The following is a 109,834-nucleotide window of genomic DNA, read 5'->3' on the forward strand; positions in this document are numbered from 1 at the left end:
GAAGGACCCCCTCGCCCCCCACGTCGCGCTCCGCACGACGCGGGACCCTGCGAGGGGGCCGTGACTCGGGTTCGGCCGTAGGTTCACGACGTCGATCCGACGTCCCGGAGGTCCGCCGTGCCCAGCTATGCCCGCACCGACCGACCGGCAGCGGCCCGTGCCGCGGGGTGGGTGGCCCCGCTGTGCTGGGTCGCCGTCGTCCTCGACGGCTTCGACCTCGTCGTCGTCGGCACCGTCGTCCCCACCCTGCTGACCCCGGCGGGCTTCTCGCTGTCGGGCAGCGGGGCCACCGCGGTGGTCACCGCCGGCCTGGTCGGCATGACCATCGGCGCCCTGTCGCTCGGCGCGCTGACCGACGTGCTGGGTCGCCGCCGGGTGCTCATCGGTGCCGTGACGGCGTTCTCGCTGCTCACCCTGGCCTGCGCGGCTGCGCCGAACGCCTGGGTGTTCGGCGGGTTGCGCTTCCTCGCCGGTGTCGGGCTGGGCGGCGCGCTGCCGACGGCGATCGCGCTGGTCAACGAGTTCAGCAACCGCGCCGGCCGGGCCACCACGACCGTGATGACCGGCTACCACGTCGGCGCCGTGGCCACCGCCGCGCTGGCGATCGTGGTCGTGGAGCCGCTGGGCTGGCGGTGGATGTTCGTCATCGGCGCGCTGCCCGCCGTCGTCCTGGTGCCGCTGATGCTGCGGCACCTGCCGGAGTCGCCGGGCTACCTGGTGGCCCACGGGCGCCGCGCGGAGGCCGAGCAGGTCGCGGCTGCCTACGGGCTGCACCTCGAGCCGGCCGACGCCGCCCCGGAGCCCACCTCGGCCGGCGCCACGCTGCGCACCCTGTTCTCGCCCGGGTACCTGCGCACCACCCTGGCGATCGCGGTGACCTCGTTCATGGGCCTGCTGCTGGTGTACGGCCTCAACAGCTGGCTGCCGACGATCATGCGGGAGGCCGGCTACGACCTGGGCGCGGCGCTGGCCTTCCTGCTGGTGCTCAACCTGGGCGCCATCGCCGGCCTGCTCGTCGCCGGGCAGGTCGCCGACCGGGTCGGCGCGCGCCGCGCCGGGATGGCCTGGTTCGCCGCCGGGGCGCTCTTCCTGGCCCTGCTGTCCATCCGGCTGCCGCTGGCCGGCATCTACGTCATGGTCTTCCTGACCGGCTGCTTCGTGTTCAGCGCGCAGGTGCTCGTGTACGCCTTCACCAGCGCGAACCACCCGCCGCACGTGCGGGCGACCGCGCTGGGCTGGTCGGCCGGCGTGGGGCGGGTGGGCGCCATCAGCGGCCCGCTGCTGACCGGCGGGCTGCTGACCGCCGGGCTGGCGTTCCCGTGGGGCTTCTACCTCTTCGCCGCCGTCGGTGCAGTGGGCGCGCTGGCGTTCGCCATCACGCGCGGGCGGGGCTAGTCGGCGCGCCGGTCCTGCTCGGCGAGGAAGGCCTCGATCTGGTCGGCCATCTCGTCGCCGGAGGGCAGCTGACCGGAGTCGCCGAGCAGGCCGGTGCCCTCGCGGGCCGCGGCGAAGTCGTCGAACTGCCGCTCGAGCTGGGCGACCACGGCGGTGTTCTCCTCCGACCGGCCGATCTGCTCGTCGATGTCGGTGCGGTTGGTCCGCGCCGCCTCCTCGAGGGTCTCGGTCGGCAGGTGCAGGCCGGTGAGCGAGGACAGGTGCTCCAGCAGCGTCAGCGACGCCGCCGGGAAGGCGGCCGAGGCCAGGTAGTGCGGCACGTGCGCGGCCACGCCCAGCGCGTCGACCCCGGCCTCGCCGGCCCGCAGCTCCAGCAGCGCGCCGGCGCTGCCCGGGATGCGCATCTCGCCCCAGTAGACGGGGTAGCTGGCGATCAGCTCGCGGCGGGTGGCGTGCGCGGTGACCGTGACCGGGCGGGTGTGCGGCACCGGCATCGGGATGGCCTGCAGCATCACCACGCGGGTCACGCCGAGGGTCTCCACCAGGCCCAGGACGGCGGCGGTGAACTGCTCCCAGGCGAAGTCGGGCTCGGTGCCGTGCAGCAGCAGGAACGGGGTGCCGCCGTCGTCGTCGACGGCGTAGAGGGTGATCTCGGGGGCGGCGAAGGACTCGTAGTGGTCGCCGGAGAAGGTGATCCGGGGCCGGTGGCCGCGGTAGTCGACCAGCGCGTCGGCGTCGAAGCGGGCGACCACCTCGTGCGGCAGGCTGGCCAGCAGGTGCGCACCGGCCAGCGCGCCGGCGTGCGCGGCGTCGAACTCGCCGGCCAGGTCGTGCACGAGCACGAGCTCGTCGGCGGCGGTGCGCTCGACCAGCCGCTCGTGGGCGGGCAGCAGCTCGACGAGGTCCTCGGGGCGTCGGGGCACGGTGGGTCCTCCTGGTGGTCCATCGGTCGAGGAGTGCAGCCCCGCCGGCCGGTCGGGCATTCCCATCGTCCCCCCGTGGCGGGGTCGGTGCCCGCCGCGCACCCTGGTGGCGTGGCCGTTGCGCAGGACCTGGAGCGTCGGATCGAGGAGCTGCTGGACGCGCGGGCCCCGACGTCCTCGATCTGCCCCTCCGACGCCGCCCGCGCGCACGACCCCGACGGCTGGCGCGACCTGATGGACGACGCCCGCGCCGCGGCCGGCCGGCTGGCCGCCGCCGGCCGGGTCGAGGTGACCCAGCGCGGGGAGGTGGTCGACGTGGCCACCGCCCGCGGCCCGGTCAGGATCCGGCGGCCCCGCTGACGCCGTCGGGGGCGCTGCGGGTCAGCCGGGCGCCGTCGTGGTCGCCGACCAGGACCGGCACGCGGCCCTCGTCGTCGGCCTCGGGGCGGCGCCCGTCGAGCAGGTCGCGGGCGTAGCGGTAGAAGACCGCCAGCAGCGCGGCCACCGGCACCGACAGGAAGGCGCCGATGATGCCGGCCAGGCTGGACCCGGCGGTGACGGCGAGGATGACCACGCCGGCGTGCAGCTTGAGGCCGCGGCCCTGCAGGATCGGCTGCAGCACGTTGCCCTCGACCTGCTGCACGACCACCACGATCGCCAGCACCCACAGCGCGGTGCCGAAGCCGTTGCTGACCAGCGCGATGAGCACCGCGAAGCCCCCGGCGACGAAGGCACCGATGATCGGCACGAACGCGGCGAAGAACGTGATGACGGCCAGCGGCAGCACCAGGGGCACACCGAGGACCAGCAGCCCGAGGCCGATGCCGACCGCGTCGATGGCACCGACGAGGGCCTGCTGGCGGATGAACTCCGACAGCGTGCGCCAGCTGCGGTGCGACAGCTCGGCCACGTGGGGGGCGGCCCGCGGGCCGGTCTGCGCGGCCAGCCACGGCAGGAACCGCGGGCCGTCCTTGAGGAAGAAGAAGGTGAGCACCAGGGCCAGCACGAGGTTGACCACGCCGGTGCCGATCGCGCTGGCGCCGGTCAGCGCGAGGCCGGCGATGTCCCCGGCGCTGGACTGCAGCTGGTTGATGGCCTGGTCGACGTAGGTGCCGATCTCCTCGCTGCCCAGGTTGAACGGCGGGCCCGACAGCCAGTCCTGCACGCTCTCCAGGCCGGAGCTGACGCCGTCGGAGAGGTCGTCGACCTGCTGCACCACCGACGGGGCGATGGCGGCGAAGATGCCGACCACGGCGGCCACGAAGAGCACCACGGTGGCGATGGCGGCCAGGGCCGGGGGGAAGCGGAACCGGCGCAGCAGCCGGGCCAGCGGCCACATGACGGTGGAGAACAGCAGCCCGAGGACCACCGGCAGCAGCACCGAGGACCACAGCAGGCCCAGCACGTAGCCGATCACCACCACCGCGCCGGTCACCAGCAGCAGCCGCCAGGAGAAGGTGGCCAGCACCCGGGACGCGGCGGCGAGCTTGGGGCCGCGGTCGGCCGAGGGCGCCGGGGCCGACGTCACCGCGGCCGGCCGGCCGGACTCGTCGTGGAAGTCCGCGGGCGGGTGCTGGTCGCCCGGCTGCCCGTCGGCGGGGCGCGCGGCGTCGGTCCGCTCGTCGGCGGGGCGGCCGGCGGCGTCCTCGGGGGTGTCGGCCATGCCGTGATCAGAGCACAGACCGGGTTCCGGCACCGGGCGGACCCACCCGGGCGGGGGGATAGCGCCCGGACGGCGGACGTCGGACCCCCGTCGTAGCGTCGCGCCATGCCGAAGACCGCCACCGCCGACCGGGTCGACCGCGACGGGCTGCTGGAGTTCCTGCGCCCCCGCCACAAGGCCCTGCTCATGACCCGCCGCAGCGACGGCGAGCCGCAGATCTCCCCGGTCAGCTGCGGGGTCGACGCGCAGGGCCGCGTGGTCATCAGCACCTACCCGCAGCGGGCCAAGACGAGGAACGCGCGCCGCGACGAGCGGGTCACCGTGGTGGTGCTCTCCGACGACTTCGACGGCCCGTGGGTGCAGGTCGACGGCACCGCCGAGGTGCTCGACCTGCCCGAGTCGGTGGAGCCGCTGGTGGAGTACTTCCGGTCGATCAGCGGCGAGCACCCCGACTGGGACGAGTACCGCGAGGCCATGCGCCGGCAGGGCAAGTCGCTGATCCGGGTCACCCCGCAGCGCTGGGGCCCGGTCGCGACCGGCGGTTTCCCGCCCGAGCTGGCCGACAAGGACTGAGGCTTGCGCTCGGCGTAGGCAAGGCGTCATGCTTGCTGGGTGCCGTTCGTGCTGACCGTCGACCAGCAGGGCAGCCGCCGCGGGGCCGACCGGGTCGCGGGCGCGCTGGACCTGCTGTCCGGGGTGCCCGTGGTGCTGCGCTTCGAACGCACCGCCGGCGACGAGTTCCAGGGGGTCCTCGACCGGCCGGCGGCGGTGGTCGACGCGGTGGTGCGGCTGGTGCGGGCCGGGGGCTGGAGCGTGGGCGTCGGCGCCGGCCCGGTGCAGCTCCCGCTGCCCGACTCCACCCGGGCCGCCGCCGGGCCCGCCTTCGTGGCCGCCCGCCGCGCGGTCGACACCGCCAAGCACCGGCCGGTGCGGCTGGCGGTGCAGGGCGCCGACGAGGAGGCCGCCGCCGACGCGCAGGCCACCGCCACCGTGCTCGCCCTGCTGCTCCAGCGGCGCAGCCCCCAGGCGTGGGAGGCCATCGACCTGGTCGCCGCGGGCGCCACCCAGGCCGAGGCCGCCGCGGAGCTCGGCGTCAGCCGGCAGGCGGTGGGGCAGCGGCTGGCCGCGGCCGCCTGGGAGGCCGAGCAGGACCTGCACCCGGTGCTGGCCCGGCTGCTCGCCCGCGCCGAGGGCGGTTCCCGGCCGTGAGCGTGGTGACGCTGGCGCTGCTGGCCCTGGTCGCGGCCGGCGGGGCGCTGCTGGTGCGCGGGGCCGAGACCCGGCGGGTGCCGCGCGGCCGACAGCTCGTCGGCGGGGGCGGGGCGGCCCGGGGGCGGGGGCCGCTCGGGGCGCTGGTGCTCGTCGTCCTGCTGGCCGGCGCCGCGGCCACGGCCTGGGCCGGCGACCCGGCCACGCCGTGGCTGCGCTCGGCCGTCGCGGTCGCCGCCGTGGCCGCGGCCGCGCTGGGCGGCGGGCCGGTGGTCACCGCCGTCCTCGCCGCTGCCGACCCCACGCGGGCGGTCTCCGCGCTGGGCGCGTCGACCCCGGGCATCGCCGACCCCGACGTGCTGCGCGGAGGCGCCTGGATCGGCGTGCTGGAGCGGCTGGCCCTGGCCGCCACGCTGCTGGCCGGGTGGCCCGAGGGCGTGCCGGTGGTGCTGGCGGTCAAGGGCCTGGGCCGGTTCCAGGCGCTCAAGGAGACCCCGGCGGCCGAGCGGTTCATCGTCGGCACCCTGGCCAGCGTGCTGTGGGCCGCCGGCTGCGCCGGCGCCGCCGTCCTCGTCCGGGTCTAGTCGGTGAAGACCTCGATGCGGGCGCCCATCTCGACCAGCCGCTCGTAGAGCTGCTCGTAGCCGCGGGCGATGATGTCGACGTTGCGCAGCACCGAGGTGCCCTTGCAGGCCAGCATCGCCAGCAGGATGCAGACCGCGGGGCGCAGCGCCGGCGGGCAGACGATCTCCGCCGCCGACCAGTGCGTCGGCCCGGTCACGAGCACCCGGTGCGGGTCCAGCAGCCGGACGTCGGCACCCAGCCGGGTCAGGTCGGACAGGTGGATCGCCCGGTTGTCGTAGACCCAGTCGTGGATGAGCGTGCCGCCCGACGCGCTGGCCGCGATGACGGTGAAGAACGGCAGGTTGTCGATGTTGAGCCCCGGGAAGGGCATCGGGTGCACCTTGTCGATCGGTGCGCCGAGGTCCGAGGGGTGGATGGTGATGTCCACCAGCCGGGTGCGGCCGTTGTCGGCGGCGTACTCCGGCGACAGGTCGTAGCGCAGCCCCATCTCGCCCAGGATCGCCAGCTCGATCTCCAGGAACTCGATGGGCGCGCGGCGGACGGTGAGCTCCGAGCCGGTGACGATGCCGGCGGTGAGCAGGCTCATCGCCTCGACCGGGTCCTCGCTGGGGGTGTAGTCGACGTCGGCGTCGAGCTCGGCGACGCCGTGCACCACCAGCGTGGTGGTGCCGAAGCCGTCGATCCGCACGCCCAGCAGCTCCAGGTACAGGCACAGGTCCTGGACCATGTAGTTCGGGCTGGCGTTGCGGATGGTGGTGCGCCCGGGGTGCCGGGCGGCGGCCAGCAGCGCGTTCTCGGTCACGGTGTCGCCGCGCTCGGTCAGCACGATGGTGCGGTCGGCGGACCCGGGGCGGTCGACCCGGGCGTGGTACTCCCCGGCGTGCGCCTCGATCTCCAGGCCGAAGGGCCGCAGCGCGATCATGTGCGGCTCGACGGTGCGGGTGCCCAGGTCGCACCCACCGGCGTAGGGCAGCTCGAAGGTGGCCTCCCGGTGCAGCAGCGGCCCCAGGAACATGATGATGCTGCGGGTGCGCCGGGCGGCGTCGGCGTCGATGCCGGCCAGGTCGAGCTCGTCGGGCACCACGATGGTCAGGTCGCGGCCCGCGTCGTCCCAGGTGGCCCGCACGCCGATCGAGCGCAGCACGTCGAGGATGCGCTCGACCTCCACGATCCGGGCGACGTTGCGCAGCGTGGTCGTGCCGCGGTTGAGCAGCGAGGCGCACAGCAGCGCGACGGCGGCGTTCTTGCTGCTCTTGACGGTGACCGAGCCCGACAGCGGGGTCCCGCCGGTGACCCGCAGGTGGGTGGGGCCGGCCTTGCCGACGGTGATCAGCTCGCTGTCCAGCGCCGCGGACAGCCGGCCCAGCAGCTCCAGGGTGAGGTTCTGCGCGCCCTGCTCGATGCGGGCGATGGCGCTCTGGCTGGTGCCCAGCCGCTCGGCGAGCTGGGTCTGCGTCAGGCCGTGGTGCCGGCGGGCGTCGCGGACCAGAGTGCCGATCTGGCGCAGGGACTGACCGGTGGCTTCTTCGGTGAGGGACATCGCCGCACACGGTATCTCAGATGTGAGATGACTGCGGTCGGCGCCGGCGCACCCCAGGATGGGCGCCGTGGACCCCGACCAGCTGCGCATCTACTGCAACGACCACCTCGCCGCGTCCGCCGGGGGCCTCGGCCTGGTGCGCCGGATGCTCGCCCACCACTCCGACGACCAGTGGGCCCAGCCGCTGCGCGGGCTGCACGCGGAGCTGCGGGAGGAGCGGGCCGCCCTCGAGCGGACCATGGCCGCGCTGGGGCTGCCCGCCAGCCGGGTCAAGCAGCTGCTGGTGGCGGTGGCCGAGAAGGTGTCCCGGCTCAAGCCCGACGGCCGCCTCGGCCGGGGGCCGTTGAGCACCGTGGTGGAGTTCGAGTTCCTCAGCGGAGCCGTGCTGCTCAAGCGGGCCGGCTTCGAGACCCTGCTGGGCCTGTCCGAGGTCGACCGGCGCATCGACGCCCGGGAGATGGAGCGGCTGGTGGACCAGGCCGACCGGCAGCACCGCTGGCTGGCCGACGCCCGCCGGGAGCACGCGGCGGCCACCTTCGGCGGGCGGCCCGAGCGGCAGGACGACGCCTCGGACACCTGAGCCCGGACCCGGGGCCGAGCGCCCGCCGCGGCGCGGGGGTAGGAACGGCGCATGTGCCACGACCACGACAGCCGCCCGCCCGCCGCGCCGCGCCCCGCCGGTGACGTCGCCGAGCGCGGCACCCTCAGCATTCCCGCCGCCGACGGCACGGTCGTCGGCGCGGCCTACGCCGCCCCGGCCGCGCCCGCCCGGGCCGGCGTCGTCGTGCTGCCCGACGTGCGCGGGCTGCACCCCTACTACGTCGCCCTCGCCGAGCGGTTCGCCGAGGCCGGCGTGCCGGCCCTGGCCGTCGACTGGTTCGGCCGCACCGCGGGCGTGCCCGCCACCGGCACCCGCGAGGAGGACTTCGACTGGCAGGCGCACGTGCCGCAGCTGACCGACGCCGGCGTGGACACCGACGTTGCCGCCGCGGTGGCCTACCTGCGGGACCGCACCTCGCCGGACCTGCCCGTGGTCACCGTCGGGTTCTGCCTCGGCGGCAGCCACTCCTGGCGGCTGGCCGGCGGGACGGTCGACCTGGCCGGGTGCGCCGGGTTCTACGGGCGTCCCTCCCTGGTCGGCGACGCCGCCGACCGCGCCTCCCGGCCGGTGACGATGCTCGTCGCCGGCGCCGACGCCGCCACCCCGGTCGCCGACCAGCAGGCCCTCGCCGACCGGATGCGGGCGGCCGGCGCCGACGTCGACGTGGCGGTGTACGACGGCGCCCCGCACTCGTTCTTCGACCGCAGCTCCGCCGAGTGGGAGCAGGCCTGCACCGACGCCTGGGAGCACGTGCTGGCGCTGCTCGACCGCGTGGCCCGGTGACCGTCGCCGACCCCCTGCAGGCGGACTGCGGCCGGTGCGCCGGGCTGTGCTGCACCGTGCCGTCCTTCTCCCGCGGCGCCGACTTCGCCCTCGACAAGCCGGCGGAGACCGCCTGCCCGAACCTGGGGGACGACGACCGCTGCGGCATCCACCCCGTGCTGCGGGAGCGCGGGTTCCCCGGCTGCGTGGTCTACGACTGCTTCGGCGCGGGGCAGCACGTCACCCAGCGCACGTGGCCGGGGCTCGACCGCGGCGACCGGGTGGTGCTGCACCAGGTGGCCACGGTGTTCCCGGTCGTGCGGGCGCTGCAGGAGCTGCGCTGGCTGGTGCGTGCGGCCCGGGCGCTGGACCTGCCCGCCGACCTCGCCGCCGACCTCGCCGCGGCCGAGGCCGAGCTCGCCGCCCGGGTGGACGGCGGGGTGGAGGAGCTGCGCGAGCAGCCGGTGGACGCCGTCCGCGCGCAGGTGAACGGGCTGCTGACCCGGGCCGGCGCGCACGCCCGCCGCGGGGTGCGGCGGCCCCGGGAGCTGCGCGGCGCGGACCTGGCCGGGGCCGACCTGCGCGGGGCCGACCTGCGCGGGGCGCTGCTGCGGGGCGCGGTGCTGCTGGGCGCCGACCTGTCGCGCGCGGACCTGCGGCTGGCCGACCTGACCGGCGCCGACGTCCGCGGTGCCCGGCTGCACGGGGCGGACCTGCGCGGGGCGCTGTTCCTCACCCGCGCCCAGCTCGAGGCCGCGGCCGGGGACGCCGCCACCCGGCTCGACGACGGCGTGCACCGGCCGGCGCACTGGGGCGCACCGTGAGGCTGGAGTCGGCCGACGGCGCGCTGGTCGACCTGCGGGTGCTGCGCCGGCAGGTGCTCGAGGCGCGGGCGGTGGAGCTGGACCGACCTGACTGGGTGCAGACCCTGCTGGTGGTGCGCGGCGAGGTGCGCACGGCCGACGGGCGGCACTGGGTGTTCCGCGAGCCGTGCCTGGGCCCGTGGGACGGCATGCGGCTGGCGTCGTGGCTGCGGGCGGTCGCCGACCGGCCGGGCGGGCTGATCGGGGAGGGGCTGGTGTTCACCGAGCCCGCGCTGTCCTGGGTGCTCGACGACGCCCGCGCGGACCGCCGGCTGCTGCGGGTGCACCTGTCGGGCCCGGCCGCGTGGACCGACCCGGTGACCGGGCAGGCGCGCGGGGGTGGGGTGCCGCTGGACGTGGGCACCGCCGCCCTCACCGCCGCGGCCGACGAGTGGGCCGCGGCGGTGGGGGACAGCGGGTAGCGGTCAGCGCCGCCGGCGGAGGACGACGGCGGCCAGCACCGCCGCCAGGCCGAGGCCCAGCGCTCGCCGGGCGCCGCGGGAGGCGGTCACCCCCGCGGTGACGGTGGCCGCCACCGTCCGCGGCGACCCGGGCCGGACGGCGGCCGACCCGGTGAGCAGCCGGCCCAGCGGCGAGGAGACCCCCGCGCCGAGCTCGGCCACGCGCCCGCTCGGCCCGGTGACGTCGACGTGCAGACCACGCTCGGCCAGGGCGCTGCCCAGGTCACCGAGCACGGACGGCCCGCGGGACACCGTCGGCCCCACGGGCCAGGGCAGCGCCGCCGCGGAGCGCCACAGCGCCCACGGGTCGGCGGTGGTGACGGTCAGCCGGTCGCCGTCCCCGGTGAGCCGGGCGGTGAGGCCGTCGGCCTGCAGGGTCAGGTCGGCCTGGACGGCGAGGCGGCCGGTGCTCACCCCTGCGAGACGCCCTCGGCGGTGGTGATGCGCAGCGTGCCGTTGAGCTTCCAGGTCGCGCGGGGGGCGTCGGGGCCGATCTCGCGCGGGACCTCGACGGACATGTCGACGAACTCGTAGTTGATGGCGGCGCCCTTGCCGGTGAGGTAGGACCACATCTCCTTGCCCAGGTCGGCGAAGGTGCGGGTCTCGGTGGTGGTGTCGGGAGAGGTCATGCACCCCACCTGTCCGCCCGCGCGGGGTGTGAAACGTCGTTTACGCCGTCGATCGCCGGGCGAGCAGGACGGCGTACTCGAACACCCGTCCCTCCCGCTCGACCGGCAGCACCAGCTGCTCGGCGTCGGTGACCCCGGGCAGGGCGGCGAGCCGACCGAGCAGGGCCGGCGACGGGTCGGCCGACCAGATCGCCAGGACCCCGCCCGGGCGCAGGGCCCCCAGGGCCCGGGCCAGACCGCGCGCGCCGTACAGACCCGCGTTCGACCCGTGCACGAGGAAGTCCGGCCCGTTGTCGACGTCGAGCAGCACCACGTCGTAGCGGCCGGGCAGGAAGGCCGCGGCGACGTCGCCGGCCTGCAGGTCGAGGCGCGGGTCGGTGGTGCTCGGCAGGCCGGGCAGCAGCCCCTCGGCCGCCCACCCCAGCAGCGCGTCCTCCAGCTCGACGACGACCACCTCGGCCACGCCGGGGGAGCGCAGCACCGCCGCGGTCGTCCAGCCCAGCCCGAGGCCGCCCACGAGCACCGACAGGTCGGCGCCCTCGACCCGGGCCAGCGCCTCGGTGGCCAGCGCGCGCTCGGTGGAGGTGTCCACGTCGTCCATGGCGAACACGCCGTCGACGACCAGCTCGGTGACCACCGCGCCGTCGTCGTCCGTGCGCCGCCACAGCGCCACCTCGCCGTTCGGTCCGCTCACCCGGCCCAGCTCCGTCCGCACGGCCACGATCCTGCCCGGCACCGGCGTGCAGCGGACCCCCCGCCCGGTCCCAGCCCGGTCACAGCCCGGCCGGGGACGGTCGAGGTGTGCGCAGGGAGGGACGGCGGTGACCGGGATCCACCCGCGGAGCCTGCCGGCCCGAGTGGACCCGCGGGCCCGCCGGACCTCCCGCCTGCTGCTGGCGGTGCGGGCGGTCGCGGTGCTGACCAGCGCCGCGGTGCTGGCCGGCAGCGGCTGGGGCTGGCACCTGCTCGGGGTGGCCGAGGCCAGCGTGCACCGCGGCGACGGCGTGCCGACCAGCGGCAACACCGACGTCAGCGGCGCCGCGCACGCCGGTCGGGCGATGAACCTGCTGCTGGTGGGCATGGACTCCCGTGCCGGCCTGAGCGACGCGCAGGAGGACGCCAACTCGACCGGGGGCTCGGACGGCGAGCTCGACACCGACACGATGATCCTGGTGCACGTCCCGGCCGACGGGTCGGGCGCCTCCTTCGTCTCGCTGCCCCGCGACACCTACGTCGAGATCCCCGGCCACGGCGAGGGCAAGCTGAACAGCGCCTACGCGGACGCCCACCACGCCGCCGACGGGGACGCGCAGGCCGAGGACGCCGCCGGGATGGGCCTGCTGGTGCAGACCGTCAGCCGGTTCACCGGCCTGCAGATCGACCACTGGGCCGAGCTGGACCTGGCCGGGTTCCTGCAGCTGAGCAGCATCGTCGGCGGTGTGCAGGTCGACCTGTGCCGGGCCACCACCGACAGCTACTCGGGTGCCGCCTTCCCGGCCGGGGTGCAGACCATCGAGCCCGACCAGGCGCTGTCCTTCGTCCGGCAGCGGCACGGGCTGCCCCAGGGCGACGTCGACCGCACCATCCGCCAGCAGGTGTACATCGCCGGCGTGCTGCGCGACCTGCTCTCCGCCGACGTGCTCCTGGACCCCGCTCAGCAGCAGCGCATCGTCGCCCGGGTCGGCGACAGCGTGACCCTGGACCGCGGGCTGGACGTCGGCGACCTGGTCGGTCAGCTCCAGGGGGTGCGCCCCGCCGACCTGACGTTCCAGACCGTGCCCGGCCTGGTGAACGCCCGGGTGCACGGCGCCGACGTCCTGCAGCCGCCGTCCGCCGACGCGGTGCACGCCTTCTTCGCCGACCTGGGTGCGCCCGCCGCCGCACCGTCCTCGGCACCGTCGTCGGCCGCCCCCGCGGCCTCGGCGGCGCCCGCACCGACCTCCGGGGACTACGACACGCCGCAGCGCACCGCCGGCGACACGAGCTGCATCGACTGAGCCGGGAACAACCGCCGGCCGCCGGGTGTCATCGTGGGGCGTGAACTCGCGCCGCGCCTACGTCGTCTGGGTGGTCGGGCTGATCGCCTACGGGGTGGCCGTCTTCCACCGCGGCTCCCTCGGCGTGGCCGCCACCGACGCCCAGGAGCGCTTCTCCGCCGGGGCGTCGGCGGTCAGCCTCTTCCTCGTCCTCCAACTGGCGGTCTACGCCGGGCTGCAGGTGCCCGTGGGCATCGCGCTGGACCGGTTCGGCTCCCGCGCGATGGTCGCCACCGGGGCGCTCACCATGGCCGCCGGTCAGCTGCTGCTCGCCCTCGCCACCGACGTGCCGACGGCGATCGTGGCCCGCGTCCTGGTCGGCGCCGGGGACGCGATGACCTTCATCAGCGTGCTGCGGGTGGTCACCCTCTGGTTCACCGGGCCCACCGTGCCGGTCATCACCCAGCTCACCGGCATCCTGGGCCAGCTGGGCCAGATCGCCGCGGCCTACCCGCTGGTGCTCGCGCTGCACCACACCTCCTGGACGGCCACGTTCACCGGCGCGGCCGCCCTCGGCGTGCTGGTCGCCGTCCTGGTGGTCGTCGCGCTGCGGGACGCACCCCCCGGCACCCCCGTCGCGCCGGTGGCCGGGTGGTCGGAGATCAAGCAGAACGTGGCCGGGGCCTGGCACGAGTCGGGCACCCGCATCGGGCTGTACACCCACCTGGTCACCCAGTTCTCCGGCACCGTCTTCGCCCTGCTGTGGGGCTACCCGTTCCTCGTGCTCGGCCAGGGCCTCTCCGCCGCGACCGCCGCCGGCCTGCTGACCCTGCTGGTGGTCGTCGGCATGGGCGTGGGGCCGGTCCTGGGCAAGCTGTGCGGCCGGTGGCCGCTGCGCCGCTCGGCGCTGGTGTTCGGCATCGCCGGGGCCACCGTGGCGGCCTGGACGGCGGTGCTGCTGTGGCCGGGCCGCGCGCCCCTGTGGCTGCTGGTGGTGCTCGTGCTGGTGCTGGCCACCAACGGCCCGGGCTCGATGATCGGCTTCGACTACGCCCGCACCTGGAACCCGGTGCACCGGCTCGGCAGCGCCACCGGGGTGGTCAACATCGGCGGGTTCGTCGCCTCCCTGCTCACCGTGCTCGCCGTCGGCGCGGTGCTCGACGCGCTGACCCCGGGCGCGTCCACCGCCTACGACCTCGGCGCGTTCAAGGCCGCGTTCGCCGTGCAGTACCTGTTCTGGGCGATCGGCCTGCTGGGGGTCTGGACGCACCGGCAGCGGCTGCGCGACCGGCTGGCCGGCGACGGGGTGGTGCTGACCCCGCTGTACAGCGCGGTGGTCAGCCGGGTCCGGCGGACCCGCGTCCGGTGAGCGTCCCCGAGGGCTTCTTCGCCCGGCACACCCGGCTCGTGCGGCCCCCGCTGGTGCCCGAGGTCGCGCTGCACCTGGCCGACGACGTCTCCGCCCTGTGGCAGGCCATGGAGGACGACGGCGGGGGAGCGGGCGACGCCTCCCCGTTCTGGGCCGCGGCGTGGGTGGGCGGGCAGGGCCTGGCCCGGCACGTGCTCGACCACCCCGACCTGGTCGCCGGGAAGACCGTGCTGGACCTGGGCTGCGGCAGCGGCCTGGTCGGCATCGCCGCCGCGCTCGCCGGGGCCCGCCGGGTGCTGGCCAGCGACGTCGACCCCTACGCGCTGGCCGTCGTCCCGCTCAACGCCGCGGCGTCGGGCGCCACCGGGGTGGAGCCGGTCGGCGACGTGCTGGACGCCGACCTGCCGGAGGTGGAGGTCGTACTCGCCGGCGACGTCTTCTACGACCTGCGGATGGCCGACCGGGTCCGTCCGTGGTTGTTCACCGCCTGGGTCCGCGGGGCCGTCGTCCTCGTCGGCGACCCCGGGCGCTCGCAGCTGCCGGAGGGGTTGCGCGAGGTGGCCGGCTACGACGTCCCGGACAGCGGGGTGGACGCCGCCCGCCGCACCACGGTGTGGCGACTGCCCTGAGGCGTACAACACCTGTGGAATTCGGGTGGGGCGGTTGTCATCTCGTGTGACCTGCTCGTAACGTGACCGCGTCCGGTCGGCCGAAGCTCCCGCAACGGGGGACCGTCCGGACGCCGTCGAGTCACCGCCGTGGGCAGCGTCGCCCGGGGCACCAGGTGAACCGGGGACCCACTGCAGCACCGGGGTGAATCCCGTCGGGACCGCACTGCGCGGCGACGACGGGTAGGGCTCCTTCCCGCCCGAACCCGTCAGCTAACCCGGTAGACGGTTGCACCGAGCCCGCGCGCGCGGACGGTGCACCGGAAGACAGGATCCGCACGCCCGCATGCCCGCTCGCCACACCGCACGCCCCGACGCCCCCGCGCAGGACGCCCCCGAGACCGCCGAGCAGGTCGTCGCCGCCGCCGCGCGCGGCCGCCACCGCCGTCCCGCCGCCTACCTGGCCGCCGCGGCCGTCGGCGCCGTCCTGGTCAACGTGCTGCTCAGCGCCGGCCCCGACGCGCAGGCCGAGCCCGCCGTCACCGCCGCCTCGCAGGCGGTCAGCGTCGCCGACCAGCTCGGCATCACCGCCCCGGCCGCCGACGGCACCCAGGTCACCAGCGAGCTGACCGGCCACCTGCAGGAGCTGGCCGCCAGCCGCGCCGAGCGCGAGGACTCCGAGGCCGCCGCCGCGCAGACCCAGGCCGCCGCCGACGAGGCCGCCCGCCAGGCGCAGGAGGCCGCCGCCGCGCAGGCCGCCGCCGAGGCCGAGGCCGCCGCCCAGGCGCAGGCCGCCGCCGAGGCCGAGGCCGCCGCGGCCAACGCCACCACCCAGGACTTCCACGACTACGCGCTGGCCCAGCTCGGCGGCGACGAGTCGCAGTTCTCCTGCCTGGAGAACCTGTGGGGCCGGGAGTCCGGCTGGGACCCCGACGCGCAGAACCCGACGTCGACCGCCTACGGCATCCCGCAGTTCCTGAACTCGACCTGGGCCGGCACCGGCATCGCCAAGACCTCCAACGGCTTCCGCCAGATCGATGCCGGGCTGATCTACCTGGAGAACCGCTACGGCTCCCCGTGCGGCGGCTGGGCGCACTCGCAGGCCACCGGCTGGTACTGAGTTTCGAGCCGCGCCGCCCCGGGGCACCGGGGCGGCATGGCTGAACTCACCGGCAAGACCATCGCGATCCTCGCCGCCAAGGGCGTGGAGCAGATCGAGCTCGACGAGCCCCGCAAGGCCGTGGAGGCCGCCGGCGCGACGGTGCACCTGATCTCGGTGCCCGACGGCGTCGAGGACGGCACCGTGCAGGGCGTCAACGGCGACATCCACCCGGGCGACACCTACCCCGTCGACCACCTGGTGGCCGACGTGTCGGCCGCCGACTACGACGGGCTGCTGCTGCCCGGCGGCGCGGTCAACCCCGACACCCTGCGCCAGGACGGCGACGCGCTGGCCTTCGTGACGGCCTTCTTCTCCGCCGACAAGCCGGTCGCGGCGATCTGCCACGCGCCGTGGACGCTGCTGGAGGCCGGCGTGCTCGAGGGCCGCACGGTGACCTCCTACCCGAGCATCCGCGGGGACCTGCGGCGCGGCGGCGCGACCGTCGTCGACGAGGAGGTCTGCCGCGACGGCAAGCTGATCACCAGCCGCAACCCGGACGACGTCCCGGCGTTCTCGGCGGCGGCGGTGGAGCTGTTCGCCGCGGGCTGAGCAGGGGCTGAGCGGGGCCCCGGCGACCGCTGCCGGGGCCCCGGCTGTGCACATCCGCACCGCGCACGTCAGAATCGAGCGGTTTGCACACCCCTGGGAGGACGGTCCACCGTGGCCAAGCACCGCGCCAGCCAGTCCGGCGAGACCGACTTCGACGACGCCACCACCGCGCTCGCCGACGTCAGCGGCGACTACGCCGTCGACGCCGCGCACACCCGCATCGGCTTCCGCGCCCGGCACGCGATGGTCACCACCGTCCGCGGCACGTTCGGCGAGTTCGAGGGCACCGCGCACCTGGACGTCGCGAACCCCGCGGCCAGCCGGGTGGAGCTGCGCATCGACGCCGGCAGCCTGGACACCGGCCAGCCCGACCGCGACGCGCACCTGCGCTCGGCCGACTTCCTCGACGTGGAGCAGTTCCCCGAGATCACCTTCGTCTCCACCGCCGTCGAGCAGGTCGACGACGACGAGTACACCGTCACCGGCGACGTCACCATCAAGGGGCAGACCCGCGAGGTGTCCATCGACTTCACCCTGACCGGCAGCGCGCTGGACCCCTTCGGCAACACCCGGGTCGGCTTCGAGGGCGCGCTCGCGCTCAAGCGCAGCCAGTGGGGTCTGGTGTGGAACGCCGCGCTGGAGACCGGCGGCGTGCTGGTCAGCGACAAGGTGCAGCTGGAGTTCGACGTCTCGGTCATCAAGCAGGTCTGACACGCACGAGGAGCCCCGGTCCGCAGTCGCGGACCGGGGCTCCTGGGTGCCGGGGGTCAGGCCGGCAGGGCCTCCACGTACGGGTGCGCGTCGACGGTCCGCGCCAGCCGGTCCGCCGCCCACGCGCCGTCGCCCAGCAGGTGGTCGATGGCGGTCAGCCGCGAGGTGTAGTGCCCGACGGAGTACTCGGCGGTGACGCCGATGCCGCCGTGCAGCTGGATGGCCTCCTTGCCGATGTGCCGGCCGGCCTTCGAGGTCTGCAGCCGGGCGCGGTCGGCGGCGGCGAGCACCTGCTCCGGGGTGGAGTCGGGTGCGTCGACGACCATCGTGGCCCACAGCGCGATGCTGCGGACCAGCTCCAGCGACACGTACATGTCCGCCGCGCGGAAGGTCAGCGCCTGGAACCGCGACAGCGGGACGCCGAACTGCTTGCGGGTCTTCAGGTACTCGCTGGTGGTGGTCAGCGCGGTCTCCATCGCCCCGACCGCCTCGTGCGCGTAGGCCACGGTCGCCCGGGCCAGCGCCAGCTCGATCGCCGCCGTCCGGTCGCCGGCGTCCTCGCCCAGCAGCTCCGCGGGGGTGCCGTCGAGGGTGACGCGCGCGGCGCGGGTGCCGTCGTGGGTGCGGTAGCCGTCGCGGGTCAGCCCGGTGGCGTCCCCGCGGACGACGAACAGGCCGGTGCCGCCCTCCACGGCTGCGCTGACGACCAGCACGTCGGCGCGGGCACCCGAGGGCACCGGCTCCTTGGTGCCCGACAGCGTCCAGCCGTCGCCGGAGCGGGTGGCGGTGACACCGGTGGCGGTGGGGGTCCAGCGGCTGCCCGGCTCGGCGTGCGCGAAGACCACCAGCGAGCTGCCCTCGGACAGCGCCCCGAGCAGCTGGGCGCGCTGCTCCGCGGTGCCGACGTCGGCGACCAGGCCGCCGGCCAGCACCACCGACTCGACGAACGGCTCGGGGGCGAGCACCCGGCCGACCTCGGTGGCCACCAGGGCGACCTCGGCGTGGCCGGCGCCCATGCCGCCGTCCTCCTCGGCGAAGGGCAGGCCCAGCACGCCCATCTCGGCCAGCTGGGACCAGACCTTCTCGTCGAAGCCCGGGTCCTCCTTGGTCACGGCGCGGCGCTTCTCGGGGTCGTAGGCGCGCTGCAGCAGGCCGGCCACGGCCTCGCGGAGGGCCTGCTGCTCGGTGTCGAAGGTGAAGTCCATCAGGTCACAACCCCAGGATCGTTCCGGCGATGATGGTGCGCTGCACTTCGTTGGATCCCCCGTAGATGGAGACCTTGCGGTAGTTCAGGTACTCGGGGGTGGCCGACCGGGCCCACTCGGGCACGTCCGTGGCGTCGTCGTCGGCGAAGGAGGCCAGCGACAGGGGGCCGGCGATGTCGACCAGCAGCTCGGTCGCGGCCTGCTGCAGCTCCGAACCGCGCAGCTTGAGCACCGAGGACGCCGGGTTCGGCTTGCCGTCGCTGGAGTTGGAGACCACGCGCAGCGCGGTGAGCTCCAGGGCGAGCAGCTCGTTCTCCAGCTCGGCGATGCGGGTGCGCATCGAGGGGTCCTCGATGAGCGGTCGCCCGCCGGAGCTCAGCCGGGCGGCGTGCTCCTTGGCGTCGGCGATCATCCGCTTGGTGGCGCCGACCCGGGCGATGCCCACGCGCTCGTTGCCGAGCAGGAACTTCGCGTAGTCCCAGCCGCGGTTCTCCTCGCCGATCAGGTTCTCGGCGGGCACCCGCACGTCCTCGAAGAAGACCTCGTTGACCTCGAAGCCGCCGTCGAGCAGCTCGATGGGCCGCAGCGTGACGCCGGGGGTGTCCATCGGGAAGACCAGCATCGAGATGCCGCGCTGCTTCTTCTCCGCGGTGGGGTCGGTGCGCACCAGGCAGAAGATCCAGTCGGCGTACTGGCCCAGCGTGGTCCAGGTCTTCTGGCCGTTGACCACCCAGTCGTCGCCATCGCGGACCGCGACGGTGCGCAGGCTGGCCAGGTCGGAGCCGGCGTCGGGCTCGGAGAACCCCTGGCACCACCAGATGTCGAGGTTCGCCGTCGCCGGCAGGAACCGCTCCTTCTGCTCCTGGTTGCCGAACGCGGCGATGACCGGGCCGATCATCGAGGCGTTGAACGCCAGCGGCTCGGGGACGGCGGCCAGCTGCATCTCCTCGCGCCAGATGTGGCGCTGCAGCGGCGTCCAGTCCCGGCCGCCCCACTCGGCGGGCCAGTGCGGCACGGCGAGGCCGGCGGCGTTGAGGATCCGCTGGGCCTCGACGTAGGACTCCTTGGAGACCTCGCGGTGCGCGGCGACGTCGTCGCGGATGGCCTGCGGGATCTTCGTGGTGAAGAACGTGCGCATCTCGTCCCGGAACGCCTGGTCCTCGGGCGACAGGTGCAACTGCATGGACGACCCTTCCTCCTCCGGTGGCGGCGTCGCGCACCGTGGCCCCGACGATCCCACACGGTCCTACTCACCGGTAACCGCGACCCTCGCCCCACCCGTGCGGGGGAAGTCGCCGCGTCCTGGCTCCAGCCCGGGGACGGCGGTGCCGACCCTGCCAGCGTGCCCAGCCCCACCACGGATCCCGTCCCGGTGGTCACCCGCCGGCCGCGGGTGCCCTCCCGGGAGCTGCTCGACGCCACCCGGGTGTCGCGCGCCGTGCTGCACGCGGCCTCCGTGCGGGTGGACGCCGCGGTGTTCGTGGTCGTCGCCGAGGTGGGCGGGCCGCGGGTGCGCTGGGCCGGCGCCGGCGTCGAGCGGCTGCTCGGGCACGCCACCACCGACGTGCTGGGCATGCCGCTGGACCGGTTGCTGCCCGAGCCCCCGCCCGGCGGCCTGGGTGCGCTGCTGCGCCGCGAGCGGTCGGTGACCACCGAGCTGCGCGGCCGCTCCCGCACCGGCGCGTTGCTGGACCTCGTCGTCACCACCACGCCGTCCTCCGACCCGGGGGTCTGGACCGTGACCGCCCAGCACGCGCGCACCGCCACCGAGCGCGCGCTGGCCGACTCCGCCGCCGCCCACGAGCGGCGCTTCACCACCCTCACCGAGCGCTCGCCGGTGCCCACCCTGCTGTCGGAGCAGGGGCTGCGGCTGGCGCACGTCAACGACGCCTTCTGCCGGCTGGTCGACCGCCAGGCCGAGCAGCTGCTGGGCACCGGCTGGCTGGCCGCCGTCCACCCCGACGACGTCGAGGCCGTGGTCGACGCCGCCGCCGCGGCGCTGACCGGCGACGTCGGCGACGTGCGGGCCCGGCTGCTGCGCACCGACGGCGACGAGCGCACCACCGTGCTGCGCTTCTCCCACCTGCACACCCCCGGCCTGGGCGGCGGTTTCGTCGCCACCATCGAGGACGTCACCGAGCGGCTGGCCTTCCAGAGCCAGCTGGAGCACCAGGCCACGCACGACCCGCTCACCGGGCTGCCCAACCGCACCCGGCTGGCCTCGTTCGTCGCCGAGCGGTTCCTGCCCGGCGCCCGGGGCGGGCTGGCGTGCCTGTTCCTCGACGTCGACGACTTCAAGGTGGTCAACGACTCCCTCGGCCACGCCGCCGGGGACCAGCTGCTGGTCCAGGTCGCCCACCGGCTGCGGACCGTCGTCCGCCCCTCGGACCTGGTGGTGCGGTTCGGCGGCGACGAGTTCGTGGTGGTCTGCGAGGACGTCGACGAGGACGCCGCGGTGGCCCTCGGCGGGCGCATCTCGGCCGACCTGGCCCGCCCGGTGCAGCTGGGCGGCGTCGGCGTGGGCGTCCGGGTCAGCGTCGGGGTGACCGTGCAGACCGCCGACCACGCCACCGCCGACGAGCTGATCCGCGACTGCGACATCGCGATGTACCAGGCCAAGGCCGGCGGCAAGGGCCGGGTGTCGGTCCTGGACCAGGGCGCGCGCTCGCAGGCGCGGGACAAGCTGCGCCTGGTGGCCGACCTGCGCGCGGCCATCGACGCCGGCGGGCTGACCGTGGCCTACCAGCCGGTGGTGGAGACCGCGACCATGCGCCCGGTCGGCGTCGAGGCGCTGGCCCGCTGGCACCACCCCGGGCGCGGCTGGATCGGCCCCGACGTCTTCGTGCCGCTGGCCGAGGAGAGCGGGCTGGTCGACGCGCTCGGCGCCGCCGTGCTCGAGCAGGCCTGCGCGCAGGTCGCCGCCTGGGACGCCGAGCTCGGCCTCGGGGCGCCGCGGGTGGTGCACGTCAACGTGTCCGCGCTGCAGCTCGACGAGCACCTGCCCTCCCTGGTCGCGGACACCGTGGCCCGGTACGGGGTGGGCTTCGAGCGGATCTGCGTGGAGCTGACCGAGTCCGCGCTCATGCGCGACCCGGACCTGGCGCTGCTGGTGCTGCACCGGCTGCGGGACCTGGGCACGTCCGTCGCCGTCGACGACTTCGGCACCGGCTACTCCTCGCTGGCGCACCTGCGCCGGCTGCCGGTGGACTGCCTCAAGATCGACCGGTCCTTCGTGGCCGAGCTCTCCGAGGGCCACCCCGAGATCACCGGCGCGGTCGTCGCGCTGGCCACCGGGCTGGGCCTGTCGTCGGTGGCCGAAGGGGTGGAGACGGTGGACCAGGCACGTGCACTGGCCGAGCTGGGTGCCACGCACCTGCAGGGGTACGGGATCGCCCGGCCGATGGACGCCGCGGCGGCGACCGCCTGGTTCGCGGAGCGTGCCCGGTGACCGTGCAGCCCTGGGACGTGCTGGAGGCCCTGCCGCCCGTCGACCCGGACACGCCGGTCGAGGAGGTCGAGCCCACCGAGGCGGAGCTGGCCGCGGCGCTGCTGCCGGGGGTGACCTTCGACGTCCACGAGGTGCTCTCGCACATCGACGAGCTGGCCGCCCAGCGGCCGGTGGCAGCGCAGATCGTCGCGCTCACCCACGCCGACGACGCCGGCGCACGGGAGCTGTCCCGGCTGCTGGCCGCGGACGCCGCGCTCACCGGGCGGGTCCTCAAGCTCGCCAACTCGGCGTTCTACGGGCTGTCGGGCCGGGTGTCCTCGCTGCAGTTCGCGGTCACCGTGGTCGGCTTCGCCACCGTGCGGTCGATGGCCAGCGTCGCGCTGACCGGGCCGGACGACGGCACGCTGCCCGCCGACCACTGGGTGACCACCACGCACCTGGCGCTGGCCTGCGAGGCGCTCGCGCCGCGGATGGGGATGCGGGCGCAGGACGCGATGTGCACCGGGCTGCTCGCCCAGCTGGGCGCCGCGCTGCTGACCCACCACGACCCGGTCGGGTACGCCGAGGTCACCGCGCACCCCTCGGCGGCGGCCCGGCGGGCGGCGGAGGTCGAGCGGTACGGCGTGCACGCGGTGCAGCTGACGTCGGCGGCGATGCGGCACTGGGGCTTCCCGCCGGCGATGGTCCGCCCGGTCAGCGAGCTGGACGACCCGGAGTCGGTGGCCGGGGGGATGCTGCGCGCGGCGTTCGAGATCACCGACCGGTCCACGGTGCCCGGCTACGTGCCGCAGCCGATCGGCCGGCTGTCCTGCGACCGGCTGCGCGACGCCGACGTCCCCCCGGTGCTGCTCAAGGTGCGCACCGAGGCCGCCGAGCTGCGCCGGGCCCTGCTGGTCTGACCGCCGGGCTCAGTAGACGGCCACCCCGCGGGTGCCGCCGCCGGCGGCCACCGCGTCGCCGGTGACGGCCACGCTGCGCGGGGAGCACAGGAAGACCACGACGTCGGCGACCTCGCCGGCGGTGACCAGCCGGCCGATGCGGTTGCCGGCCGGTGCGGCGGCGACGTCGGCCGAGGTGCGCTCGGTGACGGTGGCCCCGGGGTGCACGGTGGTGACGTTCACCCCGTGCGGGCCGAGCTCCTCGGCCAGGTTGGCCGTCATCGCGGCCACCGCGACGTTGCGCACGGTGCCGACCAGGTTGCCGGTGGCCCGGGCGTTGAGCCCGCTGACGTTGACAATGCGGCCCCAGCCCTGCGCGGTCATGTGCGGGGCGACGGCGCGGGCGCAGCGCAGGTAGCCCAGCACCTTCGTCTCGACCTCGGCGCGCAGCGCGTCGTCCCCGAGGTCGGCCAGCGCCGGGACCGGGGCCGAGGACGCCGGCCGCGCGGCGGCGTTGACGAGCACGTCCACCCCGCCCCAGGCCCCGACCACGACGTCGACGGCGGTGCGCACCGCGGCGTCGTCGGTGGTGTCGGCGGGGACGACGAGGGAGGGGCCGGGCAGCTGCGCCGCGGTGGCCTCGAGCTGGTCGCGGGAGCGGGCCAGCAGCGCGACCTGCGCGCCCTCCTCCGCCAGCCGCAGCGCGACCGCCTTGCCGATGCCCCGTCCCGCGCCGGTGACCAGCGCGCGCTTCCCGGTCAGCCGCAGGTCCATCAGGCGCCCACCGTCGCGAGGAAGCCGGGGGCCCGGCGGGCCTGCGCCTGGTCCTCGAAGTCGGCGGCGACGTCCAGCAGGTCGGCGTCGGACCACCCGGTGCCGATGAAGCTGACCCCGACCGGGAGCGCCCCGCGCGGCCCGGCGAACCCGGCCGGCACGCTCACCGACGGGTAGCCGGCGACGGCCGCCGGGGTCGAGGAGCTGTAGACGAAGTCGTCGGCCACGCCGTCCAGGGCCGCGTACCGGGTGACCCACGCCGGGGTGCCGGTGAGCGCGACGATCGCGGTCAGGTCGTCCTCGTCGCCCGGGCCCTGGGCCAGGGTCTCGTCGACCGACCGCTGCGCCAGGTCGCGGATGCCCTCGCGGGTCTGCTCGGCGTCGGGGGCCGCGATCGCCTCGGTGAAGAGCTCCTGGCCGAAGTAGGCCAGCTCGACCGGGTCGTCGGCGTTCTCGGCGACCAGCCCGGCCAGGTCGTCGGGCACGTCGCCGTCGGTGGCCCCCAGGTAGGCGGTGAGGTCCCGGTCGAACTCGGCCAGCAGCGCCGGGGTCTCACCCGCGCCGATCTCGTCCTGGTAGGGCAGCTCCACCGGGACCGTCGTCGCCCCCGCCGCCTCGAGCGCGGCGACTGCGGAGGTCAGGACGGCGAGGGTGTCGGCGTCGACCCCGGAGTCCGCCGCGGGGGACCAGACCCCGACCCGGGCGCCCTGCAGGGCGTCGAGGTCGAGGTCGGCGAAGCCGGTGTCCGTGCCGTCCGGCACCTCGCCGGTTGCGTCGTCGGCCTCGTCGGGGCCGGCGACGACCGCCATGAGGAGGGCGGCGTCGACCGCGTGCCGGGCGATCGGCCCGGCGGTGTCCTGCTCGGCGGAGATGGGCACGATGCCGTCCCGGGAGACCTGCCCGATCGTGGGCTTGAGCCCGACGACGCCGTTGGCGCCGGACGGGCACACGATCGAGCCGTCGGTCTCGGTGCCGATGGCGACCTGCGCGAAGGACGCCGCCACCCCGGCCGCCGAGCCGGAGGAGGACCCGCACGGGTTGCGGTCCAGCACGTAGGGGTTGGCGGTCTGCCCGCCCGCCCCGGACCAGCCGCTGGTGGAGTCCGCGCCGCGGAAGTTGGCCCACTCCGACAGGTTGGCCTTGCCGATCACGACGGCCCCCGCGTCGAGCAGGCGGGCGGTGATGGTCGCGTCGTCCGGCTCGGAGTCCAGCAGCAGCCGGCTGCCCGCGGTGGTCGGCAGGTCGGCGGTGTCCACGTTGTCCTTCAGCAGCACCGGGATGCCCTCCAGCGGGCTGCGGGCACCGCCGTCGGCCCGGGCGTCGTCGCTGGCCTGCGCATCGGCCAGCGCGTCCGGATTCAGCGTGAGGACGGCGCCCACCTCGTCGTCGTGCTCGGCGACCCGGTCCAGGTAGGCCTGGGTCAGCTGCACGGCGGTCAGGTCGCCGTCGTCCATCATCGACTGCAGGTCGGGGATGGTGAGCGCGTCGAGGTCGCGCAGGTCGGGACCGGGACCGGCCGCGCCGGCGGCGGCCGGTGCCGGGTCGCTGCCCGAGCTGCACCCGGCCAGCAGGGCGGCGACGACGGCGAGCAGCACGGGCGTCCGGGGTGAGCGCATGCCCCACGCTAGGAGCCGGTCACGGCCCCGGCCAACCGGGGCGGGCCACCGCGTCGGACCACCGGGTCGGCCTACCGCGTCGGACCACCGGGGGGACCATGGTCGGCGTGTTCGAGATCGACGAGATGGCGCTGCTGACCCGGGAGGTGCTGAGGGAGCGCAGCGCGGCCCTGGTCGCCGAGACCTGCGCGTGGGCCGTGGGCACCGCCGACCGGCCGCACCACACCCGCCGGCGCGGGCGGCTGGTCGCCACCGGCACGACGGTCGGGGTGCGGGCGGAGAACGGCCAGCTGCTGGGCGACGAGGAGACCGGCCGGCTGGACCTGGGGGACGCCCGGCCGGGCAGTTTCCGGGACGCGCTGAACATGGTCGACGCCGAGGGCGGGCTGTACGCCGACCGCTTCGACGTCGAGGTGCTCGAGCCCTTCGTGCAGGAGACCTGCGCGCTGGCCGGGGAACGCCTGCGGGCGGCCCGACCGCAGGCGTGGGAGGAGCTGGCCGACGACGTCGGGGAGGACCCGGACGACGTGGCCGCGGTGGTGCGGGCGGGGGAGTGGGAGGCGCCGCTGCGGATCGTCGCCGAGCACCTGGTGCTGGCCGCGATCGGGGACACCCCGCTGGCCGTGGTGGAGGCCGAGGGCGTGCCGCTGTCGCTGGTGCGGGCCGCCGAGGGCATCGCCCGGCGGGCCGCCCCGGCGCCGCCCGCCCCGCCCGCCGAGATCGCCGGGGTGCTGTTCCTGGCCCGTGCCGCGGTGGCCGGCGAACCCGCGCCGATCCCGGCGTCCGCGGCCGACCGGGTGCTGGCCGCGCTGCTGGCCGAGGGCCTCGAGCGCGACGAGGTGCTCGCCGTCCTGGCCGACCTGCCGCTGGAGCCCGACGCCGAGCGCGACCTCCGCCGACTGGCCGAGCAGCTGCCCGACTGACCCCGACCGCCTGATCGACCACCGACGTCCGACCTCACCCGCCCGGGTGCCCGGACCCGGCCGGGCGGCTGCGCGGCTGCTCCCGTCGAGCACGCTGGCTCCACGGCGGCGACGGCGGTGACGGTGACGACAGGGGCGGTGGGGTGCAGGTGTCGACGGCGAGGGGGACACGACCACCGGTCGTGACGGCAGCGGTGGCCGGGGTCCTCGTCGTCGTGGTGCTGGCCGTCATCCCCTTCCTGGCGTCGGTCGTGGAGGCCGGCGCCCCCGGGTCGATCCCGCAGCTGGCCCCGCCGGCGGGGACGGCGTCGCCCGGCCGGACCGCCCTGGTCGTGGTGGCGGTCGTGCGCGGGGTGCTGCTCGTGCTCCCCGCGGTGCTCGCCACCCGGGTCTGGCGGGGCTCCGGCCGGCGTGCCCTCGTCGCGCTGCTGGTCCTGCTCGCCGTCCTCGACCTGGCCCGGGGGGCCGTGGCCGCACCGGTCACCGTCCCGGTGCAGCTGCTCGTCGTGGTCCTCCTGCTGACCCGGTCGAGCCGGGACTGGGCCCCTCGCTAGGGCTGCACCATGCCCCGCTGGACCGCCGCGACCAGCCGGCGCGGGACCAGGTGCCGGGTGCCGTCGACGACCACCGGCACCAGGTCCGGTGGGGTGGCCTTCCACCGCGCCCGGCGGTGCCGGGTGTTGGCGCGGGAGAGCCGGCGCTTCGGGACGGCCATCAGCGACGCCCCCCGTGCCGGGCCGTGGCCCGCTGCCCGTAGCGCGCGTGGAACTTCTCCACCCGGCCCGCGGTGTCCAGCACCCGGGCGCTGCCGGTCCAGAACGGGTGGGAGGCCGCGCTGGTGTCCACCGGGACCAGCGGCAGCACCTCGCCGTCGAGCTCGACGGTCTGGTCGGTGGCGATCGTCGAGCGGGTGCGGATCAGGGTGCCGGTGGCGGCGTCCCGGAAGACGACCGTGCGGTAGGTGGGGTGGATGCCGGGTCTCATCGCTGCTCCTCGATGGCGTGGGTGGTGGGGTCCGCGGGGCTGGAGGCCTCGCAGGGGTCGGTGTGCGCCGCGCCGAAGGGGTCCGCCAGCGCCGACCAGCCGTCCGGGCCCGCCGCGAGTTCGTCGTCGGTGAGCAGGGCGGCGGCCAGCGCGGCGGTGATCGCGCCGGCGGGCTGCCGGTGGGTGAGCACGACGAGCTCGGTGTCCCGGTCCCCGTGCACCGGGTCCCAGCGCAGCGCCGCGGCCACCCGGCGCTCGTCGTCCACCTGGGCCCACAGCTGCGGGTCGTCGCCCAGGGTGGCCAGCCACTGGCCGGCGTCCCCGAGCTGCAGCCCGCCGCCGGCGGACTCGAGCCAGACCGCCGCGTCGTGCTGGGTGGCCAGCCACAGCCGGCCGCGGGTGCCGACGACGCCGTCGAGCAGGACGTCGAAGGCCTCGTGCAGCCGCTCGGGGTGGAAGGGCCGGCGGGCGGAGAACCGCACCAGCTCCAGGCCGGCGTCGGCGTCCAGCGGTGGCTGGCCGGCCAGCAGGGCGTCGTGCGGGTGCCGCACCCGGCCGCGGCGGGCGGTGCGGGGGAGGGCGGTCAGCACCCGGGCCGGCCGCCAGTGCTCGAGCGAGCCGACCCGGGCCAGCGGGGCCCAGCGCTCCAGCGCGGCGTGCAGCCGGGCCGCGGTCCAGTCCTCGACCGGCGGGCCGGCGAGCACCAGGACGTCGGCGAACCCGGTCGCGCCGAGCAGCACCTGCGCGACGGTGCGCTCGTCGTCCGGGGTGGCGGCCAGGCCGAGCTCGGCGAGGGACTCCTCGCCGGTCACGTCGTCCAGCCAGGTCGCGGCCTCGAGGACGGCGACCACGGCCTCCACCCGCACCGCGTCGCCGGCCGTGCCGCCGTCCTCGAGCTCGACCGCGTCCAGGGCGACGCACAGCTGCTCGGGCTCCAGCGCCGGGTCCAGCTCCAGCACGATGCGGGCGGTGCCCGGCCGGGCGGCCAGCTCGCGGAGCAGGGGGAGGACGTCGAGCCGCAGCGTGCAGGACAGGCAGCCGTGGGCGAGCTCCAGCGCGGTCTGCTCGGTGCCGTCGTCGGCGCGGACGGTCCGGATGACGACGCCCTCGGCCAGACCGCGGACGTCGTGGTGCACCACGACGGTGCCGGGTGCGGCGCGCCGCAGGTCGGCGGCGACGCGGGCGGTGTGCGCTGGCTGGAGGCCGGCCACCAGGACCAGCGGGGTTCGGCTCATGACGGCAGACCGTACACGCGAATGGGAATCATTCTCAGTTAGGGTGTGGCGCCATGACCACCTACTGCGAGGTGACCGGCCGGAAGCCGACCTTCGGCAAGGCCGTGAGCCACTCCCACCGGCGGACCAACCGCCGCTTCGACCCCAACCTGCAGCGCAAGCGCTTCTGGCTGCCCAGCGAGGGCCGCTACGTGCGGCTGACCGTCTCCACCCGCGGCATCAAGACCATCGACGTGCAGGGCATCGAGGCCGTCTGGGCGCGGGTCCAGCGCGAGCGGGGGGCTCGCTGATGGCCCGGGCGACCGACGTGAGGCCGGTGATCAAGCTGAAGTCCACCGCTGGCACCGGCTACACCTACGTGACCCGCAAGAACCGGCGCAATGACCCCGACCGCCTGGTCCTCCGGAAGTACGACCCGGTCATCCGTCGGCACGTCGAGTTCAAGGAGGAGCGCTGACGTGGCCAAGACCTCGAAGATCGCCAGGAACGAGCAGCGCAAGCAGGTGGTCGCGCGGTACGCCGCGCGGCGGGCGGAGCTCAAGGAGCAGCTGCGCACCGGGGACGACGCCCAGCGGGCCGCCGCGGTGGCCGCGCTGCAGCGCATGCCCCGGGACGCCTCGGCCACCCGGGTGCGCAACCGCGACGTCGCCGACGGCCGCCCGCGCGGGTACCTGCGCACCTTCGGCCTCTCCCGGGTGCGGATGCGCGAGATGGCGCACCGGGGCGAGCTGCCCGGCATCACCAAGGCCAGCTGGTGAAGCCCCCGCCGCGGCCGCGCCGTCGCCGGCGGCTGGACGGGCCGGTGGACTGGAAGGACGCCGCCCTGCTGCGCACCTTCCTCAGCGACCGCGGGAAGATCCGGGCCCGCCGGGTCACCGGCCTGGACCCGCAGGAGCACCGCGCGGTCGCCCGGGCGATCAAGAACGCCCGCGAGATGGCCCTGCTGCCCTACCCGACGAGGGGTCGTTGACAGCCCGGCCCCGGTAGGCCAATGTACCGATGCATTGGTTCATTGCCTCGGAGGTCCTGATGAGCGGGCTGTTCTCCTCGGTGCCGGTGGTGCTGGTCGCGCTGGTCGGGCTCACCGTCGGCGCCGGGCTGGTGACGACGGCGGTCCGGCGCCGGCAGCTCGCCGCGGTCGTGGCCGACGCCCGGCGGCACGGGACCGGCGCCGGCGGGCTCGCGGTGCTCGCCGGGGTGGCCGCCGCCGCGGCCGTCGGGCTGACCGACACGGCCGCCGGCCTGGGCTCCGGGGTGTCGGCGGCGCTGGTCCCGCTGGTCTTCGCCGCGGTGCACACCGGTGTGCTGTGGGTGGGGGAGTCCGCCTGGCCGCGCCAGCGCGGCGCGGTGCGCACGGCCTCGCTGGTGCGGCGCCGGTTCCCCGCCGCGGCGCTCCGGGTGCGTCGCGTGCTCGTCGGCGCCGCGACGGGCGTGGTGCTCGTCGCGGCGGTCGGCTGGGCCACCGCGGCGGCGGACGGCCGGACGCTCGCGGGCCCGGTCACGGTGCTGCCCGACGGGCTGGGGCCGGCCGGGCCGGCGGTCGTCGGGCCCTACCCGGGGTCGGTGTTCGCCGTCCCGGTGCTCGCCGGCACCGCCGTCGTCCTGCTCCTGGTCGCGCTGGCGCTGCGCACCGCCCTGGTCCGGCCCGCGGTCCCCGGCGACGACGGCGCGGAGGCGGTCCTGCGGGCGGCGTCGGTGCACCGGGTGCTGCGCGGCGCCGCAGCCGGGCTCCTGGTCGAGCTGGGCGCATTGCTGGTCGTGGTCGGCGGGGCCGTGCGCTCGGTGGCCACCGCCACCGAGGTGGGGATCGGCGACGGCGTCCTGTCGGTGGGCGGGCACCCGGCGCTCGTCGTCCTGGGCACCGTGGGCGCGCTGGCCGGTGGCCTGGCGGTGCTGGCCGGCCTGCTGCTGCTCGTGCTCCCCGCACCCCGGTTGCGGCCGGCCCCGCCCGCGCCGTCCGGCCCGCCGCCGTCCCCGGTGCCGGCGGTGCCCGCGTGACCGAGACCGACGCCGGGCGGCTGACCCTTCGGGTCGACGTCACCTCGCCGGTGCCGGTCTACGAGCAGCTGCGCGAGCAGGTCACGGCACTGGTGGGCGCCCGGCAGCTGGTCCGTGGCGACCGGCTGCCCGCGGCCCGCGCCCTGGCCGCCGACCTGGGCCTGGCCGTCGGCACCGTGGCCCGGGCCTACAGGGAGCTCGAGGCCACCGGGGTGGTGCAGTCCCGCCGCCGCACCGGCACCGTCGTCGCCGGCCCGGCGGCGCCCGCCCCGGCCGCGGGCCTGGTCGCCGACGCCGCGGCCGACCTGGTGCGGATCGGCCGGGCGGCGGGCTGGACCGACGAGCAGCTGGTCACCGCGCTGCGCGCCGCCCTCCTCCGCTGAGCGCCGCCCAGGATCAGCGGCGGTAGCGGACGAGCCGGGCGGAGTTGACCGCCACCGCCACCGAGCTGGCGTTGTGCAGCACCGCGGCCAGCACCGGCGACAGCGCCCCGGCGCCGGCGACGGCCAGGCCCAGGCCGTTGACCGCGATCGACAGGCCGTAGTTCTGCCGGACGATCTGGAGGGTCCGCCCGCCGAGGTCGCGCAGGTCCAGCAGGTGTCGCAGGTCGTCGCCGACCAGGGCCACGTCGGCGGTCTCCACCGCGACGTCGGTGCCCGACACCCCCATCGCGATGCCGATGTCGGCCGCGGCGAGGGCGGGGGCGTCGTTGGTGCCGTCGCCGATCACCGCGACGGTGAAGCCCTCGGCGGCGAGCGCGCGGACGACGTCCTGCTTGTCCTCGGGCAGCACCTCGGCCCGCCACTCGTCGATGCCCAGCTGCCCGGCGACCGCGGCCGCGCTGGTGGCGTGGTCGCCGGTGAGCATGACGATGCGGCGCACCCCGCCGGCCCGCAGCGCCGCGAGCACCTCGGGCGCCTCGGCGCGGACCTCGTCGCGCAGGCTGACCAGCCCGACCAGCGCGCCGTCCACGGCCAGCAGCAGCGGGGTCTCCGTCTGGGCCCGCAGGTCGGCCAGCCAGCGCAGCGCGTCCTCGGGCACCGGGACGCCCTCGGCGGCCATCAGCGCCTCGCTGCCCAGCAGCAGCACGCGGCCGTCGGCCTGGGTCCGCATGCCCAGGCCGAGCAGCACCTCGCACTCCTCGTGCGGCGGGATGAACACGTGCCGCTCCTCGGTGGAGCGGATGACGGCCTGGGCCAGCGGGTGCCGGGAGTGGATCTCCGAGGAGGCCGCATAGCCGAGCACCTGCTCCGGTGTCCAGCCCGCGTCGAAGGAGACGACGTTGGTGACCACCGGGCGCCCGACGGTCAGCGTGCCGGTCTTGTCGAACACGACGGCGTCGACCCGGCCGGCGGCCTCCAGGTGGGCGCCGCCCTTGATGAGCACGCCGCGGGAGGCGCCGTTGCCGATGGCCGCGCTGACCGCGGTGGGCGTGGACAGGCCCACCGCGCAGGGGCAGGCCACCAGCAGCATCGTCATCGCCCGGCGCACGTCGCGGGTGACCAGCCAGGTGACCGCGGCCAGCGCGAAGGACGCCGGGACGAAGCGGCGGGAGAAGGTGTCGCCGACGGTCTGGATGGGCGCCCGGTCGTCCTGGGCCTGCTCGACCCGCGCGATGATCCGGCCGATCGCGGTGTCCGAGCCGGTGGCCGAGGCGCGCACCACGACGCGGCCGCGCAGGTTGACCGACCCGGCGTGCACCGTCGACCCGGGCCGCACGGTGACCGGCAGCGGCTCCCCGGTGATGGCGGCCTGGTCGACCACGCCCTCGCCCTCGACGACCTCGCCGTCCACGGCGATGGTGGCCTGCTCGTGCACGACCACCAGGTCCCCGACCCGCAGCCGGGCCAGGTCCACCTGCTGCTCGACGCCGTCGGCGGCGACCACCCACGCGGTGGACTCGGTGCCGGCCAGCAACGCGGAGATGGCGTTGCGGGTGCGGCGCAGGGTGAGGTCCTGCAGCCAGTCGCCGATGTTGAGCAGCCACAGCACGGTCAGCGCGACGACGTTCTCGCGCAGCAGCAGGCTGGCCACAGTGGCGGCGGTGACCAGCGCATCGGTGCCGGCCGTGCGCTGCCCGGTGAGCGCGCCGACCGCGCCCTTCATGAACGGGTAGCCGGTGAACACGGTGACCGCCGTGGCGGCCAGCCGGCTCTGGCCGGACAGCACCGGCGGGCGGCCCAGCACGTACCGGCGGACGCCGAGCAGCACCAGGGCGGCGCCGCCGACGGCGATCCGCAGCAGCTCGCCGTTGCCGACGTCGGCCGAGCGCGGCGCCCGGGCCACCGGCACGTCCGCCGGCCGCTCGACCGCGGCGGCGACGGCGGCGAGGACGGCGTCCCGGTCGGTGTCCGGGGCGGTCCAGACCACCACGTGCCCGGTGACCGGGAAGGCCTGCACGGCCAGCACGCCGGGCACCTCGTCGAGCAGGTCCTCCACGACGACCGACCGCGACGGCGACCCGGCCAGCCCCGGGACGGCCAGCCGCAGCCGACCGCCCGCGTCGGAGACGATCATCAGTGGCTGTGGTCGTGCCCGGCGGAGCGGTCGGCCGGGGGCGGGGCCTGCTCGCCGAGGTCGGCGTAGGCCTGCGCCCGGACGTCGCCGGCGGCCAGCCGGGTGCGCTCCACGGCCTTTTCCGCCCGGCGGGCGCCGAGGATCCCGGCCTTGGTGGCGGCCACGGCGACCCGGCGCGGCAGGCTGCCGGGCTCCCCGCGCTCGGCCGCGCGGACGACGACCACGCCGACCACCCCGGTGGCGACGGTGCCGACGGCCTTGCGCAGCAGGGACCCTGCGCCGGCGGTGCGGGACTTCTTCTGCTCTGCCACGGGGAGCTCCTCGGTCTCGGGGGCGGCGTGCGACGCTGTGCGGCGTCACGGTAGATGAGAACCATGTTCAGGAGGAGTGGCGGGGTGCACGACGAGGTGCAGGTCACGCGGGCGCGGGTCCGCTCGACCGACGTGCTCGTGGTGCTGCTGCTGGCCGTGGTCGCCGCCCGGTTCCTGCTGCCGGGGGCCTTCGACGGCGCAGCGGTGCGGGCCTGGTCCACCGTCTTCGTCGCGGTCTGCCTGCAGGCCCTGCCCTTCTTGGTGCTCGGGGTGCTGCTGTCCGCGGCGATCAGCACGCTGGTGCCGCCGTCCTTCTTCGCCCGCGCGCTGCCCCGCCGGCCCGCCCTCGCGGTGCCGGTTGCCGGGGCCGCCGGGCTGGTGCTGCCCGGCTGCGAGTGCGCCTCGGTGCCGGTGGCCGGCAGCCTGGTCCGCCGCGGCGTGACCCCGGCGGCGGCGCTGGCCTTCCTGCTCTCGGCGCCGGCGATCAACCCGGTGGTGCTGGTGGCCACCGCGGTGGCCTTCCCCGACGACCCCGAGATGGTCGTCGCGCGCTTCCTGGCCTCGCTGGCCGTCGCGGTGGTCATGGGCTGGCTGTGGTCGGCGTTCGGCCGCGGCGAGTGGCTGCGCCCGCCGGTGCGGCACGGGCACACCGCCGGCACCGGCCGGGCGGCGGCCTTCCTCGGCGTGGTGCAGCACGACCTGGTGCACGCCGGCGGCTTCCTCGTCGTCGGCGGGCTGACCGCCGCCACCCTGCAGGTGGTCGTGCCCCGGGCCTGGCTGGACGCGGTCGCCGACGAGCCGGTCCTGGCCGTCCTGGTGCTGGCGCTGCTCGCCGTCGTGCTCGCCATCTGCTCGGAGGCCGACGCGTTCGTCGCCGCCGGGCTGACCTCGTTCTCCCTCAGCGCCCGGCTGGCCTTCCTCGTCGTCGGCCCGGCGGTCGACGTCAAGCTGGTCGCGCTGCAGGCGGGCACCTTCGGGTCGCGGTTCGCCGTGCGCTTCGCCCCGGTGACGTTCGTCGTCGCGGTGGCCGCGGCCGCGTTCGTGGGCTGGTGGCTGCTGTGAGCCGGCTGACCCAGCACCTGCTGCTGGTCCTGCTGGGCGGGGTGACCCTGCGGGTGTCGCTGGGGGAGGGCTACCTGGCCTACGTGCAGGCCGGGTTCCGCCCGCTGCTGGTCGCCGCGGGCGTGGTCGTGCTCGTCGTCGGCCTGGTGGGGGTGCTGCGGGCCCGGCCCGGCACGGACGACGGCCACCCGGGCCCGCCCGTCGCCTGGCTGCTGCTGGCCCCGGTCGCCGTCCTGCTGGTGGTCGCCCCCGGGCCGCTGGGGGCGTGGACGGCCGAGCGGCAGGCCGCGCCGGTCGCCGCGCCGCGGTCGGACGTCCCGCTGGGCATCGGCGCCGACGACCCCGGCGAGACCTACCGCACGCTGACCCTGTCGGGCTACGCGATCCGCACCCAGCAGAGCGACACCGCGCCGCTGGAGGGCCGGGACATCCGGCTGGTCGGCTTCCTGTCCCCGCGGGAGGGCGGCGGCTGGTACCTGACCCGGATCCGGATCGCGTGCTGCGCCGCCGACGCCTCGGCCGTGCGGGTGGTGCTCGACGGCGAGGTCGCCGGGGCCGCCGACCAGTGGGTCGAGGTGGTGGGCCGGTACGCCCCCTCGCTGCCGCACCCCACCGAGGGCTACCCGGAGCCGGCCCTCACCCCGGACGTCGTGACGCCCGTGCCGGCGCCCGCGGACGGCTACGAGGACTGAGCCGCAGCGGTCCGGACCCGGCGGGGGAGCAGCCAGGCCGCGACGGCCGCGGGCAGCCCGAGCGCGGCGAGCAGCAGCAGGGTCGGCCGCGGCTGGCCCCCGGCGACCTCGACGGCCAGCACCAGGACGACGCCCCCGGCGTTGCCGGCCAGCAGCAGCAGGCTGGTCGCCCGGGCCGCCCGGTCGGCGCCGACGTGCAGCTCGGCCCACTCCAGGGCGACCGGCAGGCCGGCCAGCAGCACGAACCCGACCAGGGGCAGCACCCCGAGCAGCACCGGGCCCGCGGCCGCGGCCGGCAGCGCCCCGGCCAGCCCGAAGCCGGCGACGGCGGCGAGCGCCGCGGCCAGCAGCACGCCCCGGCGGCGGTCCCGGCCGGCCGCCCAGGCGGGCAGCACGGCGGCCCCGGCGATCCCGGCGACGGTCATCCCGGCGATCAGCGGGCCCGCGGTGCCCGGCCGCCCGAGCGCGTCGAGCACCGGGTCCAGCCAGGTCGCGACGGCGTTGAAGACCCCGACGCCGACGAACAGCACGACGCCCAGCAGCACCAGCACGCGGTCCCGGCCCCACCGGGCGGGCGCGGCGGCCGCGGCGGCGGGGACCGAGCGGGGCGCGACCCGCAGCAGCAGCACCACGACCGCGGCGCCGACGACCGCGACGGCGGCCGCCTCGGCCCGCAGGAACCCACCCAGGCCCACCGCGCCCACCACCGGTCCGGCCACCAGCGCGGCGACCAGGATGCCGACGAACTGGGCGGCGCTGGCCGCCGAGATGGCCGCGGTGCGCCCGGCCGGGGCGGTGTAGCGGACCGCGACGACGGTGGTGGCGCCCAGCACCAGCGGCTGGCCCAGCGACAGGACCAGCTGCCCGGCCAGCACGACGGCGTAGGAGTCCACCGCGGTCGCCCGGACCAGCGCCCCGGCGACGGTCAGCGCCGCCCCGGCGGCCAGCGCGGGCACCAGCGAGCGCTCGAGCCACCGGCCGGCGGGCAGGGCCAGCAGGACGAAGGCGAACGGGTTGACCGCGGCCAGGACGGCGACCGCGCCGGCGCCCACGCCCAGGGCGCGCGCGGACTCGTCGGTGACGGGGGAGAAGGTCAGCCAGAGCACCTGGGTGGCCGCGACCAGCGCGCAGAAGGCGGCCAGCAGGGCGCGGGCGCCGGCCGTCGTCCGGCTCGGGACGTCTGCGACCACCGGGGGAGCGTGACCCACCCGACCTTCTGGGTCAAGCGTCCTGGTCGCGCGTCCCGCTCAGACCTCGACGACCTCGAAGGTCCGGCTCGGTGCGACGAACTCCTCCTGCGCGGCCACCGTCAGGATCTCCCGGCTGCCCGCCTCGGCGGTCATCCGCAGCAGTCCGAACACCGAGGACGCCGCCGCCCCGAGCGCGGTGGCCGCCGACCCCGAGGACATCCAGTGCGCCAGGAACAGCGCCGCGATCGCGTCACCGGCGCCGTTGACCGACAGGCCCAGCTCCGGGGTGCGCACCCGCCACGCCCGGCCGCCCTCGGCGGCGAGCAGGTCGACGGCGTCCTCGGGGGTGTCCTCGACGTCCAGGCTGGTCACCAGCACCACCCGCGGGCCGGTGGCCTGGAGCGCGGCGACGGCGTCGCGCACCTCGGCCAGCGTCCGCGTCCCCCGGCCGGTGAGCAGGTCGAGCTCGAAGTGGTTGGGGGTGACGACGTCGGCGGCGGGCACCGCGACGTCGCGCATGAACTCCGCGATGCCCGGGCGCACGAACACGCCGCGGCCGACGTCCCCGATCACCGGGTCGCAGCAGTACACCGCCGACGGGTTGGCCTCCCGGACCCGGGCGACGGTGCCGACGACGGCGTGGCCGATGTCGGCCGAGCCCAGGTAGCCCGACAGCACCGCGTCGCAGCTGCCCAGCACGCCGCGCGCGGCGATGCCGTCCACGACCTCGTCCACGGCCTGGCCGTCGAAGACCCGGCCGGTCCAGGAGCCGTAGCCGGTGTGGTTGGAGAACTGCACCGTGTGCACCGGCCAGACCTCGTGGCCCAGGCGCTGCAGCGGGAAGACCGCCGACGCGTTGCCGACGTGCCCGTAGGCCACGTGGGACTGGATCGAGAGCACGTTCGCCACGGCGGGCGACCCTACTCAGCCGCTGCGCACCGCCGTCACGACCAGGTTGTCGGTGTAGCTGCGGGCGCCGGCGTCGAAGGCGCCCGTGCAGGTGATCAGCCGCAGCACGTCCTGCGTCGTGGCGCCGAAGACCGCCGCGGTGGGGAAGGTGTCCTTCGCGACCTGCTCGGTGCCGGTGACCGTGTAGGTGGCGGTCGAGCCGTCGGCGACGGTGAGGTCCACGACGTCGCCCGGGGCCAGCGCGCGGAGGTCGTAGAACACCGCCGGGCCGGCCGTGGAGTCGACGTGGCCCATCAGCACCGTCGGGCCGCGGGCGCCGGGCCGGCCACCGGGGGCGAACCAGCCGACGTCGTCGAAGTCGGTGGGCACCTCGGCGGTGCCGTCCCCGGCGACCCCGAGCCCGATCAGCTCCTGCCGCACGCCGAGGGCGGGGATGGACACCGCGGTCGGCTCCGGGACGGCGGCCGGGTCCAGTGCGGACGTCGGCGGTGCGGGTGGCGTCGTCCCGGCGGGGGAGGGCGCCGGGGGTGCGGCCGCGGGCTCCGCCGCTCCGCCGCAGGCCGTCAGCGCCAGCGCGGCACCGGCGGCCAGCGCGAGGCGACGGAGCCCGCGGGACCTCACTGCTGGGTCGCCCGGCGGCGCAGGGCGACCGCGCCGGTCCCGGCCAGCAGGGCTGCGCCGCCGACCACGCCCACGACGGTCCCCGTGGACCCGTCCTGGGCGGCGTTGGCCGACGCGCCGCCGGCACCGGTCTCCACCCCGCCGACCGGGATCTCGGTCAGCTGGCCGCGGACCGCCCCGGCGGCGTAGGCGGCGGTGTGGGTGTCGGTGAAGAACGCCGACGGGTCGGCCTCGATCTGGTCGAGGGTGAAGCCCTGGCCGGTGTCGGTGCCCTCGGGGGCCAGGCCGGTGGTGAAGGGCCCCTGCAGGCAGCCGGAGCTGACCAGGGTGCCGCTGCCGTCGTCCTCCGGGTTCGGGAACGCGATCCGCGGCGGCCCGGCCTGGCCGGCGTCGCCCTGGTGGATGTGCGTGGCCGTCTTGGCCGGCGACTGGTAGGGCGGGGTGACGCCGGTCAGGCGGATGTCGTAGCAGATGACCTCGGTGTCGGAGTTGATCCGGTAGGTGAACGTGCCGCTCGCGCCGGGCTCGCCGGGGGTGGCCACCCCGTCGTTGTTGACCACCATGTCGGGGGTGGCCATCGCGGTGAAGGCGCTGGTGAAGGTGGCCGGCTCGGGCACCTCGGTCTCGGCGGCGGCGGGGCCGACGGCGGTCAGCGCGAGGGCGCCGGCCGCGCCGGTGACGACGGCGGTGCGCAGGAGGGCGGTGCGGGTGCGGGACATCGTCGGGCTCCAGTGCTCGGGGTCGCTGTCCCCGGGGCATACGGCGCCCGACCCGGCCGCGTTCACCTCACAGCGAGGACGTCAGCACCACCGCGCCGGAGCTGTCGAGCACCGCGAAGGACGCCGCGTCCTCCCGGAGCACCGAGCTGTTGAGGTTGCACACCATCTCCGCCTCCCCGGTGCCCAGGAACTCCCCGGCGGGCACGACCCGGCCGTCGTCCTCGGTGACCTGGGCCCGGTAGACCTCGCCGGGGGTGAAGCCGGCACCGTGCAGCTGCACCTCCATGCCCCAGGTGTGCGGGACGACGTCGGCGCTGGCCTCCACCTGCGGCACCGCGACCTGCACGGCCACCGGCTCCAGCGGCGGCGGCTCCGGCACCGGGCGGACCAGCCAGCCGACGCCGAACCCGGCCGCGGCGATCCCGGCGGCCGCCGCGGCGGCCACCCACCGGCGCCGCCGCAGGGGGACCACGGCGGCCCGGCCGGCTGTCTGCTCGGCGGCGATGCCGGCCAGCACCCGGTCACCCAACCCGGCCGGCGGCGCGGGGACGTCGTCGAGCCGGTCGGGATCGGCCAGGGCCAGCCGGTCGCGCAGCGGGGCGAGGGCGGCCAGCTCGGCGCGGCAGTCGGCGCAGCCGTCCAGGTGTGCGCAGAGCGCGGCCCGCTCGGCCGGCGTGCCGTGGCCGAGCGCGTAGACCCCCAGCTGCTCACGGAGCTCGCGGTGCGTGCTCACGGCTCCACCCCCATCTCCTCCAGTGCCAGCCGCAGCGCCTTGAGCCCGTAGAAGACCCGGCTGCGCAGTGTGCCCACCGGGATGCCGAGCTCGGCGGCCACCTCGCCGTGCGGGCGGCCGCGCAGGTGGGTCTGCACGATGGCCGTGCGGTGGTCGGGGCCCAGCCGGGCCAGCGCCTCCTCGACGACCCAGGCGTCCACCACGCGCTCGTCCAGGCCGGCGTCGACCGGCACGTCGGCGCCGGCGTCGTCGGTCAGCGCCCGCTGCCAGGGCCGGACGGCGAAGCGGCGGGCCTCGTCGACCACCACGTTGCGGGCGATCGCGAACAGCCAGGTGCGCAGGCCGGCGAGCTGCGGGTCGTAGGAGTCCGCGGCCCGCCAGGCGCGCAGGAAGACCTCCTGGACGACGTCCTGCGCGGCGCCCTCGTCGCCGAGCTGGCGCAGCGCGAACCGGTAGAGCTCGGCCCCGTGCGCGGCGTACGCGGCGCGGGCGTCGAAGGTCTCGACCGGATCCGGTGCCCGGCGTCGCAGGGCGGTGAGCCGGCCACCCGTGCGTCCCGCGGTCATGGCCGCCTCCCTCCGTCGTGGTGCCCGGAGGGGGTACGGCGCCGGACCGGCCGGCGTTCACCGCGGCGGACAGGTCGTGCACGGCCCGGCGGTGCACCGCTGTACCCGACCGCGGTCACGGCTGGGTCACGATCCGGACGTGCACTGCCGATATCCGGGGCATGAGCGCTCCAGCAGCCTCCGTCGGGCACCCGGGCCGGTGCCCGCTGTGGTCCGACCCCGCGCACCAGGCCGCGATCACGGCGGCGTACGACTCCCTGTGCCAGGCCCTGACCGGGCCGATCGCCCCGCTCCGCCTCGTCGGCGGCCGCGGCTCGACGGCACCCCTCGCCCACCGCGTCCGCGAGCTGGGCCGGCTGGCCCGGGCCAGCGCCCAACCCGAGCGCGCCGCCCTGCTGCGCTGGGGCGCGCTGCCCGTCGCCGTCCGGCACGACCTGCTCGCAGGCTGGTACGGCCGCGCCGCCTAGCGACACGCTGGGACGCCCCCTCGCAGGGCACCGCGGCGGGCGCAGCACGTCGTGGGGGCGAGGGGGTCCTTCCTCAGGCGTCGATGACCACCGGGATGATCATCGGGCTGCGCCGGCCGTTGCGGTGCGCCCACTGGGCCACCGCCCGGGTGATCAGCTGCTCGAGCTGCAGTGCGCCGCCCACGCCCTCCTCGGCCGCCTTGGCCAGCGCCTTCTCGATCAGCGGGACGACGCCGTCGAAGGTGCCCTCGTCGTGCACGAACCCGCGGGCCAGGAAGTCCGGCGGCTCGGCCAGCAGGCCGGTGTCGGCGTCGACGATGGCCACCACCGTGATGACACCCTCCTCGGCGAGGTTGCGCCGGTCCTTCAGCGAGGCCTCGGTCGCCCCGCCCACGGTCGCGCCGTCGACGTAGACGTTGCCCGCGCTCACCTTGCCGGTGACCCGCACCTTGCCGCCGACGAGGTCGACGACCTGGCCGTCCTCGGCCAGCACGACCCCGCGCGGGTGCACGCCGGTCTTCACCGCCAGCTCGCCGTTGGCCTTCAGGTGGCGCCACTCGCCGTGCACCGGCATGACGTTGCGCGGCTTGACGACGTTGTAGCAGTAGACGAGCTCGCCGGCGCTGGCGTGGCCGGACACGTGCACCTTGGCGTTGCCCTTGTGCACGACGTTCGCGCCCCACCGGGTGAGCTCGTTGATGATCCGGTAGATGGCGTTCTCGTTGCCCGGGATCAGCGAGCTGGCCATCAGGACCGTGTCGCCCTCGGAGATGCGGATGACGTGGTCGCGGTTGGCCATCCGGGACAGCGCGGCCATCGGCTCGCCCTGCGACCCGGTGCAGATGACGCAGACCTGGTCGGGCGGGAGCTTGTCCATCTGCTTGAGGTCGACGACCAGGCCCTGCGGCACGTCGAGGTAGCCCAGCTCGCGGGCGATGCCCATGTTCCGGACCATCGAGCGGCCCACGAAGGCGACCTTGCGGCCGTGCGCGTGCGCGGCGTTGAGCACCTGCTGGATGCGGTGCACGTGGCTGGCGAAGCTGGACACGATGACCCGCTTGGGGGCGGTGCGGAACACCGTCTCGATGGCCGGCACCAGGTCGCCCTCGCTCAGGGTGAAGCCGGGCACCTCGGCGTTGGTGGAGTCGGTGAGGAAGAGGTCCACGCCCTCCTCGCCGAGGCGGGCGAAGCCGCGCAGGTCGGTGATCCGCCGGTCGAGGGGGAACTGGTCCATCTTGAAGTCGCCGGTGTGCAGCACCAGCCCGGCCTTCGTGCGGATGGCCACGGCGAGGGCGTCGGGGATGGAGTGGTTGACGGCGAGGAACTCGGTCTCGAAGGGGCCGAAGGGCACCCGCTCGCCCTCGGTGACCTCGCGCAGCACCGGCTTGATCTTGTGCTCCTCCAGCTTGGCCGAGATGAAGGCCAGGGTGAGCCGGGAGCCGACCAGCGGGATGTCGCGGCGCTCGCGCAGCAGGTAGGGCACGCCGCCGATGTGGTCCTCGTGGCCGTGGGTGAGCACGATGGCCACGACGTCGTCCAGGCGGTCCCGGATCGAGGTGAAGTCGGGGAGGATCACGTCGACCCCGGGCTGGTGCTCCTCGGGGAACAGCACGCCGCAGTCGACGACCAGCAGCTTGCCCTCGTGCTCGAAGACGGTCATGTTGCGGCCGATCTCGCCGAGCCCGCCGAGCGCGACGATCCGCAGGCCCCCCTCCGGGAGGGGCGGCGGGGTCTTCAGCTCGGGGTGCGTGCGGCTCATGGGCACCACGCTACGGCCACCCACCGACGACCCCGGTCAGCGGCGGCGCCGCCACTGGGCCCGGCCGGCGGCCACGGCCTCGTCGACCGCGCCGAGCAGGGCGATCGCCACGTCCGGGCTGCGGTCGGCCAGCGGGCCCAGCACCGGGGTCAGCAGCGCCCAGCGGACGTCCTCCCACGCGACGGGGTCGTGGGGCCCCTGACGCGCGGGACGGGGCGCGACGGGGGACAGTGGCCTGGTCACGGGGGGCGCGGTGCCCGCCCGGGTGTGCGTCGGGTCGGAGCCGGGTGTGCAGAGGGTGAAGACCCGAGGTCGGACAGGTGCCGCCTCACCCGTGCGGGGCAGACCGGACTCCCCGGTGCCGCCTGTCGGGGGTCCCGGGGCGCACGGGTCGCTACGGTCATCCCCGATGAGCACCGGTCCGGACCCGGAGCACCCGGGCGGCCAGGACACCGCGGACACCCGCGGTGCGGTCGCGCGGTGGTGGCGCCCGGCCCTCGGCGGGGTGCTGGCGGTCGGCACGGTGGTGCTGCTGGCGGTCTTCTGGCAGTCGGTGGTCGGCTGGTTCCGCACCCTGTCGGGCACCGACCTGCGCTGGGCGGTCGCCGCGGTCGCGGTGCAGCTGCTGTCCATGCAGTGCCTGGTCTGGCAGCAGCAGCTGCTGCTGCGCGCCGGCGGCGGCACGGCCCCGACCGGCAGCCTGACCGCCACCGTCTACGGCGGCAACGCCATCTCCGTCGGCCTGCCGCTGGCCGGGTCGGCGGCCAGCGTCGCCTACGCCTTCCGCCGGATGCGCGACCTGGGCAACAGCGCGGCGCTGGTCAGCTGGGTGCTGGCGGTGTCCGGCGTGTGCTCGACCGTGGCGCTGGCCGCGGTGGTCGCGGTGAGCGCGTCGGCCACCAGCAGCCCCTTCGGCGCCGCGGTCGCCTCGATCGCGTCGGTCGCCGCCGTCGTCCCGGTGCTCACGCTGCTGGCCGTCACCCGCAGCCCCGAGGCCAAGGACCTCGTGGTCAAGCTGCTGGCCGCCGTCCTCTCGCCGCTGTCCCGCTGGTTCCGGGTGCTGCGGCCGGCGGTCGTCGGCCCGGCCGTCGACGACGCGCTGACCTCGCTCGGCTCGATCCGCCCGGGCTTCCGCAACGCCGCGCTGGCCGGGCTGCTGGCGGTGGCCAACTGGCTGCTGGACGCGCTGTGCCTGCTGCTGGCGGTGTACGCGGTCGGCGCGCAGCTGTCGCTGCGGGGCGCGGTGCTGGCCTTCGCCGCGGGCGCGCTGGTCTCCTCCACCCGGTTGACCCCCGGCGGCATCGGCGTCGTCGAGGCCGCGGTGGCCTCCGCGCTGGTCGCGGCCGGTCTGCCCGCCGCGCAGGCGGTGCCCGCGGTGGTCGTCTACCGGCTCGCCAGCCTCTACCTCCTCGCCGCGATCGGCGCGCTGTGCCTGGTGCTCGCGCCCCGGCCGGTGCACCCTCCGGAGGACTGAGCACGGCAGGTGGGACGCTGGAGCACGGCACACCGGTGCCACGGAGCAGCAGGAAGCAGGAGCAGGGCATGCCGCAGGGGTTCGTGAAGTGGTTCAACGCGGAGAAGGGGTTCGGGTTCATCGGCCCCGACGACGGCGGTGAGGACGTCTTCGTGCACTTCTCGGCCATCGAGGACCGCGGCGGGTTCCGCAGCCTCGACGAGGGTGCCCGGGTCGAGTACGAGGCCAGCCCGGGCCAGCGCGGCCTGCAGGCCGACCGGGTGGTCCCGCTGGGCGGCCCGCCGGTCCAGGTCGACCGCTCCGCCTCGCGCGAGCCCCGCCGGGACGACCGCCGCGACGACCGCGGCCCGCGCCGGGAGGCCCCGCGCCGCGAGCCCGCCCGCGCGCAGCGCAGCTCCGGCGGCGGTGCCGAGGGCACCGTGCGGTTCTTCAACGGCGAGAAGGGCTTCGGCTTCATCTCGCCCGACGACGGCGGCGACGACGTCTTCGTGCACTTCTCCGCGATCGTCGACGACGGCGGCTACCGCTCCCTCGAGGAGGGCCAGCGGGTGCTGTTCGAGGCCGCGCAGGGCGACCGGGGCATGCAGGCCACCCACGTCGAGCCCCTGGCCGGCGGGTACGCCGGTGGCGGGTACGACGACGGCGGCTGGTCCGGGGCCGGCTCCGGGCTGCCCCAGGGCACCGTGCGGTTCTTCAACGGCGAGAAGGGCTTCGGCTTCATCTCGCCCGACGACGGCGGCGACGACGTCTTCGTGCACTTCTCCGCGATCGTCGACGACGGCGGCTACCGCTCCCTCGACGAGGGCCAGCGAGTCGAGTTCGAGGCCGCGCAGGGCGACCGGGGCATGCAGGCCACCCACGTGCAGCCGTTGTCCGGCGGCGGCGGCGGTGGCGGCGGGTACGGCGGCCAGGGCGGCGGCTCGGGCCTGCAGCAGGGCACCGTGCGCTTCTTCAACGGTGACAAGGGCTTCGGGTTCGTCGAGCCCGACGACGGCTCCCGCGACGTGTTCGTGCACTTCTCGGTGATCGAGGACGACGGCGGCTACGGCGACCTCGCCGAGGGCCAGCGGGTGGAGTTCGCCGCCAGCCAGGGCGAGCGCGGCCCGCAGGCCGACGTCGTCCGGCCGCTGGGCCAGGCCGGCCCGCCCCCGCGCCGCGACCCCGCCCGCCGCGAGGCCCGGCGCGACCCCTCCCGGGGGGCCGGCCGGCCGCAGCGCCAGCAGTCCGGGCCGCGGGACGTGCCGCCGCCGCTGCAGGGCGGGCAGGAGGGCACCGTGAAGTGGTTCAACGCCGGCAAGGGCTTCGGCTTCATCGCCCCCGACGACGGCAGCCCCGACGTGTTCGTGCACTTCTCGGCCATCCCCGACCGGGGCGGCTACCGCGAGCTCGACGAGGGCCAGCGCGTGCAGTTCACCGCCAGCCCCGGCGACCGCGGCCCGCAGGCCGACCAGGTCGAGCCGATCTGACCCCGCTGCGCCGCCGCGGCCGGTCAGCCGCGGCGGTGCAGCCGCACGTGCAGCTCCCGGACCCGGGCGGACAGCTCCTCGTCGGGGCCGTCGACCGGGGTCCCCGGAGCCACCGCCCGCACCGGCAGGGTGGCCACCGGGCCGGGGGCCACGCCGAGCTCCTCGAGCCACTGCGCGAGCTGCGCCGAGGAGCTGGCGTAGACGATCCGGCCCAGGCCGACCCAGGCGTGCGCGGCCGAGCACATAGGGCAGTGCTCGCCGGAGGTGTAGACGGTCGCGCCCGGCCGCTGGTCGGCCGGCACGTGCTCGGCGGCCCAGCGGGCCAGCTCGAACTCCGGGTGCCGGGTGGAGTCCCCGCCGGCGATCCGGTTGCGGTCCTCGGCGAGCACGGTGCCGTCGGCGGCGACCAGGAGCGAGCCGAACGGCTCGTCCCCGGCGTCCAGGGCCTCCTCGGCGAGCTCCACGCAGCGGGCCAGGTGGGTGCGGTCGGTGGCGGAGAGGGTCACGGGGCCACCATCCCGCCCTCGACCGCGCTGCGCCGGGCGGCGTCGAGCACCCGGGCGGTGGCGACGGCGTCGCGGGGGTCGACCGGCACCGGGCCCCGGCCGCGGACGGCGTCGGCGAAGGCCGGGTAGAAGGTGTTCCACGCGCCGCGCTCGCTCGGCACCGGCACCGACGCCGCACCGGTGTGCAGCCGGCCCCACGCCTCCGGCGGCTCGGTGCCCCACCCGGCGGGCGCCACCCCGGCCAGGGAGGCTGCCTCCTGGCCGTCCATGGCGCCCAGCCCGCGGTCGTCGGTGCCGGTGCCGACGACGTAGCTGCCGGCCGAGCCGGTCACCCGCAGCCGCGGCCCGGGGGCGCCCTGCCGCCAGCTGCCCTGCAGCACCGACCGGGCGCCGCCGGCGTGGTCCAGCACGACGAGCACGTCGTCGTCCAGGCCGGACTCCCGCACCGACCAGCGGGCGAGGACGCCGGTGACCGGGCCCAGCAGCACCAGCGCCTGGTCGACCAGGTGGCTGCCGAAGTCCAGCAGCGTGCCGCCCCCGGCGACCCCGGGCCCGGGGCCGGGCGCCCACCGCTCGAACCGGGACTCCAGGGACCGCACCTCGCCCAGCGCGCCGTCCGCGACCAGCCGGCGCAGGGTGAGGAAGTCGGAGTCCCAGCGCCGGTTCTGGTACGGCGAGAGCGCCAGCCCGGCGGCGGCCGCGCGGTCCACCGATGCCTGCGCGGCGGCGGCGTCCAGCGCGAACGGCTTGTCGCAGACGACCGCCAGGCCCAGGTCCAGCGCCCGGTCGGTCAGCTCGCTGTGCGTGCCGGCCGGGGTCGAGATGGCCACCGCCTCGGCGCCGGCGTCGGCCAGGGCCTCCAGCGAGTCGAGGCAGGCGGTGCCGGGGTGGTCGGCGGCGACCAGCGCCCGGCGCTCCTCCGACGTCGTCACCACCCCGACGAACTCGACGCCCTCCGCCGCGGCCAGCAGCGGGGCGTGGAAGTACCGCCCGCCGAAGCCGTAGCCGAGCAACCCGAACCGCACCGCACCGGAGTCCATGGGCGCGAGTCTGCCGGGCGCGGGCTCAGCAGGGCAGGTCGTGGTCGAGCAGCCGGCCCTCGAGCTCGGTGACGTACTGGGCCAGGACGACGTCGCCGCCACCGGTCAGCGAGGCCGAGGCGCACAGCTGGGCCGCGCCGAGCGGGTCGGACGCGCCGGCCAGCCAGCTGTCCAGGTCGTGCAGCGAGGACCCCGGCGGCACCCAGCCGACGATCTGCGCCCACTGCTGGCCGCTGGAGTACAGCCCGACCGGTGCGCCGGTGGCGGCCAGGTAGTCGGCCATGCCCTCCAGCGTCGCCCGGTTGGCCGCCCGCGCGGCGGCCGAGCCGGTCTGCCAGGTGTTGGTGGTCTCGACGTCCAGCCACCAGGTGAGCTCGGCGGGCACGAGGGGGACGCCGGCGCGGGCGGCGGCGGGCAGCAGGAAGGCGTGGATGTCGACCGCGGCGCGGGTGCGGCCGTAGACGTAGGAGCAGGCCGGGCCCGCGTCGCCGTCGCAGACGCCGTAGGGGCTGTCGCCGCTGCGGGGCCAGGTGCTGACCGCGTCGCGGACCTGACCGGGGTTGGCGGTGTTGACGTACACCTGCACCGGGCCCAGCCCGGCCGACCAGGCCAGCTGCTCCTCCAGGCACGGGTTGGCCGTCGTCGCCAGGCCGCCGTTGACCCCGACGACGCCGAAGGACGCCACCGCCGGCAGCGGCTGGTCGCACTGCGGGTAGGACACGTCGTAGCCGATGCCGGTGTCCCCGGGGTCGGCGGCCGCGGTCCCGGGCGCGCCCAGCGCACCGACCACCAGCCCCGCCAGCACGGCGAGGGCACCCCGGCGAACCCCCATGTGCCGGCACGGTACCGGCCGGGAACAACCCGCGCCCATGACGGTTGAACGTTGAACTACAGTGAGGGCGTCACCGTCCCGAGGGGGAGACCATGCACATCGGCATCGACAGCTTCGTCGCCGCAGTCACCGACCCGTCCACCGGCGAGGCCGTGGGGCCGCAGCAGCGGATGGCGCACCTGCTGGAGGAGATCGCCCTGGCCGACCAGGTCGGGCTCTACTCCTTCGGCATCGGCGAGCACCACCGCCCGGAGTACTACGACTCCGCCCCGGCGATCATCCTGGCCGCCGCGGCTGCCCGCACCGAGCGGATCCGGCTGGGCAGCGCGGTCACCGTGCTGTCGGCGGCGGACCCGGTCCGGGTCTTCCAGCAGTTCGCCACCCTCGACCTGATCTCCGGCGGGCGCACCGACCTGGTCGTGGGCCGCGGCTCCTTCACCGAGGCCTTCCCGCTGTTCGGGTTGCCGCTGTCGGACTACGACTCGCTGTTCACCGAGAAGCTCGAGCTGCTGCTGCAGATCCGCGAGTCCGAGCGGGTCACCTGGTCCGGGCAGCACCGGCCCGCGCTGACCGGCCAGGGCGTGTACCCCCGCCCCGCGCAGGAGCGGCTGCCCATCTGGGTCGGCGTCGGCGGCAGCCCGGAGTCCTTCGCCCGCGCCGGCCTGCTCGGCCTGCCGCTCATGGTCGCCATCATCGGCGGCGAGCCGCGCCAGTTCGCCCCGCTGATCGACCTCTACCGCCGGGCCGGTGCCCAGGCCGGGCACGCCCCCGAGCAGCTGCAGGTGGGCCTGCACGTGTTCGGCTACGTCGCCGAGAGCACCGAGGCGGCCGCCGACACCATCTACCCCGGCTGGCACGAGATGTTCGCCAAGATCAGCCGCGAGCGGGGTTTCCGGCAGCCCACCCGCGCCCAGTTCGACGCGACCTCCGGCCCGGACGGCGCGTTCTTCATGGGCTCGCCGCAGACGGTGGCCGAGAAGATCCGCCGCATCTCCGACCAGCTGGGCGGTGTCGACCGGCTGTCGGTGCAGATGACCAACCCGCGGCTGGCCCACGCCGACCTGCTGCGCGGCATCGAGCTGCTGGGCACCGAGGTCGCCCCGCTGGTCGCCGACGCCTGACCCCGGGGGGTGAGGCCCGGGGGCACCGCTCAAGCGGTGCCCCCGGCCCGCCGAAATACGGTCTGTGTGGACCCGGAATGATCGGTCTGCCCGGGGACGCCGGGGGACCCCGCTGTGGGCACTGCTGCTCGTGCTCGTGGTGCTGCCGCTGAGCAGCCTCACCGCCTTCGCCGTCGTGCTCGCCGTGCGTGCCGCCGACTCCGCCGACGCGTCGACGACGGCCGCCGAGCAGGTGCGCGCGTACGGCCAGCTGGCCCGCGCCTCCGCCGCGGTGGACCAGGAGCTGCTCGTCCTGGTCGTCGCCGCGGCCCTGGACGACCCCGCCGCACGCACCGCCCTGGGCATCACGCCGCAGTTCACCGACGCGGTCGCCGACGAGCTCGCCGAGGCCACCGGCCGCGTGCGCGCCGAGACGAACACCCAGCTCGCGCTGGCCGTCGGGCTGCCCGCCTCCGCCGGGGCCGCCCGCACCGCGCAGTCCCAGGTCGTCGCGCTGCGGGCGGAGGTCGACGCCGGCACCGCGCCGGGCGCGACCGCCCTGCGGCTGGGCTGGACGTCGGTCTCCGACCGCCTGCACGAGCGGCAGAACGCGGTCGTGGTGTCCGCGGCCAGCGCCGCGGCGAGCACGCAGACCGTGGCCGCCATCCGCGACGTCCGGCTGGTGGCCGAGCTGACCGCCGGCCTGAACCCCGACGTGGTCGACTACCTGGGCTGGCTGGTGCTGGCCGGCACCGACGACGGCCCCGCCCGGCAGTGGCAGTGGCTGCAGTCGCACAGCGCCGTCGAGCTGGCCCGCGCGGCGCTGACCAGCCTGACCGACCCCCGCCTGCGGGCCGCCGCGGTGGCGCTCGGCGCGACGCCGGAGGCGGCCACCGTGGAGGACGTGCTGTCGACCGCGGCCCAGGAGCGCGTCGTCGCCCCGGGCCTGCTGCAGCTGCAGCGCACGGTGCTCGCCGCCGCGGCGGTCACCGAGCAGACCAACACCGTGCTCGCCGACGCCGTGGACGTCGCGGCCACGTCGGCCGCGGCCGACGGTCGGCGGGCGGCCGCCGAGCGGGACGCCACCGTGCTCGCCGCGGTGCTCGCGGTCCTCGGCACCGGCCTGGTGCTGGCCCTGGTCGGCCGGCAGGTCACCCGGGCGCTGCGCCGGCTCTCCGACCAGGCCGACGAGGTCTCCCAGGGCCGCCTGGTGGACGTCGACGTGGCCGGACCGCGCGAGGTCCGCTCGGTGGGCCGGGCGCTGGGCGGCGCCGTCGGCAGCCTGCGCCGGGTGCAGGACCAGGCCCGGGCGGTCGCCCGCGGCGACCTGGCCGACCCGGTGCTCGACGAGCCGCTGCCCGGCCCGCTGGGGGAGGTGCTGCACGCCTCGGTGGAGCAGCTGGTCACCTCGCTGCGCCAGCGCGACCGGCTGCAGACCGCGCTGAGCCACCAGGCCGCGCACGACCCGCTCACCGACCTGCCCAACCGGGCCCGGGCGCTGGAGCTCACCACGTCCGCGCTGCACCGCGCCCGCCGGGCCGGCGCGGCCACCGGCCTGCTGTTCGTCGACCTCGACGGGTTCAAGGGCGTCAACGACCGCGCGGGCCACGCCGCGGGCGACGCCGTCCTGCAGGCCGTCGGTGCCCGGATGCGGGAGCAGGCCCGGGCCGGGGACACCGTGTGCCGGCTGGGCGGGGACGAGTTCGTCGTGCTGGTCGAGGCCGTCGCCGACGTGGCCGAGCTGGTCGCCCTGGGCGAGCGCCTGGTCGCCGCGGTGTCCGAGCCGCTGGTCGTGGCCACCGCGAGCGGCCCGCGGCCGGTCGCCGTCGGCGCGAGCGTCGGCGTCGCGGTGGCCCAGGACGGCGAGGTCGACGGCGACGAGCTGCTCGCGCAGGCCGACGCCGCCGTCTACCGGGCGAAGCACACCGGCCGCGGCCGGGTCGAGGTCTTCGACGACCGGCTGCGCGCGGACGTCGACGAGCGCCGCGACGTCGAGGAGGCGCTGCGCCGCGGGCTGGCCGGCGGCGAGCTGCACGTGCTGTACCAGCCGGTGCTCGACGTGGCCTCGGGCGACCTGGTCGGCTTCGAGGCGCTGGCCCGCTGGGAGCGGCCCGGTGCCGGGCTGCTCACCCCCGAGGCCTTCGTCCCGGTGGCCGAGCAGTCGGACCTGATCTGCGAGCTGGACCGCTGGGTGCTGCGCTCCGCGGTCGACCAGCTCGGCGCGTGGCGGGCGGCCGCGGGCCTGCCGGTCGACACCGACGGGGTGCGGGTGGCGGTCAACCTGTCGGCCCGCACGCTCAGCGACCCGCGGATCACCGACACCGTGGTCTCGACCCTGGCCTACGCCGGTGTGCCGGCTGCCTGCCTGGTGCTGGAGGTGGCCGAGTCCGCCGTCGTGGAGTCACCGGTGCTGCTGACCCAGCTGGCCGCGCTGCGCGCGGTGGGGGTGGCGGTGGCGCTGGACGACTTCGGCACCGGGACGACGTCGATCGGCGCGCTGCGGCACCTGCCGGTGGACACGCTGAAGGTCGACGGCAGCTTCCTGTCCGCCGACCCGGTCGACCAGCAGCTGGTCGCGCTCATGGTGGCCACCGCGCACGCCAGCGGGCTGACCGTGGTCGCCGAGGGCGTGGAGCACGCCGACGTGCTGACCCGCCTGGCCGCCGACGCCTGCGACGCCGCGCAGGGCTTCCACCTCTCGGCCCCGCTGCCCGCAGCCGAGGCCGGGCTGCTGTTCGCGCCCGGCCTCGACGCGGCGGTCAGGGGATGAGGATGGCGCGGCCGCGCACGCGGCCGTTGTCCAGGTCGTCGACGGCGCCCTGGAAGTCCTCCAGCGCGTACTTCTGGGTGTGCAGCGTGACCCGGCCCGCGGCGGCCAGCGCCATGAGCTCGACCAGGTCGTTGTAGGAGCCGACCAGGTTGCCGATCACGTTGACCTCGGTGGAGACCAGGTCGATGGTCGGGACGTCGACGTTCTCGCCGTAGCCGACCACCGAGTAGTCACCGGCCCGGCGGGTCATCGCCAGGCCCTCCTTGGTGGAGCCGTTCTCGCCGACGAAGTCCACGACCACCTCGGCGCCGTGGCCGCCGGTGAGCTCGAGCACCTGCTCGACGTGGCTGCCGTCGGCCAGCACGCCCCGGTCGGCGCCGATGGACTCGGCGAGCTTGAGCGCGTCGGGGTTGCGGTCGATGACGATGAGCTCGGCCGGGGTGAGGGCCTTGGCCACCTGGATGCCGATGTGGCCCAGGCCGCCGGACCCGATCATCACCAGCCGGTCGCCGGGGTGCAGGCGGCGGGCCGCCTTGGCCACCGCGTGGTAGGCGGTGAGGCCGGCGTCGGCCAGCGCCGCGACGTCGGCGGGCTCCAGCGCGTCGTCGATCTTCACGCAGCTGCGCGCCGAGGTCTTGAGGTACTCGGCGTACCCGCCGTTGGTGTCGATGCCGGGGAAGGCGGAGTTCTCGCAGTGCACGTCGTCGCCGAAGCGGCAGGCGCGGCACAGCCCGCAGGTGATCAGCGGGTGCAGGATCACCTTGTCGCCGACCGCCACGTTGGTGACCGCCGAGCCGACCGCGTCGACCCAGCCGGCGTTCTCGTGGCCGATCGTGTACGGCAGCTGCACTTGGCTCTTCTCGGCCCACTGGCCCTCGAGGATGTGCAGGTCGGTGCGGCAGACGCCGGCACCGCCGATCTTCACGACGACGTCGTGCGGACCGGTCACCTCGGGCTTGTCCAGCTCGGTCAGCTCGAGCTTCTGGTGGTAGCCGGTCACGCGGACGGCCTTCATCGGAGCACCTCCAAGGGCAGGGTCGAGTCAATGGACGGCCGGAAGACCTGGTCGGCCTCCGAGCCGGGGTAGCGGGTGGTGAGCAGGCCGCGGCAGAAGTGCGCGTTGCCGTCGACGGAGACCCGCACCGACCGGGCCTTGCGGAAGGTCAGCGCGACCTGCTCGGGCGCCGGCGGGGTGCCGTCGGGGCCGAGCAGCACCGGCGAGGCGGGGGACAGGGACAGCCCGAGGGCGGCCCGGCGGGACAGCAGGGACTCCTTCTCGCGGCCCGTCGGCAGGTCGGCCAGCCGGACGGCGGCGACGTCGTCCTCGGTGCGGGTCGGGTCGGCCCGCACCCAGCTGGTGAGCGCGCGCTCCATCGCGGCGGCGTGCGCCTTGCGGTGGAAGGTGGCCCGCAGCTCGTCGAGGGACTCCTCGGCCTCATGGCCGAAGGTGCCGCGGTAGTCGGCGTCGGCGGCCAGGCCTGCGTTGATCAGGTCGGAGTCGTGGTGGTCGTCGAGCTCGATGACCACCCGTCCGGTGCCGGGGACGGCGCGGACGGCGTCCCGGGCGTCGCTGACCATCAGCCACGCGAAGTTGGGCGCGCAGAACGACGTGGGCAGCCGCAGGTGGACCTCGACGTCGGCACCCCGGACCGTCACCGACCGCACGAAGCCGAGGTCGGTGATCGGCTCGTCCAGCTCGGGGTCGACGACGGAGCCCAGGGCCTCCCGGACGGCGGTCTCGTCGATGCGCGGCAGGACCGCAGTCATGCCATCGCCAGGTTCTTGTCGGCGGCGTCCGGGTCGCGGGGGCCGGTCGCGGTCGCGTCGGCCTCGGCCACCTGCAGGTCCGCCGGCACCGGGATGTCGTAGAGCTTGGCGGCGTTGAGGCCCAGCACCTTGCGCTTCTGGTCGGTGCTGATGGGCGCGTACTCGGTCATGTCCTCGGGGATCTGGAAGTCGACGAACTTCTCGACCAGCCACTTCGGCGTCCAGAGGGCGTAGTCGCTGGAGAACAGGATCCGGTCCTCGCCGATCCAGTAGAGGAGCTCACCCATGATCTGGGCGAAGTAGCGGGGCCGGGTGTGGATGAAGGGGATGGCCACGGCCAGGCCGCCGTAGACGTTGGGCTCCTGGGTGGCGATCCAGCAGAAGTCCTCGAGGCGCGGCAGGCCGACGTGCTCGACGATGAAGTCCAGGTCGGTGAAGTCGGTGGCCACGTGGTCCACGTCGGCGACGTCGAAGGCGTCGCGGTCCAGCGGGCGGATGGTCGGGCCCTTGTGGATGTGGATGTTCTTGATGCCGAGCTCGCGGCAGACCTCGAAGTACCGGTAGGCCATCGGGTCGTTGAGCTTCCAGCCGCGGCTGTCGCCGTGCCAGTCGGCGGTGTAGAGCTTCACGCCCTTGAGCTGGAACCGCTCGGCGTTCTCCCGGAGCTTGTCCAGCCCGTTCTCGCCGTCCCGCGGGTCCCAGTAGTGGTTGTAGGTCAGCTTGTCCGGGTGGGCCTGGGCGAGGGCGAAGGCCTCCTCGGTCTGGCCGAACCCGTTCTTGTAGAACTCGCCGAGCCGGGCCGGCTGGAACACCGCGTGGTCGACGATGCCGTCGGCGAAGACGTCGGCCATCAGCTTCTCGCCGCCCTGGTACAGGTACTGCTCGTAGTCCCAGACCTCGGACTCCGGCGACAGGTTGCGGTGGTAGTCGTAGAAGCAGTCGATGAACTGCTTGCCGTGGATGTTGAGCTGGTTCTCCGGGCGGGCGTCCCAGAGCGCGATGTGCGCGTCCACGACGAAGTAGTCGTTGCCGTCCTTGCTGTACACGGGTCCTCCTGCGGTCGGAGCGTCGGTGCTCGGGCCCGACGCTAGGGCGGCGTGCAGGGGTGCTGATGGGTCGATGTGTCTCACTTTGAGACGCCCGTCACTGCCGGGTATTCTGGGCGCGACCGACCGGGGGTGAGCTCGTGGACGACGGTCTGGAGGTCGTGCGCCCGCGGGTGCGCGCCTCGTGGGTGCGCAGCGAGCGCTACGGCGTCTCGCCGGAGGAGGTCGAGCCGGTCTTCACCGGGGACGTCGACACCGGGTCGCTGTTCTACCGTTGCGGCGCCGAGGTGCTGAGCGCGCTGCACGACACCCTGGGCACCGAGCCGGTCGGGCTGATGATGACCGACCACGAGGGCCTGGTGCTGGCCCGCTGGTCGGTGGACGGCGACATGGTCCGATCGCTGGACCGGGTGCACCTGGCGCCGGGCTTCCACTTCGGCGAGCGGACGGCGGGGACCAACGGGCTGGCCCTCGCGCTGGCCGACCGCACGCCGTCGCTGGTGCGCTCCGGCGAGCACTTCGTGGCCCCGCTGCGGCGCTACACCTGCGCGGCGGTGCCGGTGCTGGACCCGGCGTCGGGGAACCTGCTGGGCAGCATCAACATGACCACCTGGTCGACCGGGTCCTCGGACCTGCTGCTGGCTCTCGCGCAGTCCGCCGCGGGCAACACCGCGGCCCTCATGCAGTCCCGTGCCGGCGGCGCGGTGGCCCGCCCGCAGCCCCGCGGCGAGGTCTTCCACGTGGTCACCGACCGCCTGGCCGCCGGCGACGCGGCGTCCTCCCGCGCCTGGACGCAGGCGGTCGGCGCCGCGCGGGAGGCCGTGCAGGCCGGCCGGCTGCTGGCGGTGGTGGGGGAGCCCGGGACCGGCAAGACCGCGGTCGCCGCGCTGGCCCGGCAGGCGGTCGCCCGCCGCGAGCGGGTGCTGGTGGCCCGCCCGCCGGGAGCCGAGGACGTCGACGCCTGGCTGGCGCTGTGGGTGCCGGCGCTGGCCGCACCCGACACCTGCGTGGTGGTGGCCGGCGCCGACGTGCTGCCCGCGTGGGCCGCCGACCGGCTCGCCGCCGCGGTGACGCCGTCCGCCGTCCCGCCGCTGGTGCTCACCGCCGCGACGTTCGAGGCGCTGCCCGAGCGGCTGGCGGCCCTCGTCGACGCGGTCGTGGAGGTGCCCCCGCTCCGGCACCGGCCCGAGGACATCGCCCCGCTGGCCCGCTCCTTCGCCCGGGAGCACCGGCACCGCGACGTGCAGTTCACCCCGCGGGCGGTGCGGGCGCTGGAGGGGCACCGCTGGCCGGAGAACGTGCGCGAGCTGCGCGCCGTCGTCCGGGAGGCGTCCGGGCGCACCGACGTGGTGGACCTGGCGCACCTGCCGCCGTCGGTGCTGACCTCGGGCGGGCGGGCGCTGAGCCGGCTGGAGCAGCTGGAGCGCGACGAGATCCTGCGCTGCCTCACCGCGCCGGGGGCCACCGCGGTGCACGCGGCGGAGGAGCTGGGCATCTCGCGGGCGACGCTCTACCGCAAGATCCGCCAGTACGACCTGCAGATCCCGGGTCGCTAGCGCCGGGGGAGGAGCAGCGCTGCCACGAGGCCGGCGGCGAGGACGGCGGCGGTGACGCCGAAGGCGAGCTGGTAGTCCACGGCGTCGGTCAGCGCCCCGGCGGCCAGCGGGCCCAGGATGCCCCCGAGGTCCGACGCCATCTGGAACACCGCGACCACCCGGCCGCCGCGGGCCGGGCTGACGTCGGCGACGAGGGCTGCGGGGGCGCTGGCCAGCAGGGAGGCCCCGAGGCCGAAGACCGCCATGGAGACGAGGAAGACGGGGGTGCTCGGCGGACCGACCAGCAGGGCGACCGAGCCGGTGGCCAGCGCCGAGCCCACGACGAGGGACGGTCGCCGTCCCCACCCGTCGACCAGCCGGCCCGAGCGGAGCAGGCCGACGGCCTGGGCGACCGAGCCGACCAGCAGCCCGGCGCCGGCCCACGCGACGGTGCGACCGAGGTCCTCGGTGACGTACAGCGGGACGAGGGAGTTGCGGACGCCGAAGAGCATCCAGCCGACGCCGAAGTTGACCACGAGGGCGGCGACGTAGGCGCGGTTGCGGAGGGCGGCGGCCAGCGGCAGCGGGGGAGCCGACTGCGGGGTGTCCGGGGTGGCGGTCTGCGTGGCGGGGGTGCGCAGCAGGACGAGGCCGACGGCGCCGGCCAGCAGCAGGAAGGCGGCGTAGAGCAGGAACGGCAGGCGGGGGGAGAGGGCAGCGAGCAGTCCGCCCGCGGCGGGGCCGGCGATGCCGCCGAGGATGAAGCCGCCCTGGAAGGTTGCCGCCGACCGCCCGCGGTGCTCGGCGGGTGCGACCCGCAGCAGCAGGGAGAGCGCGGCGACGGTGAACATGGCGCTGCCGACGCCGCCGGCGGAGCGCAGCGCGAGGAACGCGGGGAAGTGGTCGACCAGCCCGGCGGCGCCGGTGGTGACGGCGACGACGACCAGTCCGGCGGTGAGCACGACCCGCTCGCCGAACCGCTCGACCAGCGCGCCGCCGCCGAACGCGGAGACGAACCGGAAGAACGCGAACGAGCTGACCGCCAGGCCCACCGCGGTGCCGCCGACCCCGAAGGAGCGGACGTAGATGGGGATGGCGGGGGCGACGATGCCGAACCCGAGGGCCACCACGAAGGCGACGACGGCGAGGACCCGGACCTCGCGGGGCAGCTGCGGCCGTGCCCCGTCCCCCACGTCCGGATCGTCGCACGCGCTCAGGTGGCGCTCAGCAACCATCCCGCGGCGGCAGGTCGAGATCGACCGTGTCGCCGTCGCCGACCCTGATCCGCAGCGCGCGTGCCTCGGGCGGCGGAGTGGGCCGTAGGTGCAGGACGTACCGCCAGGGGTCGTCCTCGTGGCCGGCCATCCCGGTGACCCAGGCGTAGGTGGTGCCGGCGTCGTCGGTCAGCTCGACCGGCAGGTCGGCCACGTCGTCGGCGGGGTGCCGCGGCGGTCTCTCCGGATCGGCGGACCGCCCGGCGTCGAGGGCGGCCCGGACCCGGCGGGCCCAGGCATCGACGTCGGAGCGGTACCGCGCCGAGCCGGCTGCGGCGGCGGGCCCGGTCGCGGACAGGGTGAGGGTGACGTGGTTGGCCACCTCGACGGCCCGCAGCTCGACGACGACACCGTCCGCCCGGGTCAGCACGGGGCGTGGCTCCGCGACGAGCTGGCGGCGGGTGACCTGCTGGACGGTGACCAGGAAGACGTGGTCCGGGTCCCCGAAGTCGGCGTGGATCCGCCCGGGACCGATCTGCTCGATGTGCGTCCCTTCGGGCAGCTCGACGCCGGACCAGTCGCCGAGTCCGACCATCTCCGTCACCCGGTCCAGGTCCACCATGCGGCGCACCGCAACGGGGCGGGGGCCGGGTCCGGGCGGCGACGGCAGGGGAGACGGCGAGCTCGGAGCCCTGGGCCCTGCGTCGGTTCGGTGGGTGGGAGAAGGGAGCCAGGCTGGCACGCCGGTGAGCGGGCCGCCTCGGGATCAGAACGGCGGCGGGTCGTCGACGGGGTCGTGCGGTGGGGGCGGTGGCCGTTCGGGGTCGAGGACCTCGTCGACGCCGGGCGGCCGGGTGGTGACGGTGCTGCCGCCGGGTGTGGTGACGTGCAGGGTGCCGTCGGGGTCGAGGCGGAAGGACCAGCCGGGCGCGTGGGTCTTGAGCCGGTGGTGGTGGCGGCAGAGCAGGGCCAGGTTCGGGGTGCAGGTCCTGCCGCCGGCGCCGTGGGGTACGACGTGGTCGGCGTCGCAGCTGCGGGCGTCCCGGCGGCAGCCGGGGAAGCGGCAGTGCCGGTCGCGGGCGCGCAGGTAGCAGTACTGGGCGGCGGTCGGGGTGTAGCCGGCTGTTGATGGCGGTGGGCCGAGGCCGGTGCCCTGGCGGGCCGCAGCGAGCAGCTCGGCCGGTGAGGCGACGGCCAGCGCCCGCCCCCGGTCGGTGATGGTGAGGACGAGGTCGCCGGTGGCCGGGTCGACGAGGCCGAGGACATCGATGCGGCGCAACAGCTCGCGCACTGCGGCCGGGGTGACCGGCTGGCCGGCGACGTCGCCGACACCACCGGTCGGGCCACCGGCTTCCCGGGCGTCCTCACGGTGCTCGGACTCGTCCTGTGCGGACCTGGTGGGGCTGGTCGTGTCCTGGGCAGTGGTGTCCCGGCTGGCCCAGGTCTCGGCAGGCGTGTGCCGGGCGGCGGACGGGCTCCGGCGCGGGACGGCGCGGGGCGCTGACCCCGTGCCGGTCGGGTGCTGCGCCCGGTCGGTCGAGGCATCGTGAGCGGGTGCGGCGTCGTCCTCGGCGGGCGATTCGTCGTGGGGGTCATCGGTGGCGAGGTCGCGGAGGGTGCGCAGCTGCTCGGGATCGAACAGGTCGCGCAGGTCGGCGGTGATCGTCACGTGCGCCACGGCGGGGTCGGGGGTGTCCCAGGGGCGGGTGATCAGCGCATCCATGACCGCGTTGCGCAGCGCGCCGAGGGGTCGGGGGTCGCCGTCGGCCTTCAGCTTGCGGGCGTAGGCGGTCAGCTGGGCACGGATCAAGGCGGCCCGCTCGGTGGCGACGCCGGTGGCCCGCAGCTCCGAGGTGCCGTCGCCGGTGGGGGTGGTGGTGACGTCGCCGCCGTCGACCCGGGCCCTGCGGCGCCGGTCGGCGGCCTCGGGGTCCAGCGCGACGAGGCCGGCCTGCAGCCGCTCCCGCAGCGTGGTGGGCGGGCAGCCCCGCTCGGCCCAGCCCACCGCCCTGGCGGCCAGCTCGTCGATGGCGTCGTCGGCGAACGGGCCGCCGACGGAGGTGGCCTGCCAGCGCAGCACCTCGCAGATCACCCGGGCCCGGGACTCGTCGATGCGGCCGTCGGCCAGCGCGTGCCACACCACCGGGAGCTGGCGGACCAGCACCAGGGCGTGCTCGACCAGGTGCCGGGCGGAGGTGACGCTGCAGCGCAGCAGCACCGCCACCTCGTCGGGCAGGAAGTCATCCGCGGCCTGCAGCTCCGCCTCGCCCTCCCCGCCACCGACGTCGGTGCGGGCGCCGGGCAGCAACGGCAGCGCGTGCTGGGCGCCCTGGGTGGCCTTGCGCTCGATCAGCCCGGCCTCGTAGGCGGCAAGCTCCGACCGCTTGGCCCGCACCGACGCGATCTCGGCATCCAGGGCGGCGCCGGTGAGCCCGAACGCCGCCGCCGTCTCGGTCAGCCGCGGCGCCACGACCGGGGGCAGGTCGGGGGCGACCCAGCCGGCAGGGGTGAACCGGGTGGTCACCTCGACCGCGAACCGCCCCTCCAGTGCCATGGCTGCACTTCACCACGGGGGTCTGACAGTTCTGGGCCGTCGACGAGACCCCGACCAGGCAACCTCCCGTCACGCGCCGGTCCCGACCCGTGACGGAACCCCGGGAGGGTCAGCGCCAGAAGAGGTGGTGGACGGCGCGGCCGGTGGGGCTGGCGACCTGCTCGTGGTGGTACCGGTCCTCCAGCTCGGACGGCGAGGTCCACAGCCGCGACCCGGCGCCGATCGTCACCGGCGCCACCGCCACGTGCAGGGTGTCGACCAGCCCGGCGTCCAGGAACGCCCGCACCGACGCCGCGCCCCCGCCCAGCCGCACGTCCAGCCCACCCGCCGCCTCGGTGGCCTGCGCCAGGACGTCGGCGGGCGAGCCGGAGACGAAGTGGAACGTGGTCTCCCCGAGGGTGAACGAGGGCCGCAGGTGGTGGGTCCAGACGAACACCGGCGTCCGGAACGGCGGCTCGTCGCCCCACCACCCCTGCCAGGACAGGTCCGTCCAGGGACCCCGGTGCGGGGAGAACTTGTTGGCCCCCATGATCTCGGCGCCGATGCCGTGGGCCCAGTCCCGTGCGAACAGGTCGTCCAGGCCCCGCGTGCCGCTGCCGTCGGAGCGCCCGGGCAAGGAGGCGGTCGGGAAGAACCACGACATCAGCTCACCCGGGTTCGCCGTCCCGAAGGGCTGGTCAAGGCTCTGGCCCTCGCCGGAGCCGTAGCCGTCGGCGGACACGGTGAAGTTCTGCACCCGGAGCACGGCACCATCCAACTCGTGAGCGAGCCCTTCCGCACCGTCCTGCTCCCCGGGCGCCACCACGTCCTCACCCGGTTCCAGGCCGACTACCTGCACGCCCTGCTCGCCGGCCAGGTCAGCGACACCGAGGGCGAGCCGGTCGCGGTGGCGCAGGACGCCGTCGTCGTCTGGGCCGTCACCTCGGCCAACCACCGCGGCACCCGCCGCAACCCCGTCCCCGCCGCCCGCCGCGAGGCCGCGATCGAGCGGTTCGCCCTGGCCGAGGGCATCGAGAGCCTGGTGGTCGGCGTCGTCGACGTCGCCCCCACCGACCGGTTCGCCGAGCTCACCGTCAAGACCGTCGCCCACGAGACCGGCGGTCGGCGGACCCCGACCCCCGCCGACACCGTGGTCGCCTGCTCCACGGCGGCCGTCACCGCGATGTACCGCGCGCTGGGCTACCGCGTCGTCCCGGTCGAGGCCGGCGACGAGTCCGACCCGGCCCGGCCGTGGGACGTGCTGGAGCTGCTCGTCGCCGGCGACGAGACCTGGCGCGACCTCGCCCACCCGGCCACCGTCTCCGTGCTGGACCGCTACGGCCTGGTCGACGCGGTCCGCACCATCTGCACCGACCCCGTGGTCGGCTCCGACGGCGGGCTGACCGCCACCCGCGAGTACCGGTCCTACATCGCCGCCTTCGAGGCCGCCGCCGACCGCAAGTGGGCCCAGGCCCGGCCCTGGGTCCGCCCCGGCCGGATCGTCGACGTCGGCTGCGCCACCGGCGCGATGCTCGAGCTGGCCGCCGCCGAGCCGTCGCTGCACGAGTCCGACCTGTTCGGCGTCGAGGTCGCCCGGCACCTCTACGACGAGTGCGAGCACCGCAAGGCCCAGGGCGCCTTCGCGGCCAACCCGAACACGTTCTTCGTGCACGCGAACGTGCTCGCCGGCCCGGTCTTCCCGCCCGGCACCGTGGACACCACGACCACCTTCGCCCTGACCCACGAGATCCTCAGCTACGGCGACGGCGTCCCCGCGCTGGAGCGGCTCGCCGCCGAGGTCGCCCGGCACACCGCCCCCGGCGGGGTCTGGGTGAACTCCGACGTGTGCGGACCGGCCGGCGGCGACCGGCGGGTCCGGCTGCGGCTGCGGACGGACGACGGCGACCGCGGCGCCGGGCCGGTCGACCTGGCCACCCACCCCGATCCGCAGGCGCACCTCGACGGCCTGTCCACCCGCGCCCGGTTCGACCAGTTCGCGGTCGACTTCCGCGCGAACGCCGGCGTCCCGTTCGCCCACGACGAGGACGGCGACGACGTCCTGCTGTCCCTGGCCGACGCGATGGAGTTCCTCACCAAGCGCAGCTACACCGACAACTGGCTCAGCGAGACCCACGAGCGGTTCTGCGCGCTGGACGGCGACGCCTGGGCCCGGCTGGTCACCGCGGCCGGCTTCGAGGTCGACCCCCGGTCGGGCCCGTGGCGCAACGAGTGGCTCGTGCAGAACGTGCTGGCCCCGGTCGCGCAGCTGCTGGACCCCGGCACCGGTGAGCAGCTGGACTGGCCCGACACGCACATCCTGCTGGTCGCCCGGCTGCCCGAGAGCCCCTAGGCCAGCGCGAGGGTGAGCTCCAGGACCGTCCGCGGGTCCTCGAGCCGGTCGCCGTACAGCTCGCGCAGCTGGCCCATCCGGTAGCGCACGGTCTGCGGGTGCACGAACAGCTCGGCGGCGACGGCGTCGCGGCGGCCGTGGTGCAGCAGCCAGGCCCGCAGCGTCTCGGTCAGCTTCTCCCGCGCGCCCTCGGACAGCTCGCCCAGCGGGGCCAGCGCGGCCGCGCGCAGGTCGGCGAGGGCGTCCTCGTCGGCCCGCAGCACCAGCTCGCACAGCCGCTGCTGGGTGTCCACCGGGGTCGCCCCGGGTGCGGCCGGGTCCAGCTCGAGGACCCGGACGGCGCGCCGGTGCGAGGCCGCGGCGTCCCACCAGGGCCGGGGTGGCCCGACGACGGCCTCCTTGCCCTCCAGCGCCCGCAGCAGCGCCGGCCGCGCGGGGCCTTCGGCGTCGGGCACCAGCAGCACCGAGACGTCGTCGTCGCCGGGCTGCAGGGTGCGGGCGTCGAGCAGGGCCAGCGCCCCGCGCACCCGGGCGGCCGGCAGCAGGACGGCGGTCAGGGTGCGCGGCGGGACCCAGTCGGCCCGCTCGGCCGCGGCCGCCAGCTCGTCCTGCGGCGCGGCGGCGAGCAGGCGCAGCCCCAGCTTCTCCAGCATGCGGCTGCGCACCCGGCCGCTGGCCTGCCGCTCGTCGCTGTGCCCGGCGACGCTGGCCGCCGTCAGCGCGTCGATGTAGGCGAAGACGAGCTCGGCGAACCGGGCCAGCTGCCCCGCCGACAGCCCGGCCGCGACGGCCCGGTCGGCCAGGCCCCGGAAGGCCACGCGGGCGCCCACCCGGAACGCGGCCAGCAGGGCGTCCATCGACCGGCCGCCCCGGGCCTCGCCGCGCCCCAACCGGTAGGAGGCGTCCAGCGCGGGCTGGATGGGGGTGTCGGCGGCGGCCGCGCCGCGGGTGGTGGCCAGCTCCAGGAACCCGCCCAGCGCCAGCTGCACCGCGTTCTCGATGGTGGCGCTCAGGCCGTCGGCGTAGGCGTCGGCGTAGGCGGGCACCTCGGCGACGATGGTGGCCACCGTGGCCTCGGCGACCTGCGGCAGCTCGCGGCGGATCGCGCGGGCCACGGTGGGGGACAGCGTGCGGGTCTCGGCCACCGGCACCTCCTCGCTGACCGGGGAGTTCCCGGTTTCGTTGTTCGCAGGGTGTGAAAACTACTCCTCGATTCACGTCGAGGGCACAGGTATTCACCCCTCGCGGCGGGACATCATCGATCCATGACGTCGACCGGACTCGGGCTGCGCGACCGCGTGACGCGCCTCGTGGAGGCCGCCACCACCCCGCTGCTGCCCCGCGACTACCTGGACCTGTTCGCGCCGCTGCGCAGCGGTGCCGACCTGCGCGGCAAGGTCGTGGCCAAGCGGCACGAGACCGCCGACGCCGTCACCGTCGTCATCAAGCCCGGCCGCGGCTGGCGCGAGCACGTCCCCGGCCAGTACATCCGGATCGGCGTCGACGTCGACGGCGTCCGCCAGTGGCGGGCCTACTCGGTCACCTCCGACCGGGCCGCCACCGACGGCACGATCAGCATCTGCGTCAAGGCCATCCCCGACGGGAAGGTCAGCAACCACGTGGTCCGCGACCTGCGCCCGGGCACCGTCGTCCAGCTCGACCAGGCCACCGGTGAGTTCACCCTCCCGGCGCAGCGGCCGGCCAAGGCGCTGTTCGTCACCGCCGGCTCGGGCATCACCCCGGTGATGGGCATGCTGCGCAACCACCTCGACGAGCTGCCCGACGCCGTCCTGGTGCACTCGGCCCCGACCGCCCAGGACGTCGTGTTCGGCGAGGAGCTGCGCGCGATGGCCGCCACCGGCCGGCTGCGGCTGGTCGAGCGGCACACCGAGCGCGACGGCTTCCTCAAGCCCGTCGAGCTGGCCGAGCTGGTTCCCGACCTGCACGAGCGCACCACCTGGGCCTGCGGCCCGGCCGGCCTGCTCGAGGCGCTCGAGGAGCACTGGGCCGCCGAGGGCATCGCCGACCGGCTGCTCATCGAGCAGTTCCGCCCGCGGGTGCTCGTCACCGGCGAGGGCGGCGCGGTGACCTACAACAAGACCGGCACCACGGTGGAGTCCGACGGCGCGACGCCGATCCTCGACGCCGCCGAGGAGGCCGGGCTGATCATGCCCAGCGGCTGCCGGATGGGCATCTGCTACGGCTGCGTCCTCCCGCTGCGCGAGGGCGCCGTCCGCGACATCCGCAACGGCGAGCTCACCGTGGCCGCCCCCGGTGACGGCGTGCTCGTGCAGACCTGCATCAGCGCCGCCGCCGGCGCCTGCGACATCGACCACTGACCCCGACGACGAGGAGAACAGCGTGACCGTCCTGCAGAAGAAGTCCGACAACCCCGTCGCCCACCTGTCCGCGGAGGACGTGGAGGAGATCGGCCGCCGGCTCGACGCCATCCGCCAGGAGGTCGTCGACAGCCGCGGCGCCGACGACGCGGCCTACATCCGCAAGGTCATCGACGTCCAGCGCAAGATCGAGCTGGCCAGCCGCGCGGTGCTGCTGCTGAGCAAGTTCCCCCCGGCCTGGTTCATCGGGACGGCGGGCCTGAGCGTGGCCAAGATCCTCGAGAACATGGAGATCGGCCACAACATCCTGCACGGCCAGTGGGACTGGATGCGCGACCCCAAGATCCACTCCACGACGTGGGAGTGGGACATGGCCAGCCCGGCCGAGCAGTGGAAGCACTCGCACAACGAGCTGCACCACACGTACACCAACGTCGTGGGCAAGGACAACGACCTGGGCTACGGGATCATGCGGGTCGACGAGGACCAGAAGTGGATCCCGCTGTACCTGGCGCAGCCGCTGTGGAACTTCGTCAACGCGTGCTTCTTCGAGTACGGCATCGCCGCCTACGACCTGGAGCTGGGCAAGAACCTGGCCACCGAGGAGCGGCGCAACGACCCGAAGTTCAAGGCCGCCGCCAAGCAGGTGCTGAAGAAGATCCGCAAGCAGGCCACCAAGGACTACCTGGTGCACCCGGCGCTGTCGGGCCCGAGCTTCGTGCCGACGCTGGCCGCGAACTTCGTGGCCAACCTGGTGCGCAACCTGTGGTCGCACTCGGTGATCATGTGCGGTCACTTCCCCGAGGGCGTCGAGACCTACGAGAAGACCTCCATCGAGGGCGAGACCCGCGGTGAGTGGTACCTGCGCCAGATGCTGGGCTCGGCCAACATCTCCGGCTCCAAGGCCATGCACGTCATGACCGGCAACCTGTCCCACCAGGTGGAGCACCACCTGTTCCCGGACCTGCCGAGCAACCGGTACGCCGAGATCGCGCCGAAGGTGAAGGCGATCTTCGACGAGTACGGCCTGCGCTACCACACCGCGTCGCTGCCCAAGCAGGTCGCGAGCGCCTGGCACAAGGTCTTCCGGCTGTCGCTGCCCAACGGGTGGATGGCCGCGACCACCCCGAAGAACGCCCCGCAGCAGGTGGCCCAGCTGTACAAGCTGACCACCGGTGGCCCGAAGGTCCGCCGTGCCTACGACCGCGCCCAGCGCGCCCAGGCCGAGCAGGCCCTCGCCGCCTGAGCGACGAGCACAGGAGCCCCCCACCCGTCCGCGGGTGGGGGGCTCCGTCGTGTCACGGGGCGGTGGAGGCCCCGCCGGCGATGCTGGCGAGCAGGCCGAGGGCCAGGAGCGCGCCGACCACGATCGCGGCGATCCCGGCGCCGGTGCGGCCGCGGCGGCGCAGCCGGGTGCCCCACACGACGAGCAGCACGGCGAGGGCGACGGTCAGCAGCCGGCCGACGAGGAAGCCGGCCTGCTCGGCCGCGGCGGCGGCGAGGACGGTGGTCACGGGCGCCCACTCTGCCAGCCCCGGACGCACGCGAGCCCCCCACCCCGGATCGGGTGGGGGGCTCTCGGAGGGGGGCTCAGAGGTGCAGCAGGGAGCCCTGCTCGTCGTGCGCGTGCGCGGTCGGGTCGTCCAGCCACACGCCGCCGTCGGCGAGGTAGCGGAAGCGGACGGGCTCGCCGGCGGGCAGCTTCACCACGACGCTGCGGGTGCCGTTGCTGCGCTTCTTCAGCGTGTGGGTGCCCGGCGTCCAGCCGTTGAAGTCGCCGACGACGGAGACCGGGCCGGCCACGGCCTGCTCCTCGAGGGCGAAGGTGACGGCGACGTCGGAGGGGGACTTCTTGAGACGGATCACGGTGATCTCCGGGGTGTGCGGTGGGCTCGGGGCGGTCGGTCCGGGCTTCGGCGGCCGGTCCTGCGGGGGCGTGCCTGCGAACCTAGGGACGACGGCGGGACCGGTCCGCTCGCCACACCGGCGGCCGCGCCGATTCGGGACCCGTGTGACGGGTGGGGACAGCGGGCTACCGTCGCGCCCCGTGACCCTCGTCGTGGAGCCCGCCCAGGAGACCGACTTCCCGGCCATCGCCGAGCTCACCGTGACCATCTACACCTCGCAGGGCTGGGCCGGCCCGGAGTACCAGGTGCAGCTCGCCGACGTCGCCGGCCGCGCGGCCAAGTCGCAGCTGCTGGTGGCCCGGTCGGACGGCGCGCTCGTGGGCAGCGTCGCGCTGGTGCTGGACGGGGAGTTCGGCGAGGTCACCGAGGGCCCGGACGAGGCCGCGTTCCGGATGCTGGTCGTCGACCCCGCCGTCCGGGGGCGGGGCATCGGCGAGGCGCTGGTGCGGGCCTGCCTGCAGCGGGCCGCCGACGCCGGGAAGACCGCCGTCGTGCTCTCCACCGACCCGCGGATGCACGCCGCGCACCGGCTCTACGAGCGGCTGGGCTTCACCCGGCTGCCCGAGCGGGACTGGTCCCCGCTGCCCGGCATCGACCTCATGGTCTACCGGCTGGAGCTCGCTCAGAACGCGTAGCGGACCGTCAACCAGGGGGCGTGCTGCGCGATGAGCCCGCGCAGCCTGGCGACCGCGGCGCGCTTGACGTCGGGTCGGTACCGCACGTTGAGCTGGCCGTTCTGCGACGTCTTGGCCTCCTGGAGGTCCGGCCGCCACAGCGCCGCCTCGGCCTGCGGGTGCCAGCCCAGGTTGACCTCGTGCAGCGCCTCGTTGTGGGTCAGCATGATCACCTCGGCCGCGGCCTGGTCGCGCGTCGCCGGCGCCAGCACGTCGGACAGCTGCTGGAGCAGCGCCGTCCAGTCGGCCTCCCAGCCCCCGCGCAGGACGACGGGGGACAGGTTCAGGTGCACCTCGTAGCCGGCCGCGACGAAGTCGTCGGCGGCGGCGATGCGGTCGGCGACCCGGCTGGTCCGGATGTCCAGCAGCTTGGCGTCCACGTCGGGCATGACCGAGAACCGGACCCGGGTGCGCCCGCGCGGGTCCAGCTCCAGCAACTGCCGGTTCACCCACTTGGTGGCGAAGGACGCCTTGGCCGTGGGCAGCTCCGCGAAGGTCGCGACCAGGTCGGCCACGTTGTCGCTGACCACGGCGTCCACCGAGCAGTCGCCGTTCTCGCCGATGTCGTAGACCCAGGCGGCCGGGTCGCACTGGTCGGGCTCGAGCTTGGGGCCGAGCTTGGCGACGTGCCGGCGCAGGTGCGCGGTGATCTGGTCGATGTTGGTGAACACCGTGATCGGGTTGGCGTAGCCCTTGCGGCGCGGCACGTAGCAGTAGGCGCAGGCCATCGCGCAGCCGTTGGCGGTCGAGGGCGCGATCCAGTTCGCCGACCGGCCGTTCTCCCGGGTGGCGATCGACTTCTTCACCCCCAGCACCAGGTTCTCGGTCTTCACCCGCACCCAGCGGTCCACGTTCCCGGCGTTGCCGTGCAGCTCGGGGACGGCCCAGTGGCTGGCCACCTCGACCACCTCGGCGGCGGGGAACCGGGCCAGCACCTGGCGACCGCGCGGGGACCCCGCCGCGGCGGGCTCGGCCCAGATGCGCCGGACGTCGAGCAGCGGGTGCTCGACGGGCGTCTCGGCGGCGGCCTCGAGGTCGTCGAACAGGCTGGGCTGGCTCACCGCACCCATCGTGCCCCGGATCAGGTCAGCACGTCGGCCACGAGCCAGGCGTTGAGCGCAGTGACCGCCACGGCGACGAGGACGGCGGCGCCGGTCGTCGTCCAGCGGTTGACCCAGGCGCCCATGACCGAGCGGCGGGCGGTCAGCCACACCAGCGGCACCAGCGCGAACGGGATGCCGAAGCTGAGCACCACCTGCGACCAGACCAGCGCGGTGGTGGGGTCCGCGCCCCAGACGAGCAGCCCCACGGCGGGGGCGACGGTGACGGTGCGGCGCAGCAGCACCGGGATGCGCCGCTGGAGGAACCCGGCCATCACCACCTGCCCGGCGTGCGTGCCGACCGAGGACGCCGCGAACCCCGAGGCCAGCAGTGCCAGCGCGAACGCGATCGCCGCGCCCTGGCCCGACCGGTCGGCGAGCCCGGCGTGCACGCTCTCCAGGCTCTGCTCGCCCTCCCCGGCGAACAGGCCCGCCGCGACCACCAGCAGGACGGCGTTCACCAGACCGGCCAGCAGCATGGCCAGCAGCACGTCGGTCCGCTGCGCCCGCAGCAGCCGGCCGCGGCCGGACCGGGTGCGGGCGGCCTCGCGGACGTCGCCGTACCGGCCCGGGGTCAGCGCGGAGTGCACGTAGACCACGTGCGGCATGACCGTGGCGCCCAGGATGCCGACGGCCAGGACGGCGGCGTCGCCGGTCAGCGGGGTGGGCGCCAGGCCCGCGACGACGCCGGCGGGGTCCACCCCGGCGTCGACCATCGTGTAGCCGAACCCGGCGGCGATGACCAGCAGGCAGCCGGTGACGGCCCGCTCGAAGGGCCGGTGGCCGAACCGCTGCAGGCCCAGCAGCGCGAACGCGACCACCGCGGTGATCACACCGCCGACCGGCAGCGGGACGCCGAAGAGCAGGTTCAGCGCGACCGCGCCGCCGACGATCTCGGCCAGGTCGGTGGCGATCGCGACCACCTCGGCCTGCGCCCACAGCACCTTGGTCACCGGACGGGGCAGGGTCAGCCGGCACAGCGTGGCCAGGTCGCGGCCGGTGGCCAGGCCGAGCTTGGCGGTCAGCGTCTGCACCAGCACCGCCAGCACGTTCGCCGCCACCACCACCCACAGCAGGGAGTAGCCGAACGAGGCCCCGGCGGTGGCGTTGGTGGCCACGTTGCCCGGGTCGACGTAGGCGATGGCGGCGACGAAGGCGGGCCCGAGCATCGGCCACAGCCGCCCGCGTCTCCCGGACCGCCGGGGCGGGGCGGGGGGCGGCAGGACGGCGGCCTCGACGCGGCTCAGGTACACCCCCCTGCGCTGCCCCCGGCCCGGGCCCGCCGGGGCCGCCCGTGGCCCCCGCGGGCCAAACCTCCCGGGCCCGGACCTGGCCCCGACGGGCCAAGGTCGCGCGTCCGGTGGCGGTCGGCCCCGGCGTGCCCTGGACTCGGGGGCGACCACGGAGGGTCCAGCAAGCGGCCGTCGTCCCCGTTCCGCCCCGGGAGACCCGATGCCCGCAGCCCCGCCGTCAGCCGTTCGTCGTCAGCCCGACCCGCCCGGCCAGGGCCGCCGCCTCGGTGCGGCTGGACACCCGCAACTGGCGCAGCAGCCCGGCCACCAGCCGCTTCGCCGTCCGCTCCGAGACGTGCAGGGCGACGGCCATGTCCACCGTGGAGGTGCCCGCGGCGACCAGCCGCCACAGCCGCCGGTCGTCGGCGGACAGCCGGCCGAGCACGCCGCGGTCCTCCCGCGGCGCGGCGTCGGCGAGCAGCCGGTGCAGCAGCGACGCCGGCATGACCGACCAGCCCTGCAGCAGGGCCAGCAGCGGCGGGACGAGCGTCTCGGGCTCGCCGGACTTGGGCAGGAAGGCCTCCGCACCGGCGCGCAGGGACTCCAGCTGCTCCTCCTCGTCGGCGGTGCCGGACAGGGCCACCACCCGGACGGCGGGTGCGGCGCGGCGGATGGCCGCGATCGCCCGCAGCCCGCCGGGCGGGGGCATGGCCAGGTCGACCAGGGCCAGGTCCGCCTGCTCGCGGCGGACCAGCGCCGCGGCGGCCGACGCGTCGTCGGTGCACCCGACGACGCGGACCCGGCCGCGGCTCACCGACGGCAGCAGGGCGGCCAGGCCGCGGCTGAACAGGGGGTGGTCGTCGACCAGGACGACGTCGACCGGGCGCTCGACGGACCGGTCGACCGGGGCGGTGTGCTGTTCGGTCATGCCTCACCTGCGGGTTCGGGCGGCCCCCGGCTGTGCTCGCCGGAACCGCCGCAGGAGGTGTATCCGTGACGATCGGCCTCGACACCCCGGCTCCGCGCTGGTTCCGCCGGCGCCGGGCCCGGGTCACCGACGAGGAGGCGGTGCTGCGTGCGCTCTGCCACGACCTGGGCACCCCGCTGGCCTCGCTGCGCTCACTGCTGGGCCACCTCGACGTCGACCGCGAGGACGCCGACGCCCTCGCCGGGCTGGCGCTGGAGCAGGCCGACAGCCTGGTCTCGATGCTGCGGACGGCGGTGGCCACCAGCGGCGCGCTCCCGTCGGGTGGGTGGCCGCGGCCGCTGGTCGACGTCGTCCTGGCGAGCCTGCGGACCTCCGGGCTGCCGCCGGCGCAGGTCCGGCTGTCCGTGGCGCCCGACGCCGGCGACGTCCGGGTGGGGGACGCCCGGGTGCAGCGGATCCTGACCAACCTGCTGGAGAACGCGCACCGGCACGGCGCCGGGCGGCCGGTCACCCTCGCCGTCGGCGCGCGGCCCCGGTGGGCCCGGCTGGTGGTCACCCAGGCCGGCGTCCCCGACCGGGTGGTGGCCCACCTGCACGCCGAGGAACCCCCGGCCGACCTCACCGGGCTGGGCCTGTGGTCGGTCCAGCGACAGGCCCGTGAGCTGGGCGGACAGGTCACCTGCCACCGGGACGACGCCGGGCTCAGCGTCGTGGTCGACCTGCCCGACCGCTGAACCGGGCCCGCCGGGGCCACCGTCCGGCCCCGGTGGGCCACCGGGGGTGGGGAGTGAGGGGTCGAGGCCGCGACGCGGTGCTCGACAACCCGAGCCCCACCCCAGCGCACCGAGGAGAACCCGTGTTCACCCACACCCACGCCCTGCAGTTCGAGGCCAAGCCCGACGGTCCCGACCCGGACTTCGCCCGCAAGATGCAGGAGGTCCTGGGCGGTCAGTGGGGCGAGATGACCGTCGCCACCCAGTACCTGCTGCAGGGCTGGAACTGCCGGCTGCCCGGCAAGTACAAGGACATGCTCCTGGCGATCGGCACCGAGGAGCTCGCCCACGTCGAGATGATCGTGACGATGATCGACCGGCTGCTGGACCACGCGCCGCTCAAGCCCGACGCCGCCGACCGCAGCAAGGAGGCCGCCGCGGGCTACGGCCAGCACAACCCGCAGCACCTGATCGCCAACGGCTCCGGCGCCTCCTACATGGACAGCATGGGCAACCCCTGGACCGGTGCCTACGTCACCGCCAGCGGCAACCTGTTCGCCGACTTCTCCTACAACGCCACCGCCGAGATGCAGGGCCGGCTGCAGGTCGCCCGGCTGTGGAACATGACCGACGACCACGGCGTCAAGGACCTGCTCCGCTTCCTGCTCACCCGCGACCACATGCACCAGCAGCAGTGGCTGGCCGCGATGGAGGAGCTCAAGGCCGACGGCCTGGACGGCATCCCGGTGCCCGAGGCGTTCCCCCTGGACGAGGAGCTCCCGGAGTTCGCCTACACCTTCATCGACGCCTCCGACGGCCCCGACGCCGCCAACGGCCGCTGGGCGAACGGCCCCGCGCTGGACGGGACGGACAACCAGCTCACCGCCGCGCCGATCGCCGCGCACGCCGACGCCCCGATCCTGCCGCCGGGCGACCCGCGGCTGTTCGGCACCCCGCCGGTGCCGGGGGAGTCGCTGCTGCAGAAGGCCAAGGACGCCCTGAAGTAGTCGACCCGCCCGAGAGAGAGGTGCCCGCCGTGCCTGCTCCACGCACCCTGCCCCTGGCGATGACGCTGCTGCTGGCCGTGCTGGCCGCCGTCCTCGCGCCCGGGCTGACCACCGTCGCCGCCGCCCTCGTGGCCGCCGGCGTGCTCTACCGGCTCGCGGCGATCCACCGCCTGCGCGCCGCCTCCCGCACCCCCGTCCCCGCCGTCACCGGCTGACCAGAGGAGATCCCGTGTCGCACTCCATCGACCCCACCGGGTCGGACCCGTCCACCAGCAGCACCACCGACGTCGCCAAGGGTGAGGCCGCCCAGGTCGGCCACACCGCCGCCGGCGCCGCCCAGCAGGTCGCCGGCACCGCCGCCGACCAGGCCAAGGAGGTCGCCGGCGAGGCCCGCCGGCAGGCCAGCGACCTGCTCCAGCAGGGGCGCGGCCAGGCCACCGAGCAGGCCCGGGCAGGCCAGCAGAAGGCCGCCGAGAGCCTGGGCGCCCTGGCCGACGAGCTGCGCTCGCTGACCAACGGCGAGGGCGGCTCCGGCCCGGCCACCGACCTGCTGCGGCAGGCCACCGAGCGGGTGGACGGCTTCGCCGCGCACCTGCGCGACCGGGAGCCGGGCGACCTGCTCGAGGACGTCCGCAGCTTCGCCCGCCGCCGTCCCGGCGCCTTCCTCGTCGGGGCCGCGGTCGCCGGTGTGCTCGCCGGCCGGCTCACCACCGGCGTCGTCGCCGCGCACAAGGAGGGCATCGCCCCGGGGAGCTCGGGCGGCCAGGCGCCGCACGACGTGAGCACCGGCACCGGACCGCTGCCCGGCGAGGGCGTCGCCGTGGCCCCGGCCTACGAGCCCGTCGTCGAGCCCGCCGTGCCGCCGGCCACCGGGCCCGGCTACGACCCCGTCACCGGCTACAGCCCGGTCCCGCCGCCGCCCTACGGCTCGGGTCAGCCGCTGGGGGGTGGCCAGGCGTGAGCACCCCCTACCCCGGCGGCGCACACGGTGGCGGCGTCCCCGGAGGCCCGCCCGGGGTCAGCCCGACCGACGTCAGCGCGGCCGCCGCGCCGCACGCCGGCATGGGCCGGCAGACCGAGGACGGCCACCCCGACGTCGAGGGTGTCTCGGTCGGCGAGCTGATCGGCGAGGTCAGCCGCGACCTGTCCACCCTCATGCGCCAGGAGTTGGCGCTGGCCAAGGCCGAGCTGACCGTCGAGGCCAAGAAGGCCGGCGCCGGCGCCGGGATGCTCGGCGGGGCCGGCTACGCCGGGCACCTCACCGTGCTGTTCCTGAGCCTCGCGCTGTGGGCCGGTCTGGCGAGCGCGATGCCCGCGGGCTGGGCGGCGCTGATCGTGGCCGCGGTGTGGGCCGTCGTGGCCGCCGTGCTGTTCGTCGTCGGCCGCGGCCGGCTGAAGTCCGTGAACCCCAAGCCCGAGCGGACGGTGGAGACCCTGCAGCGGGTCCCGGACGCCGTCACCCCCCGTTCCTGACACCAGAGGAGACCCCGTCATGACCAGCAGCAACGACCCCGACGTCATCCGGCAGCAGATCGAGGACACCCGCGCCGACCTCGGCTACGACGTCGACGCGCTCAACGAGAAGGTCAACCCGGCCCGGGTGGTCGACCGCCGGGTCACCCGCACCAAGCAGGCCGTGGACGACCTCCGCGGCCGGGTCTTCGGCTCGGACTCCTCCGCCGGCGGGGTGACCGCCCGGGCCCACGACGCCGCGCAGGGCATCGCGCAGGCGCCCGACGCCGCCGTGCAGGGCACCCGCGGCAACCCGATGGCGGCCGGGCTCATCGCGTTCGGCGTCGGCTGGCTGGTCTCCTCCCTGCTGCCCACCAGCCAGAAGGAGAAGGAGCTCGCCGCCCAGGCGGAGCAGGCCGCGCAGCCCCTGCTGGAGGGCGCCAAGCAGGTCGCCCAGGACGCCGCCCAGCAGCTGCAGCCCGCCGCGCAGGAGGCCGTGCAGTCGGTGCAGTCGACCGCCCAGGACGCCGTGCAGACGGTCAAGGACGAGGGGCAGTCGGCCGCGGGCGACGTGCAGGGCCAGGCGCAGCAGGCCAAGGAGAACGTGCAGGACTCGCGATGATGGACCGGCTCCTGCGCCAGGCCGCCGGCCTGGGCGGGGCGGCGCTGGGGAAGCTGCAGCACACCCGCATCCCCGGCGTCGGCCAGGCCTCGACCACCGAGCCGGCCGACGTCGCCGCCCGGCGGTGGCGGGCGGTCACCGTGTTCCGCGACGACCTCGCCGGCCCGTTCCCCGAGCTCGAGGCCCTCGGCCCCGACCTCGAGGTGCGGCTGCAGCCGGCACCCGGCGGCCGCGGCACCGAGCTGTACGGCCGGTTCCACGGCACCCCGGGCGCCGACCGCATCGGCGAGCTGCGGGCGGCGCTGCGGCGCACCAAGCAGCTCGCCGAGGTCGGTGAGGTGCTGCGGGTCGACCCGCAGCCGCACGGCACGCGGAAGCCGACGGTGCAGGGGGCCGCGCTCGAGGGCGCGGCCGCCCGGGCCCCGAAGGAGGGCGTGCTGTGAAGGCCGCGATCTGGGCCGGGGTCAACGAGGTCACCGTCGAGGACGTGCCCGAGCCGCAGCTGCTCAACGACCACGACGTGCTGCTGCGGATCCACAAGACGGTCACCTGCGGCTCCGACCTGCACCTGATCGGCGGTTACATCCCCGCGATGCGGGCCGGCGACGTGCTGGGCCACGAGTTCCTCGGCACGGTCGTGGAGAAGGGGAAGGCGGTGCAGCGGGTGCAGGTCGGCGACCGGGTCGTCGTCCCGTCCTTCGTGGCCTGCGGCAGCTGCTGGTACTGCTCGCAGGAGCTGTACTCCCTGTGCGACAACGGCAACCCCGACCCGGGGATCACCGAGGGCCTCTGGGGCCAGAGCCCCGGCGGCTGCTTCGGCTACTCCCACGCCATGGGCGGCTACGCCGGCAGCCACGCGGAGTACATGCGGGTGCCCTACGCCGACGTCGGCTGCTTCGTCGTCCCCGACGGGGTGTCCGACACCCGGGCGCTGTTCGCCTCGGACTCGGTGACCACCGGCTGGACCGGCGCGCACCTGGGCGGCACGAAGCCGGGGGACGTCGTCGCGGTGTGGGGCGCCGGCGCCGTGGGCCAGATGGCCGCGCGGGCGGCGATGCTGCTGGGGGCCGAGCAGGTGGTGGTCATCGACCGGCTGCCCGAGCGGCTGGCCCAGGTGCGCCAGCACGTCGGCGCCGAGGCGGTGGACTACTCGACCACCGACGTCGTCGCCGAGCTGCGCGAGCGGACCGGCGGCCGCGGGCCCGACGTGTGCATCGAGGCGGTCGGCATGGAGGCGCACAGCACCGGTGTGCAGGGCGCCTTCGACCAGGTCAAGCAGCAGCTGCGGCTGCAGACCGACCGGCCCTCGGCGGTGCGGGAGGCGATCCGGGCCTGCCGCAAGGGAGGCAGCGTGTTCGTGCTCGGCGTGTTCGCCGGACCGGTCGACAAGTTCCCGCTCGGCGCGATGATGAACAAGGGGCTGACCGTGCGCGGTGCGCAGCAGCACGGCCAGCGCTACGTCCCGGAGATCCTGGCGCACATGGAGAGCGGGGCGCTCACCACCGAGCACCTGGCCACCCACACCATGCCGCTGTCGCAGGCGGCCGAGGGCTACCGGATCTTCAAGGACAAGGAGGACGGCTGCGTCCGGACCGTCTTCGAGCCGGGCTCGTGAGCGACGACCAGCGGCCGGGGGAGCAGGGCCGGTTCTCCCGCCGCACCGGACGGGCCTACGTCCTGGGCGTCATCGCGCTGGTCATCGTGGTCATCTTCGGAGTCCTGCTGGGCGTCGGCCGGTGCGCGCCCGGCATCCCGGACGACGACACCTCGAGCACCGCCGTGGTGGAGCAGGTCCGACCCGAACCGGTGTGAGACCGCTAACATCCCGCCCCGGGTGCACCGTGCAACCAGTGGGGGTGGGATGTCGGCGCTCGTGGTCTGCGAGTCGCTGGTCCGCATCCACCGGTCCGGGTCGGTCGAGGTGCAGGCGCTGCAGGGGCTGGACCTGGTGGTCGACGACGGCGAGGTGCTCGCCGTCGTCGGCGCCTCCGGGTCGGGCAAGTCCACCCTGCTGTCGGTCCTCGCCGGGTCCGACGCCCCCACCGCCGGCCGGGTCACCGTCGGCGGCTGGGACCTCACCGCGCTCTCCCGCGCCGACCGGGTCGCCTACCGCCGCTCGGTCGTCGGCGTCGTGCGGCAGCAGACCGCGCAGAACCTGGTGCCCTGGCTGACCGCCGCGGAGAACGTGGCGCTCCCGCTGGCCCTGGCCGGTGCCCCCCGCCGCGGCCGGGCCGGCCGGGTGGCCGAGCTGCTGGACCTGGTCGGCGTGCCGCACGTCGCCGACCGCCGGCCCGCCGCCTGCTCCGGCGGCGAGCAGCAGCGGGTGGCCATCGCCGTCGCGCTGGCCAACGCCCCCGCCGTCCTGCTGGCCGACGAGCCCACCGGCGAGCTGGACACCACCAGCTCCCAGCAGGTCTACGAGGCCTTCCGGGCCGTCAACCGCGACCTGGGGACGACGGTCGTGGTGGTCACCCACGACGCCACCGTCTCCGACCAGGTCGAGCGCACCGTGGCCATCCGCGACGGCCGCACCGCCAGCGAGGTGCTCCGCCGGCCCACCGGCGACGGCGCCCCCGTGGTGGCCGAGGAGTTCGCGGTGCTCGACCGGGCCGGTCGCCTGCAGCTGCCGGCCGAGTACCGGGCCGCGCTCGACCTCACCCGCCGCGTGCGGCTCACCCTGGAGGCCGACCACGTCGCCGTGCACCGGGACGCGGGCGCCCGGTGACCGCCCTCGTCGAGATGGCCGGCGTGCACCGCACGTTCGGTCGCGGGGCCGCGGCCGTGCACGCGCTGCGCGGGGTCTCCCTCGCCGTCGCCCCCGGGGAGCTGGTCGCCCTGGTCGGCCGGTCCGGGTCGGGCAAGACCACCCTGCTCAACCTGGTCGGCGGGCTGGACCGGCCCGACGCCGGCACCGTGCACGTGGCCGGCACCGACGTCGGTGCGCTGGACGACGACGGCCTGGTCGCGCTGCGCCGGGACGTCGTCTCGTCGGTCTTCCAGACCTTCGGCCTGGTCCCCGTGCTCACCGCGGCCGAGAACGTCGGCGTCCCGCTGCGGCTGCGCCGCGTCCCGGCCGCCGAGCGGGAGCAGCGGGTGGCCCGGCTGCTGGACCTGGTCGGGCTCACCCCGCACGCCGCGCAGCGGCCCGACGAGCTCTCCGGCGGCCAGCAGCAGCGGGTGGCGCTGGCCCGGGCGCTGGCCGGCTCGCCCCGGCTGCTGGTGGCCGACGAGCCCACCGGCCAGCTCGACCGGGAGACCGGCCTGGCGGTCATGGCGCTGGTCCGCGGGGTGGTGGAGGCCGAGGGCGTCGCGGCGCTGGTCTCCACGCACGACCCGGTGATGGTGGCGCTGGCCGACCGGGTGGTGCACGTCGTCGACGGGCAGCTGGTCGACGGGTGACGCTGCTCGCCCGGAGCCGCGCCCAGGCCGGGCTGCTCGGCGTCGTCCTCGTGGTGCTCGTCGCCGGGCTGACCGTGCTGGCCTGCTGCGCGCTGCTGCTCACCACCGGCGCCGACCGGGCGTGGCAGGCCGCGCTGGCCGCCACCCCGGCCGGGGAGCTGCGGGTCGACGTCGAGCTCACCGACCTGCCCGCCGACCCGGCCGCCGACGCCGCCGCGGCCGGTGCCGAGCTCACCGCGGCCCTGGCGCCGCTGGACCCCCGGGTCTCGACCTGGACCACCTCGACGCTGCGCGACCTGCCCGCCGGGCCGGGGGGACGGCGGCTGGGCTGGCTGGCCGGCGTCGACGACCTGACCGGCCGGGCCGACCTGGTCGCCGGTAGCTGGCCGGGCGCACCCGCGGGGAGGACGTGGCCCGCGGCGCTGCCGGTGGCCGCGGCCGAGGCGCTGGGTCTGCAGGTGGGCGACGTGGTGGAGCTCGCGCCCAGCACCGGGCTGGAGGGCGCCGCCGACACCGCGCCGGTCACCGTGCAGGTGGTCGGCCTCGTGCAGCCCCGCGCCGGCGCCTGGGACCGCGACCGGCTCGACGGCGCCGGCACCGTGCCCGACCTGGAGTTCGGCGTCTTCGGCTCGGTGCGGCTGCCGGCCGCGGGGCCCTTCCTGGTCGACCCGGCCACCCTGCTCGCGGCCGGCCCCGGGGTGGAGCGGATCGCGCTGCGCGCCGCCCCGGACGCGGTCGCCGCCCCCGCCGGCCTGGGCGACCGGCTGTCGGGGCTGCCCGGCGCGGTGCGGTCGGCCACCGAGGGCACCAGCCGGGTGGTCGACCCGCTGGCCGGCACCCTCGCCGGTGTGGCCGACCAGCAGGCGGCCACCCGGGGCGCGGTGCTGGCGGTGGCCGTGCTGGCCGGCGCGGTCACCCTGGTCGCGCTGGGCACCGCCGCGCGGGTGCTCGGCGACCGGCGGCTCGGGGAGAGCGCCCTGCTGCGCGCCCGCGGGGCCACCCGCCGCCAGCTCGCCACCCGGGCGCTGCCGGAGGCCGCCGTCCTCGCTCTCGTCGCCGCCGCCCTGGCCCTCCCGCTGGCCGCGCTCGCCGTCCGGGGCGTGCTACCCGGCTCGGCGACCGGGGCGCTGCTGCCCGCCGCGGTGGTGCTGCCGGTGCTCGCCGCCGCCCTCGTCCTGGCCGTGGGTCTGGCGGTGCTCGCCACCCGGCTGCCCGCACCCGGCCGGCCCTCCCCGCGCGGCGCGCTGGCCCGGTCCGGCGCCGACCTGCTGCTGGCCGGGCTCGCCGCGGTCGCCGTGGCGAGCACGACCGACCGGGCCGGGACCGACCCGGTGCTGGTGGTCGCGCCGGTGCTGGTGCTCGCCGCCGGCACCGCGCTGTCGCTGCGTCTGCCGCCGCTGCTGGCCCGGCTCGCCGACCGGCGGGCGGTCCGCGGCGACCGCCTGGTGCCGGTGCTCGTGGCCGGCGACCTGGCCCGCCGGCCACTCGCGTCGGGTGCGGCCGCGCTGCTGGTGCTGGCCACCGCGGCGGTGGTGGCCGCGTCCGGGGTGCTCGCCACCTGGGCGGTGTCCCGCACCGACCAGGCCGACCTGCGGGTGGGCACCGACCTCGCCGTCCCCGCCGACGGCCTCTCCGCCGCCGCGGTGCGCGCGGCCACCGGCGGCACGGTCAGCCCGGTGCTGGAGCGGGCGGTGTCGTTCGGGTCCGTGCTGCGCAGCGGCGGCGCCGCGCCCCGGCTGGTCGCCGTGGACGCCGCGGTCGCCGCCGGCGTGCTGCGCGGCCGGCTGCCCGCGGGCCAGGACTGGGGGTCCGCCACCGCGGCGCTGGTGCCCGACCCGGCGCCCGCCGGCCCGGAGGGTCCCGGACCGGTCACCGTCACCGGCGTCGCCCGCGGCCAGGCCGTGCAGGTGACCACCACGGTGGTGCTGTCCGGTGACGGCCCCGCAACGGTGACCGGCGAGGCCGTACCGCTGGACGGCAGCCCGCGGGACGCCGGCGTCGTCGTGCCCGCCGGCCGCGCCGTCACCGCGGTGGTCCTCGACGTCGCGGTCGACGAGGTCACGGTCGACCCCGAGCAGACGGTGCCGTTCGCCGTCGAGGTCACCCTGCCCGGCGCGGACGCCGGCTGGTCGGTCACCGTCCCCGGCACGGACGGCGGGGTGATGGACCCGCGGCTGGCCGACGGCGCGCTGCAGCTGACCGGCCGGCTCTTCCCGACCGGGCTGGCCGTCGCCCCCGACCGCGTGGTGCTCACCCCGCAGCCGCCGCCGGCCGCGCTCCCGGTCGTGCTGTCCGGGGGGCTGGCCGGCGACCTCGGGCTGGGCGACGGCGACGCGGTCTCCCTGGCCGTCGGCGACGCCGCGGTCCGCGCCCAGCTGGTCGGCACGGTGCCCGACGTGCCCTCGGTCCCCGGCGCCCCCGGTGTGCTGGCCGACGCCGGCACGCTGACCGGCGTGCTGCTCGCCGCCGGGGAGCTGCCCGGCCCGCCGCAGGCCTGGTGGGTCGGCGGGCCGCGCCCCGGCACCGCGCTGCCCGGCGCGGTGACCCGCACCGGTCTGGCCGACGAGCTGCGCACCGGCCCCCTGCAGGTCGGCCTGCCCACCGCGCTGGCCCTGGTGGCCGGCGGCGGGCTGCTGCTGGGGCTGACCGGCGCGGTCCTGCAGGCCGCGGCCGTGCGCAGCGGCGGGCGCGCGGAGGCCGCCCGGCTGCTCGGGCTCGGCGTGCCCCGGCGCACGGTGCGGGGTGTCGTGGCCGCCCGGCACGTCGCCGGCACGGTGCTCGCCGTGCTCCTCGGCGCCGTGGTCGGGGCGGTCGGGACCGTGCTGGTGGCGCCGGCGGTGAGCGGTGCGGCGGTGCCGGCCGCCACGGTGCAGACCCCGTGGGTGACCTGGGCCGCCGCGGCGGCGGGGCTGGCGCTGGTGGGGTCCGCGGTCGTGCTGCCGGTGGCGCGGGCGCTGGTGCGGGTCGACGTCCCCGCGGTGCTCCGGGAGGGCAGCTCGTGAGGTGGGGCGTGCCGCTGCGCGGCGGGCGCGCCCAGGTGCTCGCCGCCCCCGCCGCGTGGGTGGTGGCGCTGCTGGTGGTCGCGCTGGCCACCGCGCTGGCCGTGGTGGTTCCCGCGGCCGTCGCGGCCACCGCGGACGACGCCGTCCGGGCGCAGGCGGCGGCTGCCGGGACCGGGGCGGACACCGTCGTCACCGCCCCGTTCCCCGAGGACCCGAGCGGCACCGTGCGGCGCGAGGCCGGGGCGGCCGACGACACCCGGGCCCTCGCCGCCGACCTCGCGGGCCGGCTGCCCGGGCCCCTGGCCGGCGCGGTGGGCACGCCGGTGGCCGCGGCCGGCACCCGCGACCTGCCGCTGACGTTGCCCGCCCCGGTCGCCGTCGCGCTGGGCCCGACCGAGCTGCGGCTGACCTGGGTGGCCCGCGCGGGCGGCGCCGCGGTCACCTGGACGGCGGGGGCGGCCCCCGGCGTGGCGGCCGCGGACGGCGAGGTGCAGGCCGGGCTCGCCGCCCCGGTGGCCGCCGCGCTCGGGGTGGGACCCGGGGACCGGCTGGCCGCGCGCACGCCGGACGGTGTCGACGTCGACGTCGTGGTCAGCGGGGTCTTCACCGCCGACGATCCCACCGACCCGGTCTGGGTGCGCACGCCCCGCCTGCTCGGGCCCGCGACCCGGGGGAGCGGTGCGGCCCTGCGCACGGCGGTCGCGGCGCTGCTGTCCGACGACGCGCTGCCCGATGCCCGGGTGGCCGCGGGCCCGCTGACCCGCACGGTGACCTTCCCGGCCGCGCCGGGCGGCCTCACCGCGCCCGGTGCCGACGCCGTCGCCCGCGCGGTCACCGAGGTGCGCGCGGCGCCGGTGGTGCTGGGGGTGTCCCCGCTGCCGCGGGTGGACAGCCGGCTCGGCGACCTGCTCGACGCCGCCACCGCCACCCTGGACGCCGCCCGCGCCCAGGCCGCGGTCCTCGTCGCCGCGGTCGGCCTGGCCACCGCGCTGGTGCTGCTGCTGGCCGCGGCCGCGCTGGTCGGCCGGCGCGGCCGCGTGCTCGGGCTGTCCCGGGCCCGCGGCGGGTCGCTGCCGGGGCTGGCCACGGCGCTGCTGGTGGAGGGCGGGGTGCTGACCGTGGCCGGCGCCGGCGCCGGGCTCCTGCTGGGGATCGTGCTGGCGCCCGGGCCCGTCCCGTGGGGTGCCGCAGCGGCCGGGGTGCTGCCGGTGGCGCTGGCCGGGGTTCTCGCCCTGCCGGTGTTGGGCGTGCGCGCCGCCGACGCCGCGACCGGTGGTCGGCGGGTGCCGCTGGACGCCCGGGCCCGCACCCGGGCCCGGCGGGAGACCCGGCTGCGGCGCGGCGCGGTCGACCTGGCCGTGGTGCTGCTCGCCGTCGGCGCGGTGCTGGCGCTGCGGTCCCGCGGCGTCCCGGGCGGGCTGCTCGCCGTCGCGGCCCCCGCGCTCGCCGTCCTCGCCGGGGCGGTGCTGGTGGCCCGGGTGCAGCCGGCGCTGACCGGGGCCCTGCTCGGGCCGGCCCGCCGGTCGCGCGGCGCGGTGCCGCTGCTGGCCGCCGCCGGTGCCCGCTCGACCGCGGTGCTCGCCCCGGTCGCGCTGACCGCCGTCGTCGCCCTCGCGGTGACCGTGGTGTGCCTGGGGACGACGGCGCGGGCCGGCCAGGTCGAGGCGTCCTGGACCGCGGTCGGTGCCGACGCCGCCGTCACCGCCGACCCGCTGCCCGACCTCGACCTGCCCGACCTCGACCTGGCCGGCGCGCCCGGCGTCGACCTCGCCGTGCCCGCGCGGGTGGCCGAGGGCGTGCAGCTGTCCACCGCCGCCGGCGGCGCCCGGACCCGGGTCGTGGTCGTCGACCCCGGCGCCTACGCGGAGCTGGTGGGCAGCACGCCGCTGCCCGACGTCGCGGGCCTCGAGGGCCTCGAGGGCCTCGGCGACCGGGCGCTGGTCACCCCCGACGTGGGCGGCGACGGCACCGTGCTGCTGGACGGGCAGGCCGTGCGGTTCACCGTCGCCGGCACGCTCCCGCCGGGTCCCACCACGGTGCTCCTGCCGCCCGCCGCCGTCCCCGCCGACCTGGCCGCGCCCGACGTGCTCTGGCTGACCGGCCCGGGCGCCGCGGCCGCCGCCGCCACCGTCCCCGGCGGGACCGTCGAGCTGCGCGCCGACCGGCTCGCCGCGGTGGCCGACGCGCCGCTGCCGCGGGGGCTCGCCGTCCTCGGGGCGGTCGCCGCCGGCGTCCTGCTCGACCTGGGAGTGCTCGCCGTCGTCCTCGGCGGGGTCGCGGGCGCGCGTCGGCGGCGGGCGACGTCCGGGGTGCTGCGGACCCTGGGGCTCGGCGAGCGGCAGGCCCGTGCGGTGACCCTGCTGGAGCTGCTGCCCGGGGTGCTGGCCACCGCCGTCCCCGGGGCGCTGCTGGGGGTGGCCGTCGCCGCGCTGGTGTCCGGGCCGCTGGGCCTGCGGCTGCTCACCGGGCAGGCGACGGACCCGGCGCTGGCCGTCCCGTGGTGGCTGCCGGTCCTGCTGGTGCCGCCGCTGCTCGCGGTCGGCGTGACCGTGCTGGCCGAGGCCCGGGCCCGCCGGCGGGTGCCGCTGGGCACCGTGCTGCGCGAGCCCTGACCCCTACACGGCCCGGGCCGACAACCCGCCGTCCACCGGCAGCAGCACACCGGTGACGTAGCGGGACTCGTCCGAGGCGAGGAACAGCGCGGCGTCGGCGACGTCCTGCGCGGTGCCCATCCGGCCGGTCGGGCTCAGCGCGTCCCGCTCGGCGCGCACCTGCTCGACCGCGGCGTTCCCGGCCAGCTGCGCGTAGACCAGCGGGGTGTCCACCAGCCCCACCAGCAGCGCGTTCACCCGCACGCCCCGGTCGGCGTACTGCAGCGCGAGGCTGCGGGTCAGCTGGTTCACCCCCGCCTTGGCCGCCGCGTACCCGGGGTAGGGGTAGCCGGTCCACCGGATCGAGGCGGTCGAGGAGACGTTCACCATCGACCCGCCCCGGACCAGCAGGTGCGGCAACGTGGCCTGCGCGGTCAGGAAGACGCTGTCCAGGTTGAGCGACAGCGCGCGGTGCCAGTCGGCCAGCGTCAGGTCGTCGACGGAGCCCAGCACGGTGGCGCCGACGGTGTTCTGCACGACGTCCAGCCGGCCGGTGCGGTCCACCACCGCCGCGACGGCGGCCCGCACCTGGCCGGGGTCGGTGACGTCGGCGACCAGCGCGACGGCGTCGCCGCCGGCGGCCCGCACCGCCGCGACCGTGCGCTCGGCGGCCGCGGCGTCCCGGTCGACGACGGCGACGTGCGCGCCGTGCCGGGCGAAGGTGCGGGCCGACGCGGCCCCGATGGAGGTGACGCCGTCGGGGCCGCCGGTCGTCGTCCCGCCGCCGAAGACGACGGCGGTGCGACCGGCCAGGCGCAGGTCAGGCACGGGTCCCCGGGGTGCCGTCCAGGAACTGCAGCAGGCAGGCCGCGAAGGTCTCCGGGCCCTCGAAGAACGGGAAGTGCGACCCGCCCTCGGCGCGGGTGAACACCTTCAGGTGCGCGCCGGGGACGTGCTCGGCGGTCCAGCGCTGGGAGTCGGGGGAGACGTGGCTGACCTCGCCGCCCACGACCAGCACGGGGACGTCGATGCGCGGCAGCACGTCGCGCCAGTCCTGCATGGCGTGGTCGAGCAGGAGCCGGGCACCCCAGGGGCCGGGCATCCGCAGGTTCTCCTCGAACAGGTGTGCCAGGTCGTCGGCGGGGATGTCCGTGCTGAGCATCGAGGCGAGGAAGCCGTGCCGGGTGTCCCGCGCGTCGGGGGCCCCGACCGCGCCGACGAAGCCCTCGGTGCCGGGGAAGTCGAGGATCGCGCCGGCCGCGGCGCCGTCCTCGGGCGTCATCCAGGGCAGCACCACGCAGGCGCTGGGCTGGTCGAGCACGGTGAAGGAGTCCAGCGGGCCGGTGCCGAAGTTGTCGACCAGGCTCCAGCCGACCGAGGCCCCCATCGAGTGGCCGACCAGGTCGAAGGAGCGCAGGCCCAGGTGCCCGGTGATCTCGCGGAGGTCGGCGGCCAGCCGGGCCACCCGGGCGCCGTGGTCGGGCTTGCCGGACAGGCCGTGGCCGCGCTGGTCGTAGCTGACCACCCGGTGCCGGGCGGCCAGCAGCGGGACGACCCGGTCCCAGGTGGCGCGGGACTGCGACCAGCCGTGCACCAGCACCAGGGTGCGACCGCTGCCGGTGGCGCCGGTGTCGCGGTAGTCCAGGTCGACGCCGTCGGTGGTCGTGTAGGTGGCCATGAGCTGATCATCGACGGGCTGTGACCTGGGGCACCACCTCCCGGGCGAGCACGGTGCGGGCCGCGGTTGCTCGCGGGGGAGGAGTCAGCGCAGGTGCCGGGCGACCGCCAGGCCGAGGTGGAGGCGCAGCCGGGTGGCGCCGTCGTCGAGGTCGGCGCCGGTGAGCTCGCGGACCCGGTCCAGCCGGTAGTGCAGCGTGGTGCGGTGCACGTGCAGGGCGTCCGCGGCGGCCGGCGCGTTCCCGCCGGCGTCCAGCCAGGCAGCCAGCGTCGCGGTGAGCCGGCCCTGCGGGTCCGCGGCCCGCAGCGCGTGCAGCTCCGCGGGGAGGGCGGTCTCGTCCCAGGCGTCGGCGGGCACCCGCAGCAGGACCTGGTGCACCCCGAGCGCGGTGCCGTCGACGACCGGGCCGGGCTGCAGCCGCGGCACCGCGCGGGTGGCCAGGTCCGCGGTGCGGGCCGACGTCCACGCCCGGTCCAGGCCCTCGACGCCAGGGCCGGTGCCGGCGACCGAGCCGAACCGCCCGGCGGCGACGGCCCGGGCCTCCTCGACCATGCGCCGGGCGGCCTCGGCCGTGGCGGCGTCGTCCAGCGGCCCGGCGGTGACCAGCAGCGCGGTGCCGGTGTCCGGTCCGGCGGTGGCGAGCGTGCCCGGCCGCGCGGCCAGCGCCCGGCGGACGGCGGCTCGGGCCTGCTCGGCGTCCTCCGGGGCGACGTCGGTGAGCCGCAGCGCCACGGCCCGGACGTGCCGGCCGGCGGGCAGCGTGCCGGCCAGCTCGGCGAGGGCCCGCTCCCGGTCGGCGGCCAGCGGGGACAGCAGCGCGGCGACCGTGGCGTCCCGCTCGGCGGTGGCGGCGTCGGCGGCGTGCCGGTCGGCCACCAGGACGGCGGCCAGCTGCTCCCCGGCCGCGGCGATCAGCCCGGTCTCGGCGGCCGACAGCCCGGCGTGCGCGTCGATGACCATGAGCAGGCCGAGCAGCTCGCCCTGCCACCGCACCGGCAGGCACCACCGCGGGTGCATGCCGATGCCCGGCTCGGCGGGGATCCAGCCGGCCCGCTGCCAGCCGGCGACCCCGGCGCCGAGCACGTGGGCCACCGCCGCGCTGCCGGCGTCGCGCTGCAGGACCGCACGCACCCGCACGTCGTCCTCGTCGCCGAAGTGCCGGCTGGTGGCCAGCAGCCGCACCTGCGGGTCGTCCACGACGACGGAGCGCTGCAGCTGCTCGGCGAGGGAGTCCACCAGCTGCTGGACCCGGTCGGAGGGCACCCGCGGATGGTAGGGCCGGTCAGTGCAGGGCGGGGTCCGGGTCGGTGCGCCGCCAGCCGGTGACGGCCACCACCAGACCGGCGCGGGTGGGGGCGCAGCAGTACGGCCCTGCGAGCAGTTGCGTGCCGGGGTCGACCGGGGCCACCCGGACCAGGCGCCACGGCTCGTCGTCCACCCGGGCGCGCACGGTCACCGCGTCGCCGTCCCGGCTGGCCCGCACGGTGACCTCCCGGCCGGACCAGTCGGGCACCGGGGCGACCGACCAGTCCGAGCGGCCGTGGGTGACGACGGCGCCGACCTGCGGGACGCCGTCGGAGACCTCGGCGCCGGCCTTGAGCCAGGTCTCCGGCGAGGCGCGCAGGAGCAGCCCGGCCTGGTCGAACTGCTGGTCGTAGTCTAGGCGGAAGGAGACCTCGAGGGCGTCCCGGGCGCCGAACGGGGCAAGCAGCCCGTGGGCGTCGTCGTGCACGAAGCCGTAGGAGGTGTGCCGCCAGGCGTCGCTGCCCCGGACGGCGGTGACCTCGAGGCCGTCGTCGGTGCGACGCCACGCGGCGGGCTCGGTGGTCCAGGACGCGGCGGCGAGCAGGTCGGGGTCGATCACCGCCCCATCCTCGGCCAGCCCTCAGGCGTCGGCCCAGGAGTGGACCACCGCGACGTCGAGGGGGAAGTCGACCGGGAAGCTGCCGAACAGCAGCCGGCCGGCCTCGGCGGCGGCGGCCCGGACGGCTTCGCCGACCTGGTCGGCGAGCGGGGCCGGGGTGTGCACGACCACCTCGTCGTGCAGGAAGAACACCAGGTGCGGCCGGTCGGTCAGCGAGCCCTCCCCGAGGCGCCACAGCCGGTTGCGCAGGTCGGCCAGCCAGCACGACGCCCACTCCGCGCCGGTCCCCTGCACGACGAAGTTGCGGGTGAACCGGCCCCACGACCGGCGCCGCGCGTCGGCGGCCCGCCCGGCCACCGGGTCGTCGCCCGAGCCGCCGAACGGGCCCGGTCGCGGGGAACCCCGGCCGAGCAGGGTGGTGACCACCTCGCCGCGCTCGCCGGCCCGGGCCGCCTGCTCGACCAGGCCCAGCGCGGCGGGGTAGCGGCGGGCCAGCCGGGGCAGCACCAGCCCGCTCTCGCCGCGGGTGCCGCCGTAGAGCGCGCCGATGAGGCCGACCTTGGCCTGCGCGCGGGTGGCGACCACGCCGGCGTCGACCACGCCCTGGTAGAGGTCGCGGGCGCGGGCGGCCTGCGCCATCGCGGTGTCGCGGCTCATGCCGGCCAGCACCCGGGGTTCGAGCTGGGCGACGTCGGCGACCACGAACCGCCAGCCCTCGTCGGCGACGGCGGCGCCGCGCAGCTGCACCGGGGCGCTGAGTGCGCCGCCGCCCTGCGCCGCCCACCGGCCGGTGACCACGCCGCCGGGCAGCAGCACCGGGCGGAACCGGCCGTCGCGCACCCAGGTGTCCAGCCAGGCCCAGCCGTTGGCCTGCACCAGCCGCAGCAGCTTCTTGTAGCGCAGCAGCGGCTCGATGCCCGGGTGGTCGAGCTCGCGCAGGGTCCACGAGCGGGTGTCGGCGACGTCCAGCCCCGCGGCGCGCAGCCCGGCCAGCAGCTCGACGGGGGAGTCGGGGTTGAGCCCCGGCTGGCCGAAGGCGGCGCGGATGCCCGGCAGCATCGCCTCCAGCCCGGCCGGCCGCTGCCCGGCGGGTGGGCGCGGACCGACCAGCGCGGTGAGCAGCCGGTCGTGGACGTCGGCCCGCCACGGCATGCCGGCGTGCTGCATCTCGGCGGCGACCAGGCCGGCGGCGGACTCCGCGGCCAGCAGCAGCCCGAGCCGGCCGCGCTCGGACGAGGCGGCCAGCGCCCGCTGCTGGCGGGCGTGCTCGGCGACCGGGTCCAGGGCGTCGGCGGGGTCGTCGAGGGCGAAGAGGGTGGCCTCCTCGGGGACCACCGGGGCCAGGGCGTCCCAGCCGCCGTCGTCGAGGAGCTGCTGGTCGACGTGGGGGGAGCGGCGCAGCACCGCGTGGGTCAGCCGCAGGTCGGTGCAGCGCTCGACCCGGACGCCGGCCGCGAGCAGCTGCGGGTACCAGCGGGTGGTGTCGTCCCACACCCAGCGGGGGCGGTCGGCCTCCCGGGCGGCGACCCAGGCGGACAGGTCGGTGCGGGCGAGGTCGTGCGCGGTGCCGTCGTCGAGGTGCGCGCGGACGCCGTCGCCCACCCGCTGCAGCACGACCGTCGACACCACGGGAGCAAGTCTCGCGCGGTGTCCGACACCTCCGGCGTCCCCCCGATCCCGGGGTTCCCGCCCTGTCGGGGGCTCGGGAGCGGGCGGGAACCCCGGGATCGGCCGCCGAGTGCGGGGTTCGCGGGGTCCTGCGCCCCTGCGCTGCCCCGGGAACCCCGGTCTCGGCTGTCTGCGCTGCGGGACGTGGGGCTTCCCGGGCGCACACCGGACGCACAGCGGGGGCTGGTGCGGCACCTGGGGACGGGCCCGACGGTGGTGCCCATGACGACGAGCTACGAAGGACGCCCGCTGCCCCGCCCCGACGAGGAGGTGGTCGACCAGGGGCTCCGGTTCGACCTGGACACCCTGCTCAGCCGCCGCCGGGTGCTCGGGTTCCTCGGCATCGGTGCCGCCGGCCTCGGCCTGGCCGCCTGCGGGGGCAGCAGCACGACGACCAGGTCGGCGACCGGCACGGCGACCGCGGCCACCACGTCGACCGGGGAGATCCCGGAGGAGACCGCCGGGCCCTACCCGGGCGACGGGTCCAACGGCACGAACGTGCTGACCGAGAGCGGCATCGTGCGCTCGGACATCCGCTCCAGCTTCGGCTCCGCGTCCGGCACGGCCGAGGGCATCCCGATGACGCTGACGCTGACCGTGCAGGACCTCGCGAACGGGGTGCCCTTCGAGGGTGCCGCGGTCTACGTCTGGCACTGCGACCGGGACGGGGCCTACTCGCTGTACTCCGAGGGCATCACCGGCGAGAACTACCTGCGCGGCGTCCAGGTGGCCGACGCCGACGGGACGGTGACCTTCACCAGCGTCTTCCCGGCCTGCTACTCCGGCCGGTGGCCGCACATCCACTTCGAGGTCTACCCCGACGTCGACTCCATCACCGACTCGACCAACGCGATCGCCACCTCGCAGGTCGCCCTGCTGCAGGACGTCTGCGAGACCGTCTACGCCACCAGCGGCTACGAGCAGTCGGTGCGCAACCTGGCGCAGGTCAGCCTGGCCACCGACAACGTGTTCTCCGACGGCGCGGAGCTCGAGACCCCGACCATCACCGGCGACGTGTCCTCGGGCTACACGGTGTCGATGGGCGTCGGCGTCGACACGACCACCGCGGCCGGTGGCGGATCGATGGGCGGTGGCACGGGTGGTGGCCCCGGCGGCGGGGGTCAGCCGCCGGGGCGCTGAGGGGTCAGGCCGGCTGCAGCACGAAGTCGTAGGTGGCCTCGAACCACGGGCCCTCGACCGGGGTGCCGTCGGGGAACGTCCCGCCCTCGTGCGGCTCGTAGTGCACGACCAGCTGCTCCTTGACGCCGAAGACGACGTCGCTGTCCAGGTAGTCGGCGCCCTCCTGGAACAGGTGCGTGATGAGCGGCCGGTAGCCCGGGACGTCGAACCGCACGTGGAAGTGCGCCGGGCGGTACTCCGAGATGTCGGTGCGCGAGATGAGGTCGCCGACCGGCCCGTCCATCGGGATGGTGTAGCCCAGGGGCGCCACCGTGCGGATGGCGAACGCGCCGTCCTCCCGGGAGGTGTACTTCGCGCGCAGCCGGGCCTCGTCGACCTCGGCGTGCTGGGTCTCGTACAGCCCGTCGTCGTCGGCCTGCCACACGTCGAGCACCGCGCCGCCGACCGGGTTGCCCTCGAGGTCGACCACCCGGCCGTGCAGGAACAGCGGGGTGCCGCGCACGCCCTCGGACATGTCCTCGCCGTAGCCGAGCTCGGGGGAGCCGTCGATGTGGAAGGGGCCGAGCACCGTGGCCGGGGTGGCGCGGGGGTCCAGCCGCTGGTTCATCTGCACGACCAGCATCGACAGGCCCAGCACGTCGGAGGTGAGGATGAACTCCTCGCGCTTCTCGTCGCTGATCTGCCCGGTGCGGTTGAGCCACTGGACGGCGGCCATCCACTCGGCCTCGGTCAGCCGCACCTCGCGGGCGAAGGCGTGCAGGTGCCGCACCAGCGCGCTCATCAGCTCGGCGGTGCGGGGGTCGTGCGCGGTGGCCCACCGGGCGGCCGCCAGGTCGGTGATGTTGTCCTCGGTGACGAGCTGCACTGCTGCCTCCAACGGTCGGGTCAGGATCAGGGATCAGCTCGGGTCGGGGGCGACCGAGCGGTTGTTCAGGTCCACGGACAGGAAGATGTCGTTGGCCACCGGGTGCCGCAGCTCCTCGGCGAGCTGGCCGATGAGGCCGGCGGTGCGGGCGAGCAGGGCGAACCCGCGCAGCAGCGGCAGCGGGAGACCGAGGTCGGCCAGCGCGGCGCCGCAGACGCCGGCGCCGTTGAGCGGCAGCGTCTTGCCCAGCACCTGCGGGTGCACCCGGCCGATGGCGGCGAACAGCGCCAGGTGCGGGCCGGTCTGGTCCTCCTCGGCGGCGATCTGCATCAGCCGGGGGGTACGGGGGTCGCCGTCCTTGTGCACGTGGTGGCCCAGGCCGGGGACGAACCGGCCGGCCTCCCGCTCGCGCTGCACGACGGCCAGGGCGAGGGCGTCCCAGCCGGCGTCGTCGGTGGGCAGGGTGTCCTGGGCCTGCAGCACGTCGTCGAGGAAACGGCCGCAGTCCTCGGTGACGCCGAGGAAGCGGGAGCCGCCGCCGAGCAGCCCGGCGGCCAGCGCGCCCTGCACGCTGTCCGGCGCGGACAGGTAGGTGAGCCGGGTGACGATCGCGGTGGGGGTGAAGCCGTGGTCGGCGAGCGCGGCCAGCACCGCCTCGAACACCCGCACCTGCCCGGGCGTGGGCCGGCGCTGGGTGGCCAGCCAGAAGGCCAGCTCGCCGAACCCGACGGTGCCCATGACGTCACGGGCCAGGTCGGTGCCCAGCAGCGTGATGGTCTCCCGGGACGACGCCCCGAGCGCGGTCTCGTAGGTGCGCGGTTCAGTCACCGGGGGCCTCCAGCCAGGCGCGGATCTCGGCGCCGTGCTCGTCCAGCGCCGGCGGGGGGAGCCGGTAGGACGGCGGGGTCGCCGAGAAGGTGATCGGGTTGCGGATCGAGGGGATGCCACCCGGCCGGACGACGGGGTCCAGGCCCACCTGCTCGGCGAAGGCGACCCCGGCGTCCACGGTGTTGATCGGCCCGCACGGCACCCCGGCGGCGAAGATCAGCTCGAACCACTCCTGCTTGCCGCGGGTGCGCAGCCGCTCCACCAGCAGCGGGCGCAGCTCGTCGCGGTTGGCCGTGCGGTCCTCGTTGCGGGCGAACCGCGGGTCGTCGGCCAGCTCGGGGACGCCGAGCACCTCGACCAGCTTGCGGAACTGGCCGTTGTTCCCGGCGGTGATGATGAGCTCGCCGTCGGCGCACTCCATCGGCTCGTAGGGGAACAGCGACGGGTGGCTGTTGCCCATCCGGAACGGCACGACCTCCCCGGCGACGGCGGCCGAGCTCTGGTTGACCATGCCCGACAGCGCCGAGGCCATCAGGCTGACCTGCACGTGCTGGCCCGTGCCGGTCTCGTGGCGGGCGTTGAGCGCGGACAGCACGCCGATGGTGGCGTGCAGGCCGGCGACGACGTCGAACACCGAGATGCCCGCGCGGTAGGGCTCGCCGTCGGGGGAGCCGGTGAGGCTCATCAGCCCGGAGATGGCCTGCACGATGAGGTCGTAGCCGGGCAGGTGCGACCCGCCCTCCTGGCTGCCGAACCCGCTGATCGAGGCGTACACGACGCCGGGGTTGGTCGCCGAGACCGACTCGTAGTCCAGGCCGAAGCGGGCCAGCCCGCCCGGCTTGAAGTTCTCCACCAGGACGTCGGCGCGGCGGGCCAGCTCCTGCGCGGCGGCCCGGTCGCCCTCGTCCTTGAGGTCGAGCGCCACCGAGCGCTTGTTGCGGTTGACGCCCAGGTAGTACGTGCTGACCCCGTCGCGCACCGGCGGGGACCAGTGCCGGGTGTCGTCGCCGGCGGGGCCCTCCACCTTGACCACCTCGGCGCCCAGGTCGGCGAGCAGCATCGTCGAGTACGGGCCGGCCAGCACGCGGGAGAAGTCCGCGACGAGCAGGCCGGCCAGCGGGCCGGTGGGGGAGGTCATCGGGACGGCGCGCTCCTCGGCTCTCGGACAGCTGTCCGGTGGGGTCGGTGCCGCAGTCTCACCACCCCGCGGCTGGCCTGTCAACCGCGGGCGGGGACCGCTTGACACGGTGTCGTGGGTCACGACAGGGTGTGCGCGACCGCCCAGCGGACAGGTGTCCGCCAGCCCCGCGAGGAGACGACGATGTCCAGCCCCGACACCCGCCCGCTGGTCCTGCGCGGCGGCACCGTGCTGACGATGGACGACGCGCACACCGTGCTGCCACAGGCCGACGTCCTGGTCGTCGACGGCGAGGTGGCCGCCGTCGGCACCGGGCTCGACGTCCCCGAGGGCACCGAGGAGGTCGACGCCGCCGGCGGCGTCGTCATGCCGGGCATGATCGACACGCACCGGCACATGTGGCAGACCGCGATGCGCGGCTACGGGGCCGACTGGACCCTCACCCAGTACTTCGTCTGGTACTACCTCGAGCACGGGAAGACCTTCCGGCCCGAGGACGTCCACGCGGGCAACCTGCTGAGCGCGTGGGAGGGCCTGGAGGCCGGGGTCACCACCACCGTCGACTGGAGCCACGGGCTGCGGAGCGTCGAGCACGCCGAGGCCGCCGCCGACGCCCTGCTCGCCGTCCCCGGCCGGTTCGTGCTGGCCTACGGCAACATCCAGGCCGGGCCCTGGGAGTGGACCGCCGACCCGGCCGTGCAGGCGTTCCTGCGGCGGCGCGCCGACGAGGGCAGGCTCGGGCTGCAGCTGGCCTTCGACGTCACCGGCGACCCGTCCTTCCCGGAGAGGGCCGCCTTCGAGGTGGCCCGCGAGCTCGGCCTCCCGGTCACCACGCACGCCGGCGTCTGGGGCGCGACGTCCGACGCCTCGATCCAGCTCATGCACGACGCCGGGTTCATGACGCCGGAGACGGTCTACGTGCACGCCGCCTCGCTCTCCACCGACAGCTACCACCGCATCGCCGCCACCGGCGGGTCGGTGTCGGTCTCCACCGAGAGCGAGCAGAGCGCCGGGCAGGGCTACCCGCCCACCTGGCAGGTCCGCAAGCACGGCATCCCGGTCTCGCTGTCGATGGACACCAGCGTCTGGTGGTCGGCCGACCTGTTCTCGGCCATGCGCACCACGCTGGGCGCCGACCGCTCGCGCGAGCACCTCGAGGCGCACGTCGAGGGGAACACGGTCACCCAGGTGCACCTGCGCGCCGAGCACGTCGTCGACTGGGCCACCCGCGGCGGCGCGAAGGCGATCGGCCGCGACGACCTGGGCTCGCTGGAGCCGGGGAAGACCGCCGACGTCGTGCTGATCAAGAACGACAGGTCGCCGGTGTCCTTCCCGCTGCTGAACCCCTACGGCCACGTGGCCTTCCAGGCCCAGCGCGGCGACGTGCACACCGTGCTCGTCGGTGGCCGGGTCGTGAAGCGCGCCGGCGAGCTGGTGGGCTACGACGGGGCCGCCGTCCGGTCGGCCGTGGAGTCGACGGTGGAGCACCTGCGCGGGGCGATGGGGGAGGAGACCTGGCAGGCCGGCATGAACCCGGCGATGCCCGAGGACGGCGACGTGCTCGACAACCCCTACACCTACACCGACTACAAGAGCGACGAGACCCGCGAGGCCCGGGGCTCGCTGTTCGGGTCCTGATGGCCGGGCGCGGGCACGGCCCGGACTTCGTCGAGGCGCTGGCCCGGGGGCTCGACGTGCTGTCGTGCTTCTCGGACCGGCGCCCGGTGATGACGCTGTCGGAGGTGGCGGCCGCGGCGGACCTCGCCCGGCCCACCGCCCGCCGGCTGCTGCTCACCCTCGAGGAGCTGGGCTACGCCGCGGCGTGCGAGGGCGGGTTCCGGCTGACCCCGAAGGTGCTGGGCCTGGGCATGGCCTACGTCGGGTCGCTGGGCCTGTGGGACATCGCCCGGCCGCACCTGGAGTCGCTGGTCGCGCGCACCGGGGAGTCCTCGTCGATGGCCCAGCTCGACGGCTCGGACATCGTCTACGTCGCGCGGGTCGCCGTCCCGAAGCTGATCACGCTGCGGGTGGAGATCGGCACGCGGTTCCCGGCGGTGCAGACCAGCCAGGGCAAGGTCCTGCTCGCCGCGCTCGGGCCCGACGAGCTGGCCGGGACCCTGACGCAGCCCTCCCGGTCGGGGCTGCCCCGCTACATCGGGCGGACGGCGGCCCAGCTGCACGAGGAGCTGGCCGAGGTCCGGGCGCGCGGGTGGGCGCTGGCCGACGAGGAGCTGGCGCCGGGCGTCCGCTCGGTCGCGGTCCCGGTGCGGGACGGCGCCGGGGTGGTGCAGGCCGCGGCCAACGTCACCGTGCACGCCGCCGAGACCACCCGGGAGACGCTGCTGGAGGACCACCTGCCGCTGCTGCTGCGCACCGCCGGCGAGATCAGCGGCGAGTGGGCGGCCTGGCAGCGCCGCCCGCACGCGACGGTTCAGCCCGGGACGTCGGTGGCCGCGGCGACCTGATCGAGGAAGCGGCGGACCTTCGCCGGGTCCTGGCCGCGCTCCCAGCCCAGCGTCGAGGGCCGCTGCGCCCGGTCGTGCCAGAAGTGCGGTGAGCGGGACGCCGGCCGGGTGGCCAGCAGCCACACCGTGGTGTCCGCGCCGTCCTCGGGGGTGCGCAGCAGCGGGGCCATCACCTTGCCGAAGCCGGGGATGGACGCCGTCACCCCGTCGGTGGCCACCCAGCCGGGGTGCGTGGAGTAGACGTGCTTCCCGGGCAGCCGGCCGGCCCACTCGGCGGCGAGCACCACCTGCATCCGCTTGGTCCGGGCGTAGGCGCGCACGCCGCTGTACTCGCCGTCGGTGAACTCCAGGTCGTCGTCGCGCAGCCCGGCGCCGTACATGCCGCCCGAGGACATCCAGACCACTGCGGCACCCGGGGCCAGGGTGTCGGCGAGCAGCGCGGTCATCAGGTGCGGCCCGAGCACGTGCACCGCCAGCGTCAGCTCGTGCCCCTGGGCGGTCTCCGACCGCTCGGCCGGCAGCGCCCCGGCGTTGTGCACCAGGCCGTGCAGCTCGTCCACCCGGCCGGTGAAGTCGGCGGCCCACGCCCGGACGGCGTCCAGGTCGCCGACGTCGCACACCTCGGCGACCAGCGTCGCCCCCGGTCGCTCCCGCTCCAGCCGGGCGACCAGGTCCTCGGTCTTGGCCCGGTTGCGGCCCAGCACGTGCACCGTGGCGCCCAGGGTCAGCGCACCCTCGGCGATCGCGGTCCCGATGCCGGAGGTGGCCCCGGTGACCAGCACCCGCTTGCCGATCAGCGCGCCCGGCACCGGCCCGGACGGCCACCAGCGGCGCCGCAGGGCGGGGCCGAGCTTGCTGTAGCCGGGGACGACGGCGCGGTCGAGGAGGGCGTCGGCGAGGCGGGTCAGCGCGGGCACCGGGACATCCTGGCTCAGCCCCGGTGGGCCCGCTCCCGGAGCGCCAGCCACTGCAGCAGCATGATCGTCTTGCCGTCGCGGATGCGGCCGTCGTCCACCATCCCCAGCGCCTGGGCCAGCGGCAGCTCGACCACCTCGATGTCCTCGCCCTCCGCCGCGACCCCGCCGCCGTCGTGCACGCGGTCGGCGGGGGAGTAGCGGCCCACGAAGCAGTGCAGGCGCTCGGTGACCGACCCCGGGCTCATGAACGCGTCGAAGGCCTGCACCAGCGGCCCGCGGATCCGTACGCCGAGCTCCTCCTCGGTCTCCCGGCGGGCCGCGGTCTCGGGGTCGTCGGCGTCCAGGAGACCCGCGGCCGCTTCGAGCAGCAGGCCGTCGGGGTGGCCGTTGACGTAGGCGGGGAAGCGGAACTGCCGGGTGAGCAGCACGGTGCCGCGGTCGGGGTCGTGCAGCAGCACGGTCGCGCCGTTGCCCCGGTCGTAGGTCTCCCGCGACTCCGTCGTCCAGGTGCCGTCGGACCGGCGGCGGTCGTAGGTGGTGCGGCGCAGCACGTGCCAGCCGTCGCTGGTCACCTCGACGTCGCGGACCACCACGTCCGGGTTGCCGGTCAGGTCCCGGCCCACCCGGTCCAGCCCGGTGCGGCCGCGGCCGTCGGGGACGTCGGCTCCTCTGCCCATGCCGCGGACCGTAGCCGGGTCAGGGCATCGGGCGCAGGGTGCACAGCTGGGCCACCCGGCCGACCGGCCCGGCCTCGTCGTGCAGCACCGTCGCGGTCATCCCGTGCCCGCCCGGACCCCAGCTGACCGAGGTGTCCATGCCCACCCACGGGCCCGCCGGCGCCCGGAACAGGTGCGCGGTCAGCTCGACGTTCGGGTAGAACCAGCCCCGCCGCTCCGGGCCCTGCACCAGGCCGTTGGCCGTGTCGGCGAGCAGCAGGAACCGGGTCAGGTCGGCGACGTCCTCGCCGTCCAGCAGGTCCTGCCGGGACCGCAGCCACGCCTGGGCCCGGCCGGGGCCGACGTCGCGGTGCCGCACCTCGAGCGAGGCGATGTAGCCCCCGGGCCAGCCCGCGCTCATGTCCCAGGCGGCCAGTTCCCCGCGCGGCGGCAGCGGCGGCTCGGCGGCGAGCGCGGCCGCCGAGGTGTCCGAGCCCGCCAGCCGCCAGGCGCGGGCCCGCACCACCGCGCGCCCGGCCCAGGTCACGGTGGCCTCGACCAGCTCGATGGTCCGGCCCGGCCGCACGGTCGCCACGGCCACCTCGACCTCGTCGATGCCGATGGTGCCCAGGATCTCCACCGCCAGCCGCTGCACGGGGCCGCCGCCGGCCAGGCAGTGCGCCACCAGCCCGACCGTCGGGGCGATGTGCTGCTCGGTGGGGTTCCAGCCGCCGCCGGTGTGCTCGGTCGCCCGGAACCGGCCCCCGCCGTCCGGGGTGCCGGAGAGCCGCTCGAAGTACGCCACGGGCCCGATCCTGCCGGGCCACACTGGAGCGCGTGACCACCGTCCCCGCCCTGGGCATCGCCGAGGCCGCCGAGCGCACCGGCCTGACCGCGCACACGCTGCGCTACTACGAGCGCGACGGCCTGCTCCTCGACGGGGTCGACCGGGACGCCGGCGGCCGGCGCCGCTACACCGACCGCGACCTGGAGTGGATCGAGACGGTCACCCGGCTGCGGGCTACCGGGATGCCCATCCGCGACGTCAAGCGCTACGCCGCCCTGGTGCGGGCCGGCGCGGGTACCGAGGCCGAGCGGCTCCAGCTGCTGCGGGCGCACCGGGCCCGGGTGCAGCGGGAGCTCGACGAGACCGTGGGCCACCTGGCCGCGATCGACCACAAAATCGGGTTCTACGAGCGCTCGGTTTGACTTCGAGCGCGCTCGAAGGGGTTCGGTGGTCGGCATGACAGCACCGCTGACCACCCGCACGCTCGGCTCCGGCGCCGCCGCCCTCACCGTCTCCACGATGGGCCTGGGCTGCATGGGCATGAGCGAGTTCTACGGCGCCCCCGACGAGCAGGCCGGCCTCTCCACCATCGCCCGCGCCCTCGACCTCGGCGTCACCTTCCTCGACACCGCCGACATGTACGGCCCCTTCACCAACGAGGCGCTGGTGGGCCGGGCGATCGCCGGCCGCCGCGACGAGGTGCAGCTGGCCACCAAGTTCGGCAACAAGCGGGGCGAGGACGGCGAGCGCCTGGGCATCGACGGGTCCCCGGAGTACGTGCGGGCCGCCTGCGACGCCTCCCTCCAGCGCCTGGGCGTGGACACCGTCGACCTCTACTACCAGCACCGGGTCGACCCGACCGTGCCCATCGAGGACACCGTCGGCGCCATGGCCGCGCTGGTGACCGCCGGCAAGGTCCGCTTCCTCGGCCTGTCCGAGGCCGGCCCGGAGACCATCCGCCGGGCGCACGCGGTGCACCCGATCACCGCGGTGCAGACGGAGTACTCCCTGTTCACCCGCGACCTCGAGGACGCCGTCCTGCCCGTGCTGCGCGAGCTCGGCATCGGGCTGGTGCCCTACTCGCCGCTGGGCCGCGGCCTGCTCACCGGTGCGGTGACGCAGACCCCGCAGGACGGCGACAGCCGTGGCAGCGGGTACTTCCCGCGGTTCCAGGGCGAGGCGCTGGAGGCCAACCTGGTGCTCGTCCGCCGGGTCGAGGAGCTCGCCGCCGAGCACGGCTGCACCCCCGGGCAGCTGGCCCTGGCCTGGGTGCTGGCGCAGGGCGAGGACGTCGTCCCGATCCCCGGCACCAAGCGGGTGCGCTACCTGGAGGAGAACGTCGCCGCGGCCGGTGTCCAGCTGTCCGCCGACGACGTCGCGCGCCTGTCCGCGGCCGTCCCGCGCGGGGCCGTGCAGGGCGACCGGTACGGCGACATGTCCTCCATCGACGACTGATCGCGCACGACCGATCCGTGGTCGGAGGTGTAGTCCTGACCCACAGGGGTACCCGGCGTCACCCCCTTGCGCGGGAAACGGATTAAAATGGCACAGGCCGCGCTCCGGCGCAGGCCGCAGACCCCCCGTCCCTCACCGTGGGCGGCCTGTGCCGTCCCTCCGGGGGCGGCCTCTCCGCCAGGACCTCACCGGTCCTCGCGACGCCGCACGACACCCCCAGGAGAGGCTGGATGAGCACGACAGTGGCCAGCAGCACCACGACGAAGAGCCCGCGCAAGAAGGCCGCCACCGGAGCCCGCAAGGCCCAGTCGGCCGGCGCGGAGTCGGTGCAGATCGCCCCCGCGCCGGACGCCGACGCCGAGGAGGTGGAGCTCGAGGAGGACGAGGCCGACCTCGCCGACGAGCCCGCCGTCCCGGCCGCCGCCGCGACCTCCTTCGAGTGGGACGAGGAGGAGTCGCTCGCCCTGCAGAAGGCCCGCAAGGACGCCGAGCTGGCCACCTCGACCGACGCCGTCCGCGCCTACCTCAAGCTGATCGGCCGCGTCGCGCTGCTGACCGCCGAGCAGGAGGTCGACCTCGCCCGCCGCGTCGAGGCCGGGCTGTACGCCGCGCACAAGCTCGCCGAGACCGACGCGAAGTTCACGCCGACCATGCGCCGCGACCTCAACTGGGTCGTCCGCGACGGCGAGCGCGCCAAGACCCACCTGCTGGAGGCCAACCTCCGCCTGGTCGTGTCGCTGGCCAAGCGCTACACCGGCCGCGGCATGGCGTTCCTGGACCTGATCCAGGAGGGCAACCTGGGCCTGATCCGCGCGGTCGAGAAGTTCGACTACACCAAGGGCTTCAAGTTCTCGACCTACGCGACGTGGTGGATCCGCCAGGCGATCACCCGCGCGATGGCCGACCAGGCCCGCACCATCCGCATCCCGGTGCACATGGTGGAGGTCATCAACAAGCTCGGCCGCATCCAGCGCGAGCTGCTCCAGGAGCTGGGCCGCGAGGCCACCCCGGAGGAGCTGGCCAAGGAGATGGACATCACCCCGGACAAGGTGCTGGAGATCCAGCAGTACGCCCGGGAGCCCATCTCGCTCGACCAGACCATCGGCGACGAGGGCGACAGCCAGCTCGGTGACTTCATCGAGGACTCCGAGGCCGTCGTGGCCGTCGAGGCCGTGTCCTACGGCTTCATGCAGGAGCAGCTCACCTCGGTGCTGCAGACGCTGAGCGAGCGCGAGGCCGGCGTCGTCCGGCTGCGCTTCGGCCTGTCCGACGGCACCCCGCGGACGCTGGACGAGATCGGCCAGGTCTACGGCGTGACCCGCGAGCGGATCCGCCAGATCGAGTCCAAGACGATGTCGAAGCTGCGCCACCCCTCGCGGTCGCAGGTGCTGCGCGACTACCTCGACTGATCGGTCGAACCCAGGAGGCCCGGAACCGGTTCGGTTCCGGGCCTCCTGCGTTCGGCGGTGACCAGCAGGACGACGGCGGCCAGCGCGGCGGTGGCCGAGCAGACCGCCCACACGGTGAGGTAGCCCGACAGCGGCGCGGCGCCGGCGGTGGGGTCCTCGATGCCGCCGGTGGAGGCCAGCGCGACGGCGAACACCGCCGACGCGATCGCCCCGCCCACGGTCTTGGAGCAGTTGGTCATCCCCGCGGCGAACCCGGTGCGCGCCGGCGGGGCCGCGGCCACCGCGGCGGCGGGCAGCGCGGCGACCAGCAGGCCCGAGCCCACGCCGGCGACGGCCATGTTGGTCAGCGCCTGCCCGGTGGTGTCGTGGAGGGGCAGCCACAGCGCGTACCCGACCGCCACGGTGGCGCTGCCCGCGGCCATCGCCCGCCGGGTGCCCAGCCAGCGGGCCAACGGGGTGAGCAGCAGCGCGCCGGTGAGCAGGGTGAGCACGTACAGCCCGATCAGCACCGACACGAACGACGCCTCGGCGCCCAGGCCGTAGCCGGTGACGGCGGGGTCGGCGCGGGCGTAGGTGGACAGCGGGATCTGCGCGCCCAGCACCGACATGCCCGACAGGAACGCGGTCGCCTGCACCGGCCACTGCGCCCGTGCGGCGAGCACGCCGACGTCGACCAGCGGCTCGGCGGCGCGCCGCTCCACCCGGACCAGCTGCGCACCGGTGGCCAGCCCGGCGGCGACGAGCACCCACGGCAGCGCGGCGCCGGGCCCCAGCAGCCGGACGGCGACCAGCCCGGCCATCACCAGCAGCAGCGCCGCGGTCAGCAGCCCCAGGCCCGGCAGGTCCAGCCGGCCGGGTGCGCGCGGCGGGTCCGGCTCCACGCCGACGGCGACGACGACCAGGCAGGCGGTGACCACCAGCGCCGGGATGGCCAGCAGCACCGGCACGGGCACCGACTCCACCAGCGCACCGCTGGTCAGCGCCCCGGCCAGCACGCCCAGCTGGAGGAACGCGACCAGGACGCCGGCTGCCCGGCGGGTGCGGCGGTCGTCGGCGGCGGCGCGGCGGTGCACGATGGCCACCTCCAGCGGCAGCCACACCACGTAGGCGCCCTGCAGCGCCGACCCGACGACGAAGACGCCGAACCCGGCCGCCCCGGTCGCCGGCGCCACGGCCATCACCCAGCTGCCCAGGGCGGTGACCGCGGTGGAGACCAGCAGCACCCGGCGGTGGCCGTGCAGGTCGGCCAGCCGGGCCAGCACCGGCACCAGCAGCGCCGAGGCCACCAGCTGAGCGGCCTCGAACCAGTTGACGTCGCCGTCGGAGATGCCCAACGCGCGGGCGACGTCGGTGAAGACGGGGGTGTAGAAGCCCTGCAGCACGCCGCTGGCCACCTCGACGACCGAGAGCGCGCCGACGACGGCGAACAGCGTCTGCGCCCTGCGGTTCATGCCGGCAGCTCCTCGAGCAGCCGGCGGTACCAGCGGACGCCGTCCAGCAGGTCCTGCACGCCGATCCGCTCGTCGGCGGCGTGGATGGTGGCCCGCTGCTCCCTGGTCATCCGGAACGGGGTGAACCGGTAGACCCGCTCGCTGATCGCGGTGAAGAAGCGGGCGTCGGTGGCGGCCATCATCACGTAGGGCGTGGGCACGGCGTCGGGGAACTCCTCGGTGGTGATCCGCTCCAGCAGCCGGAACGCGTCGTCGTCCCAGGGGGAGACCGGGCTGGGCTCGTTGCGCTCGACGACCTCCACCCGGACGCCGTCGCCGACGACCTCCCGCACGTGGGCGAGCACGCCGTCGACGGTGTCGCCCACCATCACCCGCAGGTTCACCCCGGCGCGGGCGGAGGAGGCGATGACGTTGAGCGCGGGGGAGCCCGAGAGGGTGGTGACCGCGGCCGTCGTCCGCACCATCGCGGCGGCCTCGGCGCCGGCGGCCCGCAGCACCCGGGTGAGCACCGGGGCCAGCCGGTCGGCGCGGGCCAGCAGCGGGCGCAGCGGCGCGGGCAGCTGCGGGCCGAGCCGGCGCAGCAGCTCCAGGGTGGGGGCGGGTGCCCGGGCCGGCAGCGGGCTGCGCTCCAGCGCCGTGATCGCGCGGGCCAGCCGGGCGGTCGGGCCGTTCGCCGCGGGGGTGGACGCGTGCCCGCCGGCCCCCTCGGCGACCAGCTCGACCGAGGTCACGCCCTTCTCGGTCACCCCGACGACGGCCAGGGGAGCGGTGACCATCGGGAAGGCGCCGGAGGCGACCGCGCCGCCCTCGTCGAGCACGAACCACGGCGTCACCCCGCGGGAGCGCAGCTGCGCCACCGCGTCGACCGCGGTCGTCCCCGAGACCTCCTCGGTGGACCCGAAGGACAGCCACACGTCGCGGCTGGGCACGAAGCCCTCGGCGAGCAGCTCCTCGACGGCGGCGCAGATGCCGACCACGGAGCCCTTGTCGTCCAGCGTGCCGCGGCCCCACACCGCGCCGTCGTGGATCTCCGCGGCGAAGGGCGGGTGGGTCCAGCCGTCCTCGACCGGGACGACGTCCAGGTGCGCCATGAGGACGACGGGGTCGCCCGGCGTCCGGCCCGGCCAGCGGACCAGCAGCGCGTGCGGCTCGACGTCGGTCAGCTCCAGGTCGTGCAGCCGCGGGAAGTGCTCGGCCAGCGTCGCGCGCAGCGCGGTGAAGGGGGCGGGGTCGGTGCGCGCGGGGTCGCGGTCGGCCACCGTGGGGTGCCGGACGAGCGCCTGCAGGGCCAGCACCGCGGGGTGGTCCTCGGTCACCCGGCGGATGCTGTCACAGGGTGTGGGACACGCGACATCACGTGACGCAATGTCGTCGACTGCTTGGCGCGTCCTGTGCGGAGTGGCTACCGTGGCCGGGTCCGCCCATCCGGGGGGACGCCGTCGAGTCGCCACTGGTCTGGAGAGGCACAGGGCGAACCGGGGACCCAACCGCAGTTCTGGGGTGCATCCCCCGACCGGCCGCGCGCGGCCGCGAGGGGGTAGGGCGACTTCCCGCCCGAACCCGTCAGCTAACCCGGTAGGCGGCATCGGAAGACGTCTGGAGTGCCGCCGCATGGCGACCCCCTCATCCTCTGCGCGTGCCAGTCACCGGCGCGTGCCCACCGGGCGGCGACGCCCGGTCGTGCTCCTCGGCGTGACCGCGACCGGTGCCGTGCTCGCGCACGTGCTGGTCGGGTCCGCACCCGCCGCGCCGGTCGCCGCCACCGAGCCGGTCAGCGTCGCCGCCGAGCTGGGTCTGAGTGCGCAGACCGCGCCCGACATGACCCAGCTGGCCGACCTCGCCGCCAGCCGCAGCAGCCGCGAGGACCAGCAGGCCGCCGCGGCCGCCGCGCAGGCCGCCGCCGACCAGGCGGTGCTGGACCAGCAGGCCGCCGAGGCCGCCGCGGCGGAGGCCGCCGCCGCCGAGGCCGCTGCTGCTGCGGAGGCCGCTGCTGCTGCGGAGGCCGCCGCCGCCGCGTCGTCCTCGTCGTCCTCGGCCGGTTCGGCGTCCGCGTCGACCGCCGCGGTCGCCGGGGTCGCGCAGATCCGCAACTCCGCCGGCCCGGTGTCCTCGCGGGTGCAGGCCGCCGCCGACGCGGTGGTCAGCAACGTGCCCGGCGCGGACTCGATCACCCTCGGCGGGACCCGGCCCAGCGCGACCGACCCCGACGGTCACCCCTCGGGCAACGCGCTGGACTACATGGTCATGACCGACGAGGCCCTCGGCGACGCGATCGTGGCCTACCACCGCGCGCACTGGGACGAACTCGGCGTGGAGTACCTGATCTGGAACCAGCGGATGCTGTCCTCGGCGGGCGGCTCCTGGGTCATGATGGAGGACCGCGGCGGCACGACCGCGAACCACTACGACCACGTGCACGTGAACTACCGCTGACGGGCTACGTCCCGCAGTAGGTGACGTAGGTGCCGGCCGGGCCGGGGGTGCTGAAGCGCTCCAGGCCCGGCCGTTCGTCGTAGGGGGCCCGGAGCACCTCGACCAGCTCGTGCACCGGGCCCAGGTCGCCGTCGGTCGCGGCGGCCAGCGCGGCCTCGACGACGTGGTTGCGCGGCACGTACACCGGGTTGACCCGGTCCATGGCGTCGGCGTCGGGGTGGGCGGCCAGCCAGCGGGCGGCCCAGGCGTCGAACCCGGCCAGGTCCAGCACCAGCTGCCGGGCCGGCTCGGCGTCCCCCCGCGCGGCGGTGCCCAAGGCCCGGAAGAAGCCGGTGTGGTCGGGGTGGTTCGCGTCCAGCAGCGCCTGCAGGTCGGTGACCAGCGCCGGGTCGGCGTCCTCGCCCAGCCCGAGCTTGGCCCGCATCCCCGCGGTCCAGGCCGCCTCGTACCGGGGCAGGAACGTCTCCAGGACGGCGACGGCCTGGCCGATCGCGGTGTCCACGTCGGGGTGCACGAGCGGCAGCAGCGCCTCGGCGAGCCGGGCCAGGTTCCACTGCGCGGCCAGCGGCTGGTTGCCGTACCGGTACCGGCCGCCGGAGTCGATGGAGCTGAACACGGTGTCGGCGTCGTGCGCGTCGAGGAAGGCGCACGGCCCGTAGTCGATGGTCTCGCCGGAGATCGTCATGTTGTCGGTGTTCATCACGCCGTGCACGAACCCGACCAGCATCCACTGCGCCACCAGCTGCGCCTGCGCGGCGACCACGTGCTCGTACAGCGCCAGCGCCGGCACCTCGGCGTCTGCGGCGGCGGGGGCGTGCCGGGCGACGGCGTGGTCCAGCAGCCGGCGCAGCAGGTCGGTGTCGTCGGTGGCCCGGACCAGCTGGAAGGACCCCACCCGCAGGTGGCTGGCCGCCGTCCGGGCGAGGACGGCGCCGGGCTGGCCGGTCTCGCGCTGCACGGTGCGCCCGGTCCCGACCACGGCCAGCGACCGGGTGGTCGGGATGCCCAGCGCGTGCATGGCGGTGCTGACCACGAACTCGCGCAGCATCGGCCCGACCACGGCCAGCCCGTCGCCGCCGCGGGACCAGGGGGTGCGCCCCGAGCCCTTCAGGTGCAGGTCCGTGGTGGCGGGCCAGTCGCCGAGCTCGCCGAGCAGCAGGGCCCGGCCGTCGCCGAGGCGCGGGGAGTAGTTGCCGAACTGGTGGCCGGCGTACCCCTGCGCGACCGGCCGGGCGCCGTCCGGCACCTGGGTCCCGGTGAGGAACCCCAGGCCGGACGGCGTCCGCAGCCAGGCCGGGTCGAGCCCGAGCTGGGCGGCCAGGGCCTCGTCCAGCGCGAGCAGGCGCGGCTCGGGTGCCTCGTCGGCCTGCCACGGCACGGACAGCTCGGGCAGGGCGTCGGCGAAGCGGTGCCCGAGCTGGACGGCGGTCTGCGTGCTGCTCATCCTGGCGACGGTACGACGATCAGACGCCGGCGGGCTTGAGCAGCACCTTTTGCCAGCCCTCCTCCTTGGCCCGGAAGTTCTTGTAGGCCTCGGGTGCGTCCTCGATCGGCAGCCGGTGCGAGGCGAAGGTGTCCACGCCGAGCGGGTCGTCGTCGGTGAGCAGCGGCATGATCTCCGGCACCCACTTCTTGACGTTGCACTGGCCCATCGTCAGCTGCAGCTGCTTGTCGAACAGGGTGAGCATCGGGATGGGGTCGGCGGCGCCGCCGTAGACGCCGGACAGCGAGATGGTGCCGCCGCGCCGGCAGATGTCGATGGCGGAGTACAGCGCGGCCAGCCGGTCGACCCCGGCGGTCTTCTGCAGCGGGGCGGCGAGGACGTCGGGGAGCAGCCCGGCGGCCTTCTGCACGAAGGTGGTGGCGGGGGAGCCGTGCGCCTCCAGGCCGACCGCGTCGACGACGGAGTCCGGCCCGCGGCCGTCGGTCATGTCGCGGATGGCGTCGCCGAGGTCGTCCTCGTGCTCCCGCAGGTCGACCACCTCCACGCCGCGCAGCCGGGCCCGCTCCAGCCGGTCGGGGACCAGGTCGACGCCGATGACGCGGTAGCCCTTGTGCAGGCCGATGCGGGCGGCGAAGTCGCCCACCGGGCCGAGGCCGAGCACGACGAGCGTGCCGCCCTCGGGGACGTGCGCGTAGGCCACGGCCTGCCAGGCGGTGGGCAGGATGTCGGAGAGGTAGGCGAACCGGTCGTCGGCCGGCCCCTCCGGCAGCTTGACGTGGGTGAACTGGGCCTGCGGCACCCGCAGGAACTCGGCCTGGCCGCCGGGGACGGAGCCGTACATCTTCGAGTAGCCGAACAGCGCCGCACCCGACCCCTGGTCGCGCACCTGGGTGGTCTCGCACTGGGTGTACAGGCCGCGGTCGCACATCCAGCAGTGCCCGCAGGAGATCTGGAAGGGGATGGAGACCCGGTCGCCGACCCGCAGGTCGCCGGTCTCGCCGCCGACCTCGACCACCTCGCCCATGGTCTCGTGGCCCATCACGTCGCCGACGCTCATGAACGGGGCCAGCGGCTCGACCAGGTGCAGGTCCGAGCCGCAGATGTTGGTGGTGGTGACGCGGACGATCGCGTCGGTGGGCTGCTGGATGACGGGGTCGGGGACCTCGTCCACCCGGACGTCGCCCTTGCCGTGCCAGGTCACTGCCTTCATGGGGTTCCCCCTCGGTCGCGCGGAACGGTCGCGCCCGTGTTCTCCAGGCCTCGGTCGACCCTCCCCACCCCCGAGGGGGGCTGAAACCGGGCGTGCAGCCGACCCGCAGGCAGCGCACAGGTCGCGCACGAGCGGCGCCGTGACCATCGACGGCAGGAACCACCCGAGGAGATGCCGTGATCGCGTTGCTGGCCACCGTGCTGCTGCTGTTCCAGCTGGTCCTGGTCGCCCGCGTGGTGGTCGACTGGGTCGGCGTGCTGTCCCCGGCCGGGGGCGCCCGCACCGGTGGCGTCCGCCGGGTCACCCACGGCCTGACCGAGCCGGTCATCGCCCCGGTGCGCCGCCTGCTGCCCCCGCTGCGGCTGGGCGGCCTGGGCGTCGACCTGGCGTTCACGGTCGTCTTCCTGGCCGTCGTCGTCCTGCGGTCGGTGCTGCTGGCCTACTGATCGAACAGGACGACGTCCCCGGGCTCGGCGGTGAACGGGTTCGCCCACTCCGACGCGGCACCGGTGATCGGGGCGGCGTCGGTGACCACCGTGCAGGGCCGCCCCGGGTAGACCGCCAGCACCCGCGTGGTCGACGTCAGCTCGACGGTGTGCTCGAGCAGCTCGCCCCGCCGCATCTGCCGCGTGGTGCGGGTGCCGCGCAGCTCCTCCCCGACCGCCGCGGTCCAGCGGGCGCCGTCGGCGTCGAAGGTGAGGGACGCGATCCGCTCCCCGCGCGGGGCGGGCTCGCACGCGGCGAACTCCGCCAGGGCCTCGTAGAGCCGCTCGGCCTGGTCGGGGTCCTCGGCGCGGGGCAGGAAGAAGGCGGGCACGACCGGTCAGGATGCCCGGGCGGTGGCGAACGTGCACACGCCCTCCCCGGGCCCGGGCGGCTGGCGCAGGCCCAGGGCGGACAGCAGCAGCGTCTCGGCCCGGTGCGCGAGCTGCCGCGGGCCCGCGTAGTCGGTGCTGCCCGCGTAGCCGAGCTCGACCTGGTCGAAGCCGGCCTGGCGCAGGTGCTCGGCGAGCATCCAGTCCGGGACGACCGAGATGTGCCCGGGTGCGTAGTAGTGCCGGGGCCCGAACAGGTAGGGCGCGCCGCGCAGCAGGAACTTCAGCCGGGAGTGCGGGTGACCCACGTGCGGCGTGCTGACCAGCACGTGGTCGCCGGGGCGCAGCACGCCGCGGACCTGGCGCAGCACCCGCCGCGGGTTCTCGGTGTGCTCCAGGGTCTCCACGCAGACGACCAGGTCGAACGGGCCCGCGGTGGCGGGGGTCCACTCCGGGTCGTCGAGGTCGAGCCGGTGGATCCAGTCGTGCGGCGGGTCCAGGTCGGTGGGGACGACGTCGAAGCCGGCGGCGCGCAGCCGCAGCGCCAGCGCGCCGCAGCCGGCGCCCACCTCCAGCACCCGCCCGCCGTCCGGGAGCAGCCGGCGGGCGAGCTCGACGGCGTGCTCGTGCACCCCCGGGGCGGCGTGGACCGCGTGGCCCTCGTAGGTGCGCACGGCGGTGGTGCGCTGCACGGTGACGGGTGCGGTGTCGGCCATGCTGCACCCTGTCACGCGCGGACCGCGGGGAGCCGGAACCGCGTCGTACTAGCCTCCCCGACGTGCACCGGCTCGGCGTCGACGAGGCCCGGCGGATCGCCGTCCGGGCCCAGCTGCTGGACGCCGACCGGCCTGCCGGCCTGCTCGGCGTCGTCGACCGGCTGGCCTTCCTCCAGCTGGACCCCACCGCCGCGGTCGCGCCCAGCGCGGACCTCGTGCTGTGGACCCGGCTCGGCGCGGCGTACCGGCCCGAGGAGCTGCGGCGGGCGCTGGACGTCGACCGCACCCTGTTCGAGCTGCACGCCTGTGTCCGGCCGATGGCCGACCTGCGGCTGTTCCGGGCGCGGATGCAGCGCGCCCCGGAGTACCTGCGGCCGCGGGAGTGGCTGGCCGCCAACCGGGCCTTCGCCGCCGACGTGGTCGCCCGGCTGCGCGCCGACGGGCCGCTGCTGTCCAAGGAGATCCCCGACACCGCCGCCGTGCCGTGGGCCTCGACCGGCTGGACCGGCAACCGCAACGTGACCCAGATGCTGGAGGTGCTGGCCGGGCGCGGCGAGGTCGCGATCGGCGGCCGGCGCGGCAAGCAGCGGCTGTGGGACCTCGCCGAGCGGGTCTACCCCTCCGACGTCGAGGTGCTGCCGTTCGCCGAGGCCGAGCAGGAGCGGGACCGGCGCCGGTTGCGCGCGCTGGGCATCGCCCGGTCGCGGACCGACCAGTCGTCGGTGGAGGCCAACGACGTCGGCGAGGCCGGGGAGCCCGCCGTGGTGGACGGCGTGCCGGGGGAGTGGCGGGTCGACCCCGACCAGCTGGGCCGCACGTCCACCGGCCGCACCGCGCTGCTCTCGCCCTTCGACCGGCTGGTGCACGACCGCCGCCGGGCGCTGGAGCTGTTCGGCTTCGAGTACACGCTGGAGATGTACAAGCCGGCCGCCGCGCGCCGGTGGGGCTACTTCGCGCTGCCGGTGCTGCACGCCGACCGGCTGGTCGGCAAGGTCGACGCCGCCGCCGACCGCCGGGCCGGCACGTTCACCGTCGCCGCCGTCCACCAGGACGTGCCCTTCACCCCGGCCGTGACCGAGGACGTCGACGCCGAGCTCGCCGCCCTCGCCGACTGGCTCGGCCTCGCCCTGCGCCGCTGAGCCGGGTCAGCCCGCCAGGTCGGCCAGGAGGCCGAGCTGGGTCCGCCAGACCGGGGACGACGGGTCGATGAGCACGAAGTGGTCGCCGTCGACCTCGGTGAGGGTGGCGTCGGCGCCGGCCGCGGTGGCCGCCTGCACGTAGGTCACCGACTGCGACAGCGGCACGTTGGTGTCGGCCCGGCCGTGCACGCACCGCACGGGGACCGGCAGCGGCACCTGCTGCAGCGGGTCGACCGCGGCGTCCACCGGGCCGCCGACGAAGGCCTGCACCGCCCCCGCGCCCAGGTCCTCGGCCTCCGCGCCGCGCAGGTCCAGCACGCCGGCCTGCGACACCGCGCCGGTCAGCGGGACCCGCGCACCCCGGCGCCCGGCGGCCCACACCGCCAGGTGCCCGCCGGCGGAGTGGCCCAGCGCCAGCACCGTGGACAGGTCGAGGTCGGTGGTGGCCAGCGCGTCGATGCCGGCGGCGACGTCGTCCAGCGTGGCCGGCACGCCACCGCCGTCGCCCACCCGGCGGTACTCCAGGTTCCACGCCGCCCACCCCTCGGCGGCCAGCGCCCCGGCCAGCGGCGCGCCGAGCGAGGCGTCGTACTGCGCCCGCCAGAAGCCGCCGTGGATGACCACCACGACCCCGCGCGGGGTGCCCTCGGGCCGGTACAGCTCGGCCCACTGGCTGGGGTCGTCGCCGTAGGCGGTGCGGGAGCCAGGGGCGGGGGGGCGCGAGCAGCCGGCGGTCACCGCGCCGAGTGTGCCCCAGGCGGCCAGCTGCAGCAGGGTCCGTCGACGCAGGGGCACGCCCGGGGTTCGCAGCGCGGCGCCGTCCCGGACTGGGTGCGTCCGGCTACGGTCGCGAGCCGTGCGCGTGCTCCGGTCGCTGGTCACCGTCGCGCTGCTCGCCGTCGCCGGGTGCGGGTCCGGCGAGCTCGGCGGCGGGCGGCCGGTGCTGGAGGTGTTCCCCGACGCCGTCCTCGCCGACTGCGTGGTCGCCGCCGCCGGGGTGCCCTCGAGCTCCTCGCCGGTGACCCCGCAGGGCCTGGCCGCGATCACCGAGCTGCAGTGCGACGGGCAGCGGTCCACCGCGGGCCCGGTCCGGTCGCTGGAGGGCGTGCAGGAGCTCACCGGGCTCACCACCCTGGGCGTCGCGCACAACGCGATCAGCGACCTCGGCCCGCTGGCCGGTTCGTCGATCGGCACGCTGACGCTCACCGACAACGACGTCACCGACCTCTCCCCGCTGACCGGTCTCCCGCTGGTCGACCTGGGCCTGTCGCAGAACCCGGTCGCGGACCTCGCGCCGCTGGCGGGGACGACGACGCTGCGCACGCTGGGCGTCGCGGCGGCGCAGCTGACCGACATTCCCCCGCTGGCCGGGCACGACGGGCTCGCGGAGCTGGACCTGTCCTCGAACGGGGTCGTGGACGTCGCGCCGCTGGCGGGGCTGGCGAACCTGGACACCGTGCGGCTGGCGCGCAACGCCGTCGTCGACCCCGCGCCGCTGGGCACCGTGCCGACGCTGCTGGTCCTCGACCTGTTCGGCAACCAGG

Annotated in this window: 117 protein-coding genes and 2 riboswitches (1 of these 119 only partly in view); of the genes, 60 read left to right on the top strand and 57 right to left on the bottom strand. The window is 76.0% G+C overall.

Going from position 1 to position 109,834, the window contains the following annotated elements:
- Positions 1 to 117 precede the first annotated feature (117 nt).
- Positions 118 to 1,395: an MFS transporter gene (locus BM158_RS13975; protein WP_091559996.1), complete on the top strand. Its 1,278-nt coding sequence runs from the start codon at positions 118 to 120 to the stop codon at positions 1,393 to 1,395.
- On the opposite strand, the gene BM158_RS13980 is transcribed toward BM158_RS13975, so the two are convergent.
- The gene (locus BM158_RS13980; protein WP_207506575.1) at positions 1,392 to 2,318 is read right to left on the bottom strand and encodes a proteasome assembly chaperone family protein; all 927 of its coding nucleotides are present in this window, start codon (positions 2,316 to 2,318) and stop codon (positions 1,392 to 1,394) included. The genes BM158_RS13975 and BM158_RS13980 overlap by 4 nt on opposite strands.
- 111 nt (positions 2,319 to 2,429) lie before the next feature.
- Between BM158_RS13980 and BM158_RS13985 the strand changes: the two genes are divergently transcribed.
- Entirely contained in the window at positions 2,430 to 2,678 is a 249-nt protein-coding gene (locus tag BM158_RS13985) for a DUF3253 domain-containing protein (RefSeq protein WP_091560002.1), read from the top strand.
- On the opposite strand, the gene BM158_RS13990 is transcribed toward BM158_RS13985, so the two are convergent.
- A complete protein-coding gene (locus BM158_RS13990; RefSeq protein WP_091560006.1) occupies positions 2,656 to 3,981 on the bottom strand; it encodes an AI-2E family transporter in 1,326 nt (441 codons plus the stop codon). The genes BM158_RS13985 and BM158_RS13990 overlap by 23 nt on opposite strands.
- Positions 3,982 to 4,086: 105 nt before the next feature.
- Between BM158_RS13990 and BM158_RS13995 the strand changes: the two genes are divergently transcribed.
- The 3 genes from BM158_RS13995 to BM158_RS14005 are packed head-to-tail and all read left to right on the top strand — an operon-like array spanning position 4,087 to position 5,774.
- Positions 4,087 to 4,554, top strand: coding sequence for a PPOX class F420-dependent oxidoreductase (locus BM158_RS13995; RefSeq protein WP_091560010.1), 468 nt, complete (start codon positions 4,087 to 4,089; stop codon positions 4,552 to 4,554).
- Positions 4,555 to 4,593: 39 nt separating this feature from the next.
- Positions 4,594 to 5,190: a hypothetical protein gene (locus tag BM158_RS14000; protein WP_091560013.1), complete on the top strand. Its 597-nt coding sequence runs from the start codon at positions 4,594 to 4,596 to the stop codon at positions 5,188 to 5,190.
- Positions 5,187 to 5,774, top strand: a complete 588-nt coding sequence (locus tag BM158_RS14005; protein ID WP_165628935.1) for a hypothetical protein — start codon at positions 5,187 to 5,189, stop codon at positions 5,772 to 5,774. Before BM158_RS14000 ends, BM158_RS14005 begins: the two co-directional genes overlap by 4 nt.
- Here BM158_RS14005 and BM158_RS14010 read toward each other — a convergent pair.
- Positions 5,771 to 7,315: a helix-turn-helix domain-containing protein gene (locus tag BM158_RS14010; protein ID WP_091560021.1), complete on the bottom strand. Its 1,545-nt coding sequence runs from the start codon at positions 7,313 to 7,315 to the stop codon at positions 5,771 to 5,773. The genes BM158_RS14005 and BM158_RS14010 overlap by 4 nt on opposite strands.
- A 58-nt stretch (positions 7,316 to 7,373) precedes the next feature.
- On the opposite strand from BM158_RS14010, the gene BM158_RS14015 reads away from it, so the two are divergent.
- Genes BM158_RS14015 through BM158_RS14025 form a run of 4 tightly spaced genes read left to right on the top strand, consistent with a single transcriptional unit; the run spans position 7,374 to position 9,963 of the window.
- Positions 7,374 to 7,895 carry a hypothetical protein gene (locus BM158_RS14015; protein ID WP_091560025.1) on the top strand — a complete coding sequence of 174 codons (522 nt, stop codon included), beginning with the start codon at positions 7,374 to 7,376 and terminating at the stop codon, positions 7,893 to 7,895.
- Between the two features lie 51 nt (positions 7,896 to 7,946).
- Complete coding sequence (locus BM158_RS22080; protein ID WP_207506576.1) at positions 7,947 to 8,699, top strand: dienelactone hydrolase family protein; 753 nt, start codon at positions 7,947 to 7,949, stop codon at positions 8,697 to 8,699.
- Entirely contained in the window at positions 8,696 to 9,502 is an 807-nt protein-coding gene (locus tag BM158_RS14020; RefSeq protein WP_207506577.1) for a pentapeptide repeat-containing protein, read from the top strand. Before BM158_RS22080 ends, BM158_RS14020 begins: the two co-directional genes overlap by 4 nt.
- Entirely contained in the window at positions 9,499 to 9,963 is a 465-nt protein-coding gene (locus BM158_RS14025; protein ID WP_091560037.1) for a WapI family immunity protein, read from the top strand. Before BM158_RS14020 ends, BM158_RS14025 begins: the two co-directional genes overlap by 4 nt.
- A gap of 3 nt (positions 9,964 to 9,966) precedes the next feature.
- On the opposite strand, the gene BM158_RS14030 is transcribed toward BM158_RS14025, so the two are convergent.
- From BM158_RS14030 to BM158_RS14040, 3 genes are read right to left on the bottom strand one after another with little or no spacing between them, the layout of a single operon-like run.
- Positions 9,967 to 10,416 (bottom strand): hypothetical protein, encoded by a 450-nt coding sequence (locus tag BM158_RS14030; protein WP_091560043.1) that lies wholly within the window; start codon positions 10,414 to 10,416, stop codon positions 9,967 to 9,969.
- Complete coding sequence (locus BM158_RS14035) at positions 10,413 to 10,631, bottom strand: hypothetical protein (protein WP_091560047.1); 219 nt, start codon at positions 10,629 to 10,631, stop codon at positions 10,413 to 10,415. Before BM158_RS14035 ends, BM158_RS14030 begins: the two co-directional genes overlap by 4 nt.
- Before the next feature lie 40 nt (positions 10,632 to 10,671).
- On the bottom strand, positions 10,672 to 11,325 hold the full coding sequence (locus BM158_RS14040) for a polyamine aminopropyltransferase (RefSeq protein WP_207506578.1): 654 nt from the start codon (positions 11,323 to 11,325) through the stop codon (positions 10,672 to 10,674).
- A 127-nt stretch (positions 11,326 to 11,452) separates the two neighbouring features.
- Here BM158_RS14040 and BM158_RS14045 point away from each other — a divergent pair, with 127 nt between their 5' ends.
- The 6 genes from BM158_RS14045 to BM158_RS14070 all read left to right on the top strand — a co-directional run bounded on the left by BM158_RS14045 (position 11,453) and on the right by BM158_RS14070 (position 17,006).
- Complete coding sequence (locus tag BM158_RS14045) at positions 11,453 to 12,628, top strand: LCP family protein (protein WP_131802047.1); 1,176 nt, start codon at positions 11,453 to 11,455, stop codon at positions 12,626 to 12,628.
- 40 nt (positions 12,629 to 12,668) lie between these two features.
- Complete coding sequence (locus BM158_RS14050) at positions 12,669 to 13,976, top strand: MFS transporter (protein ID WP_091560055.1); 1,308 nt, start codon at positions 12,669 to 12,671, stop codon at positions 13,974 to 13,976.
- A complete protein-coding gene (locus BM158_RS14055) occupies positions 13,973 to 14,605 on the top strand; it encodes a class I SAM-dependent methyltransferase (protein ID WP_229827406.1) in 633 nt (210 codons plus the stop codon). Before BM158_RS14050 ends, BM158_RS14055 begins: the two co-directional genes overlap by 4 nt.
- 159 nt (positions 14,606 to 14,764) lie before the next feature.
- Positions 14,765 to 14,867, top strand: a riboswitch (cyclic di-AMP (ydaO/yuaA leader).
- 63 nt (positions 14,868 to 14,930) lie between these two features.
- Positions 14,931 to 15,704, top strand: coding sequence for an aggregation-promoting factor C-terminal-like domain-containing protein (locus BM158_RS21815; protein ID WP_165628936.1), 774 nt, complete (start codon positions 14,931 to 14,933; stop codon positions 15,702 to 15,704).
- Between the two features lie 36 nt (positions 15,705 to 15,740).
- Positions 15,741 to 16,295: a type 1 glutamine amidotransferase domain-containing protein gene (locus BM158_RS14065; protein WP_091560058.1), complete on the top strand. Its 555-nt coding sequence runs from the start codon at positions 15,741 to 15,743 to the stop codon at positions 16,293 to 16,295.
- Positions 16,296 to 16,406: 111 nt separating this feature from the next.
- The gene (locus BM158_RS14070) at positions 16,407 to 17,006 is read left to right on the top strand and encodes a YceI family protein (RefSeq protein WP_091560061.1); all 600 of its coding nucleotides are present in this window, start codon (positions 16,407 to 16,409) and stop codon (positions 17,004 to 17,006) included.
- Between the two features lie 56 nt (positions 17,007 to 17,062).
- Here the strand turns inward: BM158_RS14070 and BM158_RS14075 are convergent, their stop codons facing one another.
- Together BM158_RS14075 and BM158_RS14080 are read right to left on the bottom strand one after the other, a co-directional pair.
- Positions 17,063 to 18,211 carry an acyl-CoA dehydrogenase family protein gene (locus BM158_RS14075; RefSeq protein ID WP_091560065.1) on the bottom strand — a complete coding sequence of 383 codons (1,149 nt, stop codon included), beginning with the start codon at positions 18,209 to 18,211 and terminating at the stop codon, positions 17,063 to 17,065.
- A 4-nt stretch (positions 18,212 to 18,215) separates the two neighbouring features.
- Positions 18,216 to 19,394 carry an acyl-CoA dehydrogenase family protein gene (locus BM158_RS14080; protein WP_091560068.1) on the bottom strand — a complete coding sequence of 393 codons (1,179 nt, stop codon included), beginning with the start codon at positions 19,392 to 19,394 and terminating at the stop codon, positions 18,216 to 18,218.
- A 159-nt stretch (positions 19,395 to 19,553) separates the two neighbouring features.
- On the opposite strand from BM158_RS14080, the gene BM158_RS14085 reads away from it, so the two are divergent.
- Positions 19,554 to 21,659 carry a putative bifunctional diguanylate cyclase/phosphodiesterase gene (locus tag BM158_RS14085; RefSeq protein ID WP_229827405.1) on the top strand — a complete coding sequence of 702 codons (2,106 nt, stop codon included), beginning with the start codon at positions 19,554 to 19,556 and terminating at the stop codon, positions 21,657 to 21,659.
- On the top strand, positions 21,656 to 22,558 hold the full coding sequence (locus BM158_RS14090) for an HDOD domain-containing protein (protein ID WP_229827404.1): 903 nt from the start codon (positions 21,656 to 21,658) through the stop codon (positions 22,556 to 22,558). The genes BM158_RS14085 and BM158_RS14090 overlap by 4 nt, the downstream gene beginning before the upstream one ends.
- Before the next feature lie 9 nt (positions 22,559 to 22,567).
- On the opposite strand, the gene BM158_RS14095 is transcribed toward BM158_RS14090, so the two are convergent.
- Both BM158_RS14095 and BM158_RS14100 read right to left on the bottom strand, forming a co-directional pair.
- On the bottom strand, positions 22,568 to 23,311 hold the full coding sequence (locus BM158_RS14095; RefSeq protein ID WP_091560071.1) for an SDR family NAD(P)-dependent oxidoreductase: 744 nt from the start codon (positions 23,309 to 23,311) through the stop codon (positions 22,568 to 22,570).
- Positions 23,311 to 24,927, bottom strand: coding sequence for an amidase family protein (locus tag BM158_RS14100; RefSeq protein WP_091560075.1), 1,617 nt, complete (start codon positions 24,925 to 24,927; stop codon positions 23,311 to 23,313). The genes BM158_RS14095 and BM158_RS14100 overlap by 1 nt, the downstream gene beginning before the upstream one ends.
- Positions 24,928 to 25,034: 107 nt before the next feature.
- Between BM158_RS14100 and BM158_RS14105 the strand changes: the two genes are divergently transcribed.
- Both BM158_RS14105 and BM158_RS14110 read left to right on the top strand, forming a co-directional pair.
- Positions 25,035 to 25,850, top strand: coding sequence for a hypothetical protein (locus tag BM158_RS14105; RefSeq protein WP_409359869.1), 816 nt, complete (start codon positions 25,035 to 25,037; stop codon positions 25,848 to 25,850).
- Positions 25,851 to 26,032: 182 nt separating this feature from the next.
- Positions 26,033 to 26,404, top strand: coding sequence for a hypothetical protein (locus tag BM158_RS14110; protein WP_131802048.1), 372 nt, complete (start codon positions 26,033 to 26,035; stop codon positions 26,402 to 26,404).
- Here the strand turns inward: BM158_RS14110 and rpmF are convergent.
- Genes rpmF through mrf form a run of 3 tightly spaced genes read right to left on the bottom strand, consistent with a single transcriptional unit; the run spans position 26,401 to position 28,069 of the window.
- Positions 26,401 to 26,565: a 50S ribosomal protein L32 gene (gene rpmF / locus BM158_RS14115; RefSeq protein WP_091560085.1), complete on the bottom strand. Its 165-nt coding sequence runs from the start codon at positions 26,563 to 26,565 to the stop codon at positions 26,401 to 26,403. The two genes, BM158_RS14110 and rpmF, sit on opposite strands and share 4 nt — an antisense overlap.
- Positions 26,565 to 26,834, bottom strand: coding sequence for a type B 50S ribosomal protein L31 (locus BM158_RS14120; RefSeq protein WP_091560089.1), 270 nt, complete (start codon positions 26,832 to 26,834; stop codon positions 26,565 to 26,567). The genes rpmF and BM158_RS14120 overlap by 1 nt, the downstream gene beginning before the upstream one ends.
- Positions 26,831 to 28,069 carry a ribosome hibernation factor-recruiting GTPase MRF gene (mrf, locus tag BM158_RS14125; protein WP_091560092.1) on the bottom strand — a complete coding sequence of 413 codons (1,239 nt, stop codon included), beginning with the start codon at positions 28,067 to 28,069 and terminating at the stop codon, positions 26,831 to 26,833. Before mrf ends, BM158_RS14120 begins: the two co-directional genes overlap by 4 nt.
- A gap of 53 nt (positions 28,070 to 28,122) precedes the next feature.
- Here mrf and rpmB point away from each other — a divergent pair, with 53 nt between their 5' ends.
- Genes rpmB through BM158_RS14155 form a run of 6 tightly spaced genes read left to right on the top strand, consistent with a single transcriptional unit; the run spans position 28,123 to position 30,450 of the window.
- The gene (rpmB, locus tag BM158_RS14130) at positions 28,123 to 28,359 is read left to right on the top strand and encodes a 50S ribosomal protein L28 (protein ID WP_091560094.1); all 237 of its coding nucleotides are present in this window, start codon (positions 28,123 to 28,125) and stop codon (positions 28,357 to 28,359) included.
- Positions 28,359 to 28,526, top strand: a complete 168-nt coding sequence (gene rpmG / locus BM158_RS14135) for a 50S ribosomal protein L33 (protein WP_091560096.1) — start codon at positions 28,359 to 28,361, stop codon at positions 28,524 to 28,526. Before rpmB ends, rpmG begins: the two co-directional genes overlap by 1 nt.
- A 1-nt stretch (position 28,527) precedes the next feature.
- The gene (rpsN, locus tag BM158_RS14140; RefSeq protein WP_091560099.1) at positions 28,528 to 28,827 is read left to right on the top strand and encodes a 30S ribosomal protein S14; all 300 of its coding nucleotides are present in this window, start codon (positions 28,528 to 28,530) and stop codon (positions 28,825 to 28,827) included.
- Positions 28,824 to 29,039: a 30S ribosomal protein S18 gene (gene rpsR, locus BM158_RS14145; protein ID WP_229827403.1), complete on the top strand. Its 216-nt coding sequence runs from the start codon at positions 28,824 to 28,826 to the stop codon at positions 29,037 to 29,039. Before rpsN ends, rpsR begins: the two co-directional genes overlap by 4 nt.
- Positions 29,040 to 29,098: 59 nt before the next feature.
- Positions 29,099 to 30,067, top strand: a complete 969-nt coding sequence (locus tag BM158_RS14150) for a hypothetical protein (RefSeq protein WP_091560106.1) — start codon at positions 29,099 to 29,101, stop codon at positions 30,065 to 30,067.
- Positions 30,064 to 30,450: a GntR family transcriptional regulator gene (locus BM158_RS14155; protein ID WP_207506579.1), complete on the top strand. Its 387-nt coding sequence runs from the start codon at positions 30,064 to 30,066 to the stop codon at positions 30,448 to 30,450. Before BM158_RS14150 ends, BM158_RS14155 begins: the two co-directional genes overlap by 4 nt.
- A gap of 13 nt (positions 30,451 to 30,463) precedes the next feature.
- Here the strand turns inward: BM158_RS14155 and BM158_RS14160 are convergent, their stop codons facing one another.
- Positions 30,464 to 32,584 (bottom strand): heavy metal translocating P-type ATPase, encoded by a 2,121-nt coding sequence (locus tag BM158_RS14160; RefSeq protein ID WP_091560109.1) that lies wholly within the window; start codon positions 32,582 to 32,584, stop codon positions 30,464 to 30,466.
- The gene (locus tag BM158_RS14165; protein WP_091560112.1) at positions 32,584 to 32,895 is read right to left on the bottom strand and encodes a DUF1490 family protein; all 312 of its coding nucleotides are present in this window, start codon (positions 32,893 to 32,895) and stop codon (positions 32,584 to 32,586) included. Before BM158_RS14165 ends, BM158_RS14160 begins: the two co-directional genes overlap by 1 nt.
- Positions 32,896 to 32,979: 84 nt before the next feature.
- On the opposite strand from BM158_RS14165, the gene BM158_RS14170 reads away from it, so the two are divergent.
- Entirely contained in the window at positions 32,980 to 33,957 is a 978-nt protein-coding gene (locus BM158_RS14170; RefSeq protein ID WP_207506581.1) for a permease, read from the top strand.
- The gene (locus BM158_RS21820; protein ID WP_165628939.1) at positions 33,954 to 34,649 is read left to right on the top strand and encodes a TIGR03943 family putative permease subunit; all 696 of its coding nucleotides are present in this window, start codon (positions 33,954 to 33,956) and stop codon (positions 34,647 to 34,649) included. Before BM158_RS14170 ends, BM158_RS21820 begins: the two co-directional genes overlap by 4 nt.
- On the opposite strand, the gene BM158_RS14180 is transcribed toward BM158_RS21820, so the two are convergent.
- The 6 genes from BM158_RS14180 to BM158_RS14205 form a co-directional block, all read right to left on the bottom strand.
- Positions 34,637 to 35,839, bottom strand: coding sequence for an MFS transporter (locus tag BM158_RS14180; protein WP_165628940.1), 1,203 nt, complete (start codon positions 35,837 to 35,839; stop codon positions 34,637 to 34,639). The genes BM158_RS21820 and BM158_RS14180 overlap by 13 nt on opposite strands.
- A 57-nt stretch (positions 35,840 to 35,896) precedes the next feature.
- Entirely contained in the window at positions 35,897 to 36,748 is an 852-nt protein-coding gene (gene pdxY, locus BM158_RS14185; protein ID WP_091560120.1) for a pyridoxal kinase PdxY, read from the bottom strand.
- 15 nt (positions 36,749 to 36,763) lie between these two features.
- Positions 36,764 to 37,369, bottom strand: coding sequence for a class F sortase (locus tag BM158_RS14190; RefSeq protein WP_207506583.1), 606 nt, complete (start codon positions 37,367 to 37,369; stop codon positions 36,764 to 36,766).
- Complete coding sequence (locus BM158_RS14195) at positions 37,366 to 38,088, bottom strand: CHRD domain-containing protein (protein ID WP_091560123.1); 723 nt, start codon at positions 38,086 to 38,088, stop codon at positions 37,366 to 37,368. The genes BM158_RS14190 and BM158_RS14195 overlap by 4 nt, the downstream gene beginning before the upstream one ends.
- Before the next feature lie 67 nt (positions 38,089 to 38,155).
- Positions 38,156 to 38,821 (bottom strand): anti-sigma factor family protein, encoded by a 666-nt coding sequence (locus BM158_RS14200; RefSeq protein WP_091560126.1) that lies wholly within the window; start codon positions 38,819 to 38,821, stop codon positions 38,156 to 38,158.
- The gene (locus BM158_RS14205) at positions 38,818 to 39,387 is read right to left on the bottom strand and encodes a sigma-70 family RNA polymerase sigma factor (RefSeq protein ID WP_091560129.1); all 570 of its coding nucleotides are present in this window, start codon (positions 39,385 to 39,387) and stop codon (positions 38,818 to 38,820) included. The genes BM158_RS14200 and BM158_RS14205 overlap by 4 nt, the downstream gene beginning before the upstream one ends.
- Before the next feature lie 161 nt (positions 39,388 to 39,548).
- Here BM158_RS14205 and BM158_RS14210 point away from each other — a divergent pair, with 161 nt between their 5' ends.
- Positions 39,549 to 39,854 (top strand): hypothetical protein, encoded by a 306-nt coding sequence (locus tag BM158_RS14210; RefSeq protein WP_091560131.1) that lies wholly within the window; start codon positions 39,549 to 39,551, stop codon positions 39,852 to 39,854.
- 73 nt (positions 39,855 to 39,927) lie between these two features.
- Here the strand turns inward: BM158_RS14210 and BM158_RS14215 are convergent, their stop codons facing one another.
- A complete protein-coding gene (locus tag BM158_RS14215) occupies positions 39,928 to 41,613 on the bottom strand; it encodes a ribonuclease J (protein WP_091560134.1) in 1,686 nt (561 codons plus the stop codon).
- Between the two features lie 36 nt (positions 41,614 to 41,649).
- A complete protein-coding gene (locus BM158_RS21545; RefSeq protein WP_131802050.1) occupies positions 41,650 to 41,856 on the bottom strand; it encodes a hypothetical protein in 207 nt (68 codons plus the stop codon).
- Between the two features lie 166 nt (positions 41,857 to 42,022).
- Here BM158_RS21545 and BM158_RS14220 point away from each other — a divergent pair, with 166 nt between their 5' ends.
- Both BM158_RS14220 and BM158_RS22975 read left to right on the top strand, forming a co-directional pair.
- Positions 42,023 to 43,087: a flippase-like domain-containing protein gene (locus tag BM158_RS14220; RefSeq protein ID WP_091560137.1), complete on the top strand. Its 1,065-nt coding sequence runs from the start codon at positions 42,023 to 42,025 to the stop codon at positions 43,085 to 43,087.
- 68 nt (positions 43,088 to 43,155) lie between these two features.
- Positions 43,156 to 44,553: a cold-shock protein gene (locus BM158_RS22975; RefSeq protein WP_091560141.1), complete on the top strand. Its 1,398-nt coding sequence runs from the start codon at positions 43,156 to 43,158 to the stop codon at positions 44,551 to 44,553.
- Positions 44,554 to 44,576: 23 nt separating this feature from the next.
- Here BM158_RS22975 and BM158_RS14230 read toward each other — a convergent pair whose 3' ends face one another.
- From BM158_RS14230 to BM158_RS14240, 3 genes are read right to left on the bottom strand one after another with little or no spacing between them, the layout of a single operon-like run.
- Positions 44,577 to 45,059: a nucleoside deaminase gene (locus BM158_RS14230; RefSeq protein WP_091560144.1), complete on the bottom strand. Its 483-nt coding sequence runs from the start codon at positions 45,057 to 45,059 to the stop codon at positions 44,577 to 44,579.
- Positions 45,056 to 46,099: a Gfo/Idh/MocA family protein gene (locus BM158_RS14235; protein WP_091560148.1), complete on the bottom strand. Its 1,044-nt coding sequence runs from the start codon at positions 46,097 to 46,099 to the stop codon at positions 45,056 to 45,058. The genes BM158_RS14230 and BM158_RS14235 overlap by 4 nt, the downstream gene beginning before the upstream one ends.
- Before the next feature lie 25 nt (positions 46,100 to 46,124).
- Positions 46,125 to 46,931: a glycoside hydrolase family 25 domain-containing protein gene (locus BM158_RS14240; RefSeq protein ID WP_091560152.1), complete on the bottom strand. Its 807-nt coding sequence runs from the start codon at positions 46,929 to 46,931 to the stop codon at positions 46,125 to 46,127.
- Between the two features lie 92 nt (positions 46,932 to 47,023).
- On the opposite strand from BM158_RS14240, the gene BM158_RS14245 reads away from it, so the two are divergent.
- A complete protein-coding gene (locus BM158_RS14245) occupies positions 47,024 to 48,052 on the top strand; it encodes an Atu2307/SP_0267 family LLM class monooxygenase (protein ID WP_091560154.1) in 1,029 nt (342 codons plus the stop codon).
- Positions 48,053 to 48,182: 130 nt separating this feature from the next.
- Positions 48,183 to 50,801 (top strand): putative bifunctional diguanylate cyclase/phosphodiesterase, encoded by a 2,619-nt coding sequence (locus tag BM158_RS14250; protein ID WP_131802051.1) that lies wholly within the window; start codon positions 48,183 to 48,185, stop codon positions 50,799 to 50,801.
- On the opposite strand, the gene BM158_RS14255 is transcribed toward BM158_RS14250, so the two are convergent.
- From BM158_RS14255 to BM158_RS14265, 3 genes are read right to left on the bottom strand one after another with little or no spacing between them, the layout of a single operon-like run.
- Positions 50,791 to 51,816, bottom strand: coding sequence for an NAD(P)-dependent alcohol dehydrogenase (locus BM158_RS14255; protein ID WP_091560161.1), 1,026 nt, complete (start codon positions 51,814 to 51,816; stop codon positions 50,791 to 50,793). The genes BM158_RS14250 and BM158_RS14255 overlap by 11 nt on opposite strands.
- Positions 51,813 to 52,568 (bottom strand): iron-sulfur cluster assembly protein, encoded by a 756-nt coding sequence (locus BM158_RS14260; RefSeq protein WP_091560163.1) that lies wholly within the window; start codon positions 52,566 to 52,568, stop codon positions 51,813 to 51,815. The genes BM158_RS14255 and BM158_RS14260 overlap by 4 nt, the downstream gene beginning before the upstream one ends.
- Positions 52,565 to 53,614: an amidohydrolase family protein gene (locus tag BM158_RS14265; protein WP_091560170.1), complete on the bottom strand. Its 1,050-nt coding sequence runs from the start codon at positions 53,612 to 53,614 to the stop codon at positions 52,565 to 52,567. The genes BM158_RS14260 and BM158_RS14265 overlap by 4 nt, the downstream gene beginning before the upstream one ends.
- A 140-nt stretch (positions 53,615 to 53,754) precedes the next feature.
- Between BM158_RS14265 and BM158_RS14270 the strand changes: the two genes are divergently transcribed.
- Entirely contained in the window at positions 53,755 to 55,170 is a 1,416-nt protein-coding gene (locus BM158_RS14270; protein WP_091560173.1) for an AAA-type ATPase lid domain-containing protein, read from the top strand.
- Here the strand turns inward: BM158_RS14270 and BM158_RS14275 are convergent.
- The 4 genes from BM158_RS14275 to BM158_RS14290 form a co-directional block, all read right to left on the bottom strand.
- Positions 55,167 to 56,342 carry an MFS transporter gene (locus tag BM158_RS14275; protein WP_229827402.1) on the bottom strand — a complete coding sequence of 392 codons (1,176 nt, stop codon included), beginning with the start codon at positions 56,340 to 56,342 and terminating at the stop codon, positions 55,167 to 55,169. The two genes, BM158_RS14270 and BM158_RS14275, sit on opposite strands and share 4 nt — an antisense overlap.
- Positions 56,343 to 56,373: 31 nt before the next feature.
- The gene (locus BM158_RS14280) at positions 56,374 to 56,985 is read right to left on the bottom strand and encodes a hypothetical protein (protein ID WP_091560177.1); all 612 of its coding nucleotides are present in this window, start codon (positions 56,983 to 56,985) and stop codon (positions 56,374 to 56,376) included.
- A 144-nt stretch (positions 56,986 to 57,129) separates the two neighbouring features.
- Positions 57,130 to 58,917, bottom strand: a complete 1,788-nt coding sequence (locus tag BM158_RS14285) for an HNH endonuclease signature motif containing protein (RefSeq protein WP_091560181.1) — start codon at positions 58,915 to 58,917, stop codon at positions 57,130 to 57,132.
- Between the two features lie 109 nt (positions 58,918 to 59,026).
- Positions 59,027 to 59,662, bottom strand: coding sequence for a dihydrofolate reductase family protein (locus tag BM158_RS14290; RefSeq protein WP_229827401.1), 636 nt, complete (start codon positions 59,660 to 59,662; stop codon positions 59,027 to 59,029).
- Positions 59,663 to 59,677: 15 nt separating this feature from the next.
- Here BM158_RS14290 and BM158_RS14295 point away from each other — a divergent pair, with 15 nt between their 5' ends.
- On the top strand, positions 59,678 to 61,246 hold the full coding sequence (locus tag BM158_RS14295; RefSeq protein WP_207506585.1) for a class I SAM-dependent methyltransferase: 1,569 nt from the start codon (positions 59,678 to 59,680) through the stop codon (positions 61,244 to 61,246).
- Here BM158_RS14295 and BM158_RS14300 read toward each other — a convergent pair.
- The gene (locus tag BM158_RS14300; RefSeq protein WP_191328513.1) at positions 61,243 to 62,391 is read right to left on the bottom strand and encodes a PucR-like N-terminal domain-containing protein; all 1,149 of its coding nucleotides are present in this window, start codon (positions 62,389 to 62,391) and stop codon (positions 61,243 to 61,245) included. The two genes, BM158_RS14295 and BM158_RS14300, sit on opposite strands and share 4 nt — an antisense overlap.
- Before the next feature lie 120 nt (positions 62,392 to 62,511).
- Here BM158_RS14300 and BM158_RS14305 point away from each other — a divergent pair, with 120 nt between their 5' ends.
- Both BM158_RS14305 and BM158_RS14310 read left to right on the top strand, forming a co-directional pair.
- Entirely contained in the window at positions 62,512 to 63,585 is a 1,074-nt protein-coding gene (locus BM158_RS14305) for a ferredoxin reductase (RefSeq protein ID WP_091560186.1), read from the top strand.
- A 22-nt stretch (positions 63,586 to 63,607) separates the two neighbouring features.
- Positions 63,608 to 64,831, top strand: a complete 1,224-nt coding sequence (locus BM158_RS14310; RefSeq protein ID WP_091560190.1) for a fatty acid desaturase family protein — start codon at positions 63,608 to 63,610, stop codon at positions 64,829 to 64,831.
- 52 nt (positions 64,832 to 64,883) lie between these two features.
- Here BM158_RS14310 and BM158_RS14315 read toward each other — a convergent pair whose 3' ends face one another.
- Together BM158_RS14315 and BM158_RS14320 are read right to left on the bottom strand one after the other, a co-directional pair.
- Positions 64,884 to 65,099 carry a hypothetical protein gene (locus BM158_RS14315; RefSeq protein WP_091560195.1) on the bottom strand — a complete coding sequence of 72 codons (216 nt, stop codon included), beginning with the start codon at positions 65,097 to 65,099 and terminating at the stop codon, positions 64,884 to 64,886.
- A gap of 76 nt (positions 65,100 to 65,175) precedes the next feature.
- Entirely contained in the window at positions 65,176 to 65,451 is a 276-nt protein-coding gene (locus tag BM158_RS14320) for an isoamylase early set domain-containing protein (protein ID WP_091560198.1), read from the bottom strand.
- A gap of 181 nt (positions 65,452 to 65,632) precedes the next feature.
- Between BM158_RS14320 and BM158_RS14325 the strand changes: the two genes are divergently transcribed.
- Complete coding sequence (locus BM158_RS14325) at positions 65,633 to 66,127, top strand: GNAT family N-acetyltransferase (RefSeq protein ID WP_091560200.1); 495 nt, start codon at positions 65,633 to 65,635, stop codon at positions 66,125 to 66,127.
- Here the strand turns inward: BM158_RS14325 and BM158_RS14330 are convergent.
- The 3 genes from BM158_RS14330 to BM158_RS14340 form a co-directional block, all read right to left on the bottom strand.
- The gene (locus tag BM158_RS14330; RefSeq protein ID WP_229827400.1) at positions 66,115 to 67,227 is read right to left on the bottom strand and encodes a spore photoproduct lyase family protein; all 1,113 of its coding nucleotides are present in this window, start codon (positions 67,225 to 67,227) and stop codon (positions 66,115 to 66,117) included. The two genes, BM158_RS14325 and BM158_RS14330, sit on opposite strands and share 13 nt — an antisense overlap.
- Before the next feature lie 20 nt (positions 67,228 to 67,247).
- Positions 67,248 to 68,519 (bottom strand): Nramp family divalent metal transporter, encoded by a 1,272-nt coding sequence (locus tag BM158_RS14335; protein WP_091560203.1) that lies wholly within the window; start codon positions 68,517 to 68,519, stop codon positions 67,248 to 67,250.
- A 217-nt stretch (positions 68,520 to 68,736) separates the two neighbouring features.
- Positions 68,737 to 69,426: a response regulator gene (locus BM158_RS14340; RefSeq protein WP_091560206.1), complete on the bottom strand. Its 690-nt coding sequence runs from the start codon at positions 69,424 to 69,426 to the stop codon at positions 68,737 to 68,739.
- Between the two features lie 65 nt (positions 69,427 to 69,491).
- On the opposite strand from BM158_RS14340, the gene BM158_RS14345 reads away from it, so the two are divergent.
- From BM158_RS14345 to BM158_RS14400, 13 genes are all read left to right on the top strand, one after another.
- Complete coding sequence (locus BM158_RS14345; RefSeq protein WP_229827398.1) at positions 69,492 to 70,160, top strand: sensor histidine kinase; 669 nt, start codon at positions 69,492 to 69,494, stop codon at positions 70,158 to 70,160.
- Between the two features lie 122 nt (positions 70,161 to 70,282).
- Positions 70,283 to 71,146: a manganese catalase gene (locus BM158_RS14350; protein WP_091560216.1), complete on the top strand. Its 864-nt coding sequence runs from the start codon at positions 70,283 to 70,285 to the stop codon at positions 71,144 to 71,146.
- 29 nt (positions 71,147 to 71,175) lie between these two features.
- Complete coding sequence (locus BM158_RS21570; protein ID WP_131802052.1) at positions 71,176 to 71,361, top strand: hypothetical protein; 186 nt, start codon at positions 71,176 to 71,178, stop codon at positions 71,359 to 71,361.
- Between the two features lie 14 nt (positions 71,362 to 71,375).
- On the top strand, positions 71,376 to 72,107 hold the full coding sequence (locus BM158_RS14355) for a hypothetical protein (RefSeq protein WP_091560219.1): 732 nt from the start codon (positions 71,376 to 71,378) through the stop codon (positions 72,105 to 72,107).
- Positions 72,104 to 72,619, top strand: coding sequence for a phage holin family protein (locus BM158_RS14360; RefSeq protein ID WP_229827397.1), 516 nt, complete (start codon positions 72,104 to 72,106; stop codon positions 72,617 to 72,619). The genes BM158_RS14355 and BM158_RS14360 overlap by 4 nt, the downstream gene beginning before the upstream one ends.
- Before the next feature lie 19 nt (positions 72,620 to 72,638).
- Positions 72,639 to 73,220: a DUF3618 domain-containing protein gene (locus BM158_RS14365; RefSeq protein WP_091560221.1), complete on the top strand. Its 582-nt coding sequence runs from the start codon at positions 72,639 to 72,641 to the stop codon at positions 73,218 to 73,220.
- Positions 73,217 to 73,663: a hypothetical protein gene (locus tag BM158_RS14370; protein WP_091560226.1), complete on the top strand. Its 447-nt coding sequence runs from the start codon at positions 73,217 to 73,219 to the stop codon at positions 73,661 to 73,663. The genes BM158_RS14365 and BM158_RS14370 overlap by 4 nt, the downstream gene beginning before the upstream one ends.
- A complete protein-coding gene (locus BM158_RS14375; protein ID WP_091560229.1) occupies positions 73,660 to 74,835 on the top strand; it encodes a zinc-dependent alcohol dehydrogenase in 1,176 nt (391 codons plus the stop codon). Before BM158_RS14370 ends, BM158_RS14375 begins: the two co-directional genes overlap by 4 nt.
- The gene (locus tag BM158_RS14380; protein WP_091560233.1) at positions 74,832 to 75,032 is read left to right on the top strand and encodes a hypothetical protein; all 201 of its coding nucleotides are present in this window, start codon (positions 74,832 to 74,834) and stop codon (positions 75,030 to 75,032) included. The genes BM158_RS14375 and BM158_RS14380 overlap by 4 nt, the downstream gene beginning before the upstream one ends.
- A 49-nt stretch (positions 75,033 to 75,081) precedes the next feature.
- A complete protein-coding gene (locus tag BM158_RS14385) occupies positions 75,082 to 75,945 on the top strand; it encodes an ABC transporter ATP-binding protein (protein WP_091560237.1) in 864 nt (287 codons plus the stop codon).
- Positions 75,942 to 76,619 (top strand): ABC transporter ATP-binding protein, encoded by a 678-nt coding sequence (locus BM158_RS14390; RefSeq protein WP_207506586.1) that lies wholly within the window; start codon positions 75,942 to 75,944, stop codon positions 76,617 to 76,619. Before BM158_RS14385 ends, BM158_RS14390 begins: the two co-directional genes overlap by 4 nt.
- A complete protein-coding gene (locus BM158_RS14395) occupies positions 76,616 to 79,621 on the top strand; it encodes an FtsX-like permease family protein (RefSeq protein WP_091560241.1) in 3,006 nt (1,001 codons plus the stop codon). The genes BM158_RS14390 and BM158_RS14395 overlap by 4 nt, the downstream gene beginning before the upstream one ends.
- Positions 79,622 to 79,629: 8 nt before the next feature.
- Entirely contained in the window at positions 79,630 to 82,233 is a 2,604-nt protein-coding gene (locus BM158_RS14400; protein WP_091560244.1) for an FtsX-like permease family protein, read from the top strand.
- A gap of 3 nt (positions 82,234 to 82,236) precedes the next feature.
- Here the strand turns inward: BM158_RS14400 and BM158_RS14405 are convergent, their stop codons facing one another.
- The 5 genes from BM158_RS14405 to BM158_RS14425 all read right to left on the bottom strand — a co-directional run bounded on the left by BM158_RS14405 (position 82,237) and on the right by BM158_RS14425 (position 87,383).
- Positions 82,237 to 83,040, bottom strand: a complete 804-nt coding sequence (locus BM158_RS14405; protein WP_207506588.1) for an SDR family NAD(P)-dependent oxidoreductase — start codon at positions 83,038 to 83,040, stop codon at positions 82,237 to 82,239.
- Positions 83,033 to 83,890, bottom strand: coding sequence for an alpha/beta fold hydrolase (locus tag BM158_RS14410; RefSeq protein ID WP_091560247.1), 858 nt, complete (start codon positions 83,888 to 83,890; stop codon positions 83,033 to 83,035). Before BM158_RS14410 ends, BM158_RS14405 begins: the two co-directional genes overlap by 8 nt.
- Positions 83,891 to 83,974: 84 nt before the next feature.
- Positions 83,975 to 85,153 (bottom strand): PucR family transcriptional regulator, encoded by a 1,179-nt coding sequence (locus tag BM158_RS22465; protein WP_091560250.1) that lies wholly within the window; start codon positions 85,151 to 85,153, stop codon positions 83,975 to 83,977.
- Positions 85,154 to 85,172: 19 nt separating this feature from the next.
- Positions 85,173 to 85,754, bottom strand: coding sequence for a DUF1349 domain-containing protein (locus BM158_RS14420; protein WP_091560254.1), 582 nt, complete (start codon positions 85,752 to 85,754; stop codon positions 85,173 to 85,175).
- A 21-nt stretch (positions 85,755 to 85,775) separates the two neighbouring features.
- On the bottom strand, positions 85,776 to 87,383 hold the full coding sequence (locus BM158_RS14425; RefSeq protein ID WP_229827396.1) for a bifunctional 3'-5' exonuclease/DNA polymerase: 1,608 nt from the start codon (positions 87,381 to 87,383) through the stop codon (positions 85,776 to 85,778).
- Positions 87,384 to 87,644: 261 nt separating this feature from the next.
- On the opposite strand from BM158_RS14425, the gene BM158_RS14430 reads away from it, so the two are divergent.
- Complete coding sequence (locus BM158_RS14430) at positions 87,645 to 88,562, top strand: intradiol ring-cleavage dioxygenase (protein ID WP_091560258.1); 918 nt, start codon at positions 87,645 to 87,647, stop codon at positions 88,560 to 88,562.
- 4 nt (positions 88,563 to 88,566) lie between these two features.
- Here BM158_RS14430 and BM158_RS14435 read toward each other — a convergent pair whose 3' ends face one another.
- Genes BM158_RS14435 through BM158_RS14445 form a run of 3 tightly spaced genes read right to left on the bottom strand, consistent with a single transcriptional unit; the run spans position 88,567 to position 91,393 of the window.
- Positions 88,567 to 89,427 carry a dioxygenase family protein gene (locus BM158_RS14435; RefSeq protein WP_091560263.1) on the bottom strand — a complete coding sequence of 287 codons (861 nt, stop codon included), beginning with the start codon at positions 89,425 to 89,427 and terminating at the stop codon, positions 88,567 to 88,569.
- Between the two features lie 33 nt (positions 89,428 to 89,460).
- A complete protein-coding gene (locus BM158_RS14440) occupies positions 89,461 to 90,255 on the bottom strand; it encodes a citryl-CoA lyase (RefSeq protein ID WP_091560265.1) in 795 nt (264 codons plus the stop codon).
- Entirely contained in the window at positions 90,248 to 91,393 is a 1,146-nt protein-coding gene (locus BM158_RS14445; RefSeq protein ID WP_091560267.1) for a CaiB/BaiF CoA transferase family protein, read from the bottom strand. Before BM158_RS14445 ends, BM158_RS14440 begins: the two co-directional genes overlap by 8 nt.
- A gap of 183 nt (positions 91,394 to 91,576) precedes the next feature.
- Here BM158_RS14445 and BM158_RS14450 point away from each other — a divergent pair, with 183 nt between their 5' ends.
- Together BM158_RS14450 and BM158_RS14455 are read left to right on the top strand one after the other, a co-directional pair.
- Entirely contained in the window at positions 91,577 to 93,031 is a 1,455-nt protein-coding gene (locus tag BM158_RS14450) for an amidohydrolase family protein (RefSeq protein ID WP_091560270.1), read from the top strand.
- Positions 93,031 to 93,858 (top strand): IclR family transcriptional regulator domain-containing protein, encoded by an 828-nt coding sequence (locus tag BM158_RS14455; protein ID WP_091560272.1) that lies wholly within the window; start codon positions 93,031 to 93,033, stop codon positions 93,856 to 93,858. Before BM158_RS14450 ends, BM158_RS14455 begins: the two co-directional genes overlap by 1 nt.
- Here BM158_RS14455 and BM158_RS14460 read toward each other — a convergent pair.
- From BM158_RS14460 to BM158_RS14470, 3 genes are read right to left on the bottom strand one after another with little or no spacing between them, the layout of a single operon-like run.
- Positions 93,825 to 94,775 carry an SDR family NAD(P)-dependent oxidoreductase gene (locus BM158_RS14460; RefSeq protein ID WP_091560276.1) on the bottom strand — a complete coding sequence of 317 codons (951 nt, stop codon included), beginning with the start codon at positions 94,773 to 94,775 and terminating at the stop codon, positions 93,825 to 93,827. The two genes, BM158_RS14455 and BM158_RS14460, sit on opposite strands and share 34 nt — an antisense overlap.
- A gap of 14 nt (positions 94,776 to 94,789) precedes the next feature.
- On the bottom strand, positions 94,790 to 95,452 hold the full coding sequence (locus BM158_RS14465; RefSeq protein WP_091560280.1) for an NUDIX domain-containing protein: 663 nt from the start codon (positions 95,450 to 95,452) through the stop codon (positions 94,790 to 94,792).
- 19 nt (positions 95,453 to 95,471) lie between these two features.
- Positions 95,472 to 96,236 (bottom strand): thioesterase family protein, encoded by a 765-nt coding sequence (locus BM158_RS14470; RefSeq protein ID WP_229827395.1) that lies wholly within the window; start codon positions 96,234 to 96,236, stop codon positions 95,472 to 95,474.
- Positions 96,237 to 96,268: 32 nt separating this feature from the next.
- On the opposite strand from BM158_RS14470, the gene BM158_RS14475 reads away from it, so the two are divergent.
- The 3 genes from BM158_RS14475 (at position 96,269) to BM158_RS14485 (ending at position 99,082) form a co-directional block, all read left to right on the top strand.
- Positions 96,269 to 96,640, top strand: coding sequence for a MerR family transcriptional regulator (locus tag BM158_RS14475; protein ID WP_207506592.1), 372 nt, complete (start codon positions 96,269 to 96,271; stop codon positions 96,638 to 96,640).
- Between the two features lie 34 nt (positions 96,641 to 96,674).
- Positions 96,675 to 97,673: an aldo/keto reductase gene (locus tag BM158_RS14480; protein WP_091560287.1), complete on the top strand. Its 999-nt coding sequence runs from the start codon at positions 96,675 to 96,677 to the stop codon at positions 97,671 to 97,673.
- Positions 97,674 to 97,903: 230 nt separating this feature from the next.
- Complete coding sequence (locus BM158_RS14485) at positions 97,904 to 99,082, top strand: RNA polymerase sigma factor (protein WP_091560290.1); 1,179 nt, start codon at positions 97,904 to 97,906, stop codon at positions 99,080 to 99,082.
- On the opposite strand, the gene BM158_RS14490 is transcribed toward BM158_RS14485, so the two are convergent.
- Together BM158_RS14490 and BM158_RS14495 are read right to left on the bottom strand one after the other, a co-directional pair.
- On the bottom strand, positions 99,070 to 100,533 hold the full coding sequence (locus BM158_RS14490; protein WP_091560293.1) for an MFS transporter: 1,464 nt from the start codon (positions 100,531 to 100,533) through the stop codon (positions 99,070 to 99,072). The genes BM158_RS14485 and BM158_RS14490 overlap by 13 nt on opposite strands.
- Positions 100,530 to 101,849, bottom strand: a complete 1,320-nt coding sequence (locus tag BM158_RS14495) for a M20/M25/M40 family metallo-hydrolase (protein ID WP_207506600.1) — start codon at positions 101,847 to 101,849, stop codon at positions 100,530 to 100,532. Before BM158_RS14495 ends, BM158_RS14490 begins: the two co-directional genes overlap by 4 nt.
- Before the next feature lie 119 nt (positions 101,850 to 101,968).
- Positions 101,969 to 102,130: riboswitch (cyclic di-AMP (ydaO/yuaA leader) on the top strand.
- A 95-nt stretch (positions 102,131 to 102,225) separates the two neighbouring features.
- On the opposite strand from BM158_RS14495, the gene BM158_RS14500 reads away from it, so the two are divergent.
- A complete protein-coding gene (locus BM158_RS14500) occupies positions 102,226 to 102,966 on the top strand; it encodes a VldE C-terminal domain-containing protein (protein ID WP_109504856.1) in 741 nt (246 codons plus the stop codon).
- A gap of 4 nt (positions 102,967 to 102,970) precedes the next feature.
- On the opposite strand, the gene BM158_RS14505 is transcribed toward BM158_RS14500, so the two are convergent.
- Positions 102,971 to 104,410, bottom strand: coding sequence for a protein adenylyltransferase SelO (locus BM158_RS14505; protein ID WP_091560301.1), 1,440 nt, complete (start codon positions 104,408 to 104,410; stop codon positions 102,971 to 102,973).
- A 19-nt stretch (positions 104,411 to 104,429) separates the two neighbouring features.
- Positions 104,430 to 105,620 (bottom strand): zinc-dependent alcohol dehydrogenase, encoded by a 1,191-nt coding sequence (locus tag BM158_RS14510; protein ID WP_091560304.1) that lies wholly within the window; start codon positions 105,618 to 105,620, stop codon positions 104,430 to 104,432.
- 176 nt (positions 105,621 to 105,796) lie between these two features.
- Between BM158_RS14510 and BM158_RS14515 the strand changes: the two genes are divergently transcribed.
- Complete coding sequence (locus BM158_RS14515) at positions 105,797 to 106,066, top strand: YggT family protein (RefSeq protein ID WP_229827394.1); 270 nt, start codon at positions 105,797 to 105,799, stop codon at positions 106,064 to 106,066.
- Here BM158_RS14515 and BM158_RS14520 read toward each other — a convergent pair.
- Positions 106,060 to 106,437: a hypothetical protein gene (locus BM158_RS14520; RefSeq protein ID WP_091560309.1), complete on the bottom strand. Its 378-nt coding sequence runs from the start codon at positions 106,435 to 106,437 to the stop codon at positions 106,060 to 106,062. The genes BM158_RS14515 and BM158_RS14520 overlap by 7 nt on opposite strands.
- A gap of 6 nt (positions 106,438 to 106,443) precedes the next feature.
- On the bottom strand, positions 106,444 to 107,151 hold the full coding sequence (locus BM158_RS14525; RefSeq protein ID WP_091560313.1) for a class I SAM-dependent methyltransferase: 708 nt from the start codon (positions 107,149 to 107,151) through the stop codon (positions 106,444 to 106,446).
- Positions 107,152 to 107,213: 62 nt separating this feature from the next.
- Here BM158_RS14525 and BM158_RS14530 point away from each other — a divergent pair, with 62 nt between their 5' ends.
- Complete coding sequence (locus BM158_RS14530; protein WP_091560316.1) at positions 107,214 to 108,290, top strand: DNA glycosylase AlkZ-like family protein; 1,077 nt, start codon at positions 107,214 to 107,216, stop codon at positions 108,288 to 108,290.
- A 6-nt stretch (positions 108,291 to 108,296) separates the two neighbouring features.
- Here the strand turns inward: BM158_RS14530 and BM158_RS21375 are convergent, their stop codons facing one another.
- The gene (locus BM158_RS21375) at positions 108,297 to 109,085 is read right to left on the bottom strand and encodes an alpha/beta hydrolase family protein (RefSeq protein WP_229827393.1); all 789 of its coding nucleotides are present in this window, start codon (positions 109,083 to 109,085) and stop codon (positions 108,297 to 108,299) included.
- Between the two features lie 61 nt (positions 109,086 to 109,146).
- Between BM158_RS21375 and BM158_RS21380 the strand changes: the two genes are divergently transcribed.
- Positions 109,147 to 109,834 carry the 5' portion of a leucine-rich repeat domain-containing protein gene (locus BM158_RS21380; RefSeq protein WP_109504849.1) on the top strand. The gene runs 197 nt beyond the window's last position, so the window shows 688 of its 885 coding nt (coding positions 1–688); the start codon lies at positions 109,147 to 109,149; its stop codon lies off the right edge, out of view.

Source organism: Klenkia taihuensis (assembly GCF_900112525.1).
In the GTDB taxonomy this organism is placed as follows: domain Bacteria; phylum Actinomycetota; class Actinomycetes; order Mycobacteriales; family Geodermatophilaceae; genus Klenkia; species Klenkia taihuensis.

What these genes read in the sequence shown, in the direction of transcription:
- BM158_RS14340 (WP_091560206.1), bottom strand. Translation starts at nt 69,426, where the DNA reads ATGACCGAACAGCACACCGCCCCGGTCGACCGGTCCGTCGAGCGCCCG.
- BM158_RS14160 (WP_091560109.1), bottom strand. Translation starts at nt 32,584, where the DNA reads ATGATCGTCTCCGACGCGGGCGGTCGGCTGCGGCTGGCCGTCCCGGGG.
- BM158_RS14035 (WP_091560047.1), bottom strand. Translation starts at nt 10,631, where the DNA reads ATGACCTCTCCCGACACCACCACCGAGACCCGCACCTTCGCCGACCTG.
- BM158_RS14385 (WP_091560237.1), top strand. Translation starts at nt 75,082, where the DNA reads ATGTCGGCGCTCGTGGTCTGCGAGTCGCTGGTCCGCATCCACCGGTCC.
- BM158_RS14445 (WP_091560267.1), bottom strand. Translation starts at nt 91,393, where the DNA reads ATGACCTCCCCCACCGGCCCGCTGGCCGGCCTGCTCGTCGCGGACTTC.
- BM158_RS14015 (WP_091560025.1), top strand. Translation starts at nt 7,374, where the DNA reads ATGGGCGCCGTGGACCCCGACCAGCTGCGCATCTACTGCAACGACCAC.
- BM158_RS14510 (WP_091560304.1), bottom strand. Translation starts at nt 105,620, where the DNA reads ATGAAGGCAGTGACCTGGCACGGCAAGGGCGACGTCCGGGTGGACGAG.
- BM158_RS21815 (WP_165628936.1), top strand. Translation starts at nt 14,931, where the DNA reads ATGCCCGCTCGCCACACCGCACGCCCCGACGCCCCCGCGCAGGACGCC.
- BM158_RS14490 (WP_091560293.1), bottom strand. Translation starts at nt 100,533, where the DNA reads ATGAACCGCAGGGCGCAGACGCTGTTCGCCGTCGTCGGCGCGCTCTCG.
- BM158_RS14150 (WP_091560106.1), top strand. Translation starts at nt 29,099, where the DNA reads ATGAGCGGGCTGTTCTCCTCGGTGCCGGTGGTGCTGGTCGCGCTGGTC.
- BM158_RS14120 (WP_091560089.1), bottom strand. Translation starts at nt 26,834, where the DNA reads ATGAGACCCGGCATCCACCCCACCTACCGCACGGTCGTCTTCCGGGAC.
- BM158_RS14455 (WP_091560272.1), top strand. Translation starts at nt 93,031, where the DNA reads ATGGCCGGGCGCGGGCACGGCCCGGACTTCGTCGAGGCGCTGGCCCGG.
- BM158_RS14080 (WP_091560068.1), bottom strand. Translation starts at nt 19,394, where the DNA reads ATGCAGTTGCACCTGTCGCCCGAGGACCAGGCGTTCCGGGACGAGATG.
- BM158_RS22080 (WP_207506576.1), top strand. Translation starts at nt 7,947, where the DNA reads ATGTGCCACGACCACGACAGCCGCCCGCCCGCCGCGCCGCGCCCCGCC.
- BM158_RS14480 (WP_091560287.1), top strand. Translation starts at nt 96,675, where the DNA reads ATGACAGCACCGCTGACCACCCGCACGCTCGGCTCCGGCGCCGCCGCC.
- BM158_RS14485 (WP_091560290.1), top strand. Translation starts at nt 97,904, where the DNA reads ATGAGCACGACAGTGGCCAGCAGCACCACGACGAAGAGCCCGCGCAAG.
- BM158_RS14410 (WP_091560247.1), bottom strand. Translation starts at nt 83,890, where the DNA reads ATGGCCACCTACACGACCACCGACGGCGTCGACCTGGACTACCGCGAC.
- BM158_RS14280 (WP_091560177.1), bottom strand. Translation starts at nt 56,985, where the DNA reads ATGGTGGACCTGGACCGGGTGACGGAGATGGTCGGACTCGGCGACTGG.
- BM158_RS14365 (WP_091560221.1), top strand. Translation starts at nt 72,639, where the DNA reads ATGACCAGCAGCAACGACCCCGACGTCATCCGGCAGCAGATCGAGGAC.
- BM158_RS14305 (WP_091560186.1), top strand. Translation starts at nt 62,512, where the DNA reads ATGACGTCGACCGGACTCGGGCTGCGCGACCGCGTGACGCGCCTCGTG.
- BM158_RS14240 (WP_091560152.1), bottom strand. Translation starts at nt 46,931, where the DNA reads ATGGGGGTTCGCCGGGGTGCCCTCGCCGTGCTGGCGGGGCTGGTGGTC.
- BM158_RS14195 (WP_091560123.1), bottom strand. Translation starts at nt 38,088, where the DNA reads ATGTCCCGCACCCGCACCGCCCTCCTGCGCACCGCCGTCGTCACCGGC.
- BM158_RS14285 (WP_091560181.1), bottom strand. Translation starts at nt 58,917, where the DNA reads ATGGCACTGGAGGGGCGGTTCGCGGTCGAGGTGACCACCCGGTTCACC.
- BM158_RS14010 (WP_091560021.1), bottom strand. Translation starts at nt 7,315, where the DNA reads ATGTCCCTCACCGAAGAAGCCACCGGTCAGTCCCTGCGCCAGATCGGC.
- BM158_RS14430 (WP_091560258.1), top strand. Translation starts at nt 87,645, where the DNA reads ATGACGACGAGCTACGAAGGACGCCCGCTGCCCCGCCCCGACGAGGAG.
- BM158_RS14235 (WP_091560148.1), bottom strand. Translation starts at nt 46,099, where the DNA reads ATGGACTCCGGTGCGGTGCGGTTCGGGTTGCTCGGCTACGGCTTCGGC.
- BM158_RS14210 (WP_091560131.1), top strand. Translation starts at nt 39,549, where the DNA reads ATGAGCGCTCCAGCAGCCTCCGTCGGGCACCCGGGCCGGTGCCCGCTG.
- BM158_RS14075 (WP_091560065.1), bottom strand. Translation starts at nt 18,211, where the DNA reads ATGGACTTCACCTTCGACACCGAGCAGCAGGCCCTCCGCGAGGCCGTG.
- rpmB (WP_091560094.1), top strand. Translation starts at nt 28,123, where the DNA reads ATGACCACCTACTGCGAGGTGACCGGCCGGAAGCCGACCTTCGGCAAG.
- BM158_RS14215 (WP_091560134.1), bottom strand. Translation starts at nt 41,613, where the DNA reads ATGAGCCGCACGCACCCCGAGCTGAAGACCCCGCCGCCCCTCCCGGAG.
- BM158_RS14205 (WP_091560129.1), bottom strand. Translation starts at nt 39,387, where the DNA reads ATGACCGCGGGACGCACGGGTGGCCGGCTCACCGCCCTGCGACGCCGG.
- BM158_RS14450 (WP_091560270.1), top strand. Translation starts at nt 91,577, where the DNA reads ATGTCCAGCCCCGACACCCGCCCGCTGGTCCTGCGCGGCGGCACCGTG.
- BM158_RS14065 (WP_091560058.1), top strand. Translation starts at nt 15,741, where the DNA reads ATGGCTGAACTCACCGGCAAGACCATCGCGATCCTCGCCGCCAAGGGC.
- BM158_RS14505 (WP_091560301.1), bottom strand. Translation starts at nt 104,410, where the DNA reads ATGAGCAGCACGCAGACCGCCGTCCAGCTCGGGCACCGCTTCGCCGAC.
- BM158_RS22975 (WP_091560141.1), top strand. Translation starts at nt 43,156, where the DNA reads ATGCCGCAGGGGTTCGTGAAGTGGTTCAACGCGGAGAAGGGGTTCGGG.
- BM158_RS13995 (WP_091560010.1), top strand. Translation starts at nt 4,087, where the DNA reads ATGCCGAAGACCGCCACCGCCGACCGGGTCGACCGCGACGGGCTGCTG.
- BM158_RS14260 (WP_091560163.1), bottom strand. Translation starts at nt 52,568, where the DNA reads ATGACTGCGGTCCTGCCGCGCATCGACGAGACCGCCGTCCGGGAGGCC.
- BM158_RS14255 (WP_091560161.1), bottom strand. Translation starts at nt 51,816, where the DNA reads ATGAAGGCCGTCCGCGTGACCGGCTACCACCAGAAGCTCGAGCTGACC.
- BM158_RS14095 (WP_091560071.1), bottom strand. Translation starts at nt 23,311, where the DNA reads ATGGACCTGCGGCTGACCGGGAAGCGCGCGCTGGTCACCGGCGCGGGA.
- BM158_RS14100 (WP_091560075.1), bottom strand. Translation starts at nt 24,927, where the DNA reads ATGCGCTCACCCCGGACGCCCGTGCTGCTCGCCGTCGTCGCCGCCCTG.
- BM158_RS14245 (WP_091560154.1), top strand. Translation starts at nt 47,024, where the DNA reads ATGCACATCGGCATCGACAGCTTCGTCGCCGCAGTCACCGACCCGTCC.
- rpmG (WP_091560096.1), top strand. Translation starts at nt 28,359, where the DNA reads ATGGCCCGGGCGACCGACGTGAGGCCGGTGATCAAGCTGAAGTCCACC.
- BM158_RS13990 (WP_091560006.1), bottom strand. Translation starts at nt 3,981, where the DNA reads ATGGCCGACACCCCCGAGGACGCCGCCGGCCGCCCCGCCGACGAGCGG.
- BM158_RS14220 (WP_091560137.1), top strand. Translation starts at nt 42,023, where the DNA reads ATGAGCACCGGTCCGGACCCGGAGCACCCGGGCGGCCAGGACACCGCG.
- mrf (WP_091560092.1), bottom strand. Translation starts at nt 28,069, where the DNA reads ATGAGCCGAACCCCGCTGGTCCTGGTGGCCGGCCTCCAGCCAGCGCAC.
- BM158_RS14465 (WP_091560280.1), bottom strand. Translation starts at nt 95,452, where the DNA reads ATGGGCAGAGGAGCCGACGTCCCCGACGGCCGCGGCCGCACCGGGCTG.
- rpmF (WP_091560085.1), bottom strand. Translation starts at nt 26,565, where the DNA reads ATGGCCGTCCCGAAGCGCCGGCTCTCCCGCGCCAACACCCGGCACCGC.
- BM158_RS14370 (WP_091560226.1), top strand. Translation starts at nt 73,217, where the DNA reads ATGATGGACCGGCTCCTGCGCCAGGCCGCCGGCCTGGGCGGGGCGGCG.
- BM158_RS14525 (WP_091560313.1), bottom strand. Translation starts at nt 107,151, where the DNA reads ATGGCCGACACCGCACCCGTCACCGTGCAGCGCACCACCGCCGTGCGC.